Origin of the sequence: Nonlabens arenilitoris (genome assembly GCF_002954765.1) — a bacterium.
GTDB lineage: Bacteria > Bacteroidota > Bacteroidia > Flavobacteriales > Flavobacteriaceae > Nonlabens > Nonlabens arenilitoris.
On the sequence record NZ_MTPW01000001.1, the window covers coordinates 1,622,574 to 1,737,916 of the forward strand.

Below are 115,343 nucleotides of genomic sequence, written 5' to 3' on the forward strand. Positions count from 1 at the left end.
CTTCAGCTTCTAATAATGCAACCGTTCTGTCGTTGAAATCATCGTTTGCTTGACCAGCATCATAGAAAGGAACATCAAAACGTACACCATATGTAAGTTTAAAGTTATCAGTTAATTTCCATTGATCTTGTGCATATAATCCTAACTGAGAATAGTTAAAGGCAGCAGCAGCAGCTTCAATGTCATCACCACTAGTTCCTGCTGGATCTAGTAAAGAGTATGAGTGGAAGTAAGAGTCTGCAGCAACATCGTTAGATGGGTCATTGTCAAAATAAGTATTGAATTCTGCTAATGAGTTGAACTGGTATTGTCCATAGTTTTGTCTTACAAAAACGTTTCTCATATCATAGTTTTCAAAGTTAGCTCCGAAAGTCATGTTGTGAGCTCCTTTAGAAACTTCAAAGTTGTTAGTAATTGTGAAGATTTTTTGCTCAAGGATATTTGCCGTTGAAAATGCTTCAGAACCAAAAGTAATGTCACCATCACCATCTTCAATACTTACTCTAGGGAAAGGATTACCTATTGGGTCACGGTTGTCATTTACAGATGTATAACTAACAATTAAATTATTAGATAAGTTTCTACCGTTTGTTGTATTCCATTCTAGTGTAGAGAAGTGAGTTTCTGATGGGAAATAAACACCAGCGTTTGCAAAGTTTATTGCTCTGTTACTACTTTGGCTAGGAGAGATAGATTCACCATTTACATAGTTGTGCTTTGCTGTAAGAGTGTTTTTATCATCAATGTTATAGTCTAATTTAATAGTAAACTTTTCACTGTTTAATTCAGTGATAGTGTTTTCATAACCACCAGGATTGTATCCAAAAACGTTGATAAGGTTATCTCTTAAAGCGTTTATATCTGCAATACTACTGTCTCCATTATATAATGCAGAGTCAAAAGGTCTAGGCTCTTCTTCTCTTTGAATTTCAGCATTTACAAAGAAGAAAAGTTTGTCTTTAATGATAGGTCCACCTACACGTACACCATAAAGATTTGCAGAAAAGTCATCTAACTTTTCACGGTTGTCTTCGCTAATTCCAACTGGAGTTTTTCCAGCAAGACTTTCATTACGTAAATAGAAGTATGCACTTCCTTCAACCTCATTAGTACCAGATCTAGTAATAGCGTTAATAGCACCACCGGTAAAACCTGATTGACGTACATCAAATGGAGCAACGTTAACTTGGAACGACTCAATAGCATCGATAGAAATAGGGTTTACACCTATTTGTCCACCATTAGTTCCAGATCCAGCAAGTCCAAAAACGTCATTATTTACAGCACCATCAATAAAGATAGAGTTGTAACGGTTGTTTTGTCCTGCGATAGAAATAGCACCACCTTCAGATACAGTAGCCTGTGGAGTTTTTCTTAAGAAATCACCTATACCACGAGTTACAGATGGCATTGTATTGATTTCACGTTGAGAAATGTTAGTTTCAGTTCCTGTTTTACCAGAATCAAAAATACCATCTCTTACGGCATCAATTACAATAGCGTCTAGTGCATTTGTAGAATCTACAAGAGTTACATCAATCCTTTCAGATTCACCTAATTGTAAATAAATGTCACTTAAAACAACTTCATTCTTACCTACATAAGAAATTGTAATTGTATATGGACCACCGATACGCATGTTAGATACACGATAGTACCCATCTATATCAGTTGTTGATCCATACTTTGAATTAGTAGGGCCATGAACTGCAACTACAGTAGCTCCTAGTAATGGTTCATTCTCTGCCTCGAGAATACGACCGTTAATACTCGAGGTAGTTACCTGAGCAGTTACAGCCATAGAGCTTAACAAAAGCCCAATTGCTAGTAAAAATTGTAAAGATTTTTTCATTTTCAATCAGTTATAGTTTGAGCTGCAAAAATACTGACGAAAAAAGCGTGCAATATTAAGTTAACATTAAGAATATTAAAAACTTATTAACCGTAACGATCTGAAAAATAGAAGGTTATTAATTTAGACTACCGAATCTCTTCAAAATTCCTGTTGTTGAGCTGTCGTGACCGGCATATTCTTTATTTTCTATGTTCTCTAGTACCGCATCTGCTAGAACCTTTCCTAATTCAACACCCCATTGATCATAACTATAAATATTCCAGATAATACCTTCTGTAAATATTTTGTGTTCGTACATAGCTACAAGTTTGCCTATACTGTGTGGTGTAAGTTCATCTATTAAGATAGTGGTGGTAGGTTGATCTCCTTCAAAAACTTTAAATGGTAATAAAAGCTCAATTTCTTCTTTACTTTTACCTGATTTTTCAAGGTCTTTTTTGGCTTCATTTCTAGTCTTACCATTCATTAAAGCTTCTGTCTGTGCTATAAAGTTAGCCATAAGCTTGTTATGGTGATCGGGCTGGTTGTATTTTGCTTTCGCGAAAGCGATAAAATGTGCAGGTATTAACTTAGTACCTTGATGAATTAATTGAAAAAAGGCATGTTGTGAATTTGTCCCTGGTTCTCCCCATATAATATTACCAGTATCATAAGTAACAGAGTTACCATCTCGATCAACGCATTTACCATTACTTTCCATAATGGCTTGCTGAAGATATGCTGGTAATCTATGTAGGTATTGTGTGTAAGGGATTATGGCTTCACTTTGTGCACGATAAAAGTTGTTGTACCATATGGTCATTAAGGCTAGCTGGACTGGAATGTTTTGTTCAAAATCTACATTTTTGAAATGGTTGTCCATCTCGTGCGCACCGTCTAATAATGATTGGAAATTTTTAGTTCCTATTCCTAGGGCAACTGACATTCCTACGGTACTCCACAATGAAAATCTACCGCCTACCCAATCAAACATAGGGAATATATTGGTATGATCGATACCAAAGTTGACTGCTTTTTCTACATTACTGCTTACTGCTATAAAGTGTTTTGAAACCGCATCTGTTCTTATTTTTTCAGTAAACCAGTTTCTTATAGTTGTTGCATTAGTAAGTGTTTCTTGTGTGCCAAAAGATTTAGAAACAATAACAAATAAAGTTGTTTCGGGATTGATCTTTTTGAGTACTTCTTCTACATGGTCACCTTCTACATTAGATACAAAGTGAAGGGTCATATCATTTTTATATGCTTGTAAAGCTTCATAAACCATTACTGGACCTAAATCACTACCACCTATTCCTATGTTAACTACAGTATCAAACTTTTTACCGTGAGCGGTTAGTGTGGTTCCATTCAATACATTATCCACATATTTAAACATTTTTTGTTTACTTTCTGTGGCGTCGTTAACATTGCTGATCACGCTGCTGTCTGCACTGTTTTGTGGAGTTCTTAATGCTGTATGTAAAACAGCGCGCTTTTCAGTGGCGTTTATGACAGCACCTGTGAAATAGGAATTGATTGCTTCTTTTAATCCACACTCTGTAGCAAGTGCTGTTAGATGAGATCTTGTACTTTCTGTAATTAGATTTTTTGAAAAATCAACATAAAAATCCTTATCGATTAACGTCAGCTTTTCTGCTCTTGAAGCATCTTTTTTAAACTCTTCTCTAAGGCTAAAGTTGTCAAAACCTTCAAAATGCTTTTCTAATTTGAGCCACGCATTTGTTTCGGTAGGATTTATATTTTTCATAATACTTCTTCTTCGTTTTTAAATGGTAATAGGTCTATTTCATCCTTTAAAGGTTGAATAAAATTGAGATAATCATCCATTTTTTCTTTAGGCAATGGATCTGCGCTAGGTAAATTTTGTTTGTATGGGTCAACCTGTTTCCCATTTACCCAGAAACGATAACATACATGTGGTCCAGTAGCTAGACCTGTGGATCCTACCGTACCTATCACCTGACCTTGTTTAACACGCTGGCCTACTTTTACACTGCGTTTAGTCATGTGTAGATATTGTGTAGAATAGGTGTCGTTATGTTTTACTTTTACATAATTTCCATTGCCACGTGTGTAACCAGACTTAACAACAACACCATTTGCTGTAGATACTATAGGTGTGCCATATGCCGCTGCATAGTCTGTCCCTTTATGTGCTTTCCATCTTTTTTGTACCGGATGAAATCTACGTTTTGTAAAACGGCTCGATATCCTTGAGTAGTTGACAGGTGCTTTTAAGAAAAAACTACGTAACGTCTTACCATTCTCATCATAGTAATCACTTATATTGTTAATAGAATCTGTCTTAAAATCAAAAGCATAGAAAGGTGTTTTATCAGTCTCAAAAACTGCGGCTTCTATACTTTCAATACCTGCATAGATACTGTCATTGATATAGCGTTCAGTATATATCATTTTAAAACGATCACCTTTTTGTAACCTAAAAAAGTCTATAGACCATCGATATATATCAGATAATTCATAAATAGCCGCCATGCCTAGACCTTCTTCTTCCATTGCCTCTGATAGAGTAGAATTAATGATGCCAGATGCTGTTTTCCTTACAAATTTTAATGGATGTTTGTCTTTGTAAGCTTTGAGACTATCTGCAAAATTAAGTACTACATAATCCATTTTAGTAGTTTCATAAATGAACGCTTCTGGAGTACCTAGACTGTCTTTTCTTTTTAAAATCTTATAGGGTTTACCTACTTGTATACGTCGTACACTATATACGGCGTCTAACTCTTCGGCAGCTTTAAAAACGCTTTGCCCATCTACGAGATGTGGATCAATAATATTACCAAAAGTGTCTCCGTTTTTAACAGTATCAGTAACGACTTCATAATTGTTAAGGTCAAAACCATATTGCATAACAGGTACTACAACCTCTGCCACTTCTGGTTCGACATAAACTTCTTTTTCTTTACAAGCAGTCAAGCTTATTCCCAGTGCTAGGGCGATGACTAGAAATTTCTTCATCTATTATTTTGTGTTTAATGCGTGTTCAACCCATTGTTTTCCCCAGTTTTCGATCTCTTCTTGAGTCCATAGTTCTGGATAGAAAATAATTTTTTGAAAACTAGGAGGCAAGAATTTCTTCCAGTTAGTTCCTCCAGTTGCTTGTATAGGATCACCTTCTTTTCTTAGATAGCGATGGGCACTTCCCATATGCATTAGTTTCCAGTTGATGTTAGCGTTTTGGTCATGAGCGCGCATGGCGTCCATTAATTCTTTTGTTTTTTCTTCTTCAGGTAATTGCAGGTATCGCTGGTAAATATTTGTGTCTTTTACCTCATGCGCGATACGCAAGAATCTAGGTGTGTAACGTTCCTCAAACTGTTTTAGTGTAAGAGTCTTTTCTTGGGTATGCATATCAATACCACCTTGCTTCCAATAACAGTGATTGTAGAGTTCTTCAAGGCTGTGGTTGTCGCTTTCGCGGAAGCGTTCTCTAACATCGGGATGCACTACGTTTATGAGATCACTGCTGTAAAATTCAATCATACGAAACTGTGCACTCTGAAAACCGCTTGCCGGTAATAATGACATACGGAATTTTAAAAATTGCTCACGTTCCATACCTTTAATCATCACTTCAAAAGAGCTTATTAAAATACCGAAGTAGCGATTTATACGACGCAATTTTTCTGCAAAGAAAGGACCTGTTAATTCTGTGCTTTCAATAATTTGTAATTGTTCGTGAATAATAAGTTTAAAGTAGAGCTCAGTAATCTGGTGGTAGCCAATGAAAATCATCTCATCTGGGAAATGGGTAGAAGGTACCTGAAGGCTCAATAAGGTGTCCAGTCTTATGTAGTCCCAGTAAGTGATGTACTGATCGTACAAAAGTCCATCAAGATAAGAGAGCATATCCTGACCAGAGTTTTTAAATTTCTCTTCTAGCAACTGGATACGTTGCGCGATTTCTGGGCTGATTTCCTGTGACATGAAAACATTTTAAGGTTCTACAAATGTAATGATACCTGTGAAACCTTAAAACGTATCTATTGATTAAAGAAGGATATTGTTAACAGTGTTTACGAACTTAATTAGGTAGTGTCTTAAATTGATATTTAAGACCTTTAAAGGCGTCTAGATCTGCAGTCAGTGACCCTACAGCCAGTTTTGCCTTTATTTTAAGTGGCATTTTATTTTCATCATCAGATATCCATACGGTTAGACTTTCTTCTTCTTTAAAAACACGACCTGATTGTACATAAGGTCTGAATTCTAAAGCAGGTACTTTACCGAATTTAGTCCTGATGGTATCACGGCCTAAAAATTTTAATTTAAAGTCAAAGTTTTCCTTATCAAAGAACATAGGTAGCTTAAACTCGTCTCCTTTTTCTAAAGTTTTAATGTCTACTATAGTGCGTAAATGATAAAAGGCACTCATCATATCTTGAGTAGATGGTTCTATTTTCATAGACTCTACTTTATTATGTTTTTTATCTTTGATGACAGCCGTACCAGTATCGTGATCAAAATCAATCTGAATATCTTTAGTATGTCCACCTTCATCAATATCGCGTATGAATCTATAAGGCTTTACCGTTGTGCGATCTATATAGGTCTCATAACGATCATCTACTTTAAAGAATAAGTGTAATAGACCGGTAGATTTTCCTTTACCTTTTATATGGTAAACATCTTTACCGTCTAGTCTAGCCTCACTCACCTGCATGGTAGCATAGCTAGCATTAAAAACACCATAGTGAATTCTAAAACGGAACCATTCACCTTTCTTAAATGCCATTTCAGGTGGTGCGCTACTAGGCATAAAAGCTGTAGTAGCAATAAATATAGCGAGTAGAGGAAATATAATCTTTTTCATGATGCTTTGATTTAACAGCACTTTCATGCGTTTCAAAGTATGAAATACAAAACTCGTTCCAAAACCCGATTCCTTCATGTTATAACACTTTAATCCAGTGGAGCTTCTTCTATAATTGTTTCTAGTTCTACCGCTTCATTCATTAAAGAGTCTGTGGTTTCATTTAAGCTATCAACTTCTTCTTCATACTCATACCAGTCGTCTTCAACTTCAGATTCTTCATATTCATAATCTTCATTATACCATTCATCATCTTCATTCATCATATCTAAGTAGTTGTAGTCATCAAACGTATTACTAAATAGACCTATAAATCCTAGTGCGATTAAAATTAAGCTTACGATACCTACTACTAGATTAAAAGTCTTTGCGTTGCGGACTCTTTTATAACTGTTAGGATCATATTGTTCTGGGTTTTGTTGATATTTATTTATACTAGAGTGTGCAAGTGCAAATCCTATAATACTAAGAACAAGAGCTAGGTACTGACCACCTATACAGCAACATAAAACAAATAGTACAGTAGCAATAATTGCTAGAATCATCGCGCTGTTATCTGCTGGTAATTTAGAACGATAAGGTTGTGAGCTCCAGTTTTGACTACTTTGATTTTGATCATAGCTTCTAGTACTGTCATATCCTGCATTAGAATAGTTATTATCTTCCCAAGATCTGTTTTGATTAGAAGAGTTTTGGTTGGTGTTGTTTTCCAATGGTCTAAAGTTTAATTTGTAAAATTTTAATGGTTAGAATCTAGCCAGCTTTTGTGATAATCTTCATCAGCTATTTCGAGAGCTGCTTTTGTAACTTTTAAAGGTTTAAAGGTATCTACCATAACAGCAAGTTCTTCCGTTTTAGTTTTTCCTATACTACGTTCTGCGGCACCAGGATGTGGTCCATGTGGTATTCCTGCAGGATGCAAACTAATATGACCTGCATCTACATCATTGCGACTCATAAAATCTCCATCAACATAATAAAGTACCTCATCACTATCTATATTACTATGATTATAGGGTGCAGGAATACTGTCTGGATGGTAGTCGTATAGTCTAGGTACAAAGCTACACACGACAAATGCGTCTGTTTCAAAAGTTTGATGCACTGGTGGTGGCTGGTGTATGCGGCCAGTAATGGGCTCAAAATCGTGTATGGATAATGCATAAGGAAAATTATATCCATCATAGCCCACAACATCAAATGGATGTGATGCATATACCATATCAAAAATCTCGTCTTGCTTTTTAATTTTCATTAAAAAATCACCTAACTCATCATGTGTTTCAAGTGAATCCGGTCTTCTTATGTCTCGCTCACAATAAGGAGAATGTTCTAGTAACTGACCGAACCAGTTGCGGTAACGTTTAGGAGTGTAAATAGGTCTTCTAGACTCTGTGATAAAAAGTCTATTGTCTTTATCTTCAAATCGTAGTTGATATATAATACCACGTGGGATTAATAGATAATCACCATATTTAAAATCTATATTACCTAAATGTGTGCGCAACGTTCCTGATCCTTTATGGATAAAGATCAACTCATCTGCATCTGAATTTTTATAGAAATAGTCTGTCATGGATTCTTGTGGTGCTGCAAGAATGATATTAACATCACTATTTGTAAGAACTACAGTACGGCTTTCTAAGTAATCGGCTTTGGGTTTTACTTGAAATCCCTTAAAGCGATAAGATTTTATGTGATTTTCTAGGGCAATCTCTGGTTTTACAGAATACTGTCCTTTAATTTCCTTAACCATAGTAGGTCTATGGACGTGGTATGAATTTGTGGACATACCGTCAAAACCTATAGTTCCAAAAAGTTGCTCAGAATATAATTCACCATTAGGCTTTCTGAAAACAGTGTGTCTTTTGGGTGGTATTTTTCCTAGTTTATGATAAAAAGGCATGAGCTGTTATTTTTATGACTAGCAATTTCGGAAATTCCTGAGATGATACCATGTTTTAAAGCAATTATTTATCTATGGAATTTGAAGGATACGCTTTCGCGAAAGCGTTCTAAAATTGAAACCCTAGATTTACATAGAACTCACCTTTACTTTGCTCTGGACTGAAACTATATTTTAATTCTAATGGTCCTAAAAAAGTTTCAAGGCCATACCCTATAGCATATCCTGTAAATCCATCAGTACTGAACCAGTCGGATTTTTCAAAGAGATAGTCATCAATTTTTACAGAGTTAGTGCTTAAAATAATGTGGTTGTTCTTGAAAATTTCATAGTCTACTTCAATAAGGCCACGCATTACTGTGTTGCCACTTAAGCTTACAAAATCATAACCATAGAAAGGTAAGATATTATTAATGCGCCTAGCACCATAACCACCTAAGAAAAAGTCAAAAGAGCTATTTCCAGGATTACCTATAGGTAGGCCTAGTAATAAATCGCCTCGCAGACTCCATTTACCAAATTTTCTAGCATGTCCTACAGAAACCTGAGCCATAGAGAACTCTTGAAAGTTGTTATCTATTTTACTTTCGTTATATAAATAGATGTGTAAATCACCATCAATTTTCCAACCGCTAGATGGGAAAAATAAATTGTCATAAGTGTCGTAAAGCACACTGGTATATACACTACTGTAATTGCTGTTCTCAAAAATAGTGCGCTGGTCTGAGTTAGTTTCAGTTCCTAATGTTTCAGTAAATAGGCGTAAGGATTTATATTCTGCACCTACGGTAAGATTAAATCCGTTACCTATTTTAGTTTGTAAAAATAGCTGCTGTGTCCAGTCGTTATAATCTAAATCTATTGAGTTAACGCTTACATTAAGGTCTGCAACTTGTTCTAAGAAGTTTGCAGAAATTTGTTTTTCATATTGAACAAATTCACTGTGTAAACCTATAGACCAATATTTACCTTTATCTATATAATAGTCAAAGTTATATCTGACATTATCGCCCAGAATAACATCTGCAGATACTACATCACTATCAAATAGAACATTTTTTCTAGTAAGGTTGACTAATGCTGCACTTCTCAATAGCTCATCATAATGAACACCTAGTCTCAGGTAATTGCGTACAGTTGTTTCTATAACACCTATTTCTAGAATTGCACCATCTGGTGTGTTGATGATCTCATAATTAATTTTAGAAAAGTTATTTGTTGCTTGTAAGTTATTGATGCCGTCCCTAATGTCTGTATATGCAACATTACCAGGTGTTTCTATTTTAAATCTACCATTAATATAGGCTCTAGAGTAGTTCTCGTTACCGTTAATATATACTTGAGCTAGGTAAATACTATCTGTCGCAACGGCAGGTAGTTTTTCTCTACGGTAACCATTTTTATCTATTAACTTTTGTAACTGATCAAGTTTTTTAAAGGCTGCGATTTCTCCTTCTTTGATAATAGCCTTTCCTTGATCAAAGGAGATAACAGTATAGTTCTCTATATCGGGATCAATATAAATGTCTGTGTAAGTTACTTTTTCTTGCATCGCACTTATGGTGCGATAATTATTAATTTGAGTCAAGATGTCAAAAGCTCCATTAAGCTGTTCTCTATTTTTAAGACCATCTTGTACGTCCACACCTATGATGATGTCCATACCACGGTCTCTTAACTTTTCTACTGGATAATTATCTGTGACGCCGCCGTCTATAAAAAGTCTATTTTCTATTTCTACTGGAGCAAATAACGAAGGCAACGCACCACTGGCGTTTACAGCACGAGGTAGATAGCCATTATCTAATATAACGTCTTCACCAGTTTCAACGTCTGTCGCGATACAAAAAAACGGTATTGGTAATTCACTAAATTCATCTACATCTTTAACATGTGAGAGTAATCTAGATAGTAGATTGTAAATATTCTGACCTTTGCTTAATGAGTTAGGTACTTGAACTTTAAAATCTTTAAATGGTAGAGTCACGCCATAACGTTCATTGTCCTTACGTTCAAAGTATGTTTTAGATTCACGCGGGATCTCATCAGATATAATATCGTCAAAGTCTATAGTCTGAAAAATAGAATCTAATTGTTTACCTGTATAACCAGATGCATATAGAGAACCTACAATCGCTCCCATACTAGTGCCCGCCACATAGTCTATTTTTATACCTAATGAATCAATGACTTTTAAAGTGCCTATGTGAGCAAGTCCTTTTGCGCCACCACCAGATAAAACGAGACCTATTTTGGGCTTGTCAGGATCTGAATCTTGTTGCGCGCTTAAATAAGACGCTTGCGCGAAAACGAATATTAAAATAATCCAGATATGCTTATTCATTTTCATTCTTGTAAAAATCGATAATTTTCTGCGCTCTCGAAACACCTATAATATCTTCTAATTCTTTTTTAGAGGCTGATTTAATTCTTTTAACTGATCTAAAATGTCTTAATAACTCTACAGCTGTTTTTTCTCCTATACCAGGTATGTTATCTAGTTCAGTCTCGATGGCTTGCTTGCTACGTTTATTACGGTGGTGTGTGATCCCAAAACGGTGCGCCTCATTTCTCATTTGCTGGATAACCTTAAGTGTTTCAGAGCGTTTATCGAGATACAATGGTACTGGATCGTTAGGGTAAAATAATTCTTCAAGTCTTTTAGCAATTCCTATAATAGTTATTTTTCCTCTTAGCCCTAATCGGTCTAGAGCTTTTAAACCGCTAGATAATTGTCCTTTACCACCGTCTACAACAACAAGTTGTGGTAATGACTTACCTTCTTCTAATAGTCTTCTATAACGTCTATGCACAACCTCTTCCATACTGGCAAAATCATCTGGACCTTCTACAGTTTTAATATTAAAATTACGATAATCTTTCTTACTAGGTTTTCCATTTTTAAATACCACACATGCAGCAACAGGATTAGTTCCTTGAATATTTGAATTATCAAAACATTCTATATGAACTGGTTCTACATCCAGTCTTAAATCTGCTTTCATTTGTGCCATAAGACGCTTTACGTGTCTGTCTGGATCTACTATTTTTATGGTTTTAAACTGTTCTTGTCTATAAAATTTTGCATTGCGCAGTGATAGATCTACAATCTTCTTTTTATCACCTAATTGTGGTATAGTCACCTTTATTTGATCACCTAATTTAACTTCAAACGGCACATAAATTTCTTTACACTGAGAGTTAAAACGCTGGCGCAATTCAATAATTGCAATTTCTAGCAACTCTTGATCGGTTTCTTCTAGTTTCTTTTTGATTTCTAAAGTATGGGAACGCACAATCGCACCATGAGATAATTGTAAATAGTTTACATAAGCATGTGTTTCATCAGATATCAGACTGAAAACATCAACGTCAGTAATTTTAGAGTTGACCACAGTAGACTTAGATTGATACTTCTGTAAAACTTCAAGTTTTTCTTTAATCCGTTGAGCGTCTTCAAATTGCATATTTGCAGCATACTCCATCATCTGTGATTCAAAATGTTTTGCAGCATTTTTATAATCACCTTTTACAATGTTGCGTACATTATCAATATTTGCTGCATATGCAGTTTCACTCATTAAGCCATCACAAGGTCCAGCACAATTACCTATGTGGTACTCTAGACATACTTTATACTTGCCTGCATTAATTTTATCTGCACTTAAGTCGTATTTACAAGTGCGCAAAGGATATAAGCCTTTAATAAGATCTAGTAAAGCACGTACAGTCTTGACACTAGAAAAAGGGCCATAATACTCACTACCATCTTTTATCATTCGGCGTGTTAAAAATACACGAGGAAAACGTTCTTTCTTAATACATAGCCATGGATACGTCTTATCATCGCGCAACATGATATTATATCGTGGATTTCTATTTTTAATCAAAGAGTTTTCCAGCAGTAGCGCATCCATTTCCGTTTCTACCACTATGTGTTCAATAGTCACAATTTTCTTAACCATCGATTTTATGCGATAGCTGTCGTGATTTTTAGTAAAATATGATGTGACGCGCTTTTTCAGGTTTTTTGCCTTTCCTACATAGAGTAGTTTGTGGTCTTTATCATAATATTGATAAACACCTGGTGTAGAAGGTAGAATTCTGATTTGGACCTCAAGCGGTGATAATTCCATAGCGATGTAAAGTTAGGAATTTTCTAGAGCACGCTTCCGCGAAAGCGTATTAAAATCAACCTAATTTCTTATCATTTCTATAACGGTGCAAATTTTGCAAATGCTGTAATTTTGAAAATAAAAAGATGGCAAGTTTTAAGGAAATCATATCAACAGATACACCAGTTTTAATTGACTTTTTTGCTACCTGGTGCGGTCCATGTCAGACCATGATGCCGGTATTGGAAAAGTTGAAAGACGAATTAGGAGATGAGGTTAGAATCTTAAAGATAGACGTAGATAAAAATCAGGCACTCGCTACCCAAATGAATGTACGTGGTGTCCCTGCTTTTATGATATATAAAAATGGTAAACTTATCTGGAAGGGCAGTGGAGTGCAACCATTACATGTTCTGAAAGAACAAATTGCAAAAGCATAGTCTGTCAGACTGTAATTTTTAGTTAAAAAGTAGACGGATATATTTTTAATATAAAGTGTTATAAAAGTTGTAGCTGATGCAAACAGATCAACAATTAAATGTCCTAGGCACATTATTAGAGTTGTGTTGCAATAATCCTAAGACGGGTTACTGGCGTGATGGAATATGTCGTACTGCTAGTGAAGATTATGGTACACATGTAGTCTGTGCAGTAATGACGCAAGAGTTTCTTGAATATTCTAAGTCTAGAGGGAATGATTTAAGCACACCTATTGCAGCATATCAATTTCCTGGTCTACGACCTGGTGATAAGTGGTGCTTGTGTATTTTAAGATGGTTAGAGGCAGAGAAAGCTGGAGTTGCTCCTCAAATTAATCTAAAAGCTACTAATGATGCAGCGTTAAAATTCACTAGTCTAGACTTACTTAAAAAGTATGAGATAGGTGAATAGTTACTTTTGCCAGTCTTCTCCTTTAAGTTGTGTGGCAGCTATAATGACATCCATTCTAGAGATTTGACCTATTAATATGCCATTTTCAATTACAGGAAATCGTCTATGACCTGTTTTTAAAAACCTAGTCGCTGCGTCAAAAATGTCAGCATCTGCCTCGATAGTGTCTACTTGATTAGACATGTAATCACTCACTTTACGATTTCCTACAGGTAGATTATGATAGCGACTATCTCCTATTACATGCATGAGGTCTGTGTCACTTATTATACCTACTAGCTCCTTTTTGTCATTCACTACAGGACCACCTGTAATGCGTTGTTTAAGTAAGGTTTCCATTACAGTAGTAATACCTTGATCGGGATTAAAGGTGACTAATTTACGTGTCATAAAATCTTTAACTTGAAAAGCCTGATTTGAGCTACTTGACTGGACTGTTCTTTTTCCTACAAAACTTTTGATACCCATAATTGATGTTTTTGAACATCAGTAAGATATGAAAATTTTATCATTTTTAACAGGTTTTTTTTAACTAAAATGCCCTTAAATTTTAACTAAAAAAAGATTTGCATATTCTGAAACTAGAATACATTTACCTTATAATTTTAAAGTCATATACCATGGCAAATAAACCAGCAAAAGGCCCGAAAAATTTCGGTAAACCTTCTTCTAAGCCTGCGGCAGCGCCTAAGGCAAAGAAACAAGCTCCTAAGAAGTAATTGTTTCTTAATGTGCAATACGATTGCGCTTTACAAGTCTAAAAATTTAAAAAGAAAAGCCGTTTCCTTAAAGAAGAAACGGCTTTTATGTGTTTAATTTCTAGGATACTGCAAATCTTTTTGCTTGATAGAATAATCAAAAACGAACTCTCCTTGAGCATCATATATAGTCAACTTTAAAGATCTGTTTCCGTACGGTCCAGTAACGTCTATAATGCCAAAGTTATGTTCATAGAAGGTTAAGTCTTTTATTTGCAAAGTATTACCTTCTTCTCTAGCTTGGTGAGTCCCTGCTGTTAATGGTGAGCAAGTGATATCTATCAAAGGGTATGCATCCTCGCGTTCTAATTTAGATATTTCAGTATGATGTCTATCACCACTTATAAATAGAACGCGCTCGATGCGCTCTTCATGTAATCGATTTAAAAGTCGTTCCCTTTCACCTGGATAGGTGGCATAATTTTCATAAACTGCTGCATCGCTTATGATCTGACCGCCAGCAACGACTACTTTAAAAGATGCGTTGCTAGCAATTAAGGCATCGATCAACCAGTCTAGTTGTTCTTTACCAAAATAGTCCTTATCATTATTTACACCTTTATTAGGTGCTCGGTGGTAGCGATCATCTAGAAAGAAAAATTCAACATCATTAAAAGGAAAATGTTGTGTGACACCACCATTACCAGCAGCATTAGTGTTTAAATTACCCCAGTAATCGTTAAAAGCTTTTTCTGTGATTTTTTTATGTACATAACTGCGGTCAGAGTCATTAGGTCCATAATCATGATCATCCCATGTGGCATAGTGGTGTACACTACCTAGTAAGGCCTGTAACTCTGGTAGGGAACGTGTGTTTTTATGTCGGTATCTAATGCCTGTCTCGGTTAAAAAATCAGGTGTTCTTAAATAGATGTTATCTCCAGACCATAGCATTAGGTCAGGATCTTTAGATAATATACTATTGAAAATCTCATAATGACCACCATATGGCGATGGTCTATCATCTTTCTGGTCGTTAATAAAGGTGCAAGAACCTATGGCGATTTTAAAATCTGGCGGATTTGTACGATATTGCCATAAGGTCTGTGTCTGGAACTCTAACTTGTAATCTCTAGGCACATACACATCATTAATGTAAAGCTTGTAAGTATATATAGCACCATAAATTACTTCTCGTGGATATAATTTTGCGATAAAATCTCCGTCAGCATTAGTAGATATCGTTTCTGTAAATCGCATATCTTCATCACCGGTAAAGTATCCTATTTTTACTTGTGCAGGCTCTTTAGTTTGTACCCATATAAGCGCCTCTCTAAAATCAGAGTAGCCCACCATAGGTCCAGACTGTAGTACAGATTCTTGTGCAATTGAGAGACTTGATATAAAGAGTAAGAGTAGAAGGATCTTTTTCATGGTAGTTTTTTAATTTTTTAAAGGTCTAAAAAATTTACATAGTCTATATAAACTTATGGTTAATTATGAACCCGATGTGGTAAAAGTGTACGCTTCCGCGAAAGCGTAATTAAAACAATTCATTTAACAATTACTTAAAGATGCATTCTCATAAATTACGTGCATCTTTGCCTGCTTAATTTATGATAAAATAGTGTCTAAAAAGAAACTTATAATAGGTCGCACTGATCGTGCAGACTTCCCTAAACTTGAAATCGAGAATCTCGATATTAAAATTGATACAGGAGCTTACACTTCAAGTATCCATTGTACTGATATTGTTGAAGAAAATGGAATACTGCTCGCTACATTATTAGATGAGGCGCACGAGCAATATCACGGTAAACAAATGAAGTTTGAAGAGTATGAAATTACTAGTGTGCGCAGTAGTAATGGAACCTCTGAATTAAGGTATGAAGTGCAGGCTAATATTAGATTGTTTAGTAAGTTGTGGAAAATTTCATTAACTCTTAGTAATAGAGAACAAATGAGGTATCCTGTGCTAATAGGTCGTAAGTTTTTATCTTCTAAATTCATAGTTGATCCTGAATTACAGGATGTTTCTTATCTTCAAGGCCTACATGAAAATTAATATACTCTCACGCGGTAAAACGCTATACAGCACACAAAGAATGGTAGAAGAGGCAGAAGCCGCTGGCCATATAGTAAAGGTTATTGACCCTTTAAAGTGTGATATAAAATTAGAAAGACAGAAACCTAGCGTTTATTATAAAGGTGAAAAGCTAGATAAACCAGATGCTATCATACCACGTATAGGTGCTTCTATAACTTTTTATGGTACTGCCATTGTACGACAATTTGAGGCTATGAATTGTTTTACTACTGTTAGTTCACAGGCTTTAGTACGTAGTAGGGATAAATTACAAAGTTTACAACGCTTATCAAGTGCTGGTGTAGGTATGCCTAAGACTGTTTTTACAAACTTCGGTAAACATACAGATGCCATATTAAAGATGGTTGATGGGCCACCTGTTGTCATTAAAGTATTAGAAGGAACTCAAGGTATAGGTGTTAATCTAGCAGAAGATTTTGATAGTGCACAGACTATTCTAGAAGCTTACAATACCATGCAATCTAGAGTTATCGTTCAAGAATTTATTAAAGAAGCTGGCGGTGCTGATTTAAGAGCCTTTGTTGTAGGTAACCGCGTTGTGGGTGCCATGAAGCGTCAGGCAATGGAAGGCGAGTTTAGATCAAACTTGCATCGAGGTGGCACGGCAAAACAGATTAAGCTATCAAGAGATGAAGAGTTAACAGCAATAGGTGCTGCAAAGTCACTAGGTCTAGGAGTTTGTGGTGTAGACTTATTACAAAGTGCTAGAGGACCTTTAGTACTAGAAGTAAATTCTTCTCCAGGATTAGAAGGTATTGAAGGAGCTACTAATCATAATATTGCTCGTGAAATTATTAAGTTTATAGAGCAAAGTGTATAATGTCTTTAAGAATTATAAATATACTAGACACAGAAATAAAGCCTGGACATAATTATAAGCTAAATTTCAATAAGGCAAAACTGTATACTTCAACAACCATTGAAGTACCTGTTATTATTAATAGAGCACGTAAAGCAGGACCTGTAGTTTTGTTAACTGGTGGGCTGCACGGTGATGAGATCAATGGTATTGAGGTAGTGCGTCAGATTATTGCCAAGGGTTATAATAGACCACAATCCGGCACTATAATATGTATGCCCGTGCTTAATATTTTTGGGTTTCTCAATATGAAAAGAGAATTTCCAGATGGACGTGATTTAAATAGGAGTTTTCCAGGATATAAGTCAGGATCTCTTGCAGGTAGATTTGCGCATCAATTTGTGAATGAAATATTACCACATGTAGATATTGTAATGGATTTTCATACGGGTGGAGCACAACGTTTTAATGCTCCACAAATGCGTGTAGATTCTAACTATGAAAAATCATTGCAGCTAGCTCAAATTTTCAAGGCTCCATTTCTTATTCATAGTGGTAAATTAAAAGGTACTCTTAGACATACTTGTATGGAACTAGGAAAGGCTTATTTACTTTATGAAGGTGGTAAATCATTTGAAAGTGATAAACACATTGTTAAAGTAGGTGTACAAGGAGTAAAAAGAGTCTTGCGCCATCTGGACATGCTAGATGAGTCAATTGAATCACCGCCAGATGCGCCAGAGAGTATTGTGGTAAAAAGCACAAAATGGTTACGGGCGTCTTACTCTGGATTATTTCATCCCAAGGTGCCTTATGGCAAATTAGTTGAAAAAGGAGAATACATTGCGACAATTACTGATCCTTATGGTTCTTTTAGACACAAGGTTAAGTCTAATCAGACAGGATATATCATTAACGTTAATCAAAGCCCGATGGTTTATCAAGGTGATGCAATTTTCCATATAACTGCCCATCATGGAGAAGAAAGCACTCAGGAATAAGTATAAACAATTACGATTAAATTTAAGTCCTCAAGAAGTTGAAGACTATAGTTTACAAATCGCCAATAAGTTGTTAACTCTAGATATTTGGGATTTTAAAATGTATCATCTCTTTTTAAGTATTGAAAAACAGAAAGAGGTACAAACAGATTTCTTACTTCACATTCTTCAAGGAAAAGATAAGAATGTTGTTATATCAAAAAGTGATTTTATAGATTACAGCATGAGTCATTATCTATTGACTGACGATACTCGTATTATTACTAATAATTATGGAATTCCTGAGCCAGATGGTATGGGCATTTCTATAGATGAGAATCAACTAGATGTTGTTTTTGTACCATTGCTAGTTAGTGATTCTATAGGCAATAGAGTAGGATACGGAAAAGGATTTTATGATAGATTTTTGAAAAAGTGTCGACCAACGGTATTAAAGGTAGGTTTATCTTTTGTTAAGCCTTTAGATTATCAAATTAAAACTAATCCTAATGATATCCCATTAGATATGCTGGTCTGTCCTGATAAAATTTACGATTTTAGGCAATAATTTACTAAAAGACTACTGATAGTGCGCAAATGAGCTAGGTGGTTTGCGACTTTTACCTTATTTTTCGGTTGTTACTAGAAAGACTGGTTAAATGACCAGTTAGAAATAAACGTTTTCCCCTAAAAAACGATGCGAAAAAATAATGAAATTAGTCTTCAAAATGCGTTAGAAGACGAGTCATATTTCTTAAATGAAATAGCCACTATGACCCAAACTGGTGGTTATGGATGTAATCTAATTACTGGTGCAATTATTCTTAATTTTGGAAGTAGAGACTTATTAGAAATTCCACACGATTATAATATAACTGTAGAAAACGTGTCTCGTTTTTTTGCAAATAAGAAAGTACTCAAAAAACTTATCGGTGATTCTCTTAAAGGAAAATCTACTATACTAGATATGGAAATGTGCAAATTTGATGGAGAACGTCTATGGGTACGATTTAATTGCCATCCATTTTTGCAGGATGATGAGGTTGTAGGATTGCGAGGTGTTTTTACAAGTGTAGATCGTTACATAAAAAATACTCAACAAGTAGAAAATGCAGCTTTAGTAATTAAAGCTCAAAATGAACGTCTCGTACATTTTGCTCACATTTTATCTCACAATTTAAGATCACACGCGAGTAACCTGCAACTCACCCTTCAAACTTTTGATGATGTTAAAGAACCTAGCGAGGTAGAAGTATTTAATAGTTACTTGAATGATATATCATTTAGCCTTAATCAGACATTACATCATCTTAATGAGGTGGTTACTATAAATACAGAATTAAAGATTAAAGAAAATATAGACATAGAGGCTATATTTAATAATGTACTGTCTGAATTTGAGAACGATATTAAAGCTGTAAATGCAACAGTTACCTACGATTTTGCAGAGCTACTTTCTATAGAATACGTTCCATCTTTTCTAGAATGTGTCTTTAGAAACTTAATAAGTAATGCTATAAAATATAGAGACGTGGAACGTCCTCTTAAAATTGTTGTGAAGACTAAATCTAAGAATAAGCGTAAATTGCTAATCATTAGAGATAATGGAATAGGTATAGATTTAAAACGTCATGCAAGTAAATTATTTCATATGTATCGTACCTTTCATACTAATGATGATGCACGTGGTGTGGGATTGTTTTTAGTAAAGAGTAAAGTGGAAGCTTTAGGTGGTGATATATCCGTAAAAAGTGAATTAGGTAAAGGAAGTACTTTTTCAATAAGATTTGAATAAATGTCAATAAAACCCATACAAAGAGCCTGTATAATTGATGATGATAAATTATATGTGAGTCTCATCAAGATGCTTATAAACAAAAATAAGCTTGCTCAAGAATTACTGATTTTTGAAAATGGTAAACAAGCCTTTGATTATTTTCAAGAAGCTCTAGTTGCAGATGACGTAAATGATTTACCTCAAGTAGTTCTATTAGATCTTAATATGCCCATCATGGACGGATGGGAATTTCTAGAGGCGCTAGAACCTTATGCAAATAAGTTAAAAGCAAGTAGTCTTAAACTTAATGTAGTAAGTTCAACCATCAATCCAGTAGAAATGAACAAGGCACGCAATCATGCCATAGTAAATGATTTTATCACTAAGCCTATTTCAAAAGAAGCTATGATAAGCGCCTTTAAAATCTAAGATTTTTCTGGGAAAGCCTTCTTACTAAAGAGTATCAATAATATTACACCTATTGTAATAGCAGAGTCTGCAACATTAAAGATCGCATTAAAGAAGGAAAAGGTTTCTCCACCTATCCACGGCATCCATGCAGGCCACGTCCCGTCAAACAATGGGAAGTACAACATGTCTACCACTTTACCGTATCCTAGTGGGGCATATCCATGATCTGGAAATAGTGTAGCGACAGCACCATGGTCACTGCCTGAAAATATGACTCCATAAAAAATAGAATCAATAATGTTACCTAGTGCACCAGAGAAAATAAGTGCAATGGATATAATAAGAATTTTGTGGCCGTTATTTTTAATACTATTCCATAACCAATACCCAATACCAAAAACGGCAAAAACTCTAAAAATAACTAGAATCAACTTCCCATATTCTCCTGGAATTTCAGCACCCCATGCGGCACCTGCATTCTCATAAAACATGAGTTTAAACTTATTAAGATCGTAAATTGGGTTATTAGAATCTGTAGTAAGAGTATAATTAAGTTTAATATAAATCTTACTAATTTGATCTATTAATAACACTAAAATTATAATAAGAATCGCCTTGGATAACTTCATCAGTTGCGTTTGGATATGGGCAAAAATACTATTTAATCCTTAATAGTAATGTTGCTATTTATGGTTTCTATTTTCTGGTCATAATAAATGACAGACTCGTTTGTTAATTCCTCAATCACTCCATATTTTGAAGATAATACTATAAATGAAGATGGATTTATAACTGTGACTGCCGCGTTTACAGAAACGACATGATAGTCGCCTTTCATATTTTTCAGTAAACAACTGCCAGACTCTAGATTAATAAAAGATATATTAAAAAAACCGTTAATGGTTAGGAAGCAATTACGCGAATTAATATCAAGATTTAGATTTTCTGGGATATAAATTGTTGCCTTGCCGTCTATAATTTTGTGAGCACTTAATTTATCTTGTGGAAATGCAAAACTAGGATTAAATGGGTCTGATATTTTTAAAGTGTCGTTTGAGATTGCAGTGTTTAATAAAACCGCACTTTTGTACTCACCACCTTGACTTTCAATAATTTTAATTTCATCGTTTTTAGTTGTGATAATTTCCAGTTCTAATGTAGATTCTAAAGAGATATCTATGGTGGTGATTTGGGTATTGCCATAAATAACCTGGCTAGAGTTGCGTTGTGAGTTCGCTTTCGCGAAAGCGAATAAAAATACAATACTCAAATAAAAACTCCTTTTAACTATAGGGTATTTATACAATAGAGCCATTGTTAAAAGGAGTTAATAATAAAGTTTGCGTCGTTTACGACTGCATATTTTTTGCTTCTATACTTAGTGTTGCGTGTGGTACTAATTCTAGACGTTCTTTTTTAATTTTTTTTCCTGTAACACGGCAAATACCGTAAGTTTTGTTCTCAATACGGATCAATGCATTCTTTAAATCTCTTATGAATTTTTCTTGTCTGATAGCAAGTTGAGAACTGGTCTCTTTATTCATTACTTGACTGCCTTCATCAAAAGCTTTAAATTGTGGTGCCGTGTCTTCTGTACCATTACTAGCGTCATTCATGTAAGCACTTTTGATAAGCTCATGTTGTTTAATGGCTTCATCCATTTTTTGCTGCACTATGGTTCTAAAATAAGCTAGGTCTGCATCACCATATCTTTCTTTTTCTGCTGTATTACTCATGTTCTATATTTTTTTAATCTGTATTGAGGTCACAATGTCGTCAAATTCAACAATCGTACCATTATCTACAGTTTGTATTAATGTTAAATCATCTGCTAGTGTTTCATCCATGATGTATTGCTCATTAGACTTAACTGCATCATCAATCTCGTGATGTGATTGTACCACAATATTGATACGATCTGTTACCTCGAGTCCTGAATCTTTTCTTATGTTTTGAATACGATTCACTAATTCTCGTGAAATCCCTTCCTTTTTAAGTTCAGGTGATATCGTTACATCGAGCGCAACGGTTATCCCAGATTGATTAGCCACTAACCATCCTTCTATATCTGAAGATGTAATCTCCACGTCTTCAAGGGTCAAGATAATTGCATTTCCATTTACTTCAACCTCTTTTTGCCCAGTTTTTTCTAACAAAACGATGTCTTCTTGTTGAAAACTTTTAATTTTTCCAGCAATTTGCCCCATCGCTTTACCAAATCTAGGTCCCAGCGCTTTAAAATTAGGTTTTATTTCTTTTACTAAAATACCGCTGGCGTCATCTATAAGCTCGATCTCCTTTACATTTACCTCGCTTTTTACTAGGTCAGCAATTGCTTCTATTTGTGCTCGATCTTTAGCATCTAGAACGGGTATCATAATACGTTGTAAAGGTTGACGTACCTTAATGCTCTCTTTTTTACGCAATGATAAAGTGAGACTAGATATGATTTGAGCTTTGTGCATTTTTTCTTCTAGAACAGCATCTATTAAAGAATCATTTGCTCTAGGGAAAATAGATAAGTGTACACTTTCACTCGCATCATTTTCACATACACTGGTTAAGTCACGATATAATTGATCCATAAAGAAAGGTGCTATAGGAGCTCCTAGTTGCGCAACAGTCTTTAAACAAGTGTAAAGAGTTTGATAAGCAGCAATCTTATCTTGCTCATAGGTGCCTTTCCAGAATCGTCTTCTACATAAACGTACGTACCAGTTGCTTAAGTTCTCTGTTACAAAAGTGGTGATGGCACGAGCAGCTTTAGTAGGTTCATAATCTTCATAAAACGCTGTAGTGTCTTTTATCAAGGTGTTTAATTCTGATAATATCCAGCGATCTATCTCTGGTCGGTCTTTTAAATCAATGTCTGCCTCACTATAGGTAAATCCGTCCACGTTTGCATATAGACTAAAGAAGGAATATGTGTTATACAACGTGCCAAAAAACTTGCGTTGTACCTCAGTTATTCCGTCAGTATCAAATTTGAGGTTATCCCATGGATTTGCGTTGCTTACCATGTACCATCGTGTAGCGTCAGCTCCATATTTACCTAAGGTGTCAAATGGGTCAACGGCATTACCTAGACGTTTAGACATTTTTTGTCCGTTTTTATCTAGTACTAATCCGTTAGAAACTACATTTTTATAGGCTACATCATCGCTTATCATGGTTGCGATAGCGTGTAGTGTATAGAACCATCCACGTGTTTGATCAACACCTTCGGCAATGAAGTCTGCTTTTCTAAGTTGATTTTCTACTTGTTCTTTATTCTCAAAAGGATAATGCCATTGTGAATAAGGCATGGATCCAGAGTCAAACCATACATCTATAAGATCTGCCTCGCGAGTTAGTTTTTCTCCAGATTTTCCTACTAAGAAAATTTGATCCACTACATTTTTATGAAGGTCTATAAGGTCATAGTTTTCTTCGCTCATATCGCCAGCCTTAAAACCTGCAAATGGATTTGAAGTCATGAATCCTTCAGTGATCGATTTTTCAATCTCGGCAGTAAGTTCTTCTATAGAACCTATGATCAATTCTTCAGTTCCGGTTTCGTTTCTCCATATAGGAAGCGGTATTCCCCAGAAACGAGAGCGCGATAAGTTCCAGTCATTTGCATTTGCCAGCCAGTTACCAAATCGTCCTTCTCCTGTAGATTTAGGTTTCCAGTTAATGGATTTATTAAGTTCGTGCATGCGGTCCTTAAACTCGGTCACTTTTATGAACCAACTGTCTAGTGGATAGTATAATACAGGCTTATCAGTTCTCCAGCAATGCGGATAACTGTGCACATATTTCTCTACCTTAAATGCTCTATTTTGCTCCTTTAACGCAATGGCAATATCTACATCTACAGAGCGTTCTGGTGTTTCACCATCTGCAAAGTATTCATTCTTTACATATTTACCACCTACGTGAGGCAACTCATCTCTAAATTTTCCTTGAAGCGTTACTAGTGGTACTGGGTTTTGATTTTCATCTAATACCAGCATCGGTGGAATAGGTGGATTTGCTTGTTTAGAAACTAGCGCATCATCTGCCCCAAAGGTAGGTGCCGTGTGTACGATTCCTGTTCCGTCTTCAGTGGTTACAAAATCTCCAGAAATTACTCTAAATGCATCCTGAGCGTTTTCATATGGTGTTGCATATGGTAGTAATTGCTCGTATCTTAAATTAACTAATTCAGCTCCTTTACAAGATTCTAATATGAGATACGGTATTTTTTTATCGCCTAGTTGATATTCTTGTTTCGCTTTCGTGAAAGCGTCACCTTCAAAAGCTTCATATTTTTTACCGAATTGATAGTCTACTAATTTCTCTGCAAGAATCACTTGCATAGGCTCACCAGTGTACTGATTGAAAGTCTCTACAAGAACGTAATCTATTTTAGGTCCGACAGTAAGAGCAGTGTTAGAAGGCAGTGTCCATGGGGTAGTAGTCCATGCAAGGAAAAACACATTGCCATTGTTCTCAAATGGTAATTTTGATGGGTCTTCTACTTTAAACTGTGCAGTAACTGTCGTGTCTGTAACATCTTGATAAGTGCCTGGCTGGTTTAACTCGTGCGAGCTTAATCCGGTTCCTGCAGCAGGAGAATAGGGTTGTATTGTGTAACCTTTATAAAGTAAATCTTTGGAATAGATTTGTTTCAATAGCCACCATACAGATTCCATATATTTAGGCTTGTAGGTAATGTATGGATCTTCCATATCTACCCAATAACCCATATCATCTGTAAGCTTGCTCCATATATCTGTGTATTTTAATACCGCATCTTTACAGGCTTGATTGTAATCTTCAACAGAGATTTTAGTTCCGATATCTTCCTTAGTGATTCCTAGCGCTTTTTCTACACCTAACTCAACTGGAAGTCCGTGTGTATCCCATCCAGCTTTACGATTTACTTGGTAACCTTGCTGGGTTTTAAAACGACAAAACAAATCCTTAATCGTGCGTCCCATAACGTGGTGAATACCAGGTAATCCATTTGCAGATGGTGGTCCTTCAAAGAAAATAAAAGGTTCATTTCCTTCACGAGTCGTCATGGACTTATTGAAAATGTCGTTTTCTTTCCAGAAGTTTTTGATGCGTTGATCTACTTCAGGAAGGTTCAATCCTTTGTATTCATTGAATTTTTTACTCATCACACAGGTGTTTTAAAGCTGGCAAAAGTACGGAAAAGGCATGAAAAAAGCGCTGAAATTGTTCAGCGCTTTTGGTTTAAGTGGTAGGTTGTTATTTAGTTACTCTTTGATGATTTTTAAAGTGTTTATTTCTCCGTTCTCTCCAAATAATTGAATTAGGTATACACCTTTAGGAATAGAATTAATGTCTATTGATTGTAGTTGGTTTTTAGAGATGTCATCTGATTTTATTAATTGTCCAGATAAGTTGTATAGTTTGAAGCTTAAGAATTGATTTTTACTATCAATTTTAAGGATTCCGTTAGTTGGATTAGGGTAGATAAAAACTTTATAATCATTCAAAAAAGAATCAGTACTCAAGGTAATGGTATGGATGCCCAAATTACTACAGTCGTCTTGGGGTGCAATATTCCATTCGTTTGAATTGAATGTTATACTTGGATTTACAATTGTACTTTTTCTTATAAGTGTGGTGTTTTGGGCATATGTAGTGTTATCTCCTTCTGTTCCTATAATATCAATCAATACTCCATTTTTAAACAAACCGATGGCATCATTACCGTTGAATGCGGTCATATTGCTCATAATTAAATCCGCATTTCCTCTACAGGAAGTTGTCATGGAATTGTGAATTATTACATAAGAATCATTGTTAGATATGCTGTCTCCGTTAGGGAATAGCATCTCATTGCCAAAATTATTACCGTTAGATGCTAATTTTATTGAATAATTACTTAAATCTATGGTATTACCTGTGTAATTACCAATTTCTAAAGCTTTGTTATTGCTGGACCCTTCAATATATTCTGTAAAAAATAGCTCGTTAGATAAGCCAGAAGATGCGAGCGTGGTCTCACATGATTGATTTGAAGCATTAGAGGAGTTACCGTTAATATCTATAGCATTAATAGTAAAACAGTAGGTTGTAGAAGGGTTAAGGCCTGGTAAGACTATAAAATTATCAGATGATGTGTATGAATTTCCAAAATTATCAGTTATCAGATAATAATCTATATCTGTATTGTCTACAGATTGATCCCAGTCGAGATCTAATGTGTATGAAGTCGCGTTGCTTATCTGCAGATTCATTGGAGTGCTAGGAATTACATTATCTGGAGATACATCTATTAATTCACTAAAAAAACTATAGACATTCCCAAAATTAAATACAGTTTGAGCAGTATTATCTTGTTGCTGGAAGTCAAAATGAGTATCAAAAGAGGAAAAAGCTAATGTACCATCGTACATTTCGTATAACAGAGTAGATGATAATGGTGGAGTTCCATTTTGTTGAACATCAAGAATGATTTGACTATTTAAAAAGAAAGTGTCAAACTTTAAAAGTAAGCTTCTTGAGGAAGAACTTAAAGAAGCCGTTTGTTCTGAAATTATAAAATGCTCATCATTGATGCTCAATATTTTTGTAGGATCAAATCCTGTAGATTTAACTGCATTGTCAAATCTATAAATTTCAGAAATTGTATTTTGTTGTTTATCGATATTTAAGACTCGTCCTTCTGGGCTATTTCCATTTGTGTTTTCTAAAACAAGAATATTATTGGAATCTTTAATACTGAAATCTCCATTATCAACTTCAATAGTAGTTGAAGAATGTTGTAAAACTTGAAACATTTCAGTTTGTATATTAAATGAATATAAGTAACCTTGATTATTATTACCACCATTTTCAGTAATACCATAGATTACATTCTCGTCATCAATAATGTAACCTCCTACATTCTGTAAAGCTAGGACTATGTTGTTATTTTCATATTTGTATAGGTTCTTGACACCACCGGTCCATCCTGTGAAATACAATTTATTATACAAATAATACATTTCAGAATTAAGAATATTATCTACAAGGTTATTATTAGAAGGAATTACCAATTCACTATAATTGTTATTAATTAGGTCATATTTTAGTATGACTCCATTTCCAAAACCCAATTCATCTCTACCTAATTTTATAAATAATTCATCGTGGTTACCGCTAATTAAAGCTTCTGGTAAGCTTAATGGTTGATCATAAAAATCAATTAAAACCTCAAAATTGTTATTAACTATATCATATTTATAAAGTGATCTCCCATAGTTACTTTGCAAAATTCCTCCCGAAGTGCATAATCCAAATATTATGTCATTCTGTTTAATGATATCAACCGGTATTTTGCCTGATGTTGAGAGTTTCACATTGTTTAAGGACTGCAAAGACCCAGATGTACTATCGTATTTGTATAATTTATTGTAATTACCAAAGGTCAATTCATTACTATTTATTATTGAAAAATTTTCAACATCACTAAATCTAGATCTAAATTGCTGAGAATTGATTTCATAATCTATCAAAACATTAGAGTTACTAGTAGAACGAGAAATTGTAATCAGTTTTCCGTTTACGTATTGTAGAGGATTGTAGTCTCTAAAGTATGCAGCATTACCACTTAGTTGTCTGTTGGAAGGAAGAAAGAACAGATTGTTAAAACTATTTGTGCTTAAATCAAAAGAATAAATTCTTGTATTATTGAAGCTAGGATTGATGTAGCCATACAATTTGTTTGCTGGACCTTCAGTGAGATTGTCTGCTTGATTTTGGCTCGTTAGATGATAAAGAATACTATAAGAATGACTTGATGGATCAAATTCAAAAATGACTCCTTTACTATTTGTACCGCCGGATATTGGGGCTCCATAAATTTTCCCATTTGAATGCAATAATAGAGAATGACACCAGTTTCCGGTAGCATTTGCAAAGTTATGTTCTATATTCAAAGTGTTTGAGGTTAAATCAAACGAAAACAATACATTATTTCCTGTTGGTGTTTGCAAATTGATTGCATAAATTTTTCCATTGGTGATAACAAAATCACCAATATCATTTATTCCTGTTCCGCTTAAATTAACAACTTCTGAGAATTGATTTGTAACAGGATCATAATTAGAGATTTTATAGCCGCCAAAGAGAGATGATTGAATTCCATAAATTAATCCATTATGAACCTCTAGTTTTCTCATTATGGTATTATTAGAGCCGCTGGCATCTTCAAGATGCTGCTTTATAATAAAAGTGCTAGTTATTGTATCATATTCAAATAAAGTCCCAGCTCCATCAGCACCATTTTCTTGTGTAAAGCCATAAATCTTAGAACCTATGGTAACAGTCTCGTTTACCTTACTACCATTGTCGTAAAAATCAAATATGGTGGTAAGATTGTTATTGTCTACCTCTAAGATAGCTCCAGTATGTGAAGGGTCTAAAGGAGTTGCGTATTCTGTGATCCCTATATATTTCTGTGAAAAAACAAAACTACCTATTAATAAAAAAAAACAAATCGTGGCGATTCTCATAAAGGTCTGGTATTTAATTGTATTAAATATTTAATTCTCTAAGATTACCTAAATAATAAAAAATCTTAGCCCACCACAATCTCCTGCTATTGCATTTGAATGTAGAGCGTTGCCGTTTATATAGTCACTCGTATAATTACCATTTCCATCATTGTAATATGCGCTAACAGAGTTATTTTCACCTATTAAGAAGTCTAGGTCCGAGTCACCGTCTAAATCTATGACGTCTATACTTTTTAAACTAAGAAAGGTTTCATCAACAATGACTTCATTTGAAAAGCCAGATGAGTTGTTGAGCCAATGTGACAATGTGCCGTCAGAAGTTACCGCAACAATATCTAAATATCCATTTCCATCCAGATCTTCTACGTGACTGTCAACGATGTTATTATACCTTGTTAGTATATCAGTTTGAAATTGACAGTAGCTTAATACTGGTATAACAAGTAAAGTTAAGAGAAGTTTTATTTTCATTTTTCAAAATTTTTGTGTCGCCCGATTCATTTGTACGTTTTCATATTCATCTTCAGGTTCAAATCTTATTCTCATTTCAACTGCATGCGCTTGATTCTATCGGCATGCTTTTCGCTGGCTACCTTTTCGCGGAAGCGGTCTGTTATGAAAGGAAATGAGAATGAAGTAGGATTTTTGCTTTTTAGCTTGTAGTTGGTTTAAGCAGTTTGAGATTAATCATCTTCTTCAATAGAAAATAGATGGACATTATTATTAGCCTCTTCTCCTACAAACCATCCGTAATGTCCCGGTTCTAAGTTTTTCACGATAAGTAAATAAGACATATCACTATCCTGATATTTTTTACCTTTAAATGCTATTGATTCTACGTCTCCAGAGCTTTGTGCACCGGTAGTAACACTTACAGAGGATATTTCTGCCACTCGATTTTTACCTTTTTTTTCAAACTTGACAAGTTGGGCTAGATTTTTTGGGTTTTTTGAGTTGTTCCCATGATTATAGATGAAGTAATAAGTATTTTGTTTTGGTAAAATAGTTGTTGAGATTTTACCTCTTACTGATACTCTAGATTTAACTTTTCCTATTCCAGTTAACATAGCGCCCATAGAAGCTTTTGTTTTTACTGAAGCTGTTTGATATTCTAACTCTATAGAATTTCCACTCTCACTAGCAAAAATAATTTCTCCTTCAAAAGAAGGTTCTTCAACATTGATTTGCTGACCTATAACTAGGATAGGTGCACTAAGGAATAATAATAGTAAATTTATTGTTTTCATAATTGATTGATTTTGTGGTTATAAATTTCTGTAGATACCTCAATTCAAAAAAATAATTATGAAAACCTATTGATTTTTAGGGAAAATATTATCCGTAAAAATGCTCTAATCTTTTATTTGTTTCTTTCTTGTAAGTGCTACTAACAGTAAATTCATGCTTTTCGATTTTAAGACGCGATCCGTTGATTCTTGATACGTTGATATTTTCCCCTACGTTAACTATGTAGCTTTCATTAATACGTATATAGTGATATGGAAGCTTACGCGAAAGCGAGCTTAAACTATCTTTCAAAAAATAGTATTCTCCATTGATAGTCAAAAACCAACAGTAATTCTTTTCTACTTTTTCAATTTGATTATTCTCATTGGTATATGGAGCTGTAGAAAAGAATACAATATCTGAATAATTTACCTTTACTTTTGAGATGATATCACGTCCCATATTTTTTATCTCATCGAGATAGCCCACTAATCCTATAACACCTTTTTTATAATTGTCAATAGTGACTGTTCTTTTATGAATTGCAGTATGTATAGCACGCGTAATTTCTTCAACGTTAAGTCTAGGTTTAGTTTTAACTATAAAATGCTCGTGATTAGTATGCATACCTTTAGAGAAGGTCATATCGTCACTTAAGCTAGTCAAGTAAATGAAAGGTATGTTGTAGTTTTTATAAAGAGTTTCACCTAATTGTATGCCGTTTTTATCACCTTCTAGATTGATGTCTAGTAAAACTATATCAGGAGTTTTTTTATGTATACGTTGTATAGCCTCTTCATAGGATTTAGTATACTCATCCACTATAAAGTTTTGTTTCACTAGTGTACGTCTTAGACGTTCATATAGTGTTGCCTCGTCTTCAACTATTAAAATATTATTTTTCATAATATATTTATTTAGGAAAAGTGATATTTAAAATTACACCGTTATTGTTTATCAGTTCAAAAGTACCGTTGAGTTGTTTTGATAGTAGTTTTATGATTCTTAAACCAAAAGTCTCCGATTCCTCAATATTAAAATCTTTAGGAAGTCCTTTTCCATTGTCTTTTAATGTTACCGCATAGCTGTTTTTATTTTCTACTACATTAATTGACACCTTACCGGACTTATTTTCAAAGGCATATTTGAATGAGTTTGTTATAAACTCATTTATTACTAACCCAATACTGAAAGACTTATCTGCCTTAATTGTGAGACTGTTATTAATGTTATTTACAATTTCAATTTCATGGTTTGAGAAAGATGCGGTAATATTATTAGAGAGTTTGTCAATGTATTTTTTAAGATTTAAATTGGTAATATCTTCTTTTAAATACAATTGCTGGTGTACTTCATTGATGCTATCAATTCTATTTTGTAATTCACTAAGTTTAGTTGTGAATCTTATCTCATTAAACTCTTCCTTTGCTACTTCTATAAAAGTGTCGATAATGGACAAGTTGTTTTTTACACGATGGTGTAGTTCTTTTTGTAGGGATTCAATAGTAGCTTTTTGTTTTTTAAGTCTATTAAAGAAGTAATAAATGAATACTATGATAGCTATTAAAGCTAGAAGTAAAATTATCAGATATAATATATTTTTGTTTTTATAACTTACTTCAGTTTGGTTTAATCGTTCCTGAATCCTTAATCGATGTAATTCCTCATCTACTACCCTTTTTTGCGATCTTAACTGTAAAGAATCTTTAAGATTTTTATAAAAATCAATTTGAATACTGTCTCTAAAATTATCCCAGATATTATAAGATTCTATGCATTTATTTTTATCTGATTCTCTCAAATCGATCTGATGCTTTAATCTAAGTATACGCTCTTTTGCTGTTGTATTAAAATCATGCGAATTATCTCGTTCAAAATTTACAATTTCACTTTTAACGCCATTCAAATCTTTAGAAAGTTCAATCCCTAATTTTGAAACCTCAATTAGTGTTTCCATTTTTTTAGATACATCAGTATCTTGTGTAAGATTTTCTAAAGCTAAAAGGTGCTCATTTGCATCTTTCAAATTATCTTTTAATGCTAGAAGGTAGATTAAGTTATTAAGGGATTCTATTTTAAACTGCTTATCATCAACTAATGAAGACATTTTAACAGATAGGTCTATAAGAGTAATTGCTTGTTCAAATTTCCCTTCGTTTATTAAAGTTTTTCCTAATCCATCTCTAACATACATTTGCGGAATAGGATCGTTAGCTTTAAAAATAATTTGATGGTTTATACCTTCTTTAAATTGATTAACTGCTTCATAGGTATCATAAATGTCATTGTAAATATTACCTAAACCTACGCAAGCCTCAACATAGAGCGCCGAGTAGGTTTCATTACCTACACATTCTTTTACATTTATATAATTTTCAATTGCTTTAGAAAATAATGCTTCTCGATGGTATTTTTTAGCATGTTCTAAAAGTGTTTGACAAGAAGAGTTTGAATTTTCATATTCTGTATCTTGCGAGTAACCATTGTTTACCGAAAATATTATGATAACTAATGTTAAAAATATAAAGAAGTTATTTTTTTCATTTGCTTAATTTGTCTTTTATTGTGTGGCTTGTCTTGTTCAAATAAGAATACAAAATCAGAGATAAGCGATTATTTAAATTCAAATAATTATCACGAGTTGTTTTTAACTTTAAAATATCCTAAAAGTCCTGCAGTGGAGTCTATAGAAACTAGATACAGTTCTATAATTGAGGATAGCTTGTTTATATTGAGGCCTAATAGAAATAATAATCTAAGAATTTATCCAACCGAGTCCGTTAAAGATTTAATTCTCCAAGAGTCGGATGATTCCTATACAATGATTGGTGTAATTTATGATTTTAAATCTATTGACTCGATTGTTCATAATAAAGACTATACTCATTTTATGGTTTATACAAAATATTCATTAAAAGGCGTTTCAAAAATTTATGAATCAGATGGGTTAACATTTGACGCAGATGATCTTTTACCTAGTAAAATAGTGACATTTACATTTAATAATACACTATTAGGTTTAGAGTTGGTCTCTATTGATGATCCAAACATCTATCATTCAGGCAAGTAAATCTAAACGTTAAAATTTTAACAAACAAATTATTCTTATCTAAATTGTAGGAATTTAATTCTCATCTGTTTGCATAGTATTTTCATTAACTTAAATGGTATAGTCATTATTAAAACTTATAGAAATAATTTAATGGATTAACTAATAAAATAGTTTGTAGTTAAGAAACTATATATATCTAATAATTAGTCTCATATATCATATAAATCTTAGGGAAATAGAGGTAAAAGAAAAGTGTAGCTTTTTATAATCATTTGCCTTAGTTCAAATTCAAAATCCTTAAATTTAAAACTTGTTATTCACGCAGTAAAAGATATACATGTCACAAGATGTTATGGAGACTACGGCTTTACTAGAGCCTTTCCCTTATCATAAAAAGTTGAGAGATCATTTAAAAAGTCGGAAAAAGACTTGGCAATGGTTTAAAGATGAAAAGATTAAGACACAACAGATAGAGGCATTTAAAAAAGAACTCCTTAAAAACACGTATCGTTTAGATAAAGATAGCCATCGCAATCTTTACCAGATGACACAAGACATTTGTGTAGATTTAAATATAGATGCTCAGGTTACTTTATATCAAGAGAATAATAGCCTGCAGTTAAATGCAAGCATATCAGTAATAAATCAAGAAGCTCATATTGTATTCTCAGGTAATATCTTACAGTTGCTGGATGAAAAACAACTTAAGGCATTACTAGCGCACGAGTTATCTCATTATCTATTCTATAAATTAGAAAATGGAGAATATGAAATCACACAGCGTATTATTCTTGCTTTAGCAAACGATTCTCGTAGTGAAGATAGCATCATTGAAACTGCACGTATTTTCCAATTATACCTCGAGCTTTTTTGTGATGCCGGTGCATTTAAATCATGCCGAGAGCATTACACAGTCATTCAAATGTTGATCAAGCTTAATACAGGCCTATCAGAAGTGAATGCGCAAAGCTATCTAGATCAGGCAAAAGAAATTATCAATCAAGATGATGAAGCCACAAATCAACAAACGCATCCAGAATCATATATACGTAGTATAGCCCTAGATTTAAAAGCACGTAACTCTCGAGAATATCAACAGGAACTACACAAACTTATAGAAGGAAAATGGGATGTTAACAGTCTCGATATTTTTGAGCAAGAAAAAACACGGGCTCTTACTAATGATTTAATTCAACTCATACTACGGCCGCATTGGATCAATTCTAGCGCAGTAATCAATCTAGCCCAACAATTTTTCACCAATTTTAAAAAAGAAAAAGAGGTCAAGACTACGACACTATTAGAACGTTTAAAACACACCACACCTAGTACAAAAAGCTATTTATCTTATGTTTTATTAGATTTTGCTAGAATAGACAGTACCTTAGAGAAACTTCCTATTGCACATACATTAGAAGTGGCAGAGTTGTTAGGACTTATAGAAGAATATGAGCGTGTGCTTAGAAAAGAGCTCAAACTTACAGTGCGCAGTTTTAAAGATTTGAAGCAAGAGGCGATGAATGATTTAAGTCGCCTTAATGAAAATCAAGATAATAGCATCTACGACAATGAGTGATTATAAGGCAAGTTTTTTTAGTCTGCTGGATGAGGTAAAAGAGCACGGTGGTAGTACCACGTCAGATTTTATCGCTAGAGTTTTACCTCTTTTAGAAAAGGCTCATTTTTTAAGATCTCGTGATCTGGTACTTGGGATTTATTCTATTGAAGATATTTACTTTAATGGTAGAATTATCGCTATAGATTCTGAAGGAAAAGAATTTAGAACAGGAACTAGAAAACCATTCAATAAACCTAAACAACGCTATGCGGTTGAGGTTAGCGGAAATTACAGCGAGATAAGTAAGGTTGAAGGTGATGATTACGACCGCAATATCTATGATGATGAAGCGATTCAAGAAGATTTTGAAAAGCCTATTACTAAGCCTGTTTACTTTGCACGATATAAAAGTTGGGATTTAGAAACAGGACATTATGATCCGGTTACTGAGATTTTTACACTGGGTTTTATACTGGCATCAGTCGCATACGGCATTGATTTTAGAGACATTGACCAGCTTAAGCGTTTTGTAGAAAACCGCGAGCGCTTATATTTCTATAACAAAGATTTACATCCTACCATACATCACGTGATTAGGGAAATGACACCTTTGTATAGAGAAGATCGTGCGCCTAGTCTCGAAGAAATCATTGCAAAACTCAAAAATTACCGTGATTTCAATCCAGAGAACTACGTTGATTTAACAGATACTGAAGGTTTCCGTAATTTGAATTTGTCAGATCGTGGTAGCTATATTCTAGATAAATTAAAACGTAGACTTTTTGATATATCCCGCAGGAATAAATTGCTTTATTTTAATGATCGTGGTGGATTCTTGAACCTGACAGAAGCCTCAGTGCCCATGTTACTAGACTATAAGAACATCACTGAAAAAGATTTAATTTTTTGGAATGCACATATTCAATCACAGTTCATTTCAAAGAAAAAAGTTAATCTGAATAGATATTTAGAACTTGATAAAAATAGATTTTTAAGCCCAGCGCTTAATAAAATAAGACTAGAGGCACGCAAGAGTAAAAATGAATACGGTTTTGACCAGTTGCGTGTCGTTGTTGCTTTTTTACATTGGTATAACTTTAAAGAAAGTGAAGATGAGCGTATCAGTTCACCGCTGTTATTATTACCAGTTTCTCTGGTAAAAAAGAAAGGTGTAAAAGATCGTTTTGAATTAAATGTAAATGACTCTGAGGCTGAGATTAATCCAGTCTTAAGTTATTATCTTAAGGATTTATATGGCATTGAATTACCCGACTTTATAGACTTAGAAACCAGTTCTATTGAAGAGCTCGTTCATAGTATTAAAAATCAGATTGCGCTAGGCGGCACAGGAATAGATTTAAAATGGAGAGACAAACCTAAAATCCAGTTGATTCATAAACTAGCAAAACGCAATTTTAAACTTAAAAAACGCAAACTCTCTAATCGCAATTCTGGTTTAAGTACACGCAGTTATGACTACTCTTATGACGCTCAAAATGTAAAACCACTAGGGCTGGCCATATTCAACAACTTGATTGCCAAAAAGCACAACGAGCTCGAGTACATCATTAATGAAGATATCAATCCCTACAGCGACCTTGCCGTTGCAGAGAGACGACGCAGTTTTTATCATACAGATAATGATGGCGAAGTAAATCCTATGGTATGGGAAGTAGATACTTGTAATATAACCATCGGTAATTTTAAGTATCGTAAAATGAGTCTGGTAAGAGATTATTCAGAGATCATAAAAGCTGATATAAAAGATGAGGTCTTTGATGAACTGTTCAGTGAGCAACCTAAAAAAATTCATCTCGATGGTTGTCAAAAAACTAACCTTACAGATCTGTATCCCATAATACAGTCAGATCCTACACAGTCTCAGGCTGTTTTAAAGGCACGATCTGGAGAGAATTATATCATTCAAGGACCACCGGGAACAGGGAAATCACAAACCATAACTAATCTCATTGCAGACTATGTAGCTAGAGATCAAAAAGTACTTTTTGTATGTGAAAAACGCGCCGCTTTAGATGTGGTTTTTCACCGTTTGAAAAATAAAAAACTAGATGAGCTGTGCTGTTTGATTCACGATTCTCAGACAGATAAAAAAGCCTTTATAATGAACCTCAAGGAGACCTATGAGGCCTTTATGAAGAAGGATATGAATACTTCTACGCTTTCGCGAAAGCGTGAAAAAATAATCAATCAAATTGAAACACATTTAGGAAAGTTAGAGCATTTTCACGATACCATGCGTGAAGGAACGCCACCACTTTATGAGCTGTTTCAAGAGCTGATTACCTATTATCAATCTAAGGAAAAACTTAGTGATCATGAGTTGATATATATGCCTTTCTATAAAGAATGGCAAGAAAATGAAATCTGGATTACAGAAATGATTGCTCAAATAAAATTGAACAATCATGGACACTCCATAGCAGACTATGCCTTTAATGGCCTTTCACCAGAATTACTAGATGCGTCTAATTCCAAAGGCGTAATTCTAGAAAAAATAGAAGAAGCTCTAAGCCTTTTAGACCGCTTGAATGAGTTGCTTGATGAACAAGAAGTTCCTATAAAAAAACAGCCTGTTGGCGCCTGGCGTTTAGAATTTGACTTTGCATTTAAGGTTTCAAATATTGTAGCTCAAAATGCCTTGGGAATATTTGATGCCAGTACCATTGCAGCTTCTAATTTAGATAATCTTAATAGAAGAATTGAAAAACAGCGCAAGTTACACTTAAGGCTGATAGAAGAAAACGTAAACTGGACTCAAAAATTAAATGCTGCAGATGCTCAAATTGCCCTACAGCAGTGGCAACGACTAGATGGTAGTTTCTTCAAGTTTTTAAATCCTAGTTGGTATAAATTAAAAGCTCAAATTAAAAGGGCTTATAATTTTAAAGCGCACAGTATTGAACCTACTATAGAAACCGTACTCAAGACCTTAAATGAGGAATATCAAGCACTGGAATCACTAGAAGAAAAACGAGAAGAAGGCGCGAGTAAATTTGGCCTTGGCGATTTTGTAAGTGATTATGAATGGATCAAAAAGCAACAGCAACAACCAGATGATATCATAAAAAACTGGATGGCTACAGATCATACATCTTATGTGAATAGTCTGTTAGGTTTCAAATCTAATTTTGATGAACTGGATGCACATCTCTACCAGTTATTTGCTTATTATGATGATGACTTACTAACTGATGTAGAAGATAAATTACAACGTGGTCGAGCGTCCATTCATACCATAGGATTATTTACTCCTTATATTAAACAATTACATGGTACGAGTCAGGAAATGCAAAACAATTTGCGCAGTAAACCATGGCAAACTGATGATATTGCTTTTCATACCGCTTATAAATCTTTAAAAGAAGTGTATGATAAAAAACCCATATTTTCTCAAACCAGTGAAGATGTACTCGCAAACTCTGTGCGCAGGATAGATGATTTGTTAGATAGTTATTATGCATCTAACGTGGCTTTTATACGTTCTAAGATTAGAGATAAGTTTTTAAATAAAGTACGGATTACAGAGTCTGTTGCGGCACAACTAACTGCCGAAGAAAAATTACTTAAGAAAGAATACAACGCTTCTCGCAGGATTTTAGAAAACGAGTTTGGTAAAAGCATGCGCTATAAATCTATACGTGAGCTGGCTACTGGAGATGCTCAAGAAATAATGACTACTTTAAAACCAGTATGGTTAATGAGTCCGTTGAGTGTAAGTGATTCTATGCCTATTGATACTTCCATCTTTGATGTGGTAATCTATGATGAGGCATCTCAAATCACTGTTGAAGAAGGTGTGCCATCACTATTTAGAACACACCAAACCATTATAGTAGGTGATGAAATGCAAATGCCGCCTACTAACTTCTTTAGTGCAAATAATACCGACCAAGAAGAAGACGAAGAAGAGATCGAGGAGAAAACAGGAATCATGCTCGATGCAGATAGTTTACTTAATCAAGGAGCGCGCAAATTAAGCTCTGTGATGCTAGGATGGCATTATCGTAGCCGTCGAGAGAGTTTGATTAGTTTTAGTAATGCTGCTTTTTATAAACGTAACTTACTTACCATACCTGATAGCCGTATCCCTAATGCTGGAATAGAGCCATTAGAACCTATTATCACGCCAGATCAAGAAATAAATGCGCAAGATGTGCTCAAACGTAGTATCAGTTTCCATTACATGGAAAATGCAGTTTACCATAAACGTGTAAATAAAGACGAGGCAACTTACATCTCAAATATGGTGCGCACGTTCCTGATGGAAGATGTGAAAAAAAGCATAGGTATTGTTGCATTCTCTATGGCGCAACAAAGCGAGATAGAAGAAGCACTGGATAAACTAGCTCAAGAAGATCGACATTTTGGTAAGTTACTAGAAGAAGAATATCAACGTACTGAAGAAGACCAGTTCGTGGGATTGTTTGTAAAGAATCTTGAGAACGTTCAAGGAGATGAGCGTGATATTATTATCATGAGTATTTGCTATGGTTTCAATAATCAAGGTAAGATGTTTATGAACTTCGGGCCTATAAATAGACGTGGTGGAGAAAAACGACTGAATGTTATTTTCTCACGTGCAAAGCGCAACATGATAGTCGTTTCTTCTATTCTAGCGGCAAACATTAAGAACGATTATAATGAAGGAGCAAACTACTTTAAACGTTTTCTCGCTTACGCGAAATTTATTAGCGACGGAGAATTAGAAGCAGCAAATGGTATTCTAGACAGCTTACATCTCGATGATGACGAAGAAGAAAGAACCAAACGCTTGCCTATTATCAATCAGCTCAAAGAGGTTCTAGAGAATGATGGTTATATAGTAGATAATGCTATAGGTCAATCGCATTTTAAATGTGATCTCGCCTTGCGTAAAAGTGACAGTAAATCTTATGAACTCGCCATTTTAATAGATCGTTCCACACATTATGCAACAGATGATATTTTAGAACAGTACAGTCAGAAACCAGCTGTTCTTAAAGCCTTTGGGTGGAAATTACAACATATTTATAGTAAGGACTGGCTCGAGCAACCAGAACGAGTTCTTGAAAAAATCAAACAAAAACTAGAAGGGAAAGAAGAAGATCCAGAAGAACTTGAACCTGAACTTGAACTTGAAAATCAAAAAGATGCTGTTGAAGAAATAAAGTCTAATAATGAAAGCTCAAACACTTCAATACCTGAAGTACTTGAAACGGAACTTGCACCTGAAAAGGAACAACAACCTCAAGGCAACCTTACTTTTAAGCGTTATGAATTTGTAGAAGGTTCTAGTAATAAATACTGGGAAATCGCCATAGATGGATTTGATATCATAACTAGATATGGACGCATAGGTAACAAACCTCAAGAAAATCGTAAGAGTCTTGATGATCAAGTTTCGGTTCTTAAAGAAGAAATGCGATTAATAGGAGTAAAGACTAGGAAAGGTTATCGACCGGTTTAATTGAGTAAGTTGTGGTATAAATCTCTATTCTTTTCCTAAAAGCAGACTTAAGTATGCTTTTAAGAAAACTAGATTAGACTAAGATTATAGCTAACCTATTTCCCGCTTTTGCAAAAGGAAATATTTGAACTTGATTGTACCGTTTATAACTTTAAATTCAATTTCTTGAAAGCAACTATTTTCAATTTTATGCATCTAGAATAAAAGACAATTATGAAACGAGCCGCGCTATTATTTTTCCTACCGCTTTTTGCACTTGCTCAAACCTATCAATACGATTGGGCTGAGCGTGGCGGAACGTCAAGTGATGTAATTACTGGAACACCTTCACGTGATCACGACCACGAGCATATTTTAGATATAGCTGTAGATGCTAATAACAATTATTATTATTTAGCCCTTAGTATGAGTGGTAATGAAACTATTGGATCCCAAACCTATACGAGTTATGGTGCCAATATGGGACAAGATTTATTGCTTTTTTCAACGGATTGTTCTGGGAATTTTAGGTGGAGTAAAACTTTTGGTGGTGGAATGGATGTCTATGGTGGTGGCGTAGAAGTGGATGCCTTAGGTGGGGTTTATGTCAGTGGTATTGTGTTACTTCGTAATAATCTAAGTGATATGGCGATGCAATTTGATGCTGATTTTGCCTATAATCCTAATTTGACCTCAAGCACAGCTGGTCCTCATAACCAAACGTTGTTTATTATAAAATATGATACTCAAGGTGTTTTTCAATGGCTAGAATTACCTCAACAGGATAATTTAGCGGCAAGTGAAAGTACTTCTCGTAATTATGGTTTGGTAGTAGAAGATAATGGTACTATAACATTACAGACGCTTTTTATTGCTGGAACTCATTTTAATGGAAATATCATAGTTCCTAGTCCCTATAAAGGGTTAGTTATTCAAATGAATAAAGATGGTAATTATTTAAATCATTTTGATTATGACATCAGTGGTGAAATTACACTGGATCGCAATGTCATTTACCATTATGATCCATTAAATGGGCAGCACTATTTTGGAATACATGAGCGTATTGGTGGCGGACAGCCGGTCACATTTAATAATATTCAACAAACAGGCTCCATTTTAATTGTCGCTTTGGATGCTTTAGGCAATGAATTATGGAGACATGACAGTACCGCTAGTGGAAATATAAAAAGTATAACAACTGATGATCAATCAAATGTTTATTTGAGCGGATCTGCGACTAATACTTTAGGAAGTGGAAATGATGGTTTTGCAGGCTATACTCTTACTCAAGTTACTAGCCCTACGATTTCTGGAGGAGCAAATGCAAATTATGTCATAAAATTAAATGCAGCTGGAGTATTGCAATGGGGAACTAATCCTACCTATACAACTGGCATAATTGCCACTGGATATGGTTTAGTAGTAAACGGAAATGAAGTTGCTATGGCTGGTGCAATGCTAAATAATAATATTTGGGGCAACGCAACTTTTAATCGTGCTGCCAGTGGTAGCGCCCAAGAACCTGTAGTGGTGCTTATGGATAAAAACACAGGAATCGTAAGTGCGATAGAAGATATAGAAGGACCGTTGGGTTTTGATGATGAGGCCACAGCGATTGCCGTTGATAACTTTGGGAATTATGTGGTAGGTGGATATTTTACCAATTCTATTTTTTTAAATGATCCTAATGTTTCCAGCATTACTAATTCTGGTGGTGATAGCGACTTCTGGTTTGCCAGACTTGCCAAAACAGATTGTAATGGTGCGCCTTTAAGTAATGAAGAGGTTACAAATGATTCCTTTAAAATTTATCCTAATCCTGCTAAAGATTTGATTACTATAATCACAAATGATAACAAGGAGATGGAAAACTATGTTATTTATGATTTGAAAGGACAGCGTATCAAAGAGGAATCTATTGCAACTAGAAATATTAATATCTCAACCTTAGCTTCTGGAATTTACATTTTGGAATTAGAAGATGTTAATGGAGCAAAACAAACTATAAAGTTAGTAAAAGAGTAATTCTAGGAAATAAGTTGCTACGTAAATGGTGCTTTCGCGAAAGCGAAATCGTGGAAATGAAAGGCCTTTTTCGAAATTTATATATATTTGTATATAATATACTAATGTATATAAAATTATTATGAGAAAGAATATAGATTTAGATAAAACGACATTACTCAAGCTTAAAATCCTTGCCGCTTTTGAAGATACTAGTGTGAAAGCGCTGATCGAGAAACTGGTGGAGCGTTTTGTCAAAGAAAAGGAACATGAACAGTTGCAACAACTTTCCAAGGAAGAGAAAGAAGATTTAGGCTTGCTTGCCCTTATGCAACAGTCTGATAGAGATGAATATGTTTCTAGGGATGAAGTTATGAAAGTCCTTGACGAATAATGGAGGTTATTTTTCTCAAATCTTTTTTAAAAGATCTAAAAAAGGTCAAAAATAAAAAGCTGAAACAACAGGTAAAAGATGCAATTCTTGAAGTGGAAAAAGCTAAAACCGTTTCTGAAATTTCAAATATTAAAAAGCTATCGGGATTTCTAGGTGTTTATAGGATTAGAATAGGCTCGTATAGAATAGGATTGTATGTCAATGATAGCCGTGTTGAATTTGCCAGATTTGTAAAACGAGCTGATATCTATAAATTATTTCCATAGTCAATTAGTGTAGATATAGACAATGCACACATAAATAGTTGGCATATCAAATCTTAAATCTTTTTAAGACTATTTAATGGAGTAATTCCCTTTTATTTTTCGAGTTCAATTTCAAATTCGAGTTCAACTTCACCACTATTCCCACTTCAATTGCATGCGCTTAATTCTATCGGCTAGCTTTTCACTGGAGAGTTTTTCGCGTAAGCGATCTGTGATGATAGGAAAGGAGAATGGAGTAGGTTTTTCACAGGCTTTCCAAATGATTTCTTGTTGCTGGATGCGTTCTAGGGCTTCTCGCAAACGGTATTCTTCAATAGCGTTTTCAAAGGTCTCTGTATATGCCTGACGGAATAATAGATTATCAGGTTCATTATCTCTAAATACTTCAAACAGTAGTTGACTACTATTTTGTAGATGTTTGGTTTTAATCAATTTATTAGGATAACCTGAAAAAACGAGTCCAGATATAACTGCGATGTCCCTAAATTTTCTGCGAGCCATCTCAGTAGCGTTCATACTGGCTTGCAGGTCTTGTGATAACATGTCTGGAGTGAGTAAATCATTATCTAGAATTTCTTGCATATCAAATTCTAGATCACTTAAAATTTCAAAACCGTAATCATTAAATGCTAGTGAGAATGTTATTGGTTTCAATAAACTAGCGCGATAAGCTATGATTCCTGCCATGGCTTCATGGACAAATCTACCTTCAAAAGGATAGAACACTGCATGATAACCTTCACGAGTTTTAAAAGTCTCAATCAGGAATTGGTTCTTTTGTGGAACGATGCTCTCTCGCTGTTGTCTTTTGATAATATCTTTAAGTGCTTTTACTTCTGGTGTGCGTTTTTTGCCGGTTTGAAAGTTCTCCATTTCGTCGCGTAACAACTCGCCTAATTGTGCGCTCAATGGTAAACGACTTCCTTGCCAGTTAGAAACTCTTGCTCTTTTCTTAGAAGATAATCGCACTTGGGCAACCATACCTTTTAACCGTACAAATTCAAGTGTACGACCACCTAAAACAAAAACGTCACCACGACTTAATTTGCTAATAAAATATTCTTCTATTGACCCAATGTAACCGCCAGAAACAAATTTTACACTCACTGTGGTTCCTGTAACAATTGTTCCCATTTGCAAGCGATGTCGCATGGCAATCTTACGGTCATCTATAAAATACCGACCGGTATCATCTATTTTTACTTTCTTATATTCATCATAGGATTGTAAGGAAGAGCTACCGTAAACAATGAAATCTAAGCACCATTTCCATTCCTCTTCAGTAAGTGCGGCAAAGCAAAAAGTGCCTTTCACTTCAGGAAAAATCTCATCAGGATAAAAACCGCCAGAAACGGCTAGTGTACACAAATATTGAATCAAGACATCATAACAAAGTAAATAAGGCAATCGATCTTCTACCGCTTGTGTGGCAACAGCTTTTTGTAAAGCGCTGGCTTCTATCAACTCCAGTGCATGTGTCGGTAAAAAGTGAATCAGACTGGTTTCTCCTGGTCTATGTCCTGAACGTCCAGCACGTTGTAGAAAACGAGCCACACCTTTAGGTCCGCCGACTTGTATAATAGTTTCTACCGGAGCAAAATCTACCCCTAAATCTAGCGATGAGGTACAAACACAAGCTTTTAAGCTTTCGTTTCTAATCGCATTTTCTACCCAAATTCTGGTTTCCTTATTGATGGAGCCGTGGTGCATCGCCACCTCGCCAGCAAATTCAGGATGTTGCGACATGAGTGATTGGAACCAAAGCTCGCATTGCGCTCTTGTATTCGTAAAAATTAAGGTAGAGCGACTAGAATTGATAATAGCTACCACTTCTTTTAACAAGTGCAACCCGAGATGACCACGCCATGGAAATTTATCCATACTGGCTGGAATAATGGACTGCACTTTTATGTCTTTTTTTATGTTGGCTTTAATTAAAACGCTTTCGCGAAAGCGTGTTTCATCAACGCCTAACAACACCTCACGAGCTTGCTCAAGATTACCAATGGTAGCACTAATTCCCCAAACTCTGATGTCTTTACTCAAACTCAACAGGCGAGAAATTCCTAGTTCCATCTGTACGCCACGTTTAGTGCCTAGTAGTTCATGCCATTCATCAATAATGATAGCTTGACAATCTTTGAAGATTTTTGCATGGTCTTTTGAGCCTAATAACAAATGCAAACTCTCTGGTGTAGTGATGAGCAAATCGGGCATGGATTTGCGCTGTGCAGTGCGTTCTTTAGCACTCGTATCACCACTGCGTATTCCAACAGTAAAAGGTAAGATACCATCAACAAATCGTTGTGATGCTTGTGCAATCTCTTGAGAAAGCGACCGCAAAGGAGTAATCCATATCGCCTTGAGTCCTTTTTTAGGTTTCTTTTTATAATCTGGATTCTTCTTAATGTAGTCCAGAACAACAGCTACCCAAAGGGCATAAGTTTTTCCACTACCAGTAGGTGCGTTCAACAAACCATGTTTACCCGATAGAAAAGCATCCCAAGTCTTTTTTTGAAACGGAAAAGCTTCCCAACCTTGCTGGTTGAAAAATTCTTCGGCGATATGGAAAAGCTCTTTTCTATTCATCATTTAGAAATCCTCCATCAGTGGGAATAAGTGCTTTTAAATCGTCTATTGTATTTGCTTCCTCTATAGGTTTATCTGTACGCCATCTTAAAATTCTAGGGAAACGAGTAGCTACTCCAGATTTATGTCGTTTACTAGGAGCTATTCCTTCAAAAGCGATTTCAAAAACATGATGAGGTTTTACAGAACGCACTGGACCAAAACGTTCTAGAGTATTCTTCTTTATCCAGGCATCTATCTTCCTAAATTCTACATCGGTAAGACCTGAATAAGCCTTTGCAAAGGTGACAAGTTCACCATCTTGCCATAGTCCAAATGTGTAGTCAGTATAGAGATTTGCTCTACGACCATGTCCACGCATGGCATAAGTAAGAACAGCATCGATGGTAAAAGGATCTACTTTCCATTTCCACCAGTCGCCTTTTTTACGACCAACTAGATAAGGACTATCCTTTCTTTTTAACATCAATCCTTCAGATTTACGTTCTGCGCTGCGTTCTCTTTCTTTTGCGACTTCTTCCCAAGAATTAAAATTCATGGTTTCTGATAGGAGCAAAGGCACTTGGTTTGAACTTGAACTTGAATTTGAACTTGAATGTTGAACTGAGGTGATAAGTTTATCGAGTAATGATCTGCGTTCTTGAAAGGATTTATCGCGTATATCTTCACCTTGCCATTCTAATAAGTCATAAGCAACAATCACTACAGGAACATCTGCGAGTAATTTTTTACCTACGGTTTTGCGACCTATCCTAGTTTGCAGGTCATTGAAGTTGAGAATCTGTCCGTCTTTATATGGTAAGATTTCACCGTCAATTACAGTTCCATCTGGAATAACATTGATAAACTTTTGAAATTCGGGATATTTATCTGTTACTAATTCTTCACCTCGTGACCACACAAATAGCTCACCAGATCTGATAATAGTCTGTGATCGTATGCCATCCCATTTATGCTCAGCACTCCATTGTGTGACATCACCTAAATCTGTAATCACGCCTTCTACCGCATAAGCCAGATAAAATGGATAAGGTTTACCGCGCATGGCTACCTCATTGTCTTCATAAATGAGTTCTTGAAAGGTAGTGTTTTCTCCTGTCCAACTTCCCATAAGTTTATGAGCAAGTATATCTTGATCTATTCCTGTGGCTTGAGATAATGCACGAGTCATCAATTTTTGAGAAACACCTATTCTGAATCCACCCGTCATTATTTTATTAAATACAAAACGCTCATAGTAATTAAGTTTCAACCAGTTTTCTTGTAGATAAGCTTTCTTATCAGCATCTTCCTTTTTACGTAGCGCAATCAGTTCTTTTATGATTTGTGAAAGTGATTTATCTGAGGACTCGTTCGTGGTCGGTAGAATTAGAGCAATAGTTTCTGCTAGGTCACCTACAATGTGGTACGATTCTTCAAACAGCCATAATGGAATACCACTTATTTCTGTTGCCCATTCTCTCATGAGTGTTGTATTCACAGGACGTTTAGGTCTGCGATGAGATAATATAGCTATAGTCCATAGTTTATCATCATCTGGTGCGGTTTTAAAATACTCGGTAAGCGCAGCCACTTTAAGTGTGGTCTTATTGGTACCATCTATAATTCTTATGAGTTCTGCAAACTGTTTCATGGCGCTTATTTAGAAGACGAAAAGTTTGTGTTTGAAGATTTTACTTCATCTTGAGAATCCATGTTCTCAGACTCATTAAGGTTTTCACCTTCGTATTGTGTTCTTTCACTAATTGCGTTAAGACCTTTATGTTCTCTTAAATATCTAGCAAAAATATCTTGATAGCCATGTGTAGTGATTACATTTTCACAACCAGTAGCATCAATACTGTCTAGCAGTCCATCCCAATCACAGTGGTCCGATAGTACAAAGCCTTTATCTATAGCGCGTCTACGTCTAGCGCCTCTAAATGCCATCCAGCCACTTGCACTAGCCGTTACGTACGGCACCATTTTACGTATCCATGGACTGCCATGAGCGCTAGGTGGAGCTACTACTATGTTTCCTGCAAGTTCTTCTTTGGTAGTTTCTTTAGTTATTAAATATGTAGGTGGAAAATCTATAAGTTCTCGCAATACTTCGGTCATTTTAAAGACCGCACCATGGCAATAAATTTTCATCTGTGAAGTGTCGAGATGTTTAATAAGCCGTTGTGCTTTACCTAAGGAGTAGGCAAAAAGTACAGAGGTCTTACCATCAGCATGATTTTGAGCACACCAGATGTTTACATCTTCCATTACCTGTGATTGTGATTGCCATTTAAAAGCTGGTAGCCCAAAGGTACACTCTGTTATAAAGGTGTCGCATTTTACAGGTTGATATGGTGTCGATATACCATCATCTTCAGTTTTATAATCTCCTGTAAAAACCCATACTTCATCTTTGTGCTCTACACGTATCTGACTAGAGCCAGGTATGTGACCAGCTGGATGAAATGAAAATTTTACATTGTTGATGAGCAGGTTTTCGCCGTGAGCCATACCAGACACATTGATGTCACCTAGACGATGTTTAATGATGGGTACATTGTCATGTTGGGTAATGTAATTTTTATGTCCCCATCGGGAATGGTCTGCATGTCCATGAGTGATCAGTGCTTTATCCACTGGTTGCCATGGATCCAGATAAACTCTTGCCGCAGCGCAGTAGATACCTTTTTTAGTAAATTGAAGTAGAGGTTTGCCCATTGCTTAAAGTTAAGCACTGGTATCGAAAAAGTGAGTAGGTTTAAGATAATTTTATTAGGGATTGATACTGTCTTTTTCTTCTAGTTCGAGTTCTAATTCTTCTAGGTTTTTAAAAGATTCTCTTTAGATTTTTGTTGAGCAAACACTTCCATCATCTGAATCTTAAATTCATCTAGTGCAATTATAACCAGATCATAACGTTCTTGTTGCTTTTTACTATCATATGTATTATGTGTAAGTAAAGCGTGGTAGGACTTAACTCTAGTTTCAAGTACTTTTAATCTAGATTTCACTGGTTGACTGGCTACTTCTTCTGGTACACTTACAGTCATGTCATCTATAAAAGTGGCTAGCCGTAGTGCCGCAGCAGTAGAATGGTCAAAGTTTTCAAGCTCTGTTATAAAGCTTTGATATGCGTCCCATTTTGTCGATAATTGCTGTGCATCTCCTTTTAACACCATGCGTGACATAGCGGGATCAAAGGTTGTTTCTAAGCTTTGCTCAACTACTGGAACGGGTTCCTCTTTTTGCCCGCAAGAAATAAATAATACTAATAGTAATAAATAACGCATAGGTTAATAACGTATAAGTACAAAGATGATTATATTGTTTATATAAAAAAAGTATCGTGATAGAATCACGATACTTTTCTAATTTTAAAATGAGAATATTAATTATTTATCCTTTATCTCTTCATTATACTCTTCAGTAGCATCTAGGTATTTTTCTGTAGTAGATTGTTTTCTACTGCTATTGATTTCTTCCATGTATTCTTCCATGGCGTCTTCTTTATTATCTACGTATTTTTTGCGTGCTTGAATGATTTCTTTTTCTAAATCGTCAAAGGCTTCCTGGATTTCTTCCATGTTTTCTTTATTGTTTTTTGTAGATGCCTTTTCTCCCACACGTTCTTCTTCATACTCTTTAATTTCTTTTTCTACATCTTCTATAGCGTCTTGTACATCATCAATACGTAAATATGCAGGAATTGTAGATTTGAAAGAGTTAAAGCTGTTTCTTAAACTTTCAGATCTGCTGTTGATGTTATCTTCTGTAACAGTAGATAGATCCATAATATTAGTTCTTAATACGGTATAAGAATCATATCCTTTAATGGCCACGATGTTATCATCTTTAACTTCAACATTGCTTTCAAAATCGTTTGCTAATGCTGTGACGTTTTCTTTGGTGTATGTAATAGTTTCTTGTGCAGCATCTTCAATATCTACTGTTGTTTCTTCAACCTGTTCGGTAGTGTTTTCTACCATTTCTTCAAGGTCATTATTTTCCTGTTCTTTACAAGCTATTAAGGTTGCGGTCGCAAATAGCGTGATTAAAAGTGTCTTTTTCATAGTATTGGTTTTTAATGTTGTCACAAATGTAAGTTCATTAATTTAGTATAAAAACTAATAAAAACTAAATTATAGTTAATTAAAAATGAGAATTCTTAAATATGTTAACTCTTTTGGTAATTATGCTTTCGCGAAAGTGAGATATTAAAATGTTAATTATTACAAGGAAATTTTAAGATTTTGAGAATTGAGAGTTGGTATATTTACCGTCCTTAAAACAAACTATGGCGACTAAAATATTAATTATAGGTGCTTGCGGGCAAATAGGTACTGAGCTTACAATGCGACTGCGTGAAATTTATGGAAATGATAATGTGGTAGCTGGCGATATAAGAGAAGGAAGTACTGAGTTAATGGAGTCTGGTCCTTTTGAAATAGTAGATGCTATGAATAGGACATCAATTGAAGATATATGTCTACATTATGAAATTAATGAAGTATATCTAATGGCAGCTATGCTGAGCGCCACAGCAGAGAAATATCCTAAAAAGGCATGGAATCTTAATATGGACTCGCTTTTTCATGTTTTAAATCTAGCAAAGGAAGGTAAGATTGATAAAATTTTCTGGCCATCAAGCATCGCGGTTTTTGGACCTACAACGCCTAAAGAAAATACACCACAGCAAACTATAATGGAGCCTAGTACTGTTTATGGTATATCAAAACAAACAGGTGAACGCTGGTGTGAGTATTATTTTAATAAATATGGTGTAGATGTTAGATCTATACGTTATCCAGGTTTAATATCATGGAAAACTTTGCCTGGTGGTGGCACAACTGACTATGCAGTTGAGATTTTTCATGAAGCGCTTAAGAATAACCATTACGATTGTTTTTTAAAGGAAGATACTAGTTTGCCTATGATGTTTATGGAAGATGCTATAAAAGCAACTGTTTCTATAATGCAGACTAAGACAGAGAATGTTAAGCAGCGCAGTTCTTACAATCTAGCAGGTATGTCATTTACACCTGAAGAAATTGCTATTGAAATCAAGAAGCATTTACCTGAATTTACCATTACCTATAAACCTGATTTTAGACAGGCTATTGCAGACAGCTGGCCAGGATCAATAGACGATAGTGTAGCGAGAGAGGACTGGTCATGGAGTCATGATTATGACCTTGAGAAAATGGTTGAAGAAATGCTAGATAACCTTAAATAACTCTCTTATAGACATACGGTGTTTATTATATTTGCGGTATTAAATTATTAGATATGTCATTCTCAAGTTTATTTGAATCTGGTGAAAGCGCCAGAAATAAAAGTCATTTTGCTACTTTAGTTAGTATTGCGCAGTCACACGATAATATGAGCGCTCAAGAAACTGTGGTTCTAGAGCGTTTTAAGTCTAAACTGGATATATCTGATTCAGATTATGCAGCGATACTTAAAAACCCGTCTGCATATCCAGTAACGCCTCCTACAGATAGTGAAGAGCGTATCCAGTGGCTACACGATTTATTTAAAATCGTATTTGCAGATCATGCTATGGATGATAATGAGCACAAATTATTAAGAAGATATGCTACAGCGATAGGTTACAATGACGAAGATGCTAAATACCTAGTCGATCGTTCTATCGAAATTTTCTCTGGTCACCTTAACCTAGAAGATTATAGGTATCTATTAAATAAAGATCGTAAGTAAATTTTTTACTTAAATTTTTTAAGATTAAGCCTTTTATAGATGGTGTTCAATAATTCATCATCTGTATAAGGCTTTTTTACTACGTCTTTAAATCCTGCTTTGCGATATTCTACCAGGTCAGATGCTGATGTTTTAGTAGATACAGCAATCATCGGGATCTTTTTATTATGGTCGTTAGCAAACTCTTTTATCAAACTTATAAGCTCCAAGGCGTCCACTTGTGAAATAGATGATGACATAAGTATTAAGTCATAATCATCTTTATCTACAGCTTCTAATAGATTTTTAGGATCTGTGAATACACGAGTGTCAAAATTACCTGTGCCTACTAAGATTTTTAAGGCTGTCATTTGCGTGACGCTATTATCTTCGGCAATTATAGTTCTTACTTTCTCAGTAAGATTTATTTTGCTATTTTCAGCTGTTTCTTCTGTTTCTTCAACGATTTCTTTATCGTGAATAGGGAATACTAATTTGAGATTTGCAACTTGTTGTGTGCCTCCTGATTCTAGTGGTTTGATTAGAATTTCTCCATCCATTAACTGGGCGAGCTCTCTAGCAATTGAAAAGCTTAAGCCTGTAGTTTTTTCAATATCACCATTATCTAGGTTTGTATAGGTTTCAATATCTTGATCATTTAATATGTCAGGTATAATACCATTGTTATTAATAACCTCGATTCTTAGACTTACTTTATTTGCTCGTCTTTGATTTTCTTTAATGTTTATTTCAATACTATCTCCTTTGTTGTGCCTTAAAGCGTTGTCTAGAAAATTAGTGATGATTTGCTCAAATCGTCTTTTATCACCTATTATCGTTTTAGGTACATTTTCATCAACTTTTAAATTGATAGTTAGGTCTTTAGTATTGCTGGTTGTTGAGTAATTTAAATGTACATTTTTGAGAAGCTTTCTTAAAGAGAAAGGATTGCTGTCTAGAGATAGCGAACTATTCTTAAGTATAGATAAATCTATAATGTCATTTAATATGTCCCTTAACTTATCACTTTGATCTTTAATTGCTTCAACGAGCATTTCTTGATCTAAATTGAGTTCAGTCTTCAATAGCATTGAAGAAAATGAGCTTACTAAGGTTAATGGGTTGCGCAGTTCATGAGAAAAGTTACCTATAAACCTATTCTTAAATTCTTCTTGCTCTTTTAAGATTTGGTTTTTAAGCTCTAGTGTTTCTTGAAAAATGATTGACTCATTACGTTTTTGAGCAATAAGTTGAACTCTATTATAAAATTTTGTTCCTTCTCTAAAAATAATGACAGCAGTATCGTCATCATTTTTTATAAAATCAATATCAAATATGCGGTCATTTAAATGAACACACTCTAGTTTTATATGATTGCTTTGTTCTAAAAAATATACGTCTATACTTTCAAAGAAAGGATGAAAATCTTTTATAGAAGAATCTTTGTTGACCTCAAATAGCTGTTGATCTGTTGTAAGAATGGTGCCTTGCTTGTTAATGGAAATAAACTGTAGATCTTTTGTGCTATAATCACGTTGTAATGCATGCATCGCCATTAGGTTAAAAGTTTAGCAATTTTTTCAAATAGACGTTGAACGTTGTTACCTTCTTTAGCACTGACTAGCATATCTAAAAACGCTAGTTCTTCCTTCTTCTCAGATATACTTCCTTTAGGTAAAAGGTCAGATTTGTTTCCTATACTTATGATAGGGACATTATTAAAATTCTCTTTGAGGTAATTAGTTTGGGATTCTATATTTTCATAAGTAACTGGACGGGTAACGTCACAGACAAATATAAATCCGTGAGTTCCTAATAAATATGCTTTTCTAATTTCTTCTATGTCATCAGTACCTTCAGTATCCCATAGAATTAAATTAACTTCTTTATCGTTAACATGTACTGTTTTTTTAAGTATGTGAACTCCTATAGTCACTTTGTAGTCTGCAGAAAATGCATCTTCCACAAAACGCCTTATAAGGGAAGTTTTTCCAACTCCAAAATGTCCTACGATGACGATTTTTTTGATATCATATTATTGGTTACTGAATTTAAGAGCACTATACCTGGTTAATAGTAATTCTTCTAGTGCTTCTCTCGAATCTAATAGATTCTTTTTATTTATTTCTTGTGAGACTTCTAGGTTGAAATTTTCAAGTTCATTTTCTAGAGTCTCTGTAAATGTACCACTTACGGCTGTCGCAATATAATATTTATGAAAACTATGTAAGTGTATTTCATATAAATCGTATTCTATCGATTGTAAATCGTGATTAGATTGTTTAAAGGCGTCTTCTACAAATCCTTTAATTGCTGTTAGCATACCGCTAATCATGTCTTGGTCTACTGTTTCTTTTAAATGAAAACTTCCTATAAGAATACCAGAGCCTTTCTCAATTATAAATACCTGTTCAACTTTTGCGTTACCTAAATCGCTTATTATAATTTCATTTTCACTAACTCCTGTAAAAATCGACTTGAATTTACGTTTAAGCCCTTGTATAGAAAATGTATCCTTTGCTGTTTTATTCACCTGCTCTGATAAGACCTTAATCTCTTGCGAGATGTACTTTTTGATCATTTTACCTAAGATGGGATAAAGTGCTTCAACAACTTCGTCTTTGGAATTTTCGATTTGAATTTTCAATGACTCTGTAATTACTGGTCCTAAGTTTTCAGGGATATTTTTTGTAAACTCTTCTAATTCTTCTTGGATGATAGGAGAAACTTTTTCAGAAAGCCTATGGCGTTCCCTTAAGATTTCTTCTAATACATTGATTTTATGAGTAATACTTTCTGCGTATTCTCTGTCATCTGTAAGTAAGATGGTCTTCAATAACGCCAGTTTTTCATCTTCGGTCATGGCGGTATTGTGTTATTAAGCTTTGATTTTTTTACCTAACTCTATAAGTGCTTCACCTAACATATCTCTGCTTGTTTTCTCATCTTCAATAGTATCTAAACGATCCTCTAACTTATTTTCTAAGTCAGTAATACGTATGTTTAAATCAGTCGATAGACTATCGATGCTTTTACTTAGCTCATCACGAGTATCATCAATAAAGCTTTGTAGTTCTTGTTTTTTCTTTAACAAGTCTGCTTTTAATTCTTCAAACTCGTTGTTATACTGTTGGATGTTCTCTCCAAAAATGAGGTTTTTTATAGCCTCTATTTTTGAGTTGCTATCTACACCTTCAGTTGCAGCATTTTGGGTTTTAGATATTTTACTCATTTTCATTTCTCATTTGAAAAGTAAAAATACTAGAAAAATATTACTTATCGTGCTTTTGAATGAATTCCTCGACTTTAGCGACCATGTTTTTACTACCACAGAAAAAAGGAACACGTTGATGAAGTTCTGTAGGTTTTAAATCCATAATTCGAGTATGCCCATCACTAGCGGTTCCACCGGCTTGTTCAGCAATAAAGGCCATAGGGTTACACTCATATAAAAGACGCAGTTTTCCATTAGGAGCTTTGGCGCTTTTAGGATACATATAAATGCCGCCTTTAATCATATTTCTGTGAATATCAGATACTAAACTTCCTATGTAACGACTTGTGTAAGGTCGGTCACCTTCATCTTGCTGGCAATATTTAATATAATCTTTAACGCCTTGAGGGAAATGAGTGTAATTACCTTCATTTACACTGTAGATGTTGCCATCTTCAGAAAATTTCATGTTGGGGTGAGATAGATAATACGTTCCTAGCGCTGGGTTTAATGTAAATCCATTTACTCCATGACCGGTTGTGTAAACTAGCATGGTTGATGTACCATATACAATATATCCAGCGGCTACTTGAGAACTACCAGGTTGTAAAAAGTCTTCTAATTGAACAGGTGTCCCTACAGGTGTTACACGTCTATATATAGAAAATATAGTACCTACAGATACATTGACGTCAATATTTGAACTACCGTCTAATGGATCCATTAATACCACATATTTGTTACTGTGGTTCTCTTTATGACCTTCTATAGTTATAAAATCATCATTTTCTTCACTAGCAATACCACAAACAATCTCGCGATTAGTAAGGGTTCTTATAAATGTGTCATTTGCTAGCACATCAAGCTTTTGTTGATCTTCTCCTTGAGTATTGATCTCGCCAGCGCTACCAGTAATGTCTACTAATCCTGCTTTGTTGACCTCGTGATTGACCATTTTTGCTGCTAGTCTTATTGAGTTGATAAGTCTAGAAAGTTCGCCACTGGAATATTGAAATTCAGATTGATTTTCAATGATAAATTCTCCTAATGTTTGATTTTTACGTGCCATAATGGATTGAGGTGTGTTGCAAATATTAAAAAATATTCTCCATACATATAACGTTGTAGTAAGATAGTTTTAAGAATTTGTACATTACTCTATTATATATTTACTCAACTTTTAATAATATGATACAGATAAAAGAAGCTAGAGTAACTGATTATCCTAGAGTGTTAGAGCTTATTCAAGAGTTAGCTACTTTTGAAAAAGAGCCTGATGCGGTTGAAGTTACCGTAGATGACTTAATTAAACATGGTGGTGGTGAACATCCATTATTTAAATGTTTTGTTGCTTTTTATAATGATAAGATTGAGGGAATTGCACTATGTTACCCTAGGTTTTCAACTTGGAAAGGCAAGACAATACATCTAGAGGACCTTATTGTTACTCAAAGTTTAAGAGGAAAAGGTCTTGGGAAAGCATTGTATAATCAGGTGATGCAATATGCTTATAATGAAAAAGTACGTCGGGTAGAATGGGTTGTACTTGACTGGAATGAAGGTGCGATAGATTTTTATAAAAATACGGGAGCTACAATATTAGAAGATTGGCATCTCGCACAAATGGACGAAGAATCGCTCTGTAATTATGTTTTAAGAAATGAAGATATTTAAATTTGGTGGTGCGTCAGTAAAAGACGCTGCAGGTGTACGTAATGTCTTGCAAGTCGTTCAAACTATGGGCTATGATGGTTTAGGGATAGTAGTCTCGGCCATGGGCAAAACAACTAATGCGTTAGAAGAAATTATTAATCGTTATCAAAATAATGATAGTTCTTATTTGACTCTTATTGATGATCTATTTGCTCAACACCTTGATATTGTTTCTGACCTAGAGAGTAATGATGCTAGTGAAGATGTTTTGATACGCTTTCGCGAAAGCGAACTTAAAAAAGACCTGAAAGCTACCATAGAGTCCTTAAAAGGTACTATGCTGCGCAACCAAAGTAAAAATCATGCATTTATTTATGATCAAGTAGTTAGTCATGGAGAGCTGCTATCAACCATGATCGTAGCAAGTTATTTTAATGCTCATGACCTGCCAGTTGAATGGATGGACGCACGACAATTAATTAAAACAGATCACAAGTATAGAGATGCAGCCGTAGATTGGAAAGAGACTGAAAAATCAATCAAAAGCAACTGTGCTGGTAAACTTTTTTTAACTCAAGGATTCATAGGATCAGATGATAATGGTTTTACCACAACATTAGGTAGAGAAGGTAGTGATTATACTGCGGCAATTCTTGCATATGCTCTAGATGCTCATCATGTAACAATATGGAAAGATGTACCTGGAGTATTAAATGGTGATCCACGTGTATTTGATAATACTATATTGCTAGAGCAAATATCATACCGCGAGGCTATAGAATTAGCTTTTTATGGAGCTAGTGTTATACATCCTAAAACATTACAGCCTTTGCAAGGTAAACAGATTGAATTGAGAGTGAAATCATTTTTGAATCCACAGGCTCAAGGTACTGTAATTAAAGAAGGTGATGCTTTACGACCTATGACGCCTTGTTACATAGTACGTAAAAATCTAGTTTTCTTAGAGGTGTCTGCTCGTGACTTTAGCTTTATAGGAGAAAATAACATTAGTGATATATTTCATCAATTAAGTGAAAGTAAAATGCAAGTAGGTTTGCTGCAAAACTCTGCAATTAGTTTTACCATTTGTGTTGAAGATAAGTATCATAAACTTTCTGAATTGTTAGAGGATCTAGAGGCCAGATACAAGGTTAACGCGGTAAGTGATGTTTCACTTTATACTATCAGACATCATAGTGATAATGCAATTGAGTCTATAGAAAATGGGAAGGATGTACTTTTAAGACAGCGCACTCAAGAAACTTTACAGCTAGTAGTTAAAGGATAAAGTTGAGCAGTTATCAATTATACTATATTTGTATTCTACTATCTAATTTAAAGAATGGGTCTGGTAACAGCAAAAGAGGTCGCAAAAGCGATTCATATAGATAAATATGGTTTCCTGGGTACGCTTGGTGGCTGGTCACTTATGAAGTTATTGCGCATTTCCACGCTCAATAAACTTTATAACAGACATAAACATTTAAAAGATGTAAAGTTTCTTACAGCTTTACTTGAAGATTTACAAATTGAGTTTGAAATACCTGAGGAAGATTTAAGGCGTATTCCTAAAACAGGTGCGTTTATAACGATATCAAATCATCCTTTAGGAGGAATTGATGGTATTTTGTTGATGAAGTTATTACTGGATAAAAGGCCAGACTATAAAATTATAGCAAATTTCTTATTGCATCGTATAGAGCCTTTAAAACCTTTTATAATGCCGGTAAATCCCTTTGAGGATCGTAAGGACGTAAAATCTTCTACCGCTGGTTTTATGCAGGCAATTAGACATCTTAAAGGCGATATGCCATTAGGTATATTCCCTGCAGGAGAAGTGTCAACTTATAAAGATGGTAAGTTAGTGGTAGATAAGCCATGGGAAGAAGCTGCAATGAAATTAATTCAACGTGCTGAGGTGCCTGTGATACCTATCTATTTTCATGCAAAAAATAGTAGACTGTTCTATAGATTAGCAAAAATATCTGACACTTTCAGGACTGCAAAACTACCGTCTGAAACTTTAACTCAAAAGCGCCGCATTATTAAAGTGCGTATAGGTAATGCTATATCTGTTAAAGATCAAAAAGAGCACGAGAGTCTAACTGGTTTTACTGAGTTTTTAAGGCGTAAAACTTATATGCTTTCTAAAGCATATGATAAAGAGTCTACAAAACTTAAAGATATACCTAAGACCATAAAACTTCCTAAAAGTCCAAAAAAGATCATAAAGCAGGTAGATCCCGCAAAAATGATTAAAGAGGTGGATCAATTAAGAAGTGATGATAAGCGCCTTTTACAATCTAAAAATTATGAGGTATTTCTCGCAAAAAGCGATAAAATGCCTCATGTAATGACAGAGATTGGTAGGTTGCGTGAAATAACATTTAGAAAAATAGGTGAAGGGACAAATAAAGCGATCGATTTAGATCATTACGATAATTATTATCATCAAATGTTCTTATGGGATAATGAGGTACAAGCGGTAGCTGGTGCATATCGTATGGGAATGGGTAGTGAGATTTATGAAGCTCGTGGTATTGAAGGTTTTTATCTTAATGAGCTGTTTAAATTTGAGCCTGAGCTATACAAAATGATGAATCAGTCTATAGAAATGGGACGTGCGTTCATCATACCAGAGTATCAACTTAAACCGATGCCTTTATTTCTTTTATGGAAAGGTATTGTACACTGTACTTTGCGTTTTCCAGAGCATAAGTATCTCATAGGTGGTGTGAGTATAAGTAACAAATTTTCAAACTTCTCAAAATCATTAATGATTGAGTTTATGAAAAGTAATTACTATGATCCATACATTGCTCAATATATCACGCCTAAGCAAGAGTTTAAAGTAAAGCTAGAAGATGCTGATAAGGATTTTATTTTTGATGAGTCTGAGGCTGATTTAAACAAATTTGATAGGTTAATAGATGAACTAGAACCTAATGAGTTGCGCCTACCAGTGCTAATTAAAAAATATGTCAAACAAAATGCTAAAGTTATAGCGTTTAACGTTGATCCATTGTTTAATAATGCCATTGATGGTCTTATGTATATACGTATTGCAGACCTGCCTGAAAGTACCGTAAAACCTGTGATGGAAGAGTTTCAAGCCGAGATGGAGGCACGTTATTTTAGAGATAATGAAGACAGCGAAGAATAATATGAGATTCTTCATTCTAGCTATATCTTTATTTTTCTTTCATCATCTTTGCAATGCACAAATACTTAAAGGTAGGGTTGTAGATTCCTTAACACAAGAGGTGATTAGTGGAGCGTCAGTCTATATCGATGGAACGTCCAAAGGTGTTATAACGGATTTAGATGGTAATTTCAGATTCGATTATCCCGAAAATGTAAAATCTGCATTAGTGATCAGGATGATGGGATATAAAACTATTCGATTTTCTAAACCACTAGAGGCTGATTTAAGTAAAATTGCTTTAGTTCAAAAAGCAGATGAGCTAGATCCTGTAATGATCAATCCAGATCCTTGGTCTCGTAAAAAGAAAGAACAATATTTTAAAAAATATTTTTTAGGCACCTCAACCATTGCTGCAGACTGTAAAATACTTAATCTAGACGACGTGAAAATGCGTTTTAATCCTGTAACAGGTTTAATGACAGCTAGGTGTAATAAGCCCATTATGGTTAGAAATAAACATTTAGGCTACTTAATTAGTTATGATCTGATAGATTTTGAACTACAGTTTGAGAAAAGGATTTTAAGACCAGGACCTGGCATTATTCTACCTGACAACGTAAGTGTCTTAGAAAGCTTTCATCTTGAAGAGGCCTATTTTTTGGGGTCTTCATTTTTTCAAGAACTCAGTAATAAACCGTCCCGTCGCAAAAAATATGTTAGAAGAAGAAACAACTTATATAAAGTAAGTGAGCTGCGGTTTTTTAGGGCATTAGCTACTGATCAGTTGCAGGATAAAGGATATGTGCTTTATTATGATAAGTTTGCAGTAGACATAAAAGATCATATACGTGTTAAGCAATTAAAAACATACTCGGTAATTGGTTTTAGACATGATCAATATCCTATCATTGATGCTAAAAATAACAGAACAGATATCTATTTAAGTGGTGAACAAATTATAGTTGATCAACACGGTAACAACCTGTCAGGTAAAGCGATTAAATTCAATGGTTTTATGGCAGAATTGAGAGTAGGTGGAATGCTGCCTCTTGACTTTAAGCCCGAAGAGAATTAATCTTGTTTCTTATTTTTCTTAAGTTTTTTCTTAACCTTTTTAATGGCTTTAGTCTTTTCAATCTTTTTTAATTCAGATTCTATAAACTCTTCACAGTAAGCTTGAATTATCTTTCTCGCTTTTGCAAAAGCGCCTTCATCACCATTATTAAGTTCTTCAATATTAGAAATAGGAAATTCTATAATGCTAGCTTTATTAGAGATCGAGTGTGGTATGCGACTAGCTATATTTTCTCCCAAAGTAATGATGTAGTCAAAAGGTATTTTTTTATAGTCGTCGATATGGTTAGAAGAATAATCTGAAATATCAATTCCCACTACATCCATGCTATCTATCACTGTAGTGTTAATTTCTTGAGGCTCTAAACCAGCGCTATAGATTTGTGCGCGCTCATTGGTGAAATAATCCATAAATCCATGTGCCATTTGACCAGCAGTGGCATTAGATATAGAAAGAACTAGTATATGAAGCATTGAGGATTCACTAGATTAGTAATAAGTACTAGATTAATGTTAAGCCAAAGTTAAGACGACTATTCATGTTACACAATAAATACTTTAAACCTTAACATTAAAGTTGTTAAAAAACTGTTTTTCAGCAACTTATTAAAACCATGGTTTTTTGTTAATTTGATAGGTTTGATGAAATTCTTCTTCAGATTTTGTGAGGTAAATGATCCCTTCTATAATACCTATAATCCCAGCGCCACCACAAGTTAATATACCTGCGATAAGTAGAATGATCCCTTCTTTATTATAACCTAGAACAAATTTATGTATACCTAGATAACCGAAGAATATACCTAATACTCCAGCAAGTATTCTTTTATTGTTAGTGTCCTTTGTAAAATTGTCATATTCTCTCTTGAAATCATCTGCAGCATGTGACGCAGCTTCTTTCGCCTCTTCATAACTTTCTTTTGCTGCCTCTTTTGCACTGTTAAAACTATCTTTTGTGCTATCGTATCCATTATCGCTCATACTATTCTAATTTAAAGGTGTTAAGGATTTGTTCTATTTTTCAAATAATTCTTCATTAGCCGGTTCCCAAAGTTCAACTTTACGACCATCAATGTCTATAATCCAGCCAAATTTACCGTAATCAAATTCTTCTATTTCTCCTGCAATTTCAACTCCAGATTTCTTTAATTGATCAATTAAACGCACTAAATCATTTACACGATAATTGATCATAAATTCTTGATCGCCTGGGTTGAAATAAGTAGTGTCTTTCTTAAAAGGACTCCATTGTTGAGAAGCTTTTTCTTTTGTGGGTCCTGTCCAGAAGGTGCAGCCGTACTCATCTACTGGAAGGCCTAGGTGTTCTTCATACCATGCTTTAGTGGCAGCAACATCTGCACATTTAAAAAACACGCCTCCTATACCTGTTACTTTTGCTTTCATAATTAGTGGTTTTTAATAATTTTACTAGCGATGACTTGTGCTAGTTTATACTTAGACTCTACCGTCCAGCCTGCTACGTGCGGACTTAATAAAACATTGTCCATTTTCAATAGTTTTTTAAAGGGTAAAGGCATTTCACTATCAAATAAGGAAGTAAATGAGCTTTTTTCATATTCTAAAACATCTAATCCAGCACCTCTTATTTTCCCTAACTCTAATGCTTCAACTAGGTCTGCCGTGATAACAGATTTACCTCTAGCCGTATTAATAAAATAAAATGATTTATTAAAACCATTTATAAATTCTTTATTAACCATGCCTGTGGTTAAGGCAGTTTGTGGTGTGTGTAGGCTTAACACATCTGCCTGAGATTGTAATTCTTTTAAAGACACTTGCGTGGCGTTTTCATCTTCTAGTCCGTTTTTAAGATCATAAAAAATGACTTTACAATCAAAACCAGAAAGCTTTCTAGCAAATGATTTTCCCATATTACCATAACCTATTAGTCCTACAGTTTTGCCTTCTAGTTCTAATCCGCGGTTTTCTTCTCGCAACCATATACCATTACGCACTTCTTGATCTGCTCTATTCAGGTGATTAAATAGAGATAAAAGCATTCCTAAGGCATGTTCACCTACTGCATTACGATTACCTTCAGGTGCGTTATAACAGGAGATCTTAAGTTGGTGAGCGGTATTTAAATCGATGTTTTCTAGTCCAGCGCCTACACGACCTATGAATTTAAGTTTTTTTGCAGCTTGTAAAAACTCTTGATCTATCGGGAATCTACTGCGCACGATAATACCATCATAGTCATGTATGATTTTTAAGATATCTTTTTTTGATGTTGTATAATCATAATAATTACTATAACCAGCATCTTCTAGCATATGTGCTAGAATATCGTGGTTTGAATCTAGGTGTAAAACTTTCATGTTTTAAAAATACAGTTTTAAAACTGTTCTCGTCTGTGCACGAACTGACATTTGTATTAATAATCAATCATATTCAGTTCCTGCTCAAAATCATATTGTAGGTCTTCATGTAAGGTACTTATACGTACTTTGATAAGGACAATCTGACGGTCGCAAATATCTCTCAAGACTTTACTCTGTGAGTAATAGGGTTGAAAATCCTGCAGTAACCTGCAAAAATGAATCAATACAGATACTTCAGTTTCTTTATTTCCAGAATAGCGTATGTATTTTTTAGCCTCTTTGAGAATTTTTCTGATTCCTTTTTTTGCATAGTAAATATTGCGTGTGTTTACTGCGAGGAATTGCTCATCTAGATGTGCTTTAACAGAGTCTACATAATCGTCCTCGTGATGTGCTTCAAAGAGCAAGTAAGTAAGCAGTTCTTTATTTTCTTTTTTAAAACGTGATAAGCGTAGGACGATTTCCATGAGCTCTTTCTCGTCCTTATACTTAAGTTCGTCTTTGAGTTCTTTAACGCTGGCCGTTTTCATGTAGTGAGATGGTTTTTTACGCTTTCGCGAAAGCAAGATTAATAAAACCTCATTGCTATATTCCTATAATCGCCTTTGCAATTAAAAAGTAGATTAAGATACCAAAAATATCATTACTTGTAGTAATAAATGGTCCTGTAGCCAGTGCAGGATCGATGCCTCTTTTATGCAATGCTAGTGGTACAAATGTACCTACCAGACCAGCCACAATAATAACCGCAAACAATGATGCCGATATTGCTAGCGATGTCAAAAATTCACGTTCTGCAAAGAAGGTGTAAGCAAATAATAAAATGGCGAGTATGACGCCATTAAGCATAGCGAGCAGCACTTCTTTTATCAATCTATTTCCTATAGAGCCTTTCAAATCATCATTTGCAATACCTTGAACGATGATCGCACTAGACTGCACACCTACGTTACCAGCCATAGCGGCTATAAGTGGTGTGAATAAGAATAAGACTGCATACTCTTTAATCAGGTGCTCAAAACCACCCATAATTGCCGCAGCACCTATTCCACCTACTAGACCTAAAACTAGCCATGGTAATCGCGCTTTAGTTAAATCCCAGATGCTGTCATTTGCCTCAACGTCTTGAGAAATACCACTGGCAAGTTGGTAATCTTTCTCTGCTTCTTCTGTTATAAAATCTACTATATCATCGATGGTTACACGACCTACTAATCGGTCTAATTCATCTACAACAGGTATGGCCTCTAGATCATACTTACGCATGATACGAGAAACTTCTTCTCCAGATGTTTTAACGGTTACATAATCAACCTTAGGTTTACACACATCTTTAATAGGTGTGTTTGCTGGACTGGTTAGTAAATCTTTAAGCGACAAGCGGCCTTTTAATTTATCGTTATTATCCACTACATAAATAGAATGTACACGAGTAACATTTTCTGCTTGAGCACGCATTTCACTTACACAACCGGTAACGGTCCAGTTCTCGTTTACTTTAACGAGCTCTTTGGCCATTAAACCACCAGCACTGTTTTCTTCATAACGTAGAAGGTCTACAATATCCTCAGCATGTTGTTCATCTATAAGCTCAGAGATAACTTCTTGAGCAATGTTATCAGGAAGCTCGTTTAGAATGTCAGCTGCATCATCAGTATCCATTTCTTCCAGCTCGTCTGCAATTTCTTTAGGAGAAAGTGCATTAAGAACGCGATCACGCTGGTCCTCATCCAGCTCCATAAGAGCCTCACTGGTTTTCTCAGAATCAAGAAGCTTGACAATGTAAACTGCTTGCTCAAGATTAAGCTCATCTATAATCTCAGCAATATCAGCAAAGTGCAGTTCCTCAAGGATATGCTCTAGCTGCGCACTATTATCACTCTCGATGAGCGTGCGTATTTCTTCTAGAAAATCTTTGGTAATATTAAACTGCATGACTTATGGACTTGCTGCAAATATAAAGGTTATAGAATTTGAAAGCGAAATAGATGTTTTTTAAAAAACAGGTAATTATACCTATTGTAGGAATTGTTTTAATATCAGAACTTTATTACGATGCTTCACTAAATATTAATTTAATACATTTAACAAAATGAAAAAACCAAATTTATTGAAGTTAGGAGCTATTGCTTTTATCTTTTGTTCACTTTTGTTCACTAGTTGTGAAAGTGAAATTATTGAATCTTCCAATAGTGATTTACAGAAATCGGCAGGATCTGGAGATTCTTGTAATTTTCAACCTTATGGATTGTATTTTGAAAATGGGAAATCTGTAGATTGTGAAAATAATATGATGCACTTTCCATCATGGGATGCATTTGATTTAGCTGTTGAAACTCTAGAGGATCAAGTTGATAATCATGAAGACTCGTTTGTCATACCAAATGATCATTTAAGTGAAGACGCTTTAAATGATTTAGAAGAATCATCTGGATTTATATCAGATCAACCATTGATTGATTATGAAAATAGTCATGAATTTTGTTCTTTAAGAGCTATTGAGGCTGCTTTAGAAGACGCTTGGTTAGACAGTTCTGATCAACCAGGATGGAGTTTTGACGATTATCAAGAAAATGCTATTAATGTTGATCCATATGAACAAACGTTATTTAATCCATTTAATGAAATCATGATATGTAATGATATCTATAAATTTATTGAAACAGGCGTTTTAATTATAGATAGCACTCATCCCGATGCTGTAGCGGCGTTAACTGCTTCAAATAACGGTATAAGTCCTGAAGAGCTGGCGATTACTTATGGAGGAAATTCAGAAGATCCAGGAGCTTTGCAGTATAATGAAGACTTGATTTCTGGAAATTGTATCCTTAAAACTCGTAAAAGTATAGGGATTGATTTAGCTGCTAAATACAAATTAAGAGCGATTCATCAACTAGATAATAAAACTATTAATGGACCATCACTTAATAAGGCTAAAAAGTACAAGGCGTTTACTAAAAATTACCACAGAAAAACAAATAACAGTAAGTGGAAAAAGCGCAGAATAAAAAGAAGTGCAGGATTTGATGGAAGAAGACACGATGTTAACGACCCAATATTATGTGGGATGTTAATTGATACTGACGTGACAGGAAGATACAAAAAAAGAAGAAGATCTTCTGGTAAGATAAAAGTAGTTTTAGTATCTGGAGGCGCACCTGGTGTAGGCACCGAAACGGGAGAACTTGTTTCAACGCATCGTCAAAGAACTTTTAATGAAACGATCAGTTTTGAATAAATATAATTTTCTTAAATACATACTAGCGTTGATATTTATCAACGCTAGTATTTTTATCACTAAAGCACAAAGAGCAAAGGATAAACAATCCTTTCCATTGGGTATAATGATTGGTGCACATTCTGTAGATTGGAGTAATACAAATGAAAACAGTGCTATTCAGTTAGAATATCAAGATAGAATTAGCTCTACTTTTGGTTTAAAATATCAATTTTATAACTATAAAAATTTAGAATTTTATACAGGATTTAAAGTAAGGTTGTCATCGTCTAGTTTATACTATAAGATCGATTCAGAAGATTTAGGAGTCAATTTAAATTTTAATAGATATGTCATATTTTCTCCTTATTGGACCTATCATCTACCGTTAGAGGTCGAATACCCAATTTACCAACGAGATAAGTTTAGGATTCAGGCAAAATTAGGTTATGAATTACAATATTATGGAATCACAACAGGTAGCGATACAAGAGTAGCACTTTCGGTAGACAATATTCCACGTTTAGTAGCTGAAAATAGAGAACATCAAAGTTTTATTACTAGCGGAATTAATATCGGTTTAGGTTTTGATTTTTACACAGAAAAATATGCTCGTTATAGAATAGATTTAATATACCACAATCACTTTCAAACACTAGAAAAAGAAAAAATAACTACTCAAAATTTAAATATAAGCCCTAATACGACTTCTACACATCGATGGACTGGAAATTACTTAGGATTAGAATTAAGTTATTTTCCAAGACCTAGACAAATAGATCAGGTTAAAAAAGAAAAAATTAAGAAACAACATGGAGAAATTAAAAAAGGTGCTGAGTATTTATTTGAAGATGTTTTTCCACTAGGGATTGGTCTTACCGCTTATGACCATTATTTCACAAATTCAGACTCTTTTGGTTATGCTTACAGCCGTCAACAGAAAAATTCTTTTGGGATTAGCCTTAATTATAACTATTTACAAACGGGTAAGTTTAATTTTGGAGTTGGGATAGGATATAAAAACATCAGCACAACGGCTAATTTATTTATTCCTGCTGCAAATGCTTCTGAGAGTGAAGATGTAAACTTAGGTTTTGACAGAGATTTTGACATATTTAATTTGACTTTAAAAGCAGAGTTTGTTAAGGCTTTAAGTAAAAAGCATTTTTTAAGTGCTTCTCTAGCCTTAGAAGCAAACTCTATTCAAGATGATGATCTTAATGGTCAGTCATTTGTGTATAGAAATAATGCTGGAGATGATTTAGTTGCTATTCAATTTAAAGAGACAAGCTCCATAAATATTCTAACACCAGTATCATTAGGTTATTATTATAAATCTAGTAATGCAGGTTTATTTAATGTGAATCTCACCTATTCACCTTCAGATTACTTAGTTCAAGAAGAGCGCTTGATAAATTTAGGTTTAAATACTGGTCAAGGCACTAGTTCTGTACATTCATGGAATGGTAGCTATTTAGCTTTAACTTTAAATTGGTATCCTAATCGAAAGAAGAAATAAATAAGTTTTATAATTTCTCAATCTCAGTAGCGAGTTTTACAAAGACATCAACGCTTATTTGTTCTGGTCGTAAATTGAAGATTTCTTGTTCACGCATTTCGTCGGGTAAATTCATAGATTTTAAAGAATTTCTCAAAGTCTTCCGACGTTGTTGGAAGGCGAGTTTAACTACTTGTCTTAAAATAGAGTAGGAGCAAGTGAGATTGTCATAATTATCCTTGCGTTTTAAGATCAACACACCACTATCCACTCGTGGCGGTGGATTAAATACTTGTGGTCCTACGGTAAATAAATACTCAGCATCATAATAAGCTTGTGCTAGAACAGATAGAATTCCGTAGATTTTAGAACCGTGTGGTGCGCAAATACGTTGCGCTACTTCTTTTTGAAACATCCCACCAAATTCAGGAATCTGCGTTCTGTTTTCTATGGTTTTAAAAACAATTTGTGTACTGATGTTATAAGGGAAATTACCAATTATGGCAAACGGTTCCTCACCATAAATCTCTTTCAAATCCTTTTTCAAAAAATCTGCTTCTATGACTTGAAAGGTTTTTTCATTGACAATCTTTACATGTTCCAGAGGGAAACTGTGCTTAAGATAAATCACTGATTCACTATCTAATTCTAGTGCCGTTACCTTCATGTTTTTGCGTATCACATGTTTAGTAAGCACACCAGTTCCAGGTCCTATTTCTAGAATTTGGTCATAACCTTCATAGCTTAATACATCAGCAATGCGTTGGGCTACATCTTCATCTTTAAGAAAGTGTTGTCCTAGATGTTTTTTTGCGGTAACGCCTTTATCGCTTCCTTTATGAGATGATTTATGTTTGTTGTATTTAGCCAATTGTAGTATTTATTATCAGTATTAGATGTAAGATTAAACCTAATTTAGATTAGTGTGTACGGTATATTCATCGAGTACGTCTAATTCTGTGCGGAATGATAAAACATTATTACCCCATTTATCTAATCCGGCTTTACGCAATGCTTCGGCATGATTTGAGTAATATGTTTCTAAAGTTTCTCTACTAATTGCTTTATATTGAATTGAGAATGTGCTAGATCCATCTTGCTCTTCTACAAGCACGCGTGTTAACTTAGCATCTTTAAAAAGACCAGTTCCTAAAACGTGTGCAATATGTTCACGTATCCATTCTAACCATTCCTCTTCTAAATGACTTGCCATGTTGCAAGTCACATTATATATTACCATAATTATTTTTTTAAAAAGCACTGAGGTTGTCATCACCTCTCAAACGTCTGAATCTTCTGCGTGCATCTACAAAGTGAATACTGTCTGCATAGTCATATATAATACGTTCATACAGCGCTTGTGCTTTACTTATGTCGTTCAGTTTATCTTCATATAGCAATGCTAGTTTATAAAAAGCATCGTCTGCTAGAATACCATCTGCAAAGTTATCGATGATAGTTTGATAGTTGTTCTTAGCTGCGTCTAGATTACCTTCCATCTCATATAAGTTTGCCTGATTGAGCAAAGCCTCATCTTCAATAGGATCTCCCTTATGATTTTGTAGCAATTGATCATAAAGCGATATAGCTTCAGATCGTTTATTTTGATATTGTTTTAAATCTGCTTTAGCAAAGGCTTTCAAAGCTACAAATGTGGTGTCTTCTAGACTATGATCGTTTATGGTAAGACTTAATTCCATGGCGTCGTTTGCGATAAGCTTTGATGTAGCACTGCGCAATACTTTTAACTGTGTAAGACTCCAAGGAAAGTCGCCCTGATAATAACTAGTGCGTGCTACTCTATATTGAGCTTCTTGAGCAAGCTCATCGTTAGGTAAATCTGTTTGCACCTGACTATACAAAATTAACGCGCGATTGAATTGCTCTTGTAGTACTAGAATATCTGCGAGCAACATTTTAACTTCAGCTTTTTGAAATTTGCTTAGTCTTTTATTTTCAAGTTCAGATAATATTGCTATTGCGGTATCTGCATCACCAGCTTTAAAGGTGAGAAAATCTGCATAGTCTAATTGTAGCATGAAAGTCTGGCCATCGCGACCATATTTAGTTAGTAACTGTTCATAATTAGATTGAACTGTACTGTAGTCATTGACCGTTGCATTATCTGCATTAATTTTTGCTAGCAAACTCTCAGCTATGTATCGAGTAGTACTTACCTGGGACTCTTGGATTAAATATTCTAAAATTTCTTTTGCAGCATCAAAATCTTTCTCTTCAATTGCTGTAACAGCTAGTTCTTGTAAGTCTACCGTACTTTCTTTAGAGCGCACATAGATGGCTTTCTCTTGAATGAAAGCTTTTTTGAAATCTTTTTGTTGAATAAATAGCCAGCTTAAGAGCTGATTGTATATGGGGTTTTGCTTTTCGCGTAAGCGTAATAGTAACGTTTTTCTTAATAGTTTATTAGCTTCATTATCAGGATCATCTGTGATGTATCTAAAGAAAATTGCTTGTGCTCTACCGCGATAGGAAATGTTACTTTCTATCAAATCTATATACTGTACAAACATTTTCTCTAGATTGCCTTGTTGCCCATAAAGATTTGCTAATTGAATTTTGAAATTAGCATTGGGATTTGCAGCCATACCTTTTTCGTATGCGGTAATAGCTTCATCTATTAAATTGCGTCGTTCTAATCGATTTGCGATTTGGTAAGTAAAGTTAGGTAAGGAGTCTATGAGTGCGATAGCCTCTTTATAATAAGGTGCAGCCAGTGAATCCTTACCTTGTAAAGTTAGATTATAACCTCTTTCAATAGTTAGAGTTTTATTATTGCGCATCAACTTTTCAGCATCATTAATTAAAGAATCTACCTGCTGGTATTGCTCTAGTTGTTGATGAATATCGATGACTTTATAAAGGTTATTGATATTGCGCTTATTTTCTTCATAGATTTTATTATAAATCTTGAGCGCTTTACCATATTCACCTTGATCCATATAATTCTCTGCCAATCTAGGGTTTTGTGCAAAACCAAAGCTGTTGTATAACAGTAAAAAGAGAATTAATAAATGACGCATAGGTCTAAATATAGGGTTTTAATCAATGATGTCAAATCCACAGTATGGTTTCAATACTTCTGGGATTTTTATACCACTTTCTGTCTGGTAATTTTCTAAAATACCAGCTAGTATACGTGGTAGTGCTAATGAGCTACCGTTCAAAGTGTGTGCCAGTTCTGTTTTACCTTCGCTATTGCGAAAACGTAGTTTCAAACGGTTACTCTGGAATGTTTTAAAGTTAGAGACACTACTTACTTCTAGCCACTTGTCTTGAGCGGTACTATAAATCTCAAAGTCATAAGTAAGTGTAGAAGTGAATCCAAGGTCACCACCGCATAGTCTTAAAATACGATATGGTAATTCTAATTCTTCAAGTATGTTTTTTACATGGACAACCATGGCGTCTAGTGCACTGTCACTATGATCAGGATGCTCTATGCGCAGAATTTCTACTTTGTCAAACTGGTGTAAACGGTTTAAACCACGTACATCACTACCATAACTACCAGCTTCACGACGAAAACATGGAGTATAGCCTGTCATTGCTATTGGTAAATCTTTTGCCTCTAGTAAGTCACCACGGTAAAGATTAGTAATAGGTACTTCAGATGTAGGTATGAGGTATAAATCATCAACACCTACATGATACATTTGTCCTTCTTTATCTGGTAATTGTCCAGTTCCATAACCACTTGCCTCATTCACTAGGAGTGGTACCTGCATTTCTTCATAGCCTGCAGCAGTGTTTTTATCTAGGAAATAGTTGATTAGAGCACGTTGTAAACGAGCTCCTTTTCTTTTATATACAGGAAATCCTGCGCCGGTGATTTTTGTACCAAGTTCAAAATCTATTATATCATAATCCTTAACAAGTTCCCAGTGTGGTTTAGCACCTGCGTGTAAAGTAGGGATCACTCCATGTTGAGAGAGAACTTCGTTATCTTCATCACTATTTCCAGATGGTACACTGTCCTGTGGAATGTTAGGAATTGTATACAGTATATCCTGTAACTCAGTAACAGCTATATTAAGTTCTTCATTAAGTTGTTTGGACTTTTCTTTGAGCTCACCGGTTTGAGATTTAAGTTCATTTGCTTCAGCAGCTTTTCCAGACTTAAATAAATCGCCTATTTGCTTAGATAGCTTATTACTTACAGCAAGTGTTTCATCAAGTTGCGCCTGTAGAGAACGTCTTTTTTCATCTACTGAAATAGCGTTTTCTAACAATGGCATGGCATCAATGTTTCTTTTTTTGAGCGCTTGTGCAAAAGCATCTTTATTCTCGCGTATAGCTGCGATTTGTAACATGGTTTTCCGTTTTTAATTCTGAGCTTGTAAAATTACCATTTATTCCTTGTTCTCATAGAGAGAAGATGGTAAAATCCATTCGTGATGTGACCAGTGATTCCATTCTTGAGCAGCTACATCAACTTCTTTATCTGTAAACTGTTGTAGGGGACGACCATTAATACTGACTTTTGCATCAATATACACGGCGACATCTTCACCTTCAATAGCGTGAAACTCCTTGAGTTTTTGAGCAAATTGCCACATAAAATCGGGCTTTGTTTGTACGCTGTAGGATTGTTTTGTTGTTAAGTAATCTTTGTAATTAATTGCTTTGCGGGCGCCAGTTTTTTTATTTTCAACATAGTAAGTTGTAAAACCACGCCTGTTGCGCAACATCATACGCCAGCTTAAACGATGACCTTCTTCAGTCCATAGTACATCATCTTTTATAACCCAATGTCTTAATGGTAATAAAATCATAAGAATTAAAAAGCTAGTAGTTGCAATAATTAATGGCTTTTTAAATGATGGAACGATTATGTCGTCACCTTCATAAAATGACTTCTTTTTTAAAAAACGTTTTTGGATAGTCTTTGGGTTGAAAAAGAAAACTAAGAAAGCTAACGCTAGATACGGGAATATGCCTATTTTAAAAATAATTGAATTGAAGATATGAAAAAAGAATGACGCGATGACAGCAACCATGCGCGTTCTTTTCCATAACAATAAAGGCACGATTAAAATATCATAACTCAATCCATAAATCATAATTGCCCAGTGTGCCCATTCTTGTTGAAGGATAGTCCAATCACCAGCTCTTATTTTCATCAAATGCTTAGGAAATGAGGTGTCTATCCAATCAGGATAAAACTTTGCAACACTCGCATAAGAGTAAACAATAAATAAAAACGCAATTATGAATAAATAAATCCATCTACTCATATGTTCTTTACGTATCCTTGGGTTCCATTTTGCATCTAGTGAAACAGATCGATGTGCCGGTAAAAAAATCATGATGTAATTAAGTAACATCAATAGGTAATAGTGGTTGTTGTAAGATGTTTTTTGTAATAAGTAAACATAAGTCCATGCAATTGCATAAAAAATCATCGCAGTACGGTATTTAAAACCTACCATAACTAACAATCCTGCAATACCCATTATTATAAACAAGCCATACATTAATGGCGCAGGTAAAGGTTCTAAAAATTCAAATCCTATGAAAGTAAACGTGAATTTTGGTTGTAAAAAATGCTTATCAACCGCTCCTAAGGCTATATGTCCAAATGCCTCGCAAGCCAATAAAAAACCAAAAAATATTCGGAATAAAACCAGAGCAGAATTGTCTACTTGCCTGAACAACCATTTATCCCATTTGCTGTACATATGTTCTGGTCTTTAATTCATCTTCTTTCATCGCTGCTTTTAACTCTTCAATAGAATTAAATCTAACTTCATCTCTTAACCTCTTATGAAAAAACAGTTCTACTTGAGAGTTGTATAAATCTGCATTAAAGTCTAAGTAAAATGTTTCAATGGTTTTTTGTGACCCGTCAGAAACTGTAGGATTAAAACCGATATTAGTCATTCCATATACTTCAATTCCATTTATGATGCTACTAGTGATATAGACTCCATTCTTAGGTAATAATTTATAGGTTTCACTCACTTTTAAATTTGCTGTAGGGTAATTGATAGTTCTACCTATTGCCTTTCCTTGAACGATTATACCGTTAATACTGTAAGGTCTATTTAAGTAGTTTACAGTGGTTTCCATATCGCCATTTTCTATAGCATTACGTATTTTAGTACTACTTACCGTAACTTCTTCCACATCTTTTTTAGAAATCTGTACGACTTTGAAATTGAACTCTTTTCCATATTCTTCTAGTTCATTAATACTGGCTGCACGATTCCTGCCAAAACGGTGGTCGTAGCCTATAACGACCACAGCAGCTCTTAACTGATCTACTAGAATGTTTTTCACATAATCATGTGCGCTTGTTCTTGCAAAATCTAAAGAAAATGGATGCGTCACTATGTTTTCAATACCATTTGCGGCGATTAATTGCTGTCGCTCTTCAATAGTATTGATTAATTTTAACTCACTATCAGGCTGTAATACCATTCTAGGATGAGGGAAGAAGGTAAGCAATACACTAGTCAGTGATTGTTGCTGTGCAATTTCAGTAACTCGCTTTAAAATTTTTTGATGTCCGTGATGTACACCATCAAAAGTTCCTATCGTTACTACAGCGCCTTTTTCTGCCTCATATGAGGCGATGTTGTCAAATATTTTCAATGTATCAGAGCTCTTTTTTCAGGTAGTTGCAAATTAAAATATTATCGGTGAATTGTGCTAAAAAACAGCATGTTTATGAAAATGTTTGTACAGACCACAAACATGAAGTATTTTGTAAACTTATTATTCCCTATGAAATATCTTTTTACGATTGTAGTGCTGTTTAATTTCGCTTTCGCGAAAGCGCAAAATTTCTGGCAGCCTATTCTACAAACTCCTTATGAAAATTTAGAATCTCGCAATTTTGTACCAGAAAATTATTTATTATATAATTTAAATCTAGATGGTTTAAAACAATCTGTAGCCGCTGCGCCAATGAGATTTACGTCTAGCCATTCTTCAGTGATTGTGTCTATGCCCGATGCTAATGGAGATTTCAGAAATTTTGAAATTTTTGAAACTCAGATGATGGAACCTCAATTATCAGCAAAGTATCAAGATATAAGAACATATATAGGATTAAATGTTGAGGATGCCGCACATGTTATACGTTTTTCATTGACTTCACACGGATTTCATAATATTGAGTTTGCACCAGGTGTACTGACTGTTTATATCGATCCATTTACTAGAGACCATGAAGTTTATATTGTATATGATCGATCCTCTATACCTGAGATCAAGGAAGATTTTGAATGTTTTACTGATGAGGTTGCATTAATAGGGACTGATTTAAAGAATATAAATACGGTTTCTGAATCTGCAGATGATAGCGTGTTGCGCACTTATCGAGTTGCCATATCCTGTAATGCAGAGTATGGTAATCTATTTGCAGGGACAGGTACAGATGCCCAAAAGAGAGCAAATATTCAAGCGAGACAGGTGATAACTATGAACCGTGTAAATGGTGTTTATGAGCGTGACCTTGCTGTCAATATGATTTTTGTAGCAAATAATGATTTACTATTATATTTTGGAGACACCTCTTTAGATCCTTATACAAATGATTTTAATAATAGAACACAAGATTTAATTGATGGTAATCTTGCTGGCCAAGGTTTTCCAGGGATAGGCAATGCTAATTATGATATAGGTCATAATTTTAATACTTCTGGTGGCGGTAATGCTGGTTGTATAGGGTGTGTTTGTGTGGCAGGACAGAAAGGTAGCGGTATGACTGGTCGTGCAAATCCTACAGGTGATCCATTTGATATTGATTATGTAGCACATGAAATGGGACATCAATTTGGTGGATATCATTCTATGGCCTCTAGTAGTTGTAGGAGTGGTAGTGGTCAGACAGAAGTTGAACCTGGCAGTGGAAGTACTATTATGGCTTATGCGGGAATTTGTAATCCTAATATTCAAAACAACTCAGATGACTACTTTCATTATGTAAATATTAGAGATATAACTGCAAATATTAAAACAGGTCCTTCTAGTTCATGTCCTGTTATTACAAATGTTTCTTTTACTGCTCCTATTGCAAATGCTGGTATTGATTATGTCATACCATTTAGTACAGCTTTTGTGTTAACTGGTACTGCGACTAATCTAGGAAGTGAGACTGTTGTTTACAACTGGGAGCAAAACGATCCAGAAAACCCAGGAAGTAATAATGGACCAGATCCTACCAGAATTCAAGGTCCTATGTATAGATCATTACCATCAGTAATGGTTCCAGAGCGTTATTTTCCTGCATTATCAGATGTTGTACAAGGAAACCTTACTCCAGCTTATGAAGTAACGCCATCTGTAGCTAGATCTATGGAATTTGCTTTTACAGTGCGTAAATATGATATGAATGTAGGGCAAAATGATTCTGATTTAATGAATGTAACTGTTGATGGAACATCAGGTCCATTTACCGTTACGACTCAAGATTCAAATATTAGCTACAATACTGGCGAGGCTGTTGTGGTTGGTTGGGACGTGGCTGGTACAGATCAAGCACCTATAAATACTACTAGTGTCGATATTTTATTATCTGTGGATGGTGGATTGACTTTTGATACTGTAATGGAGTTGTCTACACCTAATGATGGTACAGAAACGGTGGTGATGCCTGTGGTAGTGCCTACTAATCAGGCACGCATTATGGTGCGAGCTAATGGAAATGTTTATTATGCTGTTAACTCTTCAGACTTTACCGTTACAAGTGATGAATTTTCATTAAGTACTACAGATTTGAATCAAAATGTTTGTTTACCGGCAAATGCTATTTATGATTTTACATATCGCACTTTTAATGGATTTAGTACACCAACGGTGTTGACATTAACAGGAGCACCAGCTGGTTCCAATGTTGTGATTTCCCCTAATGTTGTTACTAATGATAATACACCTGTTAATGTCACTATTAGTGGTCTTAATAATTCTATGGTAGGTAGCTATAATCTTATTTTAGATGGGACAGCTGGTACTGCCATGCGTTCTGTAGAATTAACTTTAAATGTTTTAGAAAGTAGTCTTGCAGCTGTTACACTAGTTGAGCCAGTTGATATGACTGTTGATGTAGCATTATTCCCAACACTGGAATGGAGTGCGGCGGCTGGATCTCAAGAATACGATATAGAAATAGCATTAGACTCTAATTTTAGTACAATTATACAAGCTGTTACTGTTTCAACAAATATTATAACACTATCATCCAGTTTGAACGAGGATACACTTTATTACTGGCGTGTTAGAAATAGAAATGTTTGCGGTAATGGAGTTTATAGTTCAATTAGAAGCTTCAGAACAGCAAATATCATCTGTGTTAATGAGTCTTCAACTGTTGTGCCATTAGCCATAAGCTCTGGTCCGCCATCTTCTTTTGATGCTATAATCACTGTGACTGATAATATAGTGATTAATGATATATCTTTAAACATAGACTTATCGCATACTTGGATGAGTGATGTCGATATTTATTTAACTAGTCCATCAGGTACACAAATAACCATAATAGAAGATCGATGCAATAATAGAAATGATTTACTGGCTACGTTTACAGATGATGGTGCAGCTGTTCAATGTACTTTTTCTGCGCCTACCATAAGTGGTACGGTTAACGCGGTAGATATGTTCTCCGTATTTAATGGAGAAAATGCATTAGGTGATTGGGTATTAACCGTTGCAGATGATACAGATCAAGACGGTGGTAGTTTGAACGATTGGTCTTTAGATATATGTGGAACACAGACTCTCTCAGTGCTGGATGATTTAGAAAATATAATAACCCTATATCCAAATCCCTCAAACGAATTTATATATCTGCAATTAGATCGCGCTGATTATACAAATGCTGGATTTGATATTTACGATACAGCGGGAAGATTTATATTATCTCAAAGCGTGAATGATGTGCTCACTAAAGTCGATCTAAGCCATTGGGCTAGCGGTATGTATTTAATTAAAATAACTATTGATGACCAAGTAATAATTAAACAAGTAATTAAAGAATAATTATTTGCCATTGAATTGATTCATCGTATTAGTTAACCCAGCGTGTGTAAAAGATAGGCAAGCTTGTGCTGCTTTATCGATTCGTTCTGGTAGTGCTTTCTGTTCGTCATTATTCCATTCACCTAGTACATAGTCTACTTGACGACCTTTTGAAAATTCGTCAGAAATTCCAAAACGCAGTCTAGGATAATTAGGTGTGTTCAATTTTATTTGTGTGTCTTTAAGTCCGTTATGACCACCATCAGTTCCTTTGGCCTTCATACGTAATGTACCGAAAGGTAAGTTCAAATCATCGGTAACCACTAAAATTTGTTCCTTGGGAATAGACTCTTGGTTCATATAATATTTAATGGCCTTACCACTTAAGTTCATATATGTACTAGGCTTAAGTAGTGTGACCTTTTTACCTTTATGAGTAATGGTAGCAACATCTCCTAAAGTCAGTGTTTCAAATGACACATCTTTTATCTTAGCTATTTCATCTAGGATTTTAAATCCTATGTTGTGACGCGTTTCTGCGTACTTATCTCCGATATTACCTAACCCTATGATTAGAAATTTTTTCATGCCATTTTCTTTTTCAATGATAGATGTTTTAAATAGGTCCATCCACCATTTTTTCAATTCACTTATCATGCCTCAAAGCTATAAAAAAAGCCGCAAGAAATAAATCTTGCGGCTTGTAAGTATATGAGAAAAGAATTAATCTTCTTTAACTGCAGCTACATCATCTGTTTGTGTAGATGGAACATCTCCAGCGTCTACATCATCATCGTCATCGTCATCTGCAACAGCAGTACGAGAAGTTTTGATCATTACTACAACAACGCTATCTGGGTGCATAATTTCATACTCAGGTACACGTAGGTCACGTACATATTTCTTGTTACCAATCTTCATAGGCGCGATGTCTACTTCAATTAGGTCAGGTAAGTTAGCAGGAATTGCTTTTACTTTTAAACGACGGTTGTTTCTACGTAAAACACCACCATTAAGTACACCACGTGAAGTACCTACAGTAACTACTGGTACTTCCATTGTTACAGGCTTATCATCAAAAATTTGATAAAAATCAGCATGTAATAATTGTTCTTTTACTGGGTGCCATTGCATATCTTGTGCAATAGCAGCATATTGACCATCTTTACCTAGGTCTATAACAACTGTCATAGCGTCAGAGGTGTAAACCAAATTTTTAAATGCTTTTTCTTCTGCTTGAAAATGCACTGGCTCGTCTCCTCCGTAAATTACGCAAGGAACCAATCCAGCATTACGTAGGGCCTTAGTTGCCTTTTTGCCCACGCTTTCTCTTTTAGATCCGTTGATCGTGATTGATTTCATTTGTTGTTTATTTATTAATTATTGAAATTACATGATAAAATTAGAACTGATGGACTCATTGTTTTGAACGCTAGTCATTACTTCAGCAAATAGACCTGCGCACGTAAGTACTCTAATCTTTTTACTTTCTTTCCTTAAAGGAATAGAATCTGTAACTATCAATTCTTCTAATTGAGAATTTTCAATTCTCTCATATGCCTGTCCTGATAAAATAGCATGAGTACAAATAGCTCTTACACTTTTTGCTCCACGTTCCATCATTACATCTGCGGCTTTTGTTAATGTACCAGCGGTGTCAACCATGTCATCAACTAATACTACATTTTTTCCTGTCACATCACCTATAAGTTCCATGTGAGAGATCACATTTGCTTTCTGTCGTTGTTTATAACAAACTACCACGTCGCTTTCAAGAGTTTTAGCATATGCATAAGCTCTTTTAGAACCACCCATGTCAGGTGAGGCGATAGTAAGATCAGATAAGTTAAGACTCTTTAAATATGGAATGAATAAAGCGCTACCAAAAAGATGATCTACAGGCTTTTCAAAAAATCCTTGAATCTGGTCTGCATGTAAATCCATAGTGATAATGCGTGTTGCTCCAGCACTTTCTAGAATTTTTGCAATCATTTTTGCGCCTATCGGTACACGTGGTTTGTCTTTACGATCTTGACGAGCCCACCCAAAATAAGGGATCACGGCAGTGATGTGTCTTGCACTTGCGCGTTTTGCAGCATCTAACATTAATAATAACTCCATTAAGTTATCACTGCTAGGATGTGTAGAACCTATAATAAAGATGCGACGACCACGTATTGACTCCTCAAAAGACGGTTGAAATTCACCATCACTAAAAGTGGAAAAATTAACTTGACCTAATGACGCACCATACTTCTCAGCAACTGCTTTTGCTAGGTCCATACTTTGTCTACAACCGAATAATTTTGCTTCTGTCATGGTGTTGGTCATCTTAAAATGAATTAGACTCCTGATTTTAAGGCTGCAAATGTACAGATATTTTTATTCTTTGCCTTTAAAAATAGCTCTAAATAAGGTGTGAGATTTAAAATAATATGTACTTTTGCAATCCAATTTTTAGGCCTCAGTGGTGGAATTGGTAGACACGTTGGATTCAAAATCCAATGCTTCACGGCGTGCCGGTTCGATTCCGGCCTGAGGTACTTAAAAAAAACCAGAACAGAAATGTTCTGGTTTTTTTATTCTACATCAGTAAAAATCCTATTTTTGAATTATTACCCCTTAAAACTATATGTAAATGGATGATTTTTTAAGAAATGTGATATTTGGATTTGAACATGTCCTGGATTGGAGAGCTTATGATCATATTCTTTTTATCATGTTGCTTGCGGTGCCCTATCTTTTTAAAAGTTGGAAAAAACTATTATGGTTGGTTACCGCATTTACTGTAGGTCATACTATCTCGTTAATGCTTGTAGCATTTGCAAAGGTTAGTTTTTCAACTACTTATATAGAGTTTCTCATTCCTGTAACTATTGCTATTACAGCTTTATATAACATTTTTACTGCAGGTAATAGACATCGCGATAACGCAGCGTGGCTTGCCATATCTATATCATTGTTCTTTGGGTTAATTCATGGACTTGCATTCTCTAGTGCTTATAAAATGCTGGCAAGCGCCAGCGATAATGAATTTTTACTCCTGTTAGAATATGCGATAGGTATTGAAGGAGCGCAATTAGTTATTGTATTATTAGTGCTTATTTTAAACTTTATCTTTACAGGTATATTCCGTTTTAGTAGAAAAGATTGGGTTCAGGTTATTTCAGGTATTGTACTTGGAATGGTGATCCCTATGCTTATTGAAAGATGGCTTTGGTAATTAAAATAAGTCAATTTTTGGTTTCGCTTTCGCGAAAGCGAAATCGTCATCATCATATAATAGTATAGTAATTCAGGACTAGGTAAAAACTTAAGATAAATTGAAAGATCAAAAACAGCATAAATACGACGTGGCTTATTTAAAGATGGCTACAGAATGGGCTAAGTTATCCCATTGCAAGCGCAGGCAAGTAGGTGCATTAATTGTTAGAGATCGCATGATCATTAGTGATGGATATAACGGGACACCTAGTGGTTTTGAGAATTTTTGTGAAGATGATGAAGGTTATACAAAATGGTATGTATTACATGCAGAGGCTAATGCGATTCTTAAAGTAGCAGGTTCTACACAGTCATGCGCCGGCGCTACACTTTATATCACTATGTCGCCGTGTAAGGACTGTAGTAAACTCATTCATCAAAGTGGCATTAAACGTGTTGTCTATGTGGAAGGTTATAAAGATGATAGCGGTTTGCAATTTCTGCAAAAAGCTGGCGTTGATGTAGAACAAATAAATCAACTATAATATTGAAGAAGTCACAAATATACTTTCCCTTGTTTTTAGGAATAGCAGTAGCTCTAGGTATAGGGCTGGGCTATATGATGCATAGTGGTGAGTCTAGTGACGGATTGCTTATGGCGAGTAATGCAAATAAGCGCAAACTTAATAAGTTAATAGATATTATTGATCAACGATATGTTGATGATGTTAATACCGATAGTATCGTAGACATTACCGTAAACGGTATTCTTTCTAATCTTGATCCACATTCTGTCTATATCTCTAATGATGAAATGGAGGACGTCGCAGACCAAATGCGTGGCGATTTTGTAGGTATAGGGATTAGATTTTTTGTAAATCAAGATACTATTTCTGTGCTAAATGTTTTAGAAGGTGGACCTAGTAAAAAGGCTGGTATTAAAGGTGGTGATAAAATTCTTTATGCAGACGGGAAACCACTTTTTGGGTTAAATGCTGTAAGTACAGACATTCTAAAGGGTGAGGATGGTTCAAAAGTCACTCTAGGAGTTTTGCGTCCAGGTGATAGTGATGTTCAACAAGTTTCTGTAGTTAGAGGTAGTGTGCCTATCAATAGTATTGAGGCAGCTTATATGCTTAATGATGACCTAGGCTATGTTAAAGTAAATCGATTTGCAGAGTCTACTGAGGAAGAATTTAACGATGCAATAGATGATTTAATTGAGCAAGGAGCCCAGCGTCTTACTGTAGATTTAAGAGATAATCCTGGTGGTGTCTTAAGTGCTGCAATTGCTATGGCAGATGAATTTTTACCACGTAAAAAATTAATTCTTTTTCAGAAAGACCGTAATAATGTACGTAAGGATTCTTATGCTACCAGTGATGGTGATTTTGAAGATAAGCCGGTTTACATTTTAATAAATGAAAATAGTGCCAGTGCCAGTGAAGTTGTTGCTGGAGCATTGCAGGATAATGATGTAGGAACAATTGTGGGAAGACGTAGTTTTGGCAAAGGCCTCGTACAGCAAGAAATCAAACTAGGTGATGGTAGTGCTGTTAGATTAACTGTTTCTAGATATTACACGCCTACTGGTAGAAGTATTCAACGTCCCTATGATAATGGTAATGAAGATTACTTTAAAGAGTATATTGACCGTTATAATAATGGTGAATTAGAAGATGCCGCTAATATTGAGGTGAATGATTCTTTAAAAAGAACGACGCCTGCTGGTAAAATTGTCTATGGTGGTGGTGGGATTATTCCAGATGTTTTTGTGCCGTCTGCAGATGGATATGTGCTACAAACACTAGAATATTTTGCTCGCACAGGATTTGCAGATCAGTTCACAAATAGATATTTGCAAGGCGATGGTATTAACCTGCGCAACATGAGTGAGAAAGAATTTATGGAAACTTATAGCGTTCCAGAACTAGTGATGGAAGACTTTATACAATACGCTCAGTTATACAATACTAGTATTTCGTTGCCAGGATATAGAGATGAAATTTCTACGATTATTAAATCATCTCTTGCAGAACAACTTTTTGATACTGAGGCAAAAATTAAAATCTTGAATCAGCAAGATCGTATGATTCAAAAGGTGCTAGAGCTCAATAAGTAGTAATAAAGTTTTTTTAATTATCGCTTCTCGTGCTTATCTTTTATCTTAAGAGATACCTGTAGGATAGCTAGTAAAATAAATACACATAAGGATGCTAATATGCTGATGACAGCAATCTGACTATCGCCCTTAAAAATATTAGAAAAGTCTAGTTTTGTAGCGTTAAAGATGATACTGGCCGCTGCAAGTACCATTAAGATGTATATGATTATTTTCATTTAGAAAAGTTCTTTAATGTTTGTGGTAAATAGCTTTACCGCAATGGCTAGCAAGATAACCCCAAAAATTTTACGTACTACATTAATCCCTTGTTTTCCGATCAGTTTTTCAATGTACCCAGAGTTCTTGAGAACAATATAGACAAAGATGATGTTAACAATAATAGCCGCAATAATATTGATAACTGAGTATTCTGACCTTAAAGATAGTACTGATGTTAAGGTTCCTGCACCAGCGATAAGTGGGAAGGCGATAGGTATAATAGCAGCTGTCTCTGGCGCTTCATCTTTATAAAGTTGTACGCCTAGGATCATTTCTAAAGCGATAAAGAAGATAATAAAGGCACCAGCGACTGCAAATGAGTTAACGTCAATACCTATTAAATTCAACATTCTTTCACCTACAAACAAGAATACAATCATTAATATACCAGCAACCACAGATGCTTTTTCGCTTTGTACATGACCTACCTTACGACGTAAATCGATAATAATAGGAACACTTCCTATAATATCGATTACCGCAAATAAAATCATAGTTGCTGTAAAAAACTCCTTTAAATTAAAGGCTGCAAAAAAATCTACAAAAGCGTTGCTTTCCATCGTCTTGTTTTGAGCGCGCAAAAGTACTGCTATTTAATAGTTTAGTCTTAACTGGTAAAGGTTAAATATTCATTAACGAATTGTGACTTTTAAGTTGATAACATTTTTAGTCTAAAGCGTTTTTCAACAATGTTCTATTCTGTCTGCATTAATAACTACTTCTAGTATCTTTGTTGTTTCAAATTCTCCCTTATGTTTCAATTAGGAAAAACCATCGTGTCAGATGACGTATTAGAAAAAGACTTTGTTTGCAACCTAACAGCTTGTAAAGGTATTTGTTGTGTAGCAGGAGAAGCTGGTGCGCCATTAGAGCAAAAGGAGTTAGATATTCTAGATAATGAATATGAAAAGGTAAAGCCTTACTTAAGAGCCGAAGGTATTGAGGCTATCGAAGCGCAAGGTACGTGGATTGAACGTGAGAATGGAGAATTAGAGACGCCATTAGTCAATGGTGCAGAGTGTGCTTACACAACTTTTAAAGAAGATGGAACAGCTTTGTGTGGCATTGAGGCCGCTTATCGAGATGGTGCAACTTCTTTCTATAAACCTATTTCTTGTCATCTTTATCCGGTGCGTATTCAAGAATACACAGATTTTAAAGCGGTAAATTATCACAAGTGGCAAATTTGTGATGATGCGTGTACCTTAGGTGAAGAATTAGGAGTGCCGGTTTACAAATTTCTAAAAGAAGCTCTCGTTCGTAAATTCGGAATCGCTTGGTATGATGAGTTGGAAGAAATAGCTCAAAATTGGTCTTCAAAATCGTAAATCTGCGTTTTTAAAAGTCACTTTTGAACAATTTGCTTTCGCGAAAGCGTGGATAACTTATTCCTATCCTATCACATAAATTTTGTAGGAATTAGATTAAATATTGCGGCTTATCAGTGATAAAACGTAGGCTTGTAATACCTTGTTTCTATTAAATACATTGAAAGTTAGACGAAAATTTAATAGTCTGTTATACAGTGTTTTGATATATTGAATTAATTTATTTTTAACATTTCAAAGTAGCTTTGACGATGTTGAAAACTTGTTTAAAAGCAAATTGTTAAGACGCTAGATTCCTCTCAATGATTTTTGATATTTGTTACTCTTCAAACCAGAAGAAATAACCGAGAAAATTAAAAGGACACATGCAGACGACTCAAGAACCAATTTTACAAGAGAACCCAGATAGATTTGTTATTTTTCCTATTCAACATGATGATTTATGGGAATGGTATAAGAAACAACAAGCCTGTATTTGGACTGCTGAAGAAATCGATCTGCAAGTTGATATCACAGACTGGCAAAATTCATTGAATTCTGACGAGCGTTATTTTATTAAGCATATCCTTGCGTTTTTTGCGGCTAGTGATGGTATTGTGAATGAAAATCTTGCAGAGAATTTTGTGAATGAGGTACAATATTCTGAGGCTAAGTTTTTCTATGGTTTCCAGATTATGATGGAAAACATTCATTCAGAGACTTATTCTTTACTTATTGACACTTATGTAAAGGATGACGCAGAAAAAGATCAGCTGTTTAGAGCTATCGAGAATTTCCCAGCTATCAAATTAAAGGCAGACTGGGCAATGAAGTGGATAGAGAGCCCATCATTTGCTGAGCGTTTAATCGCATTTGCTGCAGTAGAAGGAATCTTTTTCTCTGGAGCATTTTGTTCTATTTACTGGTTGAAAAAACGTGGTCTTATGCCAGGACTTACTTTTTCTAATGAGTTGATATCACGTGATGAAGGTATGCACTGTGATTTTGCAGTACACCTACACAATCATCACCTAGTAAATAAGGTGCCTAAAGAGCGCATTACAGAAATCATTGTTGACGCATTAAATATCGAGCGTGAATTTATTACTGAGTCATTACCGGCTAGTTTAATAGGTATGAACGCAAAATTAATGACACAATATCTAGAATTTGTAACTGACCGTTTATTAGGTGAGCTGGAATGTGATCCTGTGTATAATGTTACTAATCCATTTGATTTTATGGATTTAATAGGTATGGAAGGTAAAACTAACTTCTTTGAAAAAAGAGTAGGAGAATACCAAAAAGCTGGTGTGATGAACAGTACTAAAGAAGATAAAAGTTCAATGGATTCTTTCTCCTTAGATGCTGATTTCTAGTAAGTAGCTGCTAAAACCCTGCAGCTTTAAAGGCTGTTCCATTATAAAGTATAGAGGATTGATTTATCTGTTCTCGCAAATGTTAACCCAATTATTAGAGAATGGGATTAGAATCCTTATCTCTTAACCCAAAAACTAGTTCAATATGTTTGTAGTAAAAAGAGACGGCCACAAGGAGCCAGTAATGTTTGACAAAATCACAGCGAGAGTACGTAAATTATGTTACGGTCTAAGTAATCATGTAGATCCAGTAAAGGTAGCGATGCGTGTGATTGATGGATTGTATGATGGTGTTACTACAAGCGAATTGGATAATTTAGCTGCAGAGACGGCTGCAACAATGACCACTGCTCATCCAGACTATGCTCGTCTGGCGGCACGTATTTCTGTTTCTAACTTACATAAGAATACAAAGAAGACGTTCACTGATGTGGTAACTGATTTGTATGAGTATGTAAATCCACGTACAGATAAAAAAGCACCTATGATCTCTGATGAGGTGTATCAAGTAGTACAGGATAATGCAGACCGCTTGAACTCGGCCATTATCTATAATCGTGATTTTGGGTACGATTATTTTGGGTTTAAGACATTAGAACGTAGTTATTTATTAAAAATCAATGGAAAAATTGCAGAGCGTCCACAGCACATGTTAATGCGTGTTTCTGTAGGGATCCATATGGATGATTTAGATGCTGCAATAGAGACCTATGAGTTGATGTCTAAAAAGTTCTTTACTCATGCAACACCTACATTATTTAATGCTGGTACGCCTAAACCTCAAATGTCTTCTTGCTTCTTATTAACGATGCAAGATGACAGTATAGAAGGTATATATGACACATTAAAGCAAACAGCTAAGATCTCACAAAGTGCTGGTGGAATAGGGTTGTCTATCCACAACATACGTGCTAGAGGTTCTTACATTGGTGGTACTAACGGTACTTCAAATGGAATTGTCCCTATGCTTAAGGTTTATAATGACACAGCACGTTATGTAGATCAAGGTGGAGGAAAACGTAAAGGTTCTTTTGCTATTTACATGGAGCCATGGCATGCAGATATTTTTGATTTCTTAGATCTTAAGAAAAACCACGGTAAGGAAGAAATGCGTGCGCGTGACTTATTCTATGCGATGTGGATGTCTGATTTATTTATGAAAAGAGTTGAGGCAAACGATAAGTGGACCTTAATGTGTCCACATGAATGTCCAGACCTTTATAATGTTTATGGAGATGAATTTGAAGCGCTTTATACAAAGTATGAGCAAGAAGGGAAAGGTCGTAAAACGATACAAGCGCGCGAGCTATGGGATAAGATATTAGAATCTCAAATAGAGACTGGTACACCATATATGTTGTATAAAGATGCAGCAAATAATAAGTCTAATCAGAAGAATCTAGGAACCATCAGGTCTTCAAACCTATGTACTGAGATTATGGAGTATACTTCTCCAGATGAGGTGGCTGTATGTAACCTAGCATCTATCGCATTACCTATGTTCATAAAAGACGGTGCGTTTGATCATAAAGCACTTTATAAAGTGACTAAAAGGGTTACACGCAACCTGAATAAAGTAATCGATCGCAATTATTACCCAGTAATAGAGGCGAGAAATTCTAACATGCGTCACAGACCAGTTGGACTAGGTATTCAAGGTCTGGCAGATGCTTTTATTATGTTACGATTACCGTTTACGAGTGATGAGGCCAAAAAATTAAACTCAGAGATTTTTGAGACTTTATACTTTGCGGCATGTGAAGCTTCTATGGAGATGGCAAAAGAAGAAGGTCCTTATTCAACATTTGAAGGGTCGCCTATGTCAAAAGGTGAATTCCAATTCAATATGTGGAATATCAATGATTCAGATTTAAGTGGTCGTTGGAATTGGTCAGATTTAAGAACAAAGGTAATGGAGCATGGTGTGAGAAATTCACTTCTAGTAGCACCTATGCCTACAGCAAGTACTTCACAAATCTTAGGTAATAATGAGGCTTTTGAACCATATACTTCAAATATCTATACACGTAGAACACTTTCCGGAGAGTTTATTGTAGTTAATAAGCACTTATTGAAAGACTTAGTAGATCTAGGGCTTTGGGATGACAGTTTGAAGAATGCGATTATGAGAAATAATGGTTCTATTCAAGCGATAGAAGGTATTCCAGAAGATATTAAAGAACTGTATAAAACAGTGTGGGAATTAAAGATGAAGGATATCATCGATATGTCTCGTCAACGTGGTTACTTTATTGATCAGTCACAATCCTTAAACCTGTTTATGGAAAACGTGACCACGTCTAAGCTTACTTCAATGCATTTCTATGCATGGAAAAGTGGTCTTAAAACAGGTATGTACTATTTAAGAACTAAGGCAGCTGTAGATGCTATTAAATTTACAGTAACTAAAGAAGCTAAAAAAGCTCCAGTAGCACAACCAGCAGTTGCACCGGTACTTATAGAGGATCATTCTCCAGCCGCTGCAAAGGTTATGGAAGCTGCTGCAGATATTATTAATACAAAGGTCGTAACAGAAAATGAAGAAATGACGGCTGCAGAATATAAGGAAATCCTATTGCGTGCAAAAGAAGCGGCAAGCAATGGAGATGACTGCGAGATGTGCGGTTCATAAAACCTACTTATTTACTTAATGTAAAGCGACCTTACAATTGTTGTAAGGTCGTTTTTTTTACGCTTTCGCGAAAGCGTGCATACCTGGCCCATTACTCAATTCAAAAGTTAAGTCTTTTAACAAGAATAGATTATATCGACATCATAACCTTAAATCTATATTAAGTTTGATGTAAACCCATGTTAATCGCTCGATTTCAACTGCTATCTGTCTGTATATTGTAATAAATTAATTAAATAACCATACAAACTAATATTATGAAGTACACAGAAGAAGTAGCAAACAAGCTAAATGAATTACTAGAGAAAAATTATGATGCTGAGGCTGGATATAAACTAGCTAAAGAAAAAGTTGATAGTAAAAGATTAAAAGGATTTTTTGAAAATCAAGCGCAAGAACGATATGATTTCGGACATGAGCTTAAAAACGAAATTCGTAGTTATGGAGCAACTCCAGATAAAGGAACTAGTATAAAAGGTGACGCACACCGCGCATGGATGAATATTAAATCTACCTTCACCTCAGATAATGAAGAAAGCATGCTAGAAGAGGCGATCAGAGGAGAAAAAGCTGCTGTAGAAGAATACAATACCATAATCGCAGATATGACATTGCCGCCGTCAACAAATTCATTGTTAACCAAGCATCGTGATAACGTGCAAACTGCTTTAAACAAGGTAAGTGCGATGGAAAGCATAGCATAATTTCCGTAGATTATTGATTGAAGACCCTTTTGAGACATCAAAAGGGTCTTTTTTTGATGTAAAATATGATAATCTTTTGTCGCTTTTGTTCATAACTACATTTTTAATAAATGTTTCAATCACGTATATTTAAAATTCCGTTTTTAAATTCTGTTCAATTTTTAAACACCTCTTTTTAAGTTAATTAACTGGTTATGTATAGCTGGTTTATTGTCTTAAAAATTATAAATAGACGACTCGATAACCCAACACTCTTTCTACTATGTATCTCATCTTTGACACAGAAACCACAGGATTACCTAAACGCTGGGATGCACCTTATACAGATGTGGACAATTGGCCGCGAGTCATTCAAATTGCATGGCAATTACATGATGAAATGGGTAACCTTATTGAGCACAAGGATTATCTAGTTAAGCCAGATGGTTTTGACATTCCCTATGATGCAGAGCGTATTCATGGTATCTCTACAGCACTTGCAGATCAGCAAGGTGTACCGCTAGAAGAAATGCTATCTGAATTTAACATTGCACTCAGTAAAGCAAAATTTGTAGTAGGTCAGAATTTAAAATTTGATTTAAATGTTACTGGAGCAGAGTTTGAGAGAACTCAAATCGCAAACGATTTACAAGAGATCCCAGTACTCGATACCTGTACAGAACACACCGCACAATTATGTCAGATACCTGGTGGTCGTGGCGGTAAATTTAAGTTACCTACACTTACAGAGTTACACCAGTTTCTATTTAATCAACCATTTGGTGAAGCCCATAATGCCACTGCAGATGTTGAGGCAACAACGAGATGTTTCTTAGAATTAATACGTAAACAACAATATTCAAAACAACAACTAGACGTTGCAGATGATTATTTTGTGCGTTTTCAAGAACAGAATCCGGCACCTATAAGACCTGTAGGGATTACTCATATTAATCTTAAAAAAGCTTCAGATCAACTTAAAGAATCTGCCTCACCAGAGCTTTCTAAACAAGAGATAAAAGAGAATCTAGAAGAACTTAATGAAGCACAATTTGCGCATTTACATTCTCATTCTCAATTCTCTATTTTACAGTCCACAGCAAGTGTTCAAGATCTGGTAATGGCCGCTGCTGCAAATGATATGTCTGCTGTTGCCATGACAGATCATGCAAATATGATGGGAGCTTTTCATTTTGTGAAAGCGGTAAAAGCCTATAATGCAAGCCTAGTAAATGATGATGAAAATGAATTACAAAAAAAGCCGCTAAAACCGGTTATAGGTTGTGAGTTTTTTGTCTGCGAGGATATGAATGATAAGTCCCATAAAGATAATGGGTATCAAATCGTTTTACTGGCCAAAAATAAAAATGGCTATCTCAACATTGCAAAAATGTCTAGTAAAGCTTACATAGATGGATTCTACTACGTTCCTAGAATTGATAAAAAATTGATTCAAGAGTTTAAAGAAGACGTTATTGTCCTTACCGGTAATATGTATGGAGAGGTTCCTTCAAAAATCCTCAACATAGGAGAAAATCAGGCCGAAGAAGCCCTTCTTTGGTGGAAGGAAGAATTTGGCGATGATTTATATGTTGAAATCATGCGTCATGGACAGGAAGATGAAGATAGAGCAAATGAGGTTTTGATATCGCTTTCGCGAAAGCATAATATCAAAATGGTAGCGACTAATAATACTTATTATGTGCATAAAGAAGATGCAAATGCACACGATATTTTATTATGTGTAAAAGATGGAGAGAAGCAAGCGACACCTATAGGTCGTGGACGTGGTTATCGATATGGATTGCCTAATCAAGAGTACTATTACAAGTCTGCTGCAGAGATGAAACTTTTATTTAAGGATCTGCCTGAGGCGATTCTTAATATTAGTGAAGTCCTAGATAAGATAGAACCCTTTGAACTAGCAAGAGATGTACTATTACCTAAGTTTGATATTCCAGAACAGTTTCTAGACGCGCAAGATGAACATGATAATAAAAAACGTGGTGAGAATGCTTATTTAAGACACCTAACTTATGAAGGAGCAAAAAAACGTTATGGTGAGATTACACCAGAGATTGAAGAACGTTTAGATTTTGAATTAGAAACCATACGTAAAACAGGATATCCAGGATACTTCTTAATTACTTGGGATTTTATAAAAGCTGCCCGTGAAATGGATGTAGCGGTAGGTCCTGGCCGTGGTAGTGCGGCAGGTAGTGTGGTCGCCTATTGTTTGTGGATTACAAATGTAGATCCTATACATTACGACTTACTTTTTGAGCGTTTCTTAAATCCAGATCGTGTAAGTATGCCAGATATTGATATCGATTTTGATGATGAAAATCGATACAAAGTAATGGATTATGTTATTGAAAAGTATGGAGCCAGTCAGGTAGCTCAAATTATTACTTATGGTACCATGGCGGCAAAATCTTCCATACGCGATACCGCAAGAGCATTAGATTTACCACTTAACGAGGCAGATCATATTGCAAAATTAATTCCTGATTTTGCTAAGCTTAAAAAGATTTTTGCTCTTGAAGATAATGAAGTGCGTAGCAAATTCCGTGGTGAGGATGCTGACATGGTTGAAGAACTTAGAGGTATCGCAGCAGGATCTGACCTTGCCGCTGAGACTTTAAGACAAGCTCGTATTTTAGAAGGTTCTGTAAGAAATACAGGAGTTCATGCCTGTGGTGTGATTATAACACCTGCACCACTTACTAATTTTGTGCCAGTCGCTACAGCAAAAAACTCAGACCTTTATGTGACCCAATTTGATAATGAAGTTGTAGAAAGTGCTGGATTGTTGAAGATGGACTTCTTAGGGCTTAAAACATTAAGTCAAATTAAAGATACCGTTGCGATTATTAAAGAGCGTCATCATATTGATCTTGATATTGAGTCTATACCACTAGATGATGTTAAAACTTATGAGCTTTTTCAAGAAGGTAATACCATAGGGATATTTCAGTATGAAAGTGCTGGTATGCAAAAGTATATGCGTGATTTAAAACCTACGCAATTTGCAGATTTAATTGCAATGAACGCCTTATATCGTCCTGGTCCGCTTGAATATATACCTGACTTTATTGATAGAAAACATGGTGTTAAGGAAATAAGCTATGATCTTGATGGTATGGAAGAATACCTTTCAGAAACCTATGGTATTACGGTCTATCAAGAGCAAGTAATGCTACTTTCTCAAAAGCTTGCAAACTTTTCAAAAGGTGAGGCAGATGTCTTACGTAAGGCGATGGGTAAAAAACAAATGGCTACCCTACAAAAAATGAAGCCTAAGTTCTTAGATAATGGTGAGTCTAATGGTCATGACCGTGAAATACTTGAAAAAGTTTGGAAAGATTGGGAAGCGTTTGCGTCATATGCATTTAATAAATCTCACTCTACATGTTATGCATGGATAGGTTATCAAACAGCTTATTTAAAAGCAAACTATCCAGCCGAGTTTATGGCAGCAACTCTGTCTAATAACATGAACCAGATTAAGGACGTAACTAAATTTATGGATGAGTGTAAGCATATGGGATTACCTGTGCTAGGTCCAGACGTGAATGAGTCTAACTATAAGTTTACGGTAAATAAACATGGTGCGGTACGTTTTGGGATGGGAGCAGTGAAAGGTTTAGGCCATGGAGCTGTAATGACTATCATAGAAAATAGAAAAGATGGTCCTTATAAAAGCATCTTTGATATGGCAAAGCGTATTGACCTGCGCGCTGCAAATAAGAAATCTTTTGAAGCACTAGCCTTAAGTGGTGGATTTGATGGACTAGGTGGTGAGAATAGAGCTCAATATTTCCATCAATCTGATAATGGCCAGATTTTTCTGGAGCAAGTTGTTAAATATGCTCAAAAGTTTCAAGAAAACGAAAATAGTGCCCAGGTAAGCCTTTTTGGTGAGGCAAGTGATGTGCAGATTCCAGAGCCAGAATTACCTATTTGTGAAGACTGGGGAACGATGGAGAAATTGAAACGTGAAAAAGAAGTTGTAGGTATATATATATCAGGACATCCACTAGATGATTATAAAAAAGAGATGGAATTTTTCTGTAATACAGGACTTTCTAGCTTAAAAGATTTGCATGGATTAGTAAATAGAGATTTGACCTTTTGTGGAGTGATAAGTGATGTCCAGCATCGTATTACAAAAACTAATAAAGGTTGGGGAATGTTTACTGTAGAGGATTATGAAGACAGTTTTGAGTTCAGACTTTTTAATGAAGATTACTTGAAATTTAGACACTTTTTAGTGCCTAATTCTTTCATTCATTGTAAGATTAAAATTAAAGAAGGTTGGATTGATAAGAAGACAGGTAAACCTACGGATCCACGTATTAATTTTATCGCTATGCAGCAACTACAAGACTTAATGGCTAGTAGTGCAAAAAAACTAACCATTCAATTCCATATTAGTGAAGTAGTTGAGAATAGAGTTGAATGGTTAAAGGACATTATAGAGACGCATAAAGGTGATCATCAATTATTTTTTAACCTTGTGGATCATGAGGAGAAAATTTCTTTAAATATGCCTAGCCGCTTGAAAAAAGTAAATGTGACAAATGAATTATTAGATTTATTAGACCAACAAGGCATTAATTATGGCGTGAATTAAGGTCAAATCACTAAGCAACATATCGCTATAAGTAAGTCTAATGGTGACAGCCTGTGAAATGGAATAGGATTTGATTACTTTTGTATATAGAATTTTAAACAGCAAGTAAGATGGCACTAGAAATAACAGATGCAAATTTTGAAGAAACAGTATTAAACAGTGATAAGCCAGTTTTGGTTGACTTTTGGGCTGCATGGTGTGGACCATGTCGCATGGTAGGACCTATCATTGATGAAGTAGCTACAGATTATGACGGTAAAGCCGTTGTAGGTAAAATGGATGTAGATGCAAATCAAGAGTTTGCTGCAAAATATGGCGTTCGTAATATCCCTACAGTTCTTGTTTTCCAAAATGGAGAAGTAGTAGGACGTCAAGTAGGTGTTGCACCTAAAAATGCATATACAGATGCAATAGACGCATTATTGAACTAGATTTTAATTCAAGATTTATAATAAAATGCCTATTTCTTAATGGAAATAGGCTTTTTTTATGCTCATATCTCAAGGTCTTTCCCGGTAAAGAGGTTTTGGTTTGTAAAAATTTAACCTAATCATCATAAATTTTAATACAATGCTAGTACATCGCCCTTAACCATTATAGTATCTTGAAAATAAAAATACAAATCATGAGCAAGACTATTATATTAAAACAAAGACCTGATGGAAAACCAAAGACTTCTGATTTTGAAATAATTAAAGAAGGGCTCCCATCAATAGAAACTGGAGAGATTCTTCTTAAAGCAAAATATGTGTCTGTAGATCCATATTTAAGAGGTCGTATGCGTAATGAAAAGTCTTATATAGAACCTTTTAAAATCAATGAGCCCATCGCCTCTACGGTAGTCGCTGAGGTAGTTGAAAGTAAAAATGATAAGTTTAGCGACGGTGACTTTTTAACTGGAATGTTAGACTGGAAAGAGTATCAAGTACATACTGGAGAGAATCTGCGTAAAATAAATGGTGACAACATCTCTCTAAGTGCTTATTTAGGAGTTTTAGGATTAACAGGATTAACTGCCTACTTTGGATTAAAAAAGATAGGTGAGCCTAAGGAAGGTGAGACGCTGCTGGTATCTGGTGCCGCAGGTGCTGTAGGCTCTATAGTAGGTCAAATCGGTAAAATTAAAGGATTGCGCGTTATCGGTATTGCTGGATCTGATGAGAAAGTTACTTTATTGAAAGAGCAATTAGGTTTTGACGCGGCTATTAACTATAACACAACAGATGATATGGCAGCGGCTATTAAAAAACACGCGCCAGATGGGATTGATGTCTATTTTGATAATGTAGGCAGTTACACCTTAGACGCTGCAATGGAAAATATAAACCGTTTTGGACGAGTTATTAATTGTGGTGCAATATCTCTTTACAATGAAACCGATCGACCTACTGGTCCGCGATTAGAGACTACACTGGTAAAGAAAAGTGTTAAAATGCAAGGATTTATCGTTCGTAATTTTGAGAAAGATTTTCCAGAAGGTATTCAACAACTGTCTACATGGCTAAAAGAAGGTAAATTAAAACATGAAGAAACAATTGTAGAAGGATTTGAAACTATTCCTCAAGCCTTTATCAATCTATTTGACGGGAAAAATAAAGGTAAGATGCTGGTTAAAATCTATTAAATTTTATAGGGTGCAATGAGGGATCAGTATTCCGCTTTCGCGAAAGCGAATCTTAATCCTTCTTCAGTATTTTAATAAAAAGATTATTTGTAGATAATAACGATACTCTTATCTTCACAAAATGGATATTCAAAAGGAGTTAAATAAAACTACTGGCTTTAAAAACCTTGCTTTACTAGCCAGTCAGGTGGTGGAAGGTTTTATATCTGGAATGCATAAATCTCCTTTCCATGGTTTTAGTGCTGAATTTGCAGAACATAAGATTTATAATCCTGGTGAGAGTACACGCCACATAGACTGGAAATTATTTGCCAAAACAGATAAACTTTACACAAAACGTTTTGATGAAGAGACTAATTTGCGTTGTCATCTAATTATTGATAATAGTCCTTCTATGCACTATCCAGCGATAACTCATCAACAACTGGGTAATCTTAATAAAATAGGGTATAGTGCGCTGGCGGCAGCTAGTGTTATGAATGTTCTTAAAAAGCAACGAGATGCAGTAGGTTTATCAATTTACAGTGATGCTTATGAATATTATGCACCAGAAAAGGGAAGTGATAGGCACCATAATATGTTATTAGATCAGTTATCTAATATGGCCGTAAATAAGCCTAAAGGGACGTCTACAAATACTTATAAGTATTTACACGAGATAGCCGAAAAAATGAAGCGACGATCGCTTATTTTCTTATTTACAGATATGTTTCAAAGTGATGTCCAAGAGAAAGAACTGTTTGAGGCATTAAGGCATTTAAAATATAATAAACATGATGTAGTGCTTTTTCATACCTATGATAGTGCTACTGAATTAGATTTTAATTTTTCTAATAAACCTTCTCGTTATACTGATGTTGAAACAGGGGAACATATAGATTTGTATGCAGACAATGTCAAGGATGTTTACAAAGAAGCAGTAAGCGCTTATTTTGACAAATTAAGAGTGCGTTGTGGTCAGAATAAAATTAAATATATGCCTGTTGATATACAGCACAATTTTGATGTGGTGCTGATTACTTTTCTTCTAGAAAGGCAACTTTTCAAATAAAATTGAGACATAAAAAAAGCCCGTCCTAAAACGGGCTACATAACTCTGATTTGAAAAGAGTAAGAGTTACTAGAATAATTAATTATTCCTTGTGCAAATTTGTTTATTATGCACGCATAAAGATAATAATAATCTTACATTCTTTGTAATATCGTTAAACGGTAAAAAAAATGATTTGAAATGGCATTATAAAAAGAAAGCCTATCGTGAGATAGGCTTTCGTAACCGAATGAATTATGAAAAGAGTATTAGGTTACACTTAAATTTGATACTTAAATTTTTAGGGAAAATTTAAGTCCTTTATTTGAGCACAACAAATATCCCGTTATCATCTTTTATTACTTAAAAATCGTGTGTCCGTAATTGATTAATCGATAAAAAGTGTATTTGTCAGACAAACTACTGCTTTATAAGCTTAATTTGTCGATTTCCTTTTACCGTTGCCACTTCAGCAATGTATATTCCAGTTGTTAAGCTTTCAATAGAATATGATGGTAGACTCTCCATAAAGCTCAATACTCGTTGACCATTCATATTGTAAATATTTATAAATTCAATGTCGTGAGATAATCTAAAAGAGTTTTGAGCAGGATTAGGATACAACTTTATATCTATTGATAGATTATCAATATTATCATTACTTAAAGGGTCTTGTAGTTGTTGTGTAGAATATACTCTGTATTCTCCTGGTTGTAAACTAATCATTGCAGTTGTGTTTGTAACGTTAACCGTTGTGTTAGTAAAATACTCATACCAGGTTCCTGTCCGACTAAAATTAGGATTAACGTTTTGAGCTGTAATTCCATAATTTGCTACTACTACAGCGTCAAATACAGTCCCATTTAAGTTAATACGCTTTGTAACGCCAGATACGTCTAGGTTTGTATTGTTAGTATTCCATGTATCTGGATATTTAGTTTTAAAACCTATCATAGTTGCTGTAACGTTGTATAAGTCTATACGATCTTGATCTGTATCATAATTGAGTGTCCATGGTATAGGCTTGCGACCTGTACGACCGTTTTGGTCAATATCAATTTCATAACCTAGTTCTCCAAATTGCCATAGCATTTTAGGACCAGGAATACTGTATAAAATTGCTGCGATAGCCTCTTGTCTGTCTAGAGCTACTGGTAAATTGCGTACATTATGTGATGAGTTTGCTGCGTTACCAAAGTTGAGGTTTTTAAACATTAAACGTTGCTCGTCATGACTTTCTGCATAGGCAACTAGGTGTTGATCATTCCAGCCTCGGGCTAGGTAGTAGGATCTAAAGACATCGTTATTACTAGAATAGCCCATAGAATTTTGATTAAATTGATCAGTCATCTTACCCCAAAGCATAAAGCCGGCATTTGCAAGAGCAGTCTCTTCAGTATTATCACCTAGATGCTCTAGAATCATGTAGATATCATTGCTATTTGCGTTCCAGATAGTGTTCTTATAATCATTAAGAATATCTACTCGAGATTGATCGTAAGCGCTCCAAGCGCTTATATTACCTAAAGTAACGTTTTGCGTAAATCCTTTAGATAGATCAAACCTGAAACCGTCTATACGATATTCATCGATCCAATATTGAAGTGTTTGTTTCACATAGTCTCTAGTCCACTGGCTCTCATGGTTAAAATCATAACCTACATTAAAATCGTGAGTAGGTGAAGGGTTTAAATAAGGATTATTTGTAGCTGGTCTAAAGTTGTTTTCATCCCACCAAAGTTGACACAATGGACTTTGAGAAAACGCATGGTTGTAAACCACATCTATGACCACTGCAATTCCTCTTGAATGGCACAGATCTACCAGTTCTTTAAATTTCTCTGGTGTACCGTAGGCTTTATCTAATGCTCCATGAAACTTAGGATTATAACCCCAACTATCTGTTCCTTCAAATTCATTTACTGGCATTAATTGGAGCGTATTGATTCCTAATGTTTCTAAATAATCAATACGATTTATTACTTCTTGAAAACTATCGTTCTCTGAAAAATCACGTACTAATAGTTCATAAATAACTAGGTTTTCTTTATTTGGTTTCTGAAAATTATTAACTGTCCAGTTATAAGGTGTCGCTTGATAAGTGTATAATGAGACATCACCAGTTGTAAGTCCTGTAGGGTATGTAGGTAAATTTGGGTAATTACCTGGTTTAATATATGGATCACTATCTGGATCTAATATTAATCCAGAAAATGGATCTGCAACTTTGAAAGTATAATCAACTATGTATTGATATTGAAAAGTCTGTCCAGCAATAAAATTTGAACTAGGAACAGTTACCCAGAAGTAGTCACCATCTTTAAACATTTGAAAGCTAGTGTCTAAATTCCAATTTGTGAAATCACCTATAACAGCAGCATCTGTTTTTCCAGGAGCGGCGAGTAAAAAAGTTACACTACCATCTGCATTTTCATTGACTCCATTTTTAAGTCCAGCAGGTCTTGTTTGTGTTTGCGTTGCCGCAGGTACAAATACATTCACTACATCCGTGATTTGTTGTGATCCATTATCTGCAGTTAATTCAATTGTGTGCCCACCCGTTGAATTAAATGTATATGGTGACATGATGTTCATTGCATTTGTAACAGTAGCTATGGATGCATTATTAACTTTCAATTCAAGAGCTGCATTTTGAGATGCATCACCTGATAAATTGACTGTTTGATTTAAAGCAAATATGTCTCCATTTGCAGGTGAAGTTATTAATGCATTTAAGCCAGGTTGAAATACTGGTAAGAAGATATCTGGGCTAGTCTGAACTGAAGAGTTTGCATTCCTGATAACTAAGCATATTTCACTAACTACATCGCCTGCATTTACACCATAGAAAGCATCTAGACTAGTCCCTAAGGTTAATTGATAAATATTACCACTGGTGTTTATAAATTGTGGAGCAGTCGTATTATCAGTGAAACTACTATTTGGAATATTTTGCCATCTGTTTCCATTTATGGTAACTCCAGTATATGCATATAAAGTTCCTGTAGTATTTTCTAACGCAGTCCCTGTGGCGTCAAATATTAATGTGACTTGATCTGTCTGTGTAGGTGTGGAAGGGTTTGTGGTTACTTGCGCTTTCGCGAAAGCGAATCCCATAATCGCTAAAAGGAATAGTAAATTGTTTTTCATAGCTAATCTTTTAATCTAAAAAAGGGCTGTCTCCAGCCCTTTTTTAATGATATGAAGTTCAAATATTATTGAACAGGAATTAATATATAACGACCATCTAAATCATTAAAGAAGATGTCATAAGTTCCTGGTGCGATAGGTACATTAGGGCCATCTTGAGTTCCCTGTCCAGAAAATTCTGTGTCGCTTCCCCAGTTAACTGCCCAGTCATCATTTGCTCTAAATTTCATTTCACCAGATATGAGAGTAACGTTTCTTAAACTCCATTTATGAGGATCAAAACTAGATTGATTCATCGCTGTACTCGCGCCCCATCCTGCAGGAGTACTATCTCCTATAATACCTACAGTGGTGTAAGTTGTTGCAGTTGCAGCAGTGCTATTAGCAGTTATTGAAAAACTAGAAGCGCCTTCTGAAGAATTTGTCACACCATCAATATCTACTACAAAATCGTAGTATCCTGCTGCTGGAGCTGCAAATGAGTTAGGGTCACTACCACCACCGTCATTAACGCCTACAGCACCATTGCGCTCACCATATTGTGGTTGCCAGAATCCTGGTGTAGTAAGTAGTTTAAACTCATCACCATTGAAATAACCTGTGTAATAATAAACATTTTCATTTGCCGGATCACGGAATAGCGCTGGGTTGTTGTTGTCATTACTCCATCCAGCCTCTGTAGCTGCACCAACTAGATATAAATCTGAGAATGGATAAGCTGCAAAAGGAGTAATTATAATATTAACTTCATTTGAAACTATAGGATTAACAGCTGGATCTGCTGTAGTAGCTACAACTCTTAATTTATAATTACTAGCAACTGTTGCTTCTCCACCTAGTGCAACCGCTGCGGCATTTAATGTTTCATAAGTAACGGCAACATTTGTCTCAGTACTAGCTCCTAATACTTGTGGTGCACTATAGTCACCCATGTCAGTATCCATTTGTAAAGTATAGTCTATTTGTACCGGTACTTCAAGGCTTATGGCGTTCCATGTAAAACGCTCTGCTAGGTCATCACCATTAAATTCTGTTACTTCAAAAGCTCCAGATCCTGGTGATAATGTAATTTCTCCAGCGGTATTAGTGTTTAAATTGAACTCTTCAGAATCGTTGTCATCACAAGAGGTGATAGCAGCAATTGCTAAAAACGATAGTATTAATATTGAAAACTTTTTCATCGTATTGCTTATTTATAATTAGTATCCAGGATTCTGGATTAGGTTAGGATTTAAATTTACTTCTTGTGCAGGGATAGGTAATAAATTGCGGAATGGTGCAGTAGTCGTTCCAGATTGAACATTTCCTTTCCAAGCCCAAACTTTACCTGTTGTGAATTTATTAAAACGGATTAAGTCTTGACGTCTATGAGTTTCCCAGTGTAACTCTCTAGCTCTTTCATCAAGGATGAAATCTAGATCTATATCGCTTGCGGTGATATTACCGCTAGTGTTACCATAAGCTCTTTGACGTAGTTGATTGATATAACCTTCGGCCACGTTTAAGTCACCACCAGCAGCACCTCTTACGGTAGCTTCAGCATACATTAAATAAGCATCAGCTAGACGGAAAACTGGAAAGTCGATATCAACAAAGTCACCTACTGTATCGCTACCTGGATTACCATTAATATCTATATTTTTGAATTTTTGAATGGCAAACCCATCTTTAAATCGACCTACATCTGCAATTTCTAGATTTTGATCTTGCGTGAAGAAAGTCTCACGCTGGTCTGCACTATTTTCCATTCCTGGGAATAATTCAACAAATTCCTTTGTGGTACGTATTCCGCCCCAACCACCGTTGATACCAAATTCTGAAGGGTCCATATCTCCACCAACTGGCGCGTGTGTTAAGTAAGTTGTTCCACCAAATGTTTGTGTATTTAAACCATCAAAGTTTAGAGTCCATATAAACTCGCTTTGTGCGCCATTACTATCATTATCTGCATAGAAACTGTAAGCATATGGTACTGATGGAATAGTGTATCCACCATTAATTACTTTATTCGTATAGATTAAAGCATCATCATTTCTTTCTGTTCCAGTATACACTTCGGCATTTAAGTATAATTTTGCTAATAACATTTGTAGGGCAGCTTGATCTGCTCTTCCATATTCATTCATTCCTGCTGGCATCATAGCATCTTCTATTACCAGAAGTTCAGATTCAATCCAGTTGAATAAATCGCTTCTATTTATAGCGTCTAATCCATTTGCTACATCTGTATTTTCTGTACTGAAAGGCATCGTCCCAAATAGATCCATACCATGATAGTAAGAATAGGCTCTTAAGAAACGCGCTTCATTTCTATAATCTGCAACTTCAGCTCTAATATCGCTAGGAACATTGAACTCATTAAGTTTTGCATCTGATGATAGTCTTATAAACTCATTACATACAGCTATCTGATAGTTTATTCTAGAAAACATAGCATTAATAAACTCATTACCATCAGTCCATACATGGCCATGTAGATCTTTTATAGTCCCATCGTTCCATGCGATGATAGCTTCATCTGTAGTTAGCTCTTGCATGTTCCAGTATAATCTTAAGTAGTTTGAAAAACCACCATCTATTCCAGAAATATCTGCGTTTCCATCACCACCAGATTGTCCACCTAGCATTAATCCTGCATAGGCTTTTGCAATAAGACCTCGATATGTAGTAGGGTCTTTTAATAAATCAGCTTCTGTTAGAGAATCTCCTTCTGGTTCTACAGTAAGTACATCATCACAAGCTGTGAATAGTAGCATACCTAAGAAAACCAAAATAATCGATTTATACATTTTCATATTATTGCTTTTTAAATTTTAAAAATTAAATCCTAGACCTAAGATGATTCCTCGATTTCTAGGGAATAAATTGTTGTCAATTCCATTGAAAACCTCAGGATCTACACCATCATAATCTGTAATTGTTAATAAGTTAGTTCCTGTGATAGAGGCTCTTATGTCCACTTTGTCGCCTGGGAAGTTATATCCTAACGATACGTTATCTAATTTGATAAAGTCAGCTTTTTGAACATAGTAATCAGAGAACACTTCTTGATCACTAAATCCTGTGTTTAGAAAATCAGACGGAGTATTAAGATACAGTGGATTTTGAGTATTAGTAGGGAAGATAGTAGCAAGATTTGCTGAATTAGAGCTTACATTATTATAGTTATATCCACCTGCAGCACCTCTTAAAGTAGCACTTAAGTCAAATCTCTTATATGAGAAGTTAGTTGTTAAACCAAAATAAGCGTCATGATTAGCTTTTTTGTAACGTACTCTGTCAGCATCATTAATCACATTATCACCATTAGTGTCTACAAAAACACCATCAAGTGGCGCGCCATCTTGATCATATACTTGGCGGTATACATGGAACGTAGTAGGGTCAGAACCTACCGCCCATTCTTGAATGAAATTACCAACTCCACCAGAAATACCACCTACAGAACTAACAGGATCATCATTTGCACCAGCAAGATCAGTAATTTCAATTTCTTGGAATGTAATATTTCCACCTATGTTCCAAGACATGTTTTCAGTCTCTAGAACTTTAACATTGATACTAGTTTCGATACCACGACTTAAAGTAGAACCAGCATTTTGAATACTACCATTCTCTAATCCACCAGCTGGTAGCGGACCAAATAATAATAAGTCGGATGTTTCTCTATAGAATCCGTCTACACTACCAGTAACACGATCGTTAAAGAAACCTAAGTCAATACCAGCATTCCACTGGTCTGTTGTCTCCCAAACTAAGTCTATTGATCCTTCAGGGCGTATGGTTGTTACAAACTGATTACCGAATTGAACTGCAGCGGTTTGTTGACCTGGAGTAAATGTAGATATAAATGCAAATGGATCATTAATATCTTGTTGACCAGTCTGACCAAATCCACCACGTATTTTTAATTGTGAAAGAACGGTACTGTTCTTTATAAAATCAGTGTTCGTCAACTTTAAAGCTCCGCTGACTCCGTAGAAGTTTGCCCATCTATTGTCTTCAGAGAATCTTGAACTACCATTACTAGAATAACTTCCTGAAAGAACTAGCAAGTCATTAATGTCAAACGATGCTCTACCAAAGAACGTTACAATTGAATTCTCATCTGGTGAAGAAAGGAAATCTACTAGCAACCCATTTTCTAATCCACGGTCAAAAGATTGTCTAAAGAAAGTTTGAACACTACTACCTAAAGTAAGGTCCATTTGAGTATTTATTTTTTCTAAGTCCTTTTTGTAATCAAAACGACCATCAAGAAGATTATTTCTTCTTATACCACGACTAAAGTTTTTTGAAGCGACACGATCACCTGCACCAGAATTTGCATCTCGCAAAGAATAAGAGTCGAATTCATTATAATCAATACCAGCATTACCTGTAAATTTAAGTCCTTTAACAGGTAACTTATATTCTGCATTCATGTTAAGTCTCGCCTGATAGTTATCTAATTGCGAGTCTAAGCTGTTTAAAAGCCCTAGAGGATTTCTAGGAGCATTAGGCTCAATACCTGTAGAGTTTGTATATTCAAAATATCCACCATAAAGGTCATTACCACTAAATATGGGCTGTGTCGGGTCAAAAACCACTGCGGCACCTACAGCACCAGTATCTGCATTTCTTATTTCTTCTTGGGCTAATTGAGAAGTGAATGTCAGTTTTAATTTATTATCCAATAATTTCTGGATGACATTTAAACTTAAACTTGCTCGTTCATAACCCGAGCGCTGTAATGTACCATGTTCATTATTGTATCCTAGAGAAGCTCTGATAGATGTGTTATCATATCCCTTTTCAATGGTAAGGTTGTGAATGGCACGAGTACCATTTTGGTAGATAGCATCTTGCCAGTCTGTATTTGCATCACCTAATATAGAAGTGTCACGACCTTGGTCAGCTACCATTTGACGAAATTCGTCGCCTGTTAATACATCTGTATAGTTGTCTACCTTTTCAACAGCAAACTGTACATCATATCTTACCTTAAGATCGCTACTGAAATTAGCCTTTTTTGTAGTAATTAAAACAACACCGTTAGACGCACGATTACCATATATAGCCGTTGCAGATGCATCTTTTAAAATAGTAATACTTTCTATATCATTAGGGTTAATGGAGTTTAAACTTGCGTTTCTTTGATCTAGCGGCACACCATCTACTACATAAAGAGCATCTTGATTACCATCTAAAGTTGATCCAGGACGTACACGTATAACAGGTCCGTCTCCAGGGCGACCACTTGCTGCAGTAACTTGCACACCAGCAGCTTTACCAGCGATTAATTGGCCAGGTGAGGTAATGGCACCTTTATTAAACTCTTCAGATTTAATAGTCTCTTGTGCACTAGTAACATTTTCTTGTTTAATGCTACCGTAACCTATTAATACAATCGCGTCTAACTCAGACGGATTTTCTGCTAGTGCAACATCAAGTGTACTTTGTCCAGTATATACTACTTCTTGAGTAGTGTAACCTATGTAAGAAAAAATGATGACTGCACCATCTGGTACATTATTAAGAGTGTAATTCCCATCGAAATCTGTTGCGGTTCCATTTGAGGTTCCTTTAACAAGTACACTGGCGCTAGGGACAGGTAATCCAGTACTTGCATCTTTAATTGTTCCTGTAATAACACTCTGAGCAACAGCTAGCAAAGGTAGTATTAGAAACAGTAAAGCAGTTTTAAATTTTTGATTCATTACTGAAATTAGTTTAAATTAATAGTTAATATCTTCTTCTCACACGCTCCAAAAATATGTAAACCTTATGTTAAGAAACCGTTTTCGTAATGTAATTCTACGAAAACGTTTTCGGTGTTTTGTAGTAATATTTTATATATTATATTACGCTTTCGCGAAAGCGTAACTCTTTATATTTAAATAATTTAGAACAGATGGCTCAAAAGTTAACTCTTAAGAAAATTGCACAAGAATTAAAGGTCTCCATATCAACGGTTTCCAAGGCTTTAAGGGATTCTCACGAGATTAGCGTTGAAACACGTACCAAGATTCAAGAGTATGCAAAGCGGTATAATTTTAAGCCTAACAATATCGCGTTAAGCTTAAAAAATCAAAAGACTAAAAAGATAGGTGTGATTATTCCAGAGATAGTTCATCATTTTTTTGCGACAGTAATTTCTGGTGTAGAACGTGTGGCAAATGAAAAAGGATATCAAGTAATTATATGCCTGTCTGGAGAAAGTTTTGATAAAGAGGTAGTCAACATGGATATGCTTGCCAATGGTAGTATTGATGGTTTTGTGATGAGTCTTTCTAAAGAGACTATGGAGCGACAAGACTTTCATCACTTAAGAGAGGTGACTAATCAAGGGATGCCCATAGTGATGTTTGATCGTGTTGCAGATGATATCGCCTGTGATAAAATAATTATCGATGATGTTGAAGCAGCAAATAAAGCTACGGATTTTTTATTGCGTAAAAACCGTCGCAAACTAGGTCTTATTTCTACTCCTGATTATGTAAATGTGGGAAGATTGCGTACTCAAGGTTTTAAAGAGGCTTTAATGAAAAGAGGTTATGAGATTGATGAAAAGGCTATTTTAAAAGTAGAAGATATAGAGAATTGTGGAGATATGATAAAGGAGTTTCTTATGGCTGGTAATTATGATGGATTACTTGCTGTTAACGAATTGTTTGCGGTAACCGCTAGCAAGGCGCTGCAAGGAATGGGTAAGAAAGTGCCAGATGATGTCGCAATCGTTGCTTTTACTGATGGAATGTTGTCCAAGTATGCTAGTCCTACATTAACAACCATAGGTCAACAAGGTGAGGAAATGGGTGGATTGGCCGCTGCAAAATTGATTCAAAAGCTAGAATCAGATCATCAAGAAGATGAAACTTACGAAACCGTTATCGTAAAAACTTCATTAATTGAAAGAGAATCTACGCCTTAATTTTTTAACTTGCGACCGTCTAAAAATGTAAATGATTAGACAAACTATCAAAACTTATCTTCTTCACACACATTAAGTTTTGATAAGTCATAAGGCTTATCGTCATTATAAATTATAACGATATGCAAAAGCCTAAGTTAGGTTTCTGGAATATCTGGAACATGAGTTTTGGATTTCTGGGTATTCAGTTTGGTTTTGCCTTACAGGGCTCAACCATGTCACGTATTTTTGAGACTTTAGGAGCAAATAAGGATGAGATTCCATTATTATGGATCGCTGCACCGCTTGCTGGTTTAATCGTGCAACCTATTATAGGTTATTTAAGTGATAATACCTGGCATAAAAATCTAGGTCGTAGAAGGCCTTTTTTCTTAATAGGTGCTATTCTTAGTTCAATAGCTTTACTTTTTATGCCATATTCTTCTGAGGTATGGATGGCTGCTGGTCTCTTATTAGTACTAGACGCTTCTATTAATATTTCAATGGAACCATTCCGTGCTCTGGTAGCAGATAAATTACCAGAATCACAACGTAGTTATGGTTTTGTAGTGCAAACATTAATAATAGGTGTAGGTACTTGGGTAGCGAGTAATTTGCCTAAATGGGTGAATGACACTTTAGAAATTTCTAATGAAGCTCCTTCTGGTGTTGTGCCAGACTCTGTAAAAGTAGCTTTTGGTGTAGGTGCTTTTGTTTTTATGACTGCTATACTTATTACCATCTTTACTACTAAGGAATACTCTCCAGAGGAATTAGCAAAATTTGATGATGCTGAGAAAGTTCCAGAAGTGAAAAAAGGAATGTGGGAAACAATCTCTGGCACATATGCATTAATGCCGCTAGTTATGAAGAAGCTAGGTGTTGTGCAATTCTTTTCTTGGTTTGCATTTTTTGCGATGTGGACACTGGCAAATCCTGCTTTAACCTCTCATATTTATAATGCACCTAAACCCAACGTAGTGGAGTTTGCACAAACAACTATTGATGATAATGGTGAGACCGTTGCGTTAAGAGATGTAGATGATAAGGTTGTATTTATAAATGATGTAAAAGCGTTAGAGTATAAACAACAAGATAAGGCGTATAATGAAGCCTCAGATGATGTAGGTTCTAAAATGGGTATTTATGGGTTAACATCTATGGTGTTTGCATTAGGGCTTACCTTTTACACAGCATACAATAGTATTAATAGAAAGTATATCCACATGGCAAGTTTAATCCTAGGAGGATTAGGTTTTTTGTATATGTTCTTTATACCTGGTGAGCCAGATAAATTATTAATTTCATTCAGTTTAATAGGTATTGCATGGGGCAGTATTTTATCCATGCCATATGCTATGCTGTCTAGTTCTGTCGAGTCACATAAAATGGGATTGATGATGGGTGTATTCAATATGTTTATCGTAATACCACAAATTATAGCAGCAGTAGGTGGAGTCGTGTTTCTACAAAAATTAATAGGTGAAGAATCTATACATGCAATGACTATTGCAGGAATATTTTTAATTATCGCGGCATTCTCAAATTTATTAATCGTAAATAAAAAGGCAATTACTTATCAGCCTTCCATAGATAATGAGTAAAAAAGCATTCATATTTGACCTAGATGGTGTCATTGTAGACACAGCTAAATTTCATTTTGTAGCGTGGCAACGATTAGCCGCTTCCCTAGGAATCAATTTTACCGAAAAAGAAAACGAGCAACTCAAAGGTGTCTCTAGAGTTAATTCCCTTAAAAAGATACTAGAATGGGGAGATAAAGAAATTAGTCCAGAGCTCTTTCAAGAAAAAATGGATCAGAAAAACATAGAATATCTTGATCTTATAAAAACATTGAGTGTAAATGACATCCTTCCAGGTGTTCACGATTTTTTACTAGAGCTTAAAAGTCAAAATCAACCTATTGCATTAGGTAGTGCTAGTAAAAATGCCAGACCTATTTTAGAAAAATTAGGTGTTAAAGATATGTTTGATGTAATAGTAGATGGAACTAATGTCACTAAAGCAAAGCCAGATCCAGAAGTTTTTCTCAATGCTTGTAACCAGCTGGGCTTTAGTCCTCAAGACAGTGTCGTATTTGAGGATAGCGTTGCAGGTGTTCAAGCTGCAAATACTGCTGGAATGATATCCATTGGATTAGGAGAGAAAGACATTTTACACGAGGCAGACGCTGTTTTTAACCATTTTACAGATATGCCACAAGATTATATAAACACACTATTGAATAAGAAGAAGTAATGAATCAGGAATATATAAAACCCAACGCATGGTCCATCATAGAAGAAGGATGGAATCCTGGATTAGTAAAGTCTAGTGAGAGCTTATTCTCTATAGGGAATGGAGCCATGGGACAAAGAGCAAATTTTGAAGAGCAATATAGTGGAGAGACTTTTCAAGGAAGTTATGTAGCTGGAGTCTATTACCCAGATAAAACCAGAGTAGGATGGTGGAAAAATGGTTATCCAGAATATTTTGCCAAAGTTCTTAATGCACCTAATTTTATAGGTATTGATGTCTTTATTGATGGAGAGCCACTTGATTTACATAAAGTAGATAAAGTTTCAGATTACAGCCGTGAGTTAAATATGAAAGAAGGCTGGTATGAACGAACTTTTATCGCCCATTTTTCAATAGACAAAGCAGTAAAAGTGGTCGCTCGTAGATTTTTATGCCTCGAGGTAGATGAGTTAGGAGTGATCAATTACCAGGTTACCGCTGTAAAAGGGAATATGAAAATAGAATTCCAGCCATATCTAGATGCCGGAATTACAAACGAAGACTCAAACTGGGATGATGCATTTTGGGAAATAGAAGAATTAATTTCTGAAGATCATCAAGCATTTATACGCAGCCGTACTAATAAAACTAACTTTCATGTATGCACCTTTATGCAATCAGAGTTAGTCCAAAATGGAGAGCATTTACAATATGCAAATCATTTAGAGCAGAACAATAAAGTGATACGTCACACAGCTGCCATAGAGCTAGAAGAAAATGAAACCGTAACTTTAAGAAAGTATGCGGGATATTGTTCTAGCTTAAATCATCAACAATATGAACTATTTGATGCAGCAAGAAAAGTATTAACACATGCTACATTAACAGGATATGATGTATTATTGCAAGGTCAGATTGAGCAATGGGCTCAAATCTGGGCAATGGCAGATATTACTATCGATGGTGACCTTAAAGCACAACAGGGAATCCGTTTTAATATCTTTCAATTAAATCAAACTTACTTAGGTAAGGACGCTCGTTTAAATATAGGTCCTAAAGGATTCACCGGCGAGAAATACGGTGGTTCTACTTACTGGGACACAGAGGCATACTGTATACCTTTCTACATGGCTACTAAAGACCAGCAAGTAGCAAGAAATTTGTTGAAATATAGATATGAGCAGCTAGACAAGGCCATTGAAAACGCTGAGAAATTAGGGTTTTCTAATGGAGCTGCTCTTTATCCTATGGTTACAATGAATGGTGAAGAATCCCATAATGAATGGGAAATCACCTTTGAAGAAATACATCGCAACGGTGCCATGGTATTTGCCATCTACAATTACGTACGCTATACAGGTGACTTTTCTTATGTGCCAGAAATGGGATTAGAGGTCATGATTGCCATTGCTAGATTCTGGCATCAGCGTGCTACTTTCTCTCAAAAAGCAAATAAATATATGATCCTAGGTGTGACAGGACCTAATGAGTATGAAAATAATGTGAATAACAATTGGTACACTAATTATTTAGCCAAATGGTGTATCAATCAAGCCTTAGAAAATCTAGATAAGGTAAAAGACGGATATGATGATGACTATAAGCGCATCATAGGTCTTACACACCTTTCAGGATCAGAGACAGCGTCTTGGAGAGAAGTTGCTGACCAGATGTATGAGCCTATCGATGAAGAATTAGGAATCTATCTACAACAAGATGGCTTCTTAGATAAAGAAATCATTCCTGTAGAAGAATTAGACAGTAAGCACAGACCTATTAATCAAAAATGGTCATGGGATCGCATTTTAAGAAGCTGCTATATCAAACAGGCAGATGTGTTGCAAGGATTTTACTTTTTTGAAGATCATTTTACAAAGCAAGAATTAGAAAAGCACTTTGATTTTTATGAGCCATTAACAGTGCATGAGAGTTCGTTATCGCCATGTGTACACAGTATTCAAGCAGCAAAGTTAGATCGCATGGATCAGGCCTATGAATTTTATTTAAGAACTTCAAGACTTGATTTAGACGACTATAATAAAGAGGTAGAAGAAGGTTGTCATATTACCAGTATGGCCGGTACCTGGATGAGTATTGTAGAAGGATTTGGTGGGCTCAAAATAGTCGATGATAAACCTAGTTTTGAAACTAAATTACCTGAGCAATGGGATGGCTTTAGTTTTAAAATTAATTTCCGTAATCAGATCTTACATGTTCAAGTAAGTAAGTCAGGTACTGAGGTGATAACTTACGGTACAGAGCCCGTTGATGTCATAATTAACGGTAAAGAAATCACACTACAGCCACAATTGATAAATGCTTAAGATATGGGAAAGTTAGTTCAATTTATAAGTGTTTTTTAATTATCGCTTTCGCGAAAGCGTCTCTAGCACAAGATATACAACGTGTAGAGCCGCCTTTCTGGTGGTCAGGTATGGAGAAGAGCGAGATTCAAATTATGATGTATGGAGAAGACCTTTATAATTATGAAGCGATATCAACTGATCTTAATTTGATTGAAATTAAAAAAGCTGAGAATGAGAATTATCTTTTTATAACAGTAGATACAAAAGGCTTTGAACCTGGAACCTATGTTTTTAATTTAGAATCTGTAGATGGTGAGGTAGAAGTCATGGAGTATGAATTGCTACCACGAGAAAAGAAATCTGCACAACGTAAAGGATTTGATTCTAGCGATGCTATTTATTTAGTAATGCCAGATCGTTTTGCAAATGGTAACTCTTCTAACGATAGTACAGATGACACTACTGAAAAGGCAAACCGTGAGTTTAAAGGTGGACGCCATGGTGGTGATATTCAAGGCATAATAGATCACTTAGATTACATCGATGATTTAGGTGCGACAGCTTTGTGGAGCACGCCATTATTAGAAGATAATGATAAGAGCTATTCCTACCATACCTATGCACAAAGTGATGTCTATAAAATAGATCCACGTTATGGAACTAATGAAGACTATAAACGTTTAGGAGATGAGTTGCACAAACGTGGTATGAAATTAATCATGGATTATGTAACCAACCATTGGGGCGCGACACACTGGATGATGCAGGATTTGCCCACACAATCTTGGATTCACCAATTTGATGATAATAGAGGTAAAGATTTTCCAGTTGCCGGATATGCAAATTCTTCTTACCGACAAACCACTCAAATGGATCCTAATGCTTCTCAGATTGATGAGACTTATGCTGAGAAAGGTTGGTTTGTAAGCAGCATGCCAGATCTTAATCAAGGTGAACCATTATTGTTAAATTATCTAATTCAAAATACAATCTGGTGGATTGAGTATGCAGGCTTAGATGGATTAAGAGTAGATACTTATTCTTACAACGAGAAAAAAGGTATCGCAGCATGGACCAAAGCCGTAATGGAAGAGTATCCAAATTTTAATATAGTAGGAGAAACCTGGTTACATGATCAGGCGCAAATTGCTTACTGGCAAAAAGACTCTAAAATTGCAGCCATTCAAGATTATAATACTTATTTGCCTAGTGTCATGGATTTTACGCTTCACGATGCTATTATGACGGCGTTTAATGAAGATCAGCAAAACTGGGATCAAGGAATGATTAAGGTCTACGATAATTTTGTTAATGACTTTCTATACGCAGATATTGATAACATCTTAATATTTGCAGGTAATCATGATACAAATCGTATTAATGGTGATGGATTGTATAATGGTGATTTAAAGAAGTATAAACTTGCGATGACTTTAGTACTTACTACTCGTGGTATTCCACAAATATATTACGGTGATGAGATAGGTATGGAAGGAAATAGAGATACTGATGGCGATGGCGACATACGTAGAGATTTCCCTGGTGGCTGGAATGGTGATGAAATAAACGCTTTTAAAAACCCAACAGATTATCAAAAAGGCTTTCAAGACTTCACTAAAAGATTATTGAATTATAGAAAGAATAAATCGGTGATTCACGATGGTAAACTGCTTCAGTATGTTCCTGAAAATAACTGTTATGTATACTTTAGATATAATGACGATAGTCGTGTAATGGTTGTTATTAATAATAATCCAGAAGCTGTAACTTTAAATCTTGATAGGTTCCAAGAAGGAATTGATAAGCGCAAAAAAGGTTTTGATATTCTAACCGGTGAAAAAGTAAATCTTTCGGACTCTCTTAAGGTACCAAGTAAAACTAGTATGGTTATAGATCTTGATAAAATAAAAAGAAAAGAACGTTTCTTTTAATGCTTTATTAAGGTGTGTGTTTAAAATAAATTTCAATCAACCTAACAGATGATATCCAAAACTTGTGAGGTGTGGCAGATTAATAAAGTTGTATGAAAAAAATAATAATTATCCTCATCGCAATTACCGCAATAAGATGTGGTGAAAAAGAAGAAAAGAATATAGGTGATAATAGACCTAGTATTATCGAGGCAATGACTACGCCTATTTATTCATCTACATCGGGAACAGAAGTATACACTTCAGATTATTTACTGGATGTTAATCAATTAGATAGTATCACTTATGGTAAAGGTATTCTGTTTAATGAGGATACTCGCAATTATAATGAGCCATTAAAAATAAAAATGGACTCTGTGGCGCCATATGTTTCTCATGTGACCTTATGGACTGATGGTGTGCGCAATGATATTCCTGTTTTTAAAAGTAGTTCTAGAGAGATGACTATTGTTTACAAAAGCACCTCAAAAAATGTCAAACTTAAAGGCGAGTTCACAAACTGGTCTACGGTTGATTTAATAGAAGAGAATGGTCAATTGGTTTATAAAGCAACGATACCACAAGGGAAGTTTCAATACATTTTTGTTGAAAATGGAAAAGAAGAAAAGTTGACCGGTAGTGAGCCTCAAGTAATCAGTAACGGTATGGGAGGTTTTAATAGAGTTATAGACAACTCAAGAATGGCTGCTCCTGCACAATTATCCTATGGTGAAATATTAGCAAATGGTTTCACATTTACCACTACTGGAGCACTTGAAAATATTGTGGTGCTCTACGAAAACCAAATGATAAGTGCTTCTCAAAACGGTAATTCATATACTGTAGAGCTGCCAGAAAAGGATTTTACAAACCGTAATTCTCAAACACAATTAGTAAGAGTCTATGCCAGTGATGAAAATGGTCGTACAAATGATTTGTTAGTACCTGTACAAGATGGAAATGTCGTTCAAGATCCATCGCAATTAGCACGATCTGATTTTCACAATCAGGTATTATATTTTATGATGGTGGACCGTTTTCTAGATGGAGATCCTTCAAATACAAAACCAGTTCCTGATCCAGAAATTTTACCTAAAGCAAATTACATGGGTGGAGATCTTGCTGGTGTACTCGCAAAAATAAAAGACGGTTATTTTGAGGAATTAGGAATTAACACGATCTGGTTATCGCCTATAACGCAAAACCCAGAAGGTGCTTATGGACTGTGGCCTGAGCCGCGCACTAAATTTAGCGGTTACCATGGCTACTGGCCTATTTCAAATACTGAAATTGATTATCGTTTTGGTGATGAACAATTATTTAAGGAGATCATAGAACAAGCTCACAATCGAGATATGAATGTCATTTTAGATTATGTAGCAAATCATGTTCATGAAGAGCATCCACTATACAAAGAACATCCAGATTGGGCGACAAATCTTTATCTAGAAGATGGTAGTTTGAACACGGAGCGATGGGACGACCAGCGATTAACAACCTGGTTTGATACCTTTATGCCTACCCTAGATTTCTCAAAACCTGAGGTTGTTGCGAAAATGACAGACTCTGCACTATATTGGGTGACTAATTATGAATTGGACGGTTTCCGTCACGATGCTACTAAACATGTACCAGAAGTATACTGGAGAACATTAACTAAAAAAGTGCGTAGCAATACCGATCGCCCTATTTATCAGATAGGTGAAACTTATGGATCTTATGATTTAATACGCAGTTATGTAAGTACAGGAATGTTAGATGCACAATTTGATTTTAATCAGTATGATGCTGCTGTTTCCGCTTTCGCGAAAGCGGATGGCGACTTCTCTAATCTGGCAGAAACACTTTTTAAAGGTCTAGAATACTATGGGCACCATCACCTGATGGGTAATATCTCTGGAAACCAAGATCGAGCGCGATTTATAAGCTATGCCAGTGGCGATGTTTCTTTTGAAGAAGATGCTAAAAAAGCTGGATGGACTCGCGAGATAGGCATGAGTGATACAAAAGCCTTTGATAGGTTGGGTATGTTACAAGCATTTAATATGACTGTTCCTGGAGTGCCTGTAATTTATTACGGTGATGAATACGGTAGTATAGGTGCAAATGATCCTGACAATCGTAAGATGATGAAGTTTGATGGTTTATCACAGCGCGAGTTGGATCTCAGAGAGCTCGTGCACGAATTAGTACAATTAAGACGTAACTCTATGTCATTACTTTATGGGACAACTCAAATATTGAGTGATAGTAATGGGATGTTTGTTCTAGAACGATCTTACTTTGGAGAGAAGACGACGGTTTATTTTAATGAAAACGCCATATTACTCAATGTTTTTACTAAATCTGATAATTCTGATATGGTAGATGTGCAACACCTTAATGCTGTTGAGACTAATAAAAAAATCCAAGTGAAACCACGTAACTTTGCGATTATACAAACCAAATTAAAAGAATCAACACAAGAATAATTATCTATGAAAAAATCAACATCAAAATGGCTTATTGTATTATTTGCCGCCATGACCTTATTCTCTTGTAAAGAAGCTCTTAAAGACCATGATGAGGTGATAGAAGATGAGATTTCTAGTACTTACTCACCTATTACTAATGAAGACCTAGAAAGTGCCGTTATTTACGAGGCAAACATTAGACAGTATTCTGAAAAAGGTACTTTCAATGAGTTTACTAAAGATATACCAGAGCTTAAAAAACTAGGAGTGAAAGTAATTTGGTTGATGCCTATT

General features: G+C 35.1%; 92 protein-coding genes and 1 tRNA gene (2 of these 93 cut by a window edge). 42 read left to right on the forward strand and 51 right to left on the reverse strand.

The annotated features are described in order from the left end of the window. The 9 genes from BST92_RS07200 to uvrC form a co-directional block, all read right to left on the reverse strand. On the reverse strand, window positions 1–1,852 hold the 5' portion of the coding sequence (locus tag BST92_RS07200) for a TonB-dependent receptor (RefSeq protein ID WP_170061719.1). The gene continues 1,379 nt to the left of window position 1, outside the view; only the first 1,852 of its 3,231 coding nucleotides appear in the window; its start codon is at window positions 1,850–1,852; its stop codon lies off the left edge, out of view. A gap of 118 nt (window positions 1,853–1,970) precedes the next feature. Continuing rightward, entirely contained in the window at window positions 1,971–3,605 is a 1,635-nt protein-coding gene (pgi, locus tag BST92_RS07205; RefSeq protein ID WP_105070835.1) for a glucose-6-phosphate isomerase, read from the reverse strand. After that, on the reverse strand, window positions 3,602–4,840 hold the full coding sequence (locus tag BST92_RS07210) for a M23 family metallopeptidase (protein ID WP_105070836.1): 1,239 nt from the start codon (window positions 4,838–4,840) through the stop codon (window positions 3,602–3,604). Before BST92_RS07210 ends, pgi begins: the two co-directional genes overlap by 4 nt. Window positions 4,841–4,843: 3 nt before the next feature. After that, a complete protein-coding gene (locus BST92_RS07215) occupies window positions 4,844–5,809 on the reverse strand; it encodes a tryptophan 2,3-dioxygenase family protein (RefSeq protein WP_105070837.1) in 966 nt (321 codons plus the stop codon). Window positions 5,810–5,906: 97 nt separating this feature from the next. Then, the gene (locus tag BST92_RS07220; RefSeq protein WP_211292457.1) at window positions 5,907–6,695 is read right to left on the reverse strand and encodes a DUF3108 domain-containing protein; all 789 of its coding nucleotides are present in this window, start codon (window positions 6,693–6,695) and stop codon (window positions 5,907–5,909) included. An 89-nt stretch (window positions 6,696–6,784) separates the two neighbouring features. Continuing rightward, a complete protein-coding gene (locus BST92_RS07225; RefSeq protein WP_105070839.1) occupies window positions 6,785–7,408 on the reverse strand; it encodes a DUF4064 domain-containing protein in 624 nt (207 codons plus the stop codon). A gap of 26 nt (window positions 7,409–7,434) precedes the next feature. After that, window positions 7,435–8,601 carry a homogentisate 1,2-dioxygenase gene (locus tag BST92_RS07230; protein WP_105070840.1) on the reverse strand — a complete coding sequence of 389 codons (1,167 nt, stop codon included), beginning with the start codon at window positions 8,599–8,601 and terminating at the stop codon, window positions 7,435–7,437. Between the two features lie 109 nt (window positions 8,602–8,710). Next, window positions 8,711–10,945 (reverse strand): patatin-like phospholipase family protein, encoded by a 2,235-nt coding sequence (locus BST92_RS07235; RefSeq protein WP_105072218.1) that lies wholly within the window; start codon window positions 10,943–10,945, stop codon window positions 8,711–8,713. Next, complete coding sequence (gene uvrC / locus BST92_RS07240; RefSeq protein WP_105070841.1) at window positions 10,938–12,737, reverse strand: excinuclease ABC subunit UvrC; 1,800 nt, start codon at window positions 12,735–12,737, stop codon at window positions 10,938–10,940. The genes BST92_RS07235 and uvrC overlap by 8 nt, the downstream gene beginning before the upstream one ends. 125 nt (window positions 12,738–12,862) lie before the next feature. Here uvrC and trxA (BST92_RS07245) point away from each other — a divergent pair, with 125 nt between their 5' ends. Together trxA (BST92_RS07245) and BST92_RS07250 are read left to right on the forward strand one after the other, a co-directional pair. After that, complete coding sequence (gene trxA / locus BST92_RS07245) at window positions 12,863–13,156, forward strand: thioredoxin (RefSeq protein WP_105070842.1); 294 nt, start codon at window positions 12,863–12,865, stop codon at window positions 13,154–13,156. Between the two features lie 76 nt (window positions 13,157–13,232). Continuing rightward, complete coding sequence (locus BST92_RS07250) at window positions 13,233–13,607, forward strand: DUF2237 family protein (protein WP_105070843.1); 375 nt, start codon at window positions 13,233–13,235, stop codon at window positions 13,605–13,607. On the opposite strand, the gene BST92_RS07255 is transcribed toward BST92_RS07250, so the two are convergent. Further along, window positions 13,608–14,075 carry a CBS domain-containing protein gene (locus BST92_RS07255; RefSeq protein WP_105070844.1) on the reverse strand — a complete coding sequence of 156 codons (468 nt, stop codon included), beginning with the start codon at window positions 14,073–14,075 and terminating at the stop codon, window positions 13,608–13,610. It lies immediately after the preceding gene. 344 nt (window positions 14,076–14,419) lie between these two features. After that, window positions 14,420–15,739, reverse strand: coding sequence for an alkaline phosphatase D family protein (locus tag BST92_RS07260; RefSeq protein ID WP_170061720.1), 1,320 nt, complete (start codon window positions 15,737–15,739; stop codon window positions 14,420–14,422). 193 nt (window positions 15,740–15,932) lie between these two features. Between BST92_RS07260 and BST92_RS07265 the strand changes: the two genes are divergently transcribed. The 6 genes from BST92_RS07265 to BST92_RS07290 all read left to right on the forward strand — a co-directional run bounded on the left by BST92_RS07265 (window position 15,933) and on the right by BST92_RS07290 (window position 20,397). Beyond that, a complete protein-coding gene (locus tag BST92_RS07265) occupies window positions 15,933–16,370 on the forward strand; it encodes an ATP-dependent zinc protease family protein (protein WP_105070845.1) in 438 nt (145 codons plus the stop codon). Continuing rightward, window positions 16,360–17,232 (forward strand): 30S ribosomal protein S6--L-glutamate ligase, encoded by an 873-nt coding sequence (rimK, locus tag BST92_RS07270; RefSeq protein WP_105070846.1) that lies wholly within the window; start codon window positions 16,360–16,362, stop codon window positions 17,230–17,232. The genes BST92_RS07265 and rimK overlap by 11 nt, the downstream gene beginning before the upstream one ends. After that, window positions 17,232–18,212, forward strand: coding sequence for a succinylglutamate desuccinylase/aspartoacylase family protein (locus BST92_RS07275; protein ID WP_105070847.1), 981 nt, complete (start codon window positions 17,232–17,234; stop codon window positions 18,210–18,212). The genes rimK and BST92_RS07275 overlap by 1 nt, the downstream gene beginning before the upstream one ends. Beyond that, window positions 18,187–18,759 (forward strand): 5-formyltetrahydrofolate cyclo-ligase, encoded by a 573-nt coding sequence (locus tag BST92_RS07280; RefSeq protein ID WP_105070848.1) that lies wholly within the window; start codon window positions 18,187–18,189, stop codon window positions 18,757–18,759. Before BST92_RS07275 ends, BST92_RS07280 begins: the two co-directional genes overlap by 26 nt. A gap of 129 nt (window positions 18,760–18,888) precedes the next feature. Beyond that, a complete protein-coding gene (locus BST92_RS07285) occupies window positions 18,889–19,986 on the forward strand; it encodes a sensor histidine kinase (protein WP_105070849.1) in 1,098 nt (365 codons plus the stop codon). Next, window positions 19,987–20,397 (forward strand): response regulator, encoded by a 411-nt coding sequence (locus BST92_RS07290; protein ID WP_105070850.1) that lies wholly within the window; start codon window positions 19,987–19,989, stop codon window positions 20,395–20,397. Here the strand turns inward: BST92_RS07290 and BST92_RS07295 are convergent. From BST92_RS07295 to BST92_RS07335, 9 genes are all read right to left on the reverse strand, one after another. After that, window positions 20,394–21,008 carry a lipoprotein signal peptidase gene (locus tag BST92_RS07295; protein WP_105070851.1) on the reverse strand — a complete coding sequence of 205 codons (615 nt, stop codon included), beginning with the start codon at window positions 21,006–21,008 and terminating at the stop codon, window positions 20,394–20,396. The genes BST92_RS07290 and BST92_RS07295 overlap by 4 nt on opposite strands. Before the next feature lie 32 nt (window positions 21,009–21,040). Further along, the gene (locus BST92_RS07300) at window positions 21,041–21,694 is read right to left on the reverse strand and encodes a hypothetical protein (RefSeq protein WP_105070852.1); all 654 of its coding nucleotides are present in this window, start codon (window positions 21,692–21,694) and stop codon (window positions 21,041–21,043) included. Window positions 21,695–21,728: 34 nt separating this feature from the next. Then, entirely contained in the window at window positions 21,729–22,115 is a 387-nt protein-coding gene (locus BST92_RS07305) for a TraR/DksA family transcriptional regulator (protein ID WP_105070853.1), read from the reverse strand. 3 nt (window positions 22,116–22,118) lie between these two features. Continuing rightward, window positions 22,119–25,526, reverse strand: coding sequence for an isoleucine--tRNA ligase (gene ileS / locus BST92_RS07310; RefSeq protein WP_105070854.1), 3,408 nt, complete (start codon window positions 25,524–25,526; stop codon window positions 22,119–22,121). Between the two features lie 99 nt (window positions 25,527–25,625). Beyond that, complete coding sequence (locus BST92_RS07315) at window positions 25,626–28,874, reverse strand: choice-of-anchor tandem repeat GloVer-containing protein (protein ID WP_105070855.1); 3,249 nt, start codon at window positions 28,872–28,874, stop codon at window positions 25,626–25,628. A gap of 48 nt (window positions 28,875–28,922) precedes the next feature. Further along, window positions 28,923–29,348 carry an FG-GAP repeat domain-containing protein gene (locus BST92_RS07320; protein ID WP_105070856.1) on the reverse strand — a complete coding sequence of 142 codons (426 nt, stop codon included), beginning with the start codon at window positions 29,346–29,348 and terminating at the stop codon, window positions 28,923–28,925. Between the two features lie 212 nt (window positions 29,349–29,560). Then, complete coding sequence (locus tag BST92_RS07325) at window positions 29,561–30,124, reverse strand: HPr family phosphocarrier protein (protein ID WP_036582701.1); 564 nt, start codon at window positions 30,122–30,124, stop codon at window positions 29,561–29,563. 88 nt (window positions 30,125–30,212) lie between these two features. Beyond that, window positions 30,213–31,010, reverse strand: a complete 798-nt coding sequence (locus BST92_RS07330; protein ID WP_105070857.1) for a response regulator transcription factor — start codon at window positions 31,008–31,010, stop codon at window positions 30,213–30,215. Window positions 31,011–31,017: 7 nt separating this feature from the next. Further along, entirely contained in the window at window positions 31,018–32,298 is a 1,281-nt protein-coding gene (locus tag BST92_RS07335) for a sensor histidine kinase (protein WP_105070858.1), read from the reverse strand. 378 nt (window positions 32,299–32,676) lie between these two features. Here BST92_RS07335 and BST92_RS07340 point away from each other — a divergent pair, with 378 nt between their 5' ends. From BST92_RS07340 to BST92_RS07365, 6 genes are all read left to right on the forward strand, one after another. Beyond that, complete coding sequence (locus BST92_RS07340; protein WP_146105122.1) at window positions 32,677–33,174, forward strand: hypothetical protein; 498 nt, start codon at window positions 32,677–32,679, stop codon at window positions 33,172–33,174. Between the two features lie 319 nt (window positions 33,175–33,493). Beyond that, complete coding sequence (locus tag BST92_RS07345) at window positions 33,494–34,732, forward strand: M48 family metalloprotease (RefSeq protein ID WP_105070860.1); 1,239 nt, start codon at window positions 33,494–33,496, stop codon at window positions 34,730–34,732. Continuing rightward, the gene (locus tag BST92_RS07350; protein ID WP_245910883.1) at window positions 34,695–40,181 is read left to right on the forward strand and encodes an AAA domain-containing protein; all 5,487 of its coding nucleotides are present in this window, start codon (window positions 34,695–34,697) and stop codon (window positions 40,179–40,181) included. The genes BST92_RS07345 and BST92_RS07350 overlap by 38 nt, the downstream gene beginning before the upstream one ends. 213 nt (window positions 40,182–40,394) lie before the next feature. Beyond that, a complete protein-coding gene (locus tag BST92_RS07355; protein WP_105070861.1) occupies window positions 40,395–42,188 on the forward strand; it encodes a T9SS type A sorting domain-containing protein in 1,794 nt (597 codons plus the stop codon). A 121-nt stretch (window positions 42,189–42,309) separates the two neighbouring features. After that, window positions 42,310–42,561 (forward strand): hypothetical protein, encoded by a 252-nt coding sequence (locus BST92_RS07360; RefSeq protein WP_105070862.1) that lies wholly within the window; start codon window positions 42,310–42,312, stop codon window positions 42,559–42,561. Beyond that, a complete protein-coding gene (locus BST92_RS07365; RefSeq protein ID WP_105070863.1) occupies window positions 42,561–42,827 on the forward strand; it encodes a type II toxin-antitoxin system RelE family toxin in 267 nt (88 codons plus the stop codon). Before BST92_RS07360 ends, BST92_RS07365 begins: the two co-directional genes overlap by 1 nt. A gap of 135 nt (window positions 42,828–42,962) precedes the next feature. Here the strand turns inward: BST92_RS07365 and BST92_RS07370 are convergent, their stop codons facing one another. The 5 genes from BST92_RS07370 to BST92_RS07390 form a co-directional block, all read right to left on the reverse strand. Then, entirely contained in the window at window positions 42,963–45,416 is a 2,454-nt protein-coding gene (locus BST92_RS07370; protein ID WP_105072221.1) for a ligase-associated DNA damage response DEXH box helicase, read from the reverse strand. Further along, window positions 45,409–47,049: an ATP-dependent DNA ligase gene (locus tag BST92_RS07375; protein ID WP_105070864.1), complete on the reverse strand. Its 1,641-nt coding sequence runs from the start codon at window positions 47,047–47,049 to the stop codon at window positions 45,409–45,411. Before BST92_RS07375 ends, BST92_RS07370 begins: the two co-directional genes overlap by 8 nt. A 5-nt stretch (window positions 47,050–47,054) precedes the next feature. After that, on the reverse strand, window positions 47,055–48,116 hold the full coding sequence (locus BST92_RS07380; protein WP_105070865.1) for a ligase-associated DNA damage response exonuclease: 1,062 nt from the start codon (window positions 48,114–48,116) through the stop codon (window positions 47,055–47,057). A 101-nt stretch (window positions 48,117–48,217) separates the two neighbouring features. Then, complete coding sequence (locus tag BST92_RS07385; RefSeq protein ID WP_105070866.1) at window positions 48,218–48,688, reverse strand: hypothetical protein; 471 nt, start codon at window positions 48,686–48,688, stop codon at window positions 48,218–48,220. A gap of 102 nt (window positions 48,689–48,790) precedes the next feature. Further along, window positions 48,791–49,468: a hypothetical protein gene (locus BST92_RS07390; RefSeq protein WP_105070867.1), complete on the reverse strand. Its 678-nt coding sequence runs from the start codon at window positions 49,466–49,468 to the stop codon at window positions 48,791–48,793. 224 nt (window positions 49,469–49,692) lie between these two features. Between BST92_RS07390 and BST92_RS07395 the strand changes: the two genes are divergently transcribed. Then, window positions 49,693–50,631, forward strand: a complete 939-nt coding sequence (locus tag BST92_RS07395; RefSeq protein WP_105070868.1) for an NAD-dependent epimerase/dehydratase family protein — start codon at window positions 49,693–49,695, stop codon at window positions 50,629–50,631. 53 nt (window positions 50,632–50,684) lie between these two features. Further along, a complete protein-coding gene (locus BST92_RS07400; RefSeq protein WP_105070869.1) occupies window positions 50,685–51,116 on the forward strand; it encodes a tellurite resistance TerB family protein in 432 nt (143 codons plus the stop codon). Between the two features lie 5 nt (window positions 51,117–51,121). Here the strand turns inward: BST92_RS07400 and BST92_RS07405 are convergent, their stop codons facing one another. Genes BST92_RS07405 through fbp form a run of 5 tightly spaced genes read right to left on the reverse strand, consistent with a single transcriptional unit; the run spans window position 51,122 to window position 55,378 of the window. After that, complete coding sequence (locus BST92_RS07405) at window positions 51,122–52,651, reverse strand: hybrid sensor histidine kinase/response regulator (protein WP_105070870.1); 1,530 nt, start codon at window positions 52,649–52,651, stop codon at window positions 51,122–51,124. Further along, entirely contained in the window at window positions 52,651–53,124 is a 474-nt protein-coding gene (locus tag BST92_RS07410; RefSeq protein WP_105070871.1) for a Rab family GTPase, read from the reverse strand. The genes BST92_RS07405 and BST92_RS07410 overlap by 1 nt, the downstream gene beginning before the upstream one ends. Window positions 53,125–53,130: 6 nt before the next feature. After that, window positions 53,131–53,958, reverse strand: a complete 828-nt coding sequence (locus BST92_RS07415) for a cell envelope biogenesis protein OmpA (RefSeq protein ID WP_105070872.1) — start codon at window positions 53,956–53,958, stop codon at window positions 53,131–53,133. 15 nt (window positions 53,959–53,973) lie between these two features. Further along, window positions 53,974–54,327 carry a fructose 1,6-bisphosphatase gene (locus tag BST92_RS07420; protein ID WP_105070873.1) on the reverse strand — a complete coding sequence of 118 codons (354 nt, stop codon included), beginning with the start codon at window positions 54,325–54,327 and terminating at the stop codon, window positions 53,974–53,976. Window positions 54,328–54,367: 40 nt separating this feature from the next. Continuing rightward, complete coding sequence (gene fbp, locus BST92_RS07425) at window positions 54,368–55,378, reverse strand: class 1 fructose-bisphosphatase (RefSeq protein ID WP_105070874.1); 1,011 nt, start codon at window positions 55,376–55,378, stop codon at window positions 54,368–54,370. A 119-nt stretch (window positions 55,379–55,497) separates the two neighbouring features. Between fbp and BST92_RS07430 the strand changes: the two genes are divergently transcribed. Genes BST92_RS07430 through BST92_RS07445 form a run of 4 tightly spaced genes read left to right on the forward strand, consistent with a single transcriptional unit; the run spans window position 55,498 to window position 60,182 of the window. After that, window positions 55,498–55,983 carry a GNAT family N-acetyltransferase gene (locus tag BST92_RS07430; RefSeq protein WP_105070875.1) on the forward strand — a complete coding sequence of 162 codons (486 nt, stop codon included), beginning with the start codon at window positions 55,498–55,500 and terminating at the stop codon, window positions 55,981–55,983. Next, a complete protein-coding gene (locus BST92_RS07435; RefSeq protein ID WP_105070876.1) occupies window positions 55,970–57,250 on the forward strand; it encodes an aspartate kinase in 1,281 nt (426 codons plus the stop codon). Before BST92_RS07430 ends, BST92_RS07435 begins: the two co-directional genes overlap by 14 nt. 54 nt (window positions 57,251–57,304) lie before the next feature. Further along, on the forward strand, window positions 57,305–59,125 hold the full coding sequence (locus BST92_RS07440; RefSeq protein WP_105070877.1) for a GNAT family N-acyltransferase: 1,821 nt from the start codon (window positions 57,305–57,307) through the stop codon (window positions 59,123–59,125). Then, on the forward strand, window positions 59,106–60,182 hold the full coding sequence (locus BST92_RS07445; RefSeq protein WP_105070878.1) for a carboxypeptidase-like regulatory domain-containing protein: 1,077 nt from the start codon (window positions 59,106–59,108) through the stop codon (window positions 60,180–60,182). The genes BST92_RS07440 and BST92_RS07445 overlap by 20 nt, the downstream gene beginning before the upstream one ends. Here BST92_RS07445 and BST92_RS07450 read toward each other — a convergent pair. From BST92_RS07450 to mgtE, 6 genes are all read right to left on the reverse strand, one after another. After that, the gene (locus BST92_RS07450; protein ID WP_105070879.1) at window positions 60,179–60,655 is read right to left on the reverse strand and encodes an arsenate reductase/protein-tyrosine-phosphatase family protein; all 477 of its coding nucleotides are present in this window, start codon (window positions 60,653–60,655) and stop codon (window positions 60,179–60,181) included. The genes BST92_RS07445 and BST92_RS07450 overlap by 4 nt on opposite strands. 132 nt (window positions 60,656–60,787) lie before the next feature. Beyond that, a complete protein-coding gene (locus tag BST92_RS07455; RefSeq protein WP_105070880.1) occupies window positions 60,788–61,162 on the reverse strand; it encodes a TM2 domain-containing protein in 375 nt (124 codons plus the stop codon). A gap of 33 nt (window positions 61,163–61,195) precedes the next feature. Beyond that, entirely contained in the window at window positions 61,196–61,585 is a 390-nt protein-coding gene (locus tag BST92_RS07460) for a VOC family protein (RefSeq protein ID WP_105070881.1), read from the reverse strand. A 2-nt stretch (window positions 61,586–61,587) separates the two neighbouring features. Then, complete coding sequence (locus tag BST92_RS07465) at window positions 61,588–62,520, reverse strand: 2-hydroxyacid dehydrogenase (RefSeq protein WP_105070882.1); 933 nt, start codon at window positions 62,518–62,520, stop codon at window positions 61,588–61,590. Between the two features lie 56 nt (window positions 62,521–62,576). After that, window positions 62,577–63,053: a hypothetical protein gene (locus BST92_RS07470; protein ID WP_105070883.1), complete on the reverse strand. Its 477-nt coding sequence runs from the start codon at window positions 63,051–63,053 to the stop codon at window positions 62,577–62,579. 55 nt (window positions 63,054–63,108) lie between these two features. Then, complete coding sequence (gene mgtE / locus BST92_RS07475; RefSeq protein ID WP_105070884.1) at window positions 63,109–64,458, reverse strand: magnesium transporter; 1,350 nt, start codon at window positions 64,456–64,458, stop codon at window positions 63,109–63,111. A gap of 157 nt (window positions 64,459–64,615) precedes the next feature. Between mgtE and BST92_RS07480 the strand changes: the two genes are divergently transcribed. After that, window positions 64,616–65,761 carry a hypothetical protein gene (locus BST92_RS07480; RefSeq protein WP_105070885.1) on the forward strand — a complete coding sequence of 382 codons (1,146 nt, stop codon included), beginning with the start codon at window positions 64,616–64,618 and terminating at the stop codon, window positions 65,759–65,761. After that, window positions 65,739–67,259 (forward strand): hypothetical protein, encoded by a 1,521-nt coding sequence (locus BST92_RS07485; protein ID WP_105070886.1) that lies wholly within the window; start codon window positions 65,739–65,741, stop codon window positions 67,257–67,259. Before BST92_RS07480 ends, BST92_RS07485 begins: the two co-directional genes overlap by 23 nt. A 7-nt stretch (window positions 67,260–67,266) precedes the next feature. Here the strand turns inward: BST92_RS07485 and rsmA are convergent, their stop codons facing one another. Genes rsmA through BST92_RS07515 form a run of 6 tightly spaced genes read right to left on the reverse strand, consistent with a single transcriptional unit; the run spans window position 67,267 to window position 73,853 of the window. Beyond that, window positions 67,267–68,109 carry a 16S rRNA (adenine(1518)-N(6)/adenine(1519)-N(6))-dimethyltransferase RsmA gene (gene rsmA / locus BST92_RS07490; protein WP_105070887.1) on the reverse strand — a complete coding sequence of 281 codons (843 nt, stop codon included), beginning with the start codon at window positions 68,107–68,109 and terminating at the stop codon, window positions 67,267–67,269. Window positions 68,110–68,148: 39 nt separating this feature from the next. Next, a complete protein-coding gene (locus BST92_RS07495; RefSeq protein ID WP_105072222.1) occupies window positions 68,149–68,478 on the reverse strand; it encodes a DUF4286 family protein in 330 nt (109 codons plus the stop codon). Between the two features lie 10 nt (window positions 68,479–68,488). After that, window positions 68,489–70,279 (reverse strand): tetratricopeptide repeat protein, encoded by a 1,791-nt coding sequence (locus tag BST92_RS07500; RefSeq protein WP_105070888.1) that lies wholly within the window; start codon window positions 70,277–70,279, stop codon window positions 68,489–68,491. Between the two features lie 18 nt (window positions 70,280–70,297). Beyond that, window positions 70,298–71,569, reverse strand: coding sequence for a serine--tRNA ligase (gene serS / locus BST92_RS07505; RefSeq protein WP_105070889.1), 1,272 nt, complete (start codon window positions 71,567–71,569; stop codon window positions 70,298–70,300). Window positions 71,570–71,608: 39 nt separating this feature from the next. Next, the gene (locus tag BST92_RS07510) at window positions 71,609–72,937 is read right to left on the reverse strand and encodes an HTTM domain-containing protein (RefSeq protein ID WP_105070890.1); all 1,329 of its coding nucleotides are present in this window, start codon (window positions 72,935–72,937) and stop codon (window positions 71,609–71,611) included. Next, complete coding sequence (locus tag BST92_RS07515) at window positions 72,918–73,853, reverse strand: bifunctional riboflavin kinase/FAD synthetase (RefSeq protein WP_105070891.1); 936 nt, start codon at window positions 73,851–73,853, stop codon at window positions 72,918–72,920. Before BST92_RS07515 ends, BST92_RS07510 begins: the two co-directional genes overlap by 20 nt. A gap of 75 nt (window positions 73,854–73,928) precedes the next feature. On the opposite strand from BST92_RS07515, the gene BST92_RS07520 reads away from it, so the two are divergent. After that, window positions 73,929–77,243: a zinc-dependent metalloprotease gene (locus BST92_RS07520; protein ID WP_170061721.1), complete on the forward strand. Its 3,315-nt coding sequence runs from the start codon at window positions 73,929–73,931 to the stop codon at window positions 77,241–77,243. On the opposite strand, the gene pth is transcribed toward BST92_RS07520, so the two are convergent. From pth to BST92_RS07535, 3 genes are all read right to left on the reverse strand, one after another. Then, entirely contained in the window at window positions 77,244–77,852 is a 609-nt protein-coding gene (gene pth / locus BST92_RS07525) for an aminoacyl-tRNA hydrolase (protein ID WP_245910885.1), read from the reverse strand. A gap of 93 nt (window positions 77,853–77,945) precedes the next feature. After that, window positions 77,946–78,584 carry a 50S ribosomal protein L25/general stress protein Ctc gene (locus BST92_RS07530; RefSeq protein WP_105070894.1) on the reverse strand — a complete coding sequence of 213 codons (639 nt, stop codon included), beginning with the start codon at window positions 78,582–78,584 and terminating at the stop codon, window positions 77,946–77,948. 27 nt (window positions 78,585–78,611) lie between these two features. Next, on the reverse strand, window positions 78,612–79,553 hold the full coding sequence (locus BST92_RS07535) for a ribose-phosphate pyrophosphokinase (RefSeq protein ID WP_105070895.1): 942 nt from the start codon (window positions 79,551–79,553) through the stop codon (window positions 78,612–78,614). 130 nt (window positions 79,554–79,683) lie between these two features. Here BST92_RS07535 and BST92_RS07540 point away from each other — a divergent pair. The 4 genes from BST92_RS07540 to BST92_RS07555 all read left to right on the forward strand — a co-directional run bounded on the left by BST92_RS07540 (window position 79,684) and on the right by BST92_RS07555 (window position 82,548). Continuing rightward, window positions 79,684–79,765 (forward strand) — tRNA-Leu (locus BST92_RS07540). Window positions 79,766–79,860: 95 nt separating this feature from the next. After that, entirely contained in the window at window positions 79,861–80,445 is a 585-nt protein-coding gene (locus BST92_RS07545) for a HupE/UreJ family protein (RefSeq protein WP_105070896.1), read from the forward strand. A gap of 100 nt (window positions 80,446–80,545) precedes the next feature. Further along, entirely contained in the window at window positions 80,546–80,971 is a 426-nt protein-coding gene (locus tag BST92_RS07550; protein WP_105070897.1) for a deoxycytidylate deaminase, read from the forward strand. A 2-nt stretch (window positions 80,972–80,973) separates the two neighbouring features. After that, window positions 80,974–82,548, forward strand: a complete 1,575-nt coding sequence (locus BST92_RS07555; protein ID WP_105070898.1) for a S41 family peptidase — start codon at window positions 80,974–80,976, stop codon at window positions 82,546–82,548. Between the two features lie 17 nt (window positions 82,549–82,565). Here the strand turns inward: BST92_RS07555 and BST92_RS07560 are convergent, their stop codons facing one another. Both BST92_RS07560 and BST92_RS07565 read right to left on the reverse strand, forming a co-directional pair. Next, window positions 82,566–82,766 carry a hypothetical protein gene (locus BST92_RS07560; protein ID WP_105070899.1) on the reverse strand — a complete coding sequence of 67 codons (201 nt, stop codon included), beginning with the start codon at window positions 82,764–82,766 and terminating at the stop codon, window positions 82,566–82,568. Beyond that, the gene (locus BST92_RS07565; protein WP_105070900.1) at window positions 82,767–83,369 is read right to left on the reverse strand and encodes a MarC family protein; all 603 of its coding nucleotides are present in this window, start codon (window positions 83,367–83,369) and stop codon (window positions 82,767–82,769) included. 192 nt (window positions 83,370–83,561) lie between these two features. On the opposite strand from BST92_RS07565, the gene BST92_RS07570 reads away from it, so the two are divergent. The 8 genes from BST92_RS07570 to BST92_RS07605 all read left to right on the forward strand — a co-directional run bounded on the left by BST92_RS07570 (window position 83,562) and on the right by BST92_RS07605 (window position 96,121). Then, on the forward strand, window positions 83,562–84,137 hold the full coding sequence (locus BST92_RS07570; protein ID WP_105070901.1) for a DUF3109 family protein: 576 nt from the start codon (window positions 83,562–83,564) through the stop codon (window positions 84,135–84,137). A 365-nt stretch (window positions 84,138–84,502) separates the two neighbouring features. Beyond that, entirely contained in the window at window positions 84,503–85,495 is a 993-nt protein-coding gene (locus tag BST92_RS07575) for a ribonucleotide-diphosphate reductase subunit beta (RefSeq protein WP_105070902.1), read from the forward strand. A 145-nt stretch (window positions 85,496–85,640) separates the two neighbouring features. After that, entirely contained in the window at window positions 85,641–88,127 is a 2,487-nt protein-coding gene (locus BST92_RS07580) for a ribonucleoside-diphosphate reductase subunit alpha (protein ID WP_105070903.1), read from the forward strand. Window positions 88,128–88,384: 257 nt separating this feature from the next. Next, window positions 88,385–88,831, forward strand: coding sequence for a ferritin-like domain-containing protein (locus BST92_RS07585; RefSeq protein WP_105070904.1), 447 nt, complete (start codon window positions 88,385–88,387; stop codon window positions 88,829–88,831). Window positions 88,832–89,093: 262 nt separating this feature from the next. After that, the gene (dnaE, locus tag BST92_RS07590; RefSeq protein WP_105070905.1) at window positions 89,094–93,446 is read left to right on the forward strand and encodes a DNA polymerase III subunit alpha; all 4,353 of its coding nucleotides are present in this window, start codon (window positions 89,094–89,096) and stop codon (window positions 93,444–93,446) included. Window positions 93,447–93,556: 110 nt separating this feature from the next. Then, window positions 93,557–93,877, forward strand: a complete 321-nt coding sequence (trxA, locus tag BST92_RS07595; protein ID WP_042287338.1) for a thioredoxin — start codon at window positions 93,557–93,559, stop codon at window positions 93,875–93,877. Window positions 93,878–94,071: 194 nt separating this feature from the next. After that, window positions 94,072–95,070: an NADP-dependent oxidoreductase gene (locus BST92_RS07600; protein ID WP_105070906.1), complete on the forward strand. Its 999-nt coding sequence runs from the start codon at window positions 94,072–94,074 to the stop codon at window positions 95,068–95,070. A gap of 121 nt (window positions 95,071–95,191) precedes the next feature. Then, window positions 95,192–96,121, forward strand: coding sequence for a DUF58 domain-containing protein (locus tag BST92_RS07605; RefSeq protein ID WP_105070907.1), 930 nt, complete (start codon window positions 95,192–95,194; stop codon window positions 96,119–96,121). A 399-nt stretch (window positions 96,122–96,520) separates the two neighbouring features. Here BST92_RS07605 and BST92_RS07610 read toward each other — a convergent pair whose 3' ends face one another. From BST92_RS07610 to BST92_RS07625, 4 genes are all read right to left on the reverse strand, one after another. Continuing rightward, window positions 96,521–99,250, reverse strand: a complete 2,730-nt coding sequence (locus BST92_RS07610; protein WP_211292459.1) for an alpha-amylase family glycosyl hydrolase — start codon at window positions 99,248–99,250, stop codon at window positions 96,521–96,523. A gap of 65 nt (window positions 99,251–99,315) precedes the next feature. Next, window positions 99,316–100,431, reverse strand: coding sequence for a SusE domain-containing protein (locus tag BST92_RS07615; protein WP_105070908.1), 1,116 nt, complete (start codon window positions 100,429–100,431; stop codon window positions 99,316–99,318). Between the two features lie 18 nt (window positions 100,432–100,449). Further along, the gene (locus BST92_RS07620; RefSeq protein ID WP_105070909.1) at window positions 100,450–102,045 is read right to left on the reverse strand and encodes a RagB/SusD family nutrient uptake outer membrane protein; all 1,596 of its coding nucleotides are present in this window, start codon (window positions 102,043–102,045) and stop codon (window positions 100,450–100,452) included. Between the two features lie 18 nt (window positions 102,046–102,063). Beyond that, window positions 102,064–104,949, reverse strand: coding sequence for a SusC/RagA family TonB-linked outer membrane protein (locus tag BST92_RS07625; RefSeq protein ID WP_105070910.1), 2,886 nt, complete (start codon window positions 104,947–104,949; stop codon window positions 102,064–102,066). A gap of 194 nt (window positions 104,950–105,143) precedes the next feature. On the opposite strand from BST92_RS07625, the gene BST92_RS07630 reads away from it, so the two are divergent. From BST92_RS07630 to BST92_RS07660, 7 genes are all read left to right on the forward strand, one after another. Further along, a complete protein-coding gene (locus BST92_RS07630; protein WP_105070911.1) occupies window positions 105,144–106,163 on the forward strand; it encodes a LacI family DNA-binding transcriptional regulator in 1,020 nt (339 codons plus the stop codon). A 122-nt stretch (window positions 106,164–106,285) separates the two neighbouring features. Next, window positions 106,286–107,746 carry an MFS transporter gene (locus BST92_RS07635; RefSeq protein WP_105070912.1) on the forward strand — a complete coding sequence of 487 codons (1,461 nt, stop codon included), beginning with the start codon at window positions 106,286–106,288 and terminating at the stop codon, window positions 107,744–107,746. Continuing rightward, window positions 107,739–108,401, forward strand: coding sequence for a beta-phosphoglucomutase (pgmB, locus tag BST92_RS07640; protein ID WP_105070913.1), 663 nt, complete (start codon window positions 107,739–107,741; stop codon window positions 108,399–108,401). Before BST92_RS07635 ends, pgmB begins: the two co-directional genes overlap by 8 nt. Then, window positions 108,401–110,704 (forward strand): glycoside hydrolase family 65 protein, encoded by a 2,304-nt coding sequence (locus BST92_RS07645; RefSeq protein ID WP_105070914.1) that lies wholly within the window; start codon window positions 108,401–108,403, stop codon window positions 110,702–110,704. Before pgmB ends, BST92_RS07645 begins: the two co-directional genes overlap by 1 nt. A gap of 20 nt (window positions 110,705–110,724) precedes the next feature. Beyond that, the gene (locus tag BST92_RS07650; protein WP_105070915.1) at window positions 110,725–112,617 is read left to right on the forward strand and encodes an alpha-amylase family glycosyl hydrolase; all 1,893 of its coding nucleotides are present in this window, start codon (window positions 110,725–110,727) and stop codon (window positions 112,615–112,617) included. Between the two features lie 92 nt (window positions 112,618–112,709). Beyond that, window positions 112,710–115,067: an alpha-amylase family glycosyl hydrolase gene (locus tag BST92_RS07655; protein ID WP_105070916.1), complete on the forward strand. Its 2,358-nt coding sequence runs from the start codon at window positions 112,710–112,712 to the stop codon at window positions 115,065–115,067. Between the two features lie 6 nt (window positions 115,068–115,073). Continuing rightward, window positions 115,074–115,343, forward strand: the 5' portion of a protein-coding gene (locus BST92_RS07660; protein WP_105070917.1) for an alpha-amylase family glycosyl hydrolase. 1,173 nt of this gene lie beyond the right edge of the window; only the first 270 of its 1,443 coding nucleotides appear in the window; its start codon is at window positions 115,074–115,076; its stop codon lies beyond the right edge, outside the window.

What these genes read in the sequence shown, in the direction of transcription:
- pgi (WP_105070835.1), bottom strand. Translation starts at nt 3,605, where the DNA reads ATGAAAAATATAAATCCTACCGAAACAAATGCGTGGCTCAAATTAGAA.
- BST92_RS07210 (WP_105070836.1), bottom strand. Translation starts at nt 4,840, where the DNA reads ATGAAGAAATTTCTAGTCATCGCCCTAGCACTGGGAATAAGCTTGACT.
- BST92_RS07215 (WP_105070837.1), bottom strand. Translation starts at nt 5,809, where the DNA reads ATGTCACAGGAAATCAGCCCAGAAATCGCGCAACGTATCCAGTTGCTA.
- BST92_RS07220 (WP_211292457.1), bottom strand. Translation starts at nt 6,695, where the DNA reads ATGAAAAAGATTATATTTCCTCTACTCGCTATATTTATTGCTACTACA.
- BST92_RS07230 (WP_105070840.1), bottom strand. Translation starts at nt 8,601, where the DNA reads ATGCCTTTTTATCATAAACTAGGAAAAATACCACCCAAAAGACACACT.
- BST92_RS07235 (WP_105072218.1), bottom strand. Translation starts at nt 10,945, where the DNA reads ATGAATAAGCATATCTGGATTATTTTAATATTCGTTTTCGCGCAAGCG.
- uvrC (WP_105070841.1), bottom strand. Translation starts at nt 12,737, where the DNA reads ATGGAATTATCACCGCTTGAGGTCCAAATCAGAATTCTACCTTCTACA.
- trxA (WP_105070842.1), top strand. Translation starts at nt 12,863, where the DNA reads ATGGCAAGTTTTAAGGAAATCATATCAACAGATACACCAGTTTTAATT.
- BST92_RS07250 (WP_105070843.1), top strand. Translation starts at nt 13,233, where the DNA reads ATGCAAACAGATCAACAATTAAATGTCCTAGGCACATTATTAGAGTTG.
- BST92_RS07255 (WP_105070844.1), bottom strand. Translation starts at nt 14,075, where the DNA reads ATGGGTATCAAAAGTTTTGTAGGAAAAAGAACAGTCCAGTCAAGTAGC.
- BST92_RS07260 (WP_170061720.1), bottom strand. Translation starts at nt 15,739, where the DNA reads ATGAAAAAGATCCTTCTACTCTTACTCTTTATATCAAGTCTCTCAATT.
- rimK (WP_105070846.1), top strand. Translation starts at nt 16,360, where the DNA reads ATGAAAATTAATATACTCTCACGCGGTAAAACGCTATACAGCACACAA.
- BST92_RS07275 (WP_105070847.1), top strand. Translation starts at nt 17,232, where the DNA reads ATGTCTTTAAGAATTATAAATATACTAGACACAGAAATAAAGCCTGGA.
- BST92_RS07280 (WP_105070848.1), top strand. Translation starts at nt 18,187, where the DNA reads ATGGAGAAGAAAGCACTCAGGAATAAGTATAAACAATTACGATTAAAT.
- BST92_RS07285 (WP_105070849.1), top strand. Translation starts at nt 18,889, where the DNA reads ATGCGAAAAAATAATGAAATTAGTCTTCAAAATGCGTTAGAAGACGAG.
- BST92_RS07290 (WP_105070850.1), top strand. Translation starts at nt 19,987, where the DNA reads ATGTCAATAAAACCCATACAAAGAGCCTGTATAATTGATGATGATAAA.
- BST92_RS07295 (WP_105070851.1), bottom strand. Translation starts at nt 21,008, where the DNA reads ATGAAGTTATCCAAGGCGATTCTTATTATAATTTTAGTGTTATTAATA.
- BST92_RS07300 (WP_105070852.1), bottom strand. Translation starts at nt 21,694, where the DNA reads ATGGCTCTATTGTATAAATACCCTATAGTTAAAAGGAGTTTTTATTTG.
- BST92_RS07305 (WP_105070853.1), bottom strand. Translation starts at nt 22,115, where the DNA reads ATGAGTAATACAGCAGAAAAAGAAAGATATGGTGATGCAGACCTAGCT.
- ileS (WP_105070854.1), bottom strand. Translation starts at nt 25,526, where the DNA reads ATGAGTAAAAAATTCAATGAATACAAAGGATTGAACCTTCCTGAAGTA.
- BST92_RS07315 (WP_105070855.1), bottom strand. Translation starts at nt 28,874, where the DNA reads ATGAGAATCGCCACGATTTGTTTTTTTTTATTAATAGGTAGTTTTGTT.
- BST92_RS07320 (WP_105070856.1), bottom strand. Translation starts at nt 29,348, where the DNA reads ATGAAAATAAAACTTCTCTTAACTTTACTTGTTATACCAGTATTAAGC.
- BST92_RS07325 (WP_036582701.1), bottom strand. Translation starts at nt 30,124, where the DNA reads ATGAAAACAATAAATTTACTATTATTATTCCTTAGTGCACCTATCCTA.
- BST92_RS07330 (WP_105070857.1), bottom strand. Translation starts at nt 31,010, where the DNA reads ATGAAAAATAATATTTTAATAGTTGAAGACGAGGCAACACTATATGAA.
- BST92_RS07335 (WP_105070858.1), bottom strand. Translation starts at nt 32,298, where the DNA reads ATGTATGTTAGAGATGGATTAGGAAAAACTTTAATAAACGAAGGGAAA.
- BST92_RS07345 (WP_105070860.1), top strand. Translation starts at nt 33,494, where the DNA reads ATGTCACAAGATGTTATGGAGACTACGGCTTTACTAGAGCCTTTCCCT.
- BST92_RS07350 (WP_245910883.1), top strand. Translation starts at nt 34,695, where the DNA reads ATGAAAATCAAGATAATAGCATCTACGACAATGAGTGATTATAAGGCA.
- BST92_RS07355 (WP_105070861.1), top strand. Translation starts at nt 40,395, where the DNA reads ATGAAACGAGCCGCGCTATTATTTTTCCTACCGCTTTTTGCACTTGCT.
- BST92_RS07360 (WP_105070862.1), top strand. Translation starts at nt 42,310, where the DNA reads ATGAGAAAGAATATAGATTTAGATAAAACGACATTACTCAAGCTTAAA.
- BST92_RS07365 (WP_105070863.1), top strand. Translation starts at nt 42,561, where the DNA reads ATGGAGGTTATTTTTCTCAAATCTTTTTTAAAAGATCTAAAAAAGGTC.
- BST92_RS07370 (WP_105072221.1), bottom strand. Translation starts at nt 45,416, where the DNA reads ATGAATAGAAAAGAGCTTTTCCATATCGCCGAAGAATTTTTCAACCAG.
- BST92_RS07375 (WP_105070864.1), bottom strand. Translation starts at nt 47,049, where the DNA reads ATGAAACAGTTTGCAGAACTCATAAGAATTATAGATGGTACCAATAAG.
- BST92_RS07380 (WP_105070865.1), bottom strand. Translation starts at nt 48,116, where the DNA reads ATGGGCAAACCTCTACTTCAATTTACTAAAAAAGGTATCTACTGCGCT.
- BST92_RS07385 (WP_105070866.1), bottom strand. Translation starts at nt 48,688, where the DNA reads ATGCGTTATTTATTACTATTAGTATTATTTATTTCTTGCGGGCAAAAA.
- BST92_RS07390 (WP_105070867.1), bottom strand. Translation starts at nt 49,468, where the DNA reads ATGAAAAAGACACTTTTAATCACGCTATTTGCGACCGCAACCTTAATA.
- BST92_RS07395 (WP_105070868.1), top strand. Translation starts at nt 49,693, where the DNA reads ATGGCGACTAAAATATTAATTATAGGTGCTTGCGGGCAAATAGGTACT.
- BST92_RS07400 (WP_105070869.1), top strand. Translation starts at nt 50,685, where the DNA reads ATGTCATTCTCAAGTTTATTTGAATCTGGTGAAAGCGCCAGAAATAAA.
- BST92_RS07405 (WP_105070870.1), bottom strand. Translation starts at nt 52,651, where the DNA reads ATGGCGATGCATGCATTACAACGTGATTATAGCACAAAAGATCTACAG.
- BST92_RS07415 (WP_105070872.1), bottom strand. Translation starts at nt 53,958, where the DNA reads ATGACCGAAGATGAAAAACTGGCGTTATTGAAGACCATCTTACTTACA.
- BST92_RS07420 (WP_105070873.1), bottom strand. Translation starts at nt 54,327, where the DNA reads ATGAGTAAAATATCTAAAACCCAAAATGCTGCAACTGAAGGTGTAGAT.
- fbp (WP_105070874.1), bottom strand. Translation starts at nt 55,378, where the DNA reads ATGGCACGTAAAAATCAAACATTAGGAGAATTTATCATTGAAAATCAA.
- BST92_RS07430 (WP_105070875.1), top strand. Translation starts at nt 55,498, where the DNA reads ATGATACAGATAAAAGAAGCTAGAGTAACTGATTATCCTAGAGTGTTA.
- BST92_RS07435 (WP_105070876.1), top strand. Translation starts at nt 55,970, where the DNA reads ATGAAGATATTTAAATTTGGTGGTGCGTCAGTAAAAGACGCTGCAGGT.
- BST92_RS07440 (WP_105070877.1), top strand. Translation starts at nt 57,305, where the DNA reads ATGGGTCTGGTAACAGCAAAAGAGGTCGCAAAAGCGATTCATATAGAT.
- BST92_RS07445 (WP_105070878.1), top strand. Translation starts at nt 59,106, where the DNA reads ATGAAGACAGCGAAGAATAATATGAGATTCTTCATTCTAGCTATATCT.
- BST92_RS07450 (WP_105070879.1), bottom strand. Translation starts at nt 60,655, where the DNA reads ATGCTTCATATACTAGTTCTTTCTATATCTAATGCCACTGCTGGTCAA.
- BST92_RS07455 (WP_105070880.1), bottom strand. Translation starts at nt 61,162, where the DNA reads ATGAGCGATAATGGATACGATAGCACAAAAGATAGTTTTAACAGTGCA.
- BST92_RS07460 (WP_105070881.1), bottom strand. Translation starts at nt 61,585, where the DNA reads ATGAAAGCAAAAGTAACAGGTATAGGAGGCGTGTTTTTTAAATGTGCA.
- BST92_RS07465 (WP_105070882.1), bottom strand. Translation starts at nt 62,520, where the DNA reads ATGAAAGTTTTACACCTAGATTCAAACCACGATATTCTAGCACATATG.
- BST92_RS07470 (WP_105070883.1), bottom strand. Translation starts at nt 63,053, where the DNA reads ATGAAAACGGCCAGCGTTAAAGAACTCAAAGACGAACTTAAGTATAAG.
- mgtE (WP_105070884.1), bottom strand. Translation starts at nt 64,458, where the DNA reads ATGCAGTTTAATATTACCAAAGATTTTCTAGAAGAAATACGCACGCTC.
- BST92_RS07480 (WP_105070885.1), top strand. Translation starts at nt 64,616, where the DNA reads ATGAAAAAACCAAATTTATTGAAGTTAGGAGCTATTGCTTTTATCTTT.
- BST92_RS07485 (WP_105070886.1), top strand. Translation starts at nt 65,739, where the DNA reads ATGAAACGATCAGTTTTGAATAAATATAATTTTCTTAAATACATACTA.
- BST92_RS07495 (WP_105072222.1), bottom strand. Translation starts at nt 68,478, where the DNA reads ATGGTAATATATAATGTGACTTGCAACATGGCAAGTCATTTAGAAGAG.
- BST92_RS07500 (WP_105070888.1), bottom strand. Translation starts at nt 70,279, where the DNA reads ATGCGTCATTTATTAATTCTCTTTTTACTGTTATACAACAGCTTTGGT.
- serS (WP_105070889.1), bottom strand. Translation starts at nt 71,569, where the DNA reads ATGTTACAAATCGCAGCTATACGCGAGAATAAAGATGCTTTTGCACAA.
- BST92_RS07510 (WP_105070890.1), bottom strand. Translation starts at nt 72,937, where the DNA reads ATGTACAGCAAATGGGATAAATGGTTGTTCAGGCAAGTAGACAATTCT.
- BST92_RS07520 (WP_170061721.1), top strand. Translation starts at nt 73,929, where the DNA reads ATGAAAATGTTTGTACAGACCACAAACATGAAGTATTTTGTAAACTTA.
- pth (WP_245910885.1), bottom strand. Translation starts at nt 77,852, where the DNA reads ATGGACCTATTTAAAACATCTATCATTGAAAAAGAAAATGGCATGAAA.
- BST92_RS07530 (WP_105070894.1), bottom strand. Translation starts at nt 78,584, where the DNA reads ATGAAATCAATCACGATCAACGGATCTAAAAGAGAAAGCGTGGGCAAA.
- BST92_RS07535 (WP_105070895.1), bottom strand. Translation starts at nt 79,553, where the DNA reads ATGACCAACACCATGACAGAAGCAAAATTATTCGGTTGTAGACAAAGT.
- BST92_RS07545 (WP_105070896.1), top strand. Translation starts at nt 79,861, where the DNA reads ATGGATGATTTTTTAAGAAATGTGATATTTGGATTTGAACATGTCCTG.
- BST92_RS07560 (WP_105070899.1), bottom strand. Translation starts at nt 82,766, where the DNA reads ATGAAAATAATCATATACATCTTAATGGTACTTGCAGCGGCCAGTATC.
- BST92_RS07565 (WP_105070900.1), bottom strand. Translation starts at nt 83,369, where the DNA reads ATGGAAAGCAACGCTTTTGTAGATTTTTTTGCAGCCTTTAATTTAAAG.
- BST92_RS07570 (WP_105070901.1), top strand. Translation starts at nt 83,562, where the DNA reads ATGTTTCAATTAGGAAAAACCATCGTGTCAGATGACGTATTAGAAAAA.
- BST92_RS07575 (WP_105070902.1), top strand. Translation starts at nt 84,503, where the DNA reads ATGCAGACGACTCAAGAACCAATTTTACAAGAGAACCCAGATAGATTT.
- BST92_RS07580 (WP_105070903.1), top strand. Translation starts at nt 85,641, where the DNA reads ATGTTTGTAGTAAAAAGAGACGGCCACAAGGAGCCAGTAATGTTTGAC.
- BST92_RS07585 (WP_105070904.1), top strand. Translation starts at nt 88,385, where the DNA reads ATGAAGTACACAGAAGAAGTAGCAAACAAGCTAAATGAATTACTAGAG.
- dnaE (WP_105070905.1), top strand. Translation starts at nt 89,094, where the DNA reads ATGTATCTCATCTTTGACACAGAAACCACAGGATTACCTAAACGCTGG.
- trxA (WP_042287338.1), top strand. Translation starts at nt 93,557, where the DNA reads ATGGCACTAGAAATAACAGATGCAAATTTTGAAGAAACAGTATTAAAC.
- BST92_RS07600 (WP_105070906.1), top strand. Translation starts at nt 94,072, where the DNA reads ATGAGCAAGACTATTATATTAAAACAAAGACCTGATGGAAAACCAAAG.
- BST92_RS07605 (WP_105070907.1), top strand. Translation starts at nt 95,192, where the DNA reads ATGGATATTCAAAAGGAGTTAAATAAAACTACTGGCTTTAAAAACCTT.
- BST92_RS07610 (WP_211292459.1), bottom strand. Translation starts at nt 99,250, where the DNA reads ATGAAAAACAATTTACTATTCCTTTTAGCGATTATGGGATTCGCTTTC.
- BST92_RS07615 (WP_105070908.1), bottom strand. Translation starts at nt 100,431, where the DNA reads ATGAAAAAGTTTTCAATATTAATACTATCGTTTTTAGCAATTGCTGCT.
- BST92_RS07620 (WP_105070909.1), bottom strand. Translation starts at nt 102,045, where the DNA reads ATGAAAATGTATAAATCGATTATTTTGGTTTTCTTAGGTATGCTACTA.
- BST92_RS07625 (WP_105070910.1), bottom strand. Translation starts at nt 104,949, where the DNA reads ATGAATCAAAAATTTAAAACTGCTTTACTGTTTCTAATACTACCTTTG.
- BST92_RS07630 (WP_105070911.1), top strand. Translation starts at nt 105,144, where the DNA reads ATGGCTCAAAAGTTAACTCTTAAGAAAATTGCACAAGAATTAAAGGTC.
- BST92_RS07635 (WP_105070912.1), top strand. Translation starts at nt 106,286, where the DNA reads ATGCAAAAGCCTAAGTTAGGTTTCTGGAATATCTGGAACATGAGTTTT.
- pgmB (WP_105070913.1), top strand. Translation starts at nt 107,739, where the DNA reads ATGAGTAAAAAAGCATTCATATTTGACCTAGATGGTGTCATTGTAGAC.
- BST92_RS07645 (WP_105070914.1), top strand. Translation starts at nt 108,401, where the DNA reads ATGAATCAGGAATATATAAAACCCAACGCATGGTCCATCATAGAAGAA.
- BST92_RS07655 (WP_105070916.1), top strand. Translation starts at nt 112,710, where the DNA reads ATGAAAAAAATAATAATTATCCTCATCGCAATTACCGCAATAAGATGT.